Consider the following 115,343-nt stretch of genomic DNA (forward strand, 5'->3'; position numbering starts at 1 on the left):
ATATGATATTTTTCCGGGGTTAAAGCCGGAGAGAATATTGCACCTTGAAAACTGGATACCGAAACGAAATTGCGTTTTAGAATATTCCTTTAAGCTGATCTTGTGTAAACAAGTGAAATAAAGGTAGCTGCCTTGAATTCCATTCACACGTAAGTGTTGAACCGAAATTCAAAGCAAATCGTATTTACGATGTAAATACTAGGTTAAGCTACAAAGAGCACACGGAGGATGCCTAGGCGCCAGGAGCCGACGAAGGACGTGGCGAACAACGATAAGGCCTCGGGGAGCTGTAAGCAAGCTTTGATCCGGGGATGTCCGAATGGGGAAACCCGGCTGTCTTCATCGACAGTCACTTTCTGCTGAATACATAGGCAGAATAGAGGCAGACCAGGGGAACTGAAACATCTAAGTACCCTGAGGAAGAGAAAACAATAGTGATTCCGTCAGTAGCGGCGAGCGAACGCGGATTAGCCCAAACCAAGGAGCTTGCTCCTTGGGGTTGTGGGACGTCTCATATGGAGTTACAAAGGAACCGGTTAGATGAAGAGGTCTGGAAAGGCCCGCCAGAGAAGGTAAAAGCCCTGTAGTTCAAAACTTGTTCCCTCCGAGACGGATCCCGAGTAGTGCGGGGCACGTGAAACCCCGTATGAATCCGGCAGGACCATCTGCCAAGGCTAAATACTCCCTGGCGACCGATAGTGAAGCAGTACCGTGAGGGAAAGGTGAAAAGCACCCCGGAAGGGGAGTGAAATAGATCCTGAAACCGTGTGCTTACAAGAAGTCAGAGCCCGATCTATGGGTGATGGCGTGCCTTTTGTAGAATGAACCGGCGAGTTACGTTCCCGTGCAAGGTTAAGGTGAAGAGCTGAAGCCGCAGCGAAAGCGAGTCTGAATAGGGCGAATGAGTACGTGGACGTAGACCCGAAACCGGGTGATCTACCCCTGTCCAGGGTGAAGGTGCGGTAACACGCACTGGAGGCCCGAACCCACGCATGTTGAAAAATGCGGGGATGAGGTGGGGGTAGCGGAGAAATTCCAATCGAACCCGGAGATAGCTGGTTCTCCCCGAAATAGCTTTAGGGCTAGCCTCGGAAAGAAGAATCGTGGAGGTAGAGCACTGATTGGGTGCGGGGCCCGCAAGGGTTACCAAGCTCAGTCAAACTCCGAATGCCATAGATTTAGTTCCGGGAGTCAGACAGTGAGTGCTAAGATCCATTGTCGAAAGGGAAACAGCCCAGACCATCAGCTAAGGTCCCCAAGTGTGTGTTAAGTGGGAAAGGATGTGGAGTTGCACAGACAACCAGGATGTTGGCTTAGAAGCAGCCACCATTGAAAGAGTGCGTAATAGCTCACTGGTCGAGTGACTCTGCGCCGAAAATGTAACGGGGCTAAACACACCACCGAAGCTATGGCTTGATGCTTGCATCAGGGGTAGGGGAGCGTTGAATGCGGGTTGAAGGTGTACCGTAAGGAGCGCTGGACTGCATTCAAGTGAGAATGCCGGTATGAGTAACGAAAAGATCTGTGAGAATCAGATCCGCCGAAAGCCTAAGGGTTCCTGAGGAAGGTTCGTCCGCTCAGGGTAAGTCGGGACCTAAGGCGAGGCCGATAGGCGTAGTCGAAGGACAACAGGTCGAAATTCCTGTACCACCGTAATCCGTTATGAGCGATGGGGTGACGCAGTAGGGTAGTGACGCGGACTGATGGATGTCCGTCTAAGCAGTGAGGCTGATGTGTAGGCAAATCCGCACATCGTAAGGCTGGGCTGTGATGGGGAGCGAAAATTGTAGTAGCGAAGGTCATGATCTCAGACTGCCAAGAAAAGCCTCTAGCCAGGAGAAGGTGCCCGTACCGCAAACCGACACAGGTAGGCGAGAAGAGAATTCTAAGGCGCGCGGAAGAACTCTCGTTAAGGAACTCGGCAAAATGACCCCGTAACTTCGGGAGAAGGGGTGCCTCGGTAGGGTGAATAGCCCGAGGGGGCCGCAGTGAAAAGGCCCAAGCGACTGTTTAGCAAAAACACAGGTCTGTGCGAAGCCGCAAGGCGAAGTATACGGGCTGACGCCTGCCCGGTGCTGGAAGGTTAAGGGGAGTGGTAAGCCCTTCGGGGCGAAGCTATGAACCGAAGCCCCAGTAAACGGCGGCCGTAACTATAACGGTCCTAAGGTAGCGAAATTCCTTGTCAGGTAAATTCTGACCCGCACGAATGGCGTAACGACTTGGGCGCTGTCTCAACGAGAGATCCGGTGAAATTTTAATACCTGTGAAGATGCAGGTTACCCGCGACAAGACGGAAAGACCCCATGGAGCTTTACTGCAGCTTGATATTGAATTTGGGTACGATCTGTACAGGATAGGTGGGAGCCGTTGAGCCTTGAGCGCCAGCTTGAGGGGAGGCATCCTTGGGATACCACCCTGATCGTATCTAGGTTCTAACTTGGTACCGTGAACCGGTGCGAGGACAGTGTCAGGTGGGCAGTTTGACTGGGGCGGTCGCCTCCTAAAGAGTAACGGAGGCGCCCCAAGGTTCCCTCAGAATGGTTGGAAATCATTCGAAGAGTGCAAAGGCAGAAGGGAGCTTGACTGCGAGACCTACAAGTCGAGCAGGGACGAAAGTCGGGCTTAGTGATCCGGTGGTACCGCATGGAAGGGCCATCGCTCAACGGATAAAAGCTACCCTGGGGATAACAGGCTTATCTCCCCCAAGAGTCCACATCGACGGGGAGGTTTGGCACCTCGATGTCGGCTCATCGCATCCTGGGGCTGAAGTAGGTCCCAAGGGTTGGGCTGTTCGCCCATTAAAGCGGTACGCGAGCTGGGTTCAGAACGTCGTGAGACAGTTCGGTCCCTATCTGTCGTGGGCGTAGGAAATTTGAGAGGAGCTGTCCTTAGTACGAGAGGACCGGGATGGACGTACCGCTGGTGTACCAGTTGTTCCGCCAGGAGCACCGCTGGGTAGCTATGTACGGAAGGGATAAGCGCTGAAAGCATCTAAGCGTGAAGCCCCCCTCAAGATGAGATTTCCCAATTAGTAAGACCCCTTGAAGACGACGAGGTAGATAGGTTGGGGGTGGAAGTGCAGTAATGCATGGAGCTGACCAATACTAATCGGTCGAGGGCTTATCCTAAGATAAAACGCAATAAGTTTCGGATCCAGTTTTCAGGGTGTAACCTTGAAGGTATGTACAAGTGACATACAACAAATGCATGGCTATTCGTTCACACGATATGTCGTGAAGTGAATAACCGTACGATAGAATTTGCATAGCAAATTCATGTTTGGTGGCGATAGCGGAGGGGTTCCACACGTACCCATCCCGAACACGACCGTTAAGCCCTCCAGCGCCGATGGTACTTGGACCGCAGGGTCCTGGGAGAGTAGGACGTCGCCAAGCAACCCCATAATGGGGATTTTTTTTCGCCTATCAGGCTATTGATTATACATACAAAATTGATTTTTTAGATGGGGCTATAGCTCAGCTGGGAGAGCGCCTGCCTTGCACGCAGGAGGTCAGGGGTTCGATCCCCCTTGGCTCCACCAATATTCCCTGATAGCTCAGTTGGTAGAGCACTCGACTGTTAATCGAGTTGTCACAGGTTCGAGTCCTGTTCGGGGAGCCATGTGGAGAGGTGTCCGAGTTGGCCGAAGGAGCACGATTGGAAATCGTGTAGGCGCCAAAAGCGTCTCGAGGGTTCGAATCCCTCTCTCTCCGCCAGCTCTTAATAATAGATATATGGCCCGTTGGTCAAGGGGTTAAGACACCTCCCTTTCACGGAGGTAACAGGGGTTCGAATCCCCTACGGGTCATAAGCAGTATGGAGGCTTAGCTCAGCTGGGAGAGCATCTGCCTTACAAGCAGAGGGTCGGGGGTTCGAGCCCCTCAGCCTCCACCATTTGAAAAATAAATATTTATTACTGTCGCGGGGTGGAGCAGTTCGGTAGCTCGTCGGGCTCATAACCCGAAGGTCGCAGGTTCAAATCCTGCCCCCGCAATTACTTCAACTAAGGAAATTCCCTCTGGAACCGTGGTGTAGAGGCCTAACATGCCTGCCTGTCACGCAGGAGATCGCGGGTTCGAATCCCGTCGGTTCCGCCATTTAACTTAATACGCCGGTGTAGCTCAACTGGTAGAGCAACTGACTTGTAATCAGTAGGTTGGGGGTTCAAGTCCTCTCGCCGGCACCATATTGGAGGATTAGCGGAGTGGCCAAACGGCCAAACGCATCAGACTGTAAATCTGCTCCCTTACGGGTTCGGTGGTTCGAATCCATCATCCTCCACCAGTTTTACGAGCCATTAGCTCAGTTGGTAGAGCACCTGACTTTTAATCAGGGTGTCGAAGGTTCGAGTCCTTCATGGCTCACCATTATCATTGTATGCGCGTGTGGCGGAATTGGCAGACGCACTAGACTTAGGATCTAGCGTCTTTGACGTGGGGGTTCAAGTCCCTCCACGCGCATCTTGTTTTTGCGGACGTGGCTCAGCGGTAGAGCATCGCCTTGCCAAGGCGAGGGTCGCGGGTTCGATTCCCGTCGTCCGCTCCATTTATTAGTCCCCTTAGCTCAGCTGGATAGAGCGTTTGACTACGAATCAAAAGGTCGGGAGTTCGAATCTCTCAGGGGACGCCATTAACTTCATAAGCCGGTGTGGCGGAATTGGCAGACGCGCGCGACTCAAAATCGTGAGGGAAACCGTGGAGGTTCGAGTCCTCTCACCGGCATCTATTTCGGGATGTAGCTCAATGGTAAAACTCAGCCTTCCAAGCTGGTAGCGTGGGTCCGATTCCCATTACCCGCTTTATATAGATGAAAAAGGAGAGATGGCTTATTTTTATGCCATCTCTCCTTTTTTACTTTTAAACTATTTCTATCGACATCACAAGCAGTAGAAACCCCAAGGCAATCTCCTCCGTTCTTTTGCGTTATTAAGATAGGGCGTACAACTAACGAGGAACGATAGTTAAATAACACACAATGTTGAGCAGGCGCTTCAAGTCTGCTCTTTTTATTAAACTAACGGACAAGTTAGTTTTAAGTTTACTTCACCAACTCAACACAGAAAGCACAAAAGTCTGTTGGGAAACTCGACAGACTTTTGCGCTTTAGAAGATGAACTTACCAAGGTTGACTTGTTGGTCCAATTGTAAACTCATTAACGTTCGTATCTTCTGGCTGATCAATCGCGAACGCAACAACATTGGCAACTCGATCAGGTGAAATACCATGTTGTTCATACAATGCAGTTGCACCTTTTAAAGTATTCTTATCTGTGATGGTAGTCAACAACTCTGTATTTATTGCTGCTGGATAAATAGTTGCTGTACGGGTGTTCGTACCTTCAATGAAGATCCCCGATAAACACCTTTGTATTCAGGGGATATCTGATCCAATGCGGTTTGGAACTGCAGCTTAATTTGAATATATAGACCGGTAAACGTGTTATGCTGTCGTGTTAAGTTTCAAAGATTCAAGCAACTAAACGCCCCTTGTTTTATAATGCTCAAAGTCTTCTTTGTAGAACTAGGATCATCCTCGGTTGATTACTCCTAGGGTAAAAGTTATGAACGGTTGACCTTGGCTTCAAAACGCTTTTCCAACTCATCCCAGTTGGGGGGGAGGGACCCGGATCTGTTTCTTCCAAAGGTGAAACACACGGCTCAAAGCTACGATTTCCCCTACGGATCCGTCAACCAGTCGGCTGATCGGCATCTTATGATAAATTTTCGTAAAAAGGCGCATCAACGCCGGTCGTTTGCGGATACCGTAAGGCCTCTAACATGCGAAAGCCTTCGTCCATAGCCGCGATCATCTGCCGCAACAACTTGTCGTCCCCGGCGATTTTTTTCATTTGGCGCTCGTGTATAACCGTTACAAAGTTTAGCACAATTACAGGCACGATATGATTCTTCAGCCATGCATCTATATATTCATGATAGATAGGTATCGTACTCATTTGGTTTATGTATGCGGGTACGCCCCCTTCCATGCAGAGGGTCTTTCCCAAACAAACATGGACTAACGGCCACCATCATGAATGAAAATATCTTTGGCTTGTGAATCTGAACCTCCTTAATGGAAGTACAGGACACAGGCCGAGAGTTTTTTGGTAGGACATACTCTGAGTCCTTAATTTCCCGACCTCGAGGAACTATAGGCAGTATCGTATTATCTCGCTGGTCGAATATTTAAAGCGGTGTTTGTGAATACCAGTCTATGTGAACACTATTTAACAAACTAACAAATTCGCCATTCAAAATCTTCTCTTGAATCAATTTTGGTATACTATGTGGTAGATAAGAGAATTAATTTGAAGTCTGGCTATAAGGATGTTTCTACAACAACTTGAGAAATGAATTTGATTTTGGTGAAATGCGGAAGCTGTTAGGGCGTAAAGAGAGAATAGGAGGAATGGAAATGTCGTATCTCGTTGATTTTAAAGATGTATCTACGGTTGGTTTAGAGTCTTCACCTGTAGCAGAAGCGCTTGCTGGTTTACGTGCTAATGAAGCCCGTTATTTTATGAACAAGTACAAGTATGAATTTACGGTTGTACCAGCTAGCGAAAGCCAGGAGAGCCTTGATTATGTGAACCGAATTTTGAGAGAAGAACGTGATATTGCGTTTGCGGCTAAACCTTTAGAAACGTCGCGTTTTCAAGTGGAAAATATCCGATTTACCTACGTTTTTTATGAGGATGGTCTTGCAATCAATGTCATGTATACGGTGGATGACCCTAAAAAGCGGGCTGTTGGTTTTAAGCTTTCTGAGGGGATGGAGGTACCAAAGGAGCTAGAAGGGAAGTTTAAGTTTGCTAGGCAGAAGTCTAAACTAGCTGGAACAATTCGGGGTTCGTTTTTTGTAATTAAAGGACAATATTAAAGTAAGCAAAAGCGCAAATGGAGGAATCCAGCACCTTATTCTCTTTGCAAAAAAGTGAAATTAAAGAAAGGGCTATCCCGTAAAAGGATTGCCCTTTTTTGAAAGAATGATGAAAAGCTACCGCTTATCGTATGATTATCAAACAGGAAGATCGCGGGTAGTCTCTGATAAGGAGACTATTTTTTTGAGAACTTGCCTTTTCAGCCAACGCGGTGAACCATACCATAAGTGAAGATGAAAAATTTCCTTGTGCGAAGTGACCTAACAATACGATTAGCCAGAATAGTTTGCTGCGAATGAAGGTAACAACACTTAGTGTGGTATGCACTCGTGTTGATTTTGTTTTAATATCCAAACTTCTATTTCATACATGTTGTTGTTAGTCCATGTCTATCTTCGCTTTTCTCAAGTGCTTTATTAAGCGGCCCATGATCGATTCTCGGTCTCGTCTCCAATCAGTTGTTGAAGTAGTGAGACTGTTCGAGGTCGTGGATCAGTGCAGGTTGCACAGGCCGCCATCCCAGAAGAATCTACAAGGTGGATCAATCACAGAAATGATTCAACTAACGGGAAACGATATTTGAATTTAGAACAGGGAGCACACTGCCGCGGCAAATGCTCCCTCTTTCATGGAAGTAACGGGCAGTACAGGTTAATACAGTAGCGTTGAAAAGTGAGATATAAGGGATTAGGAGGCACGGATTTGCTCGTCTCGAAGTTTGCGCTGGGAACGACGATCTTCAGAGGTAAGAACTTTCCGATGAGTGTGGCGATGGGGGCGCTGAATAAGCAAGATCGTGCAGGTAGGGGGCATTTTCCTTTTTAAAATGACAATTGCCCTATTCCCCGTCCATATACCTAAAAAAGGCAGGGTCGGGGAGTGTCCTATCCTGCCTTCTTGGGTGTTATATGTTTTCTACTGTACTAACTTATCCAATTCTGGCTGCAATTTGGTCCGCAAAACATACAACATGATGGCACCAACAAGGAATGCGACCGCATCCGCAATGACAAGCGACCAGACCACCCCGTGGAAGCCGTTCATTTGATTGGCGATAAACAACACAGGAATCAGAGTAATTCCTTGAATAATTGACATAATAAACGCGGCAGTTCCTTGTGCTGATGCTTGGAAGATCCCGGTAAACAATGTGGTCATTCCTGTAATGAACAAGGATAGGAATGTCACATGTAGAATGTAGCTGCCCATTCCAATTAATTGCGAGTCATTTGTAAATAAACCAATTAAGTGGTCGGAAATCAAATAGACGATGATGCCAAATACGACTGCTAACGCCACAATCACTTTGATCGTAAATCCAATGGTATTCTTCATGCGTAATTTATTCGCTGTGAATGAGAAGGCAATCAACGGCACGACTCCCTCGCATAAGCCCATCAGAATAAACTCAGGAAATTGCAATAAACGTGATGAAATTCCGTAAGCCGCTACTGCCTGATCCCCGTATTCGACAAGAAAATGGTTAAAGATGAGCGACATTGCACCCAAAAAGATACTCATAATAAAGACAGGAACTCCGATTTTGAATACATTGCTCAGAATGTCCTTGGTAGCCTTGAACCATTTTACGGAGACGGTTAAGAATTGGCTCTTATATCCCATATGGAAGGCGTAGAATGCACTCGCAACCAAGTTAGAAATGACCGTAGCAGACGCAACGCCGATCACATCCCAATGGAGCACGAAGATGACTAACGCGTCGAGAATAATATTTATAACAACACTGAGAATCATACCGATCATCGACGTGATTGCTGCGCCCTCCGAACGCACGATATTCTCCAGTGTGAAGAATAATACGACGAATGGTGAGCCAATAAGCATAATCGTGACATAGTCCTTCGTGAATCCGAAGGAGTCAGACGTTGCTCCCAGGCCATGAACGATTGGATTGATCAACGGGAGACCCACGGCCATCACGATAAGACCGAGAACTAAACTGCTGTAAAAGGCAAATGAAGACACATGCTTTACCTCATCATATTTTTTCTCTCCTAGCAAACGGGAGATGAATGTACCGCTACCCATGCCAATCAAATTGCCTAGCGCCATAATGATTGCGAATAACGGCAGGGTCAGTGCGAGTGCGGTTAACATGGCAGTATTGTGAAGTGTACCAAGGAAATAGGCATTCAAGATGGAATAAATGACACTCATTGACGTGCCTAGCATCATGGGTATAGCGAAGTGAGCTACGGCTTTTGCGACCGGTGCTTTTTCAAAGTAATGGAGGTTTTCTGCATCCATGCGGATCACTACTTTCTCTATTTATTTTGCCTTTCAGTCTAACACTGTTAGGTTGTGACTTACAGTGTTAGATGGTATCATGAACCAATGAACCTGTAAAGCATAAACTTACACTGTTAGATAAAAGGGCGGATGACATGAAAAAGCAGCAACCTCAGATTTCGGAGGATAAGATTTTGGAAACCTCGTGGGAGCTTCTTGGAGAGGAGGGCATCGAGAAATTAAGCATGAGACGATTGGCCGATAGGTTAGGGATTCAGGCTCCCTCTCTGTACTGGTACTTCAAGAGCAAACAGCATCTCTACCAGCGTCTGGCCAACCAGGTATCGAAAATGATTCTGGAAGAGTTCCACTCCGAGGGGGAATGGAAGGAGCAGCTGACGGGGCTTGCGGTAACGGTACGGAACGTGCTCAGCCGATATCCCTGCTCCACGCAGCTCATGATGATGACGCTGCCCCACGAACCGGACATCATCCGGTTCACCAACCGTATGCTGCTCTGCGTGGAATCGACGCCGCTTGAGCAAGAGCAGAAAATGCAAGTGGTTACTACGCTTGTGAACTATGTCTTCTATTTCGTTCTAGACGATTATCAGCATGAGCGCAATGTCTCCGCTATCTTTAAGGACCAGAAAGCGCATCCGGGTGAGGAGATGATTCGCCTTCTGGACTCCATGAGCGAGACGGATGTGGGACTGTTTCGGAGGATGTTCACGAACGGGCTGTTCAATCTGATGGGAACCGACGGGGCGTTTGAGTTCGGCTTGAAGCTGATTCTGTTGGGGATTGAGCAGGTGATAAAGGAGCAGGAGAAGGAGAAGTAGTATGTAAAAACCGCCCATCCGGTTATTGGATGGGCGGTTTCAATTAGGTTTACGTTTACCCTAAATTGTTGGTTCTTTTGGCGTAATCAAAACCTACGGGTGATCTTTTGAAAGAGGGTTAGATATCGAGTTTACGGGTATCGATCCATTTCACCATGTCAGGATCGCGATGTGAAAAGAACAGGCTCTGTTTCGTATCTAACGTAGTAATCGACTTCATATCCTCTTGGCTTAACTCAAAGTCAAAGATATCGAAGTTTTCGATAATTCTCTCTTTACGAACAGACTTTGGAATCACAACAACTTCTCTTTGTGCCAACCAGCGTAAAACCACCTGAGCAATGGATTTATTATACTTTTCAGCTATGGATACCAATATTTCATGCTGGAACAAGTTGTTTTTCCCTTCAGCAAAAGGCGCCCAGGATTCGATCTGAACATTATTCTCTTTCGTAAATTTTGCATGTTCAATTTGCTGGTTGAATAGGTGCGTTTTCCAGTGATTTTTCAAATGCCTTTTTTGTACGCTCATAACCAGTATCCTGAACCCAAAGTTTCGTAGTGATAAATAACTCCTCTCTTGCCACGCCACTACGTTTGATCGCTCTGCCAACTGCTTCTTCATTTAGATAAGAGGCAGCGGTATCAATCAGCCGATAGCCTGCCATAATAGCGTCATAAACGCTTTGTTCACATTCATTTGCATCTTGGATCTGATAAACACCAAAACCGAGTATAGGCATCTCAATCCCATTGTTCAAAGTTACTTTTTGCATATAAAATCCTTAGTATTAGGGAAATACTTTTACGGAATGTAAGCAAAACTTAATTTAATTCGGGGTTCAACTAACGGGCAGGTTAGTTCAAATATGCGTTAATATTGATTATTTATGTAAGACCAATAAATTAATACGGGCTAACCCAGGTGATTTGTATAAGTTTAACCCACGAATTTTTCCTTCTAAGCAACCATTTTGATTTGAATTACTGATATGAGATTATAGGGGTGTAAAAAACGCCGGTGACCTTAAGCAGGTGACCGGCGTTTTCATATTAGCGTTTCGGCATTTTGCTCTCATCCATGTACAGCAGGTTCCAGCGGTGACCATCCAGGTCGGCAAATCCTGCGCCGTACATCCAGCCGTCAATTTCACTCGGCTTGCCAAAGATGTTTCCTCCGGCAAACTCTACTTTTTGAATAAAGGCATCTACTTCTTCTCTGCTTTCAGCGCCAATGGAAAATATTACTTCTGCGGTATTGGAAGTATCTGCGGTTTTTGAACCTGTGAATTGCTCAAACGCCGCATCCGGGAACAGCAGAATCGTTGTTTGGCCTATGGCAAGCTTGGATCTCTCGTTACCAACGCTCACCGCATGGAATCCAATCTCATTGAAAAAGGCAGTTGACCTCTCAACATCTTTGACCGGCAGGTTAATCCAGATATCCTGTGACATGGCTGTAGCCTCCTGGAATATTTTTTCAACTACTCCTACTATACTCTACTTCTGGCAGCAGAAGCGAATCTTATAAAAGAAACTGCAAGGTATGACATTCCTGTCATGCATTCTGCGGTTTCCTTAGTAAACTTATTTACTTCTCTGTTCCAGCATCGTCTCCGTCAAGGTATCGATCTAGCCAAGAAATGGATTTCGCATCAAAGTAGAAATGCGTTTTGTAATCCAGTCTATAGATAAGCACCCTCAGCGAGAAACATATAATTACTGAAATTAAATTTTTGGGACTAAAGTAGAATTAAAACATTGAACTAACGAGAAACGATAGTTCAATGATAAAGTGGTGGTCTCGAAAGGTTGAAATCCTATATAAATCGGTTGAAAATGTTGATTTTACCAGTGGACAAGGATTTGTACAATAGAGTTGTAACGCTTACATTTCCAAGGAGGTTGCGGCGAAATGAAGAGACTTCAGGTGATTGGCAAGCAAATCAGGACCCCGAAATCCAAAAGGAGGCCGTGTTGATGAAATTTAAGGGAATATTGGCGGCGTTTTTATTTTTAACCACAGCGTCTGTGTTGTTTGGAGTGCATACGGCAGAGGCCCATGAACTATCCAATGACAAGCTAACGATTCAGACAGGCGAGCATGGAGAAATCTCATCCATACGTATCAAAGGAGATGCTTTCCCGACTGAATATGTGATGAATGCAACGGTTACACCTGAGCAGAACACCGCAGATCATCAGTGGCTAGGGGAGCTGATGTTCACGTACCGATTGGATGGAGGTAGCTGGACAAAAGCATGGACGAACAAGTCGGCTGACGCACGCAAGATCACAACTAGTGGTAACCGTGTCACTGTCACGTACGAGAATTCTACTAATGCAGAAGGCATACGCAATTTTAAAGTCATCGAAACGTATTCGGCAGAGTCGAATGGTTCGGTGTTGTGGAATATACAGGTACAGAATACAAGTGGGAAAAAATTGGAGATTGGCGATTTCGGTTTGCCTCTGCCTTTCAATGAGCAATGGACTAATGGTGATGCGATCTACGAAACTAGAGTGGTGACGCATTCCTTTGTCGGCAATAACAGCTCCTATATTACAGCTGGGCGTCCCAGCGGCATTGGCTCTTCCCTTTTGCTGATTCCTGATTCGACAACAGGTGCGGGTTTTGAATATCAGGATCACTGGCGGGATGAGGAGCATCCGGGCAGCAAATGGGCCTGGAATCCGGCCAACGAAGGTAAATGGCTGGAAGGGCTGAATGTATTTTATATTCATTCCAATGTCATCAAGTCCACTAACCGGGGCTATTTGCCCAATACAAGCCTGATCCTGAATCCCGGTCAAAGCAAAAACTATGGCTTCAAGTTTCTGGCTGTGAAGGACGAGCATGATGTAAAAGATACGTTGTACCAAGAAAACTTGGTGGATACAACAGTCGTACCCGGCATGATCGTGCCTACGAATCAAAAGGCGAAGGTGGACCTGCGCTCCAAGCAGGCGATCAGCAAAGTAACCTATCCCGACGGAACCGTTATTCCAGAGACGGATAGCAAGGCTGGAGGACACCACATTTATGAATTGAAATTTACTAAGCTGGGACCGAACTTCATCACGGTAGAATACGGCAACGGTAATAAAACGGTGTTACAGTTCTATGCCATCGAGCCGATTGATCAAGCACTGCAACGGCACGCTACATTTATGGTCGACAAAACCCAATGGAATGTACCGGGTGATCTGCGCGACAAGGTATTTGACGATTGGATGATGCATACCAAATCCAAACGGAACATTTTCAACGGCTATTGGGGCTGGGGAGACGATTGGGGTCTGACGCATGGACAGTTCCTGGCTGAGAAAAACACACTGTCTCCGGTCGCCAAAGAGGTGCGGGCAGTAGACGATTATTTGGAAACGGCGATCTGGACGAATCTGATGAGCGGACACCATGAGGATTATTTAATTCATGATTTCTTGATGCCAGAGCCGAATGATACACCGACCTATCGAGGGTATGCGTATCCGCATGTATACAACACGTATTTCAGCATGTACAAGATTGCCAAGGAATACCCGGATCTTGTTACTTACAAGCATCCAAAGGAAACGTATTTGCTGCGGGCGTATAACATTTTCAAAGCATTGTATGAAGGGCCAGTCGCGTACAACTGGGAAACAGGTTTGATGGGCGAACTGACCACACCGGATATTATTCAGGCACTTCATGATGAAGGCTATGATGATGAAGCGAATGATCTTAAGGAAAAAATGGATCGTAAATATAACAATTTTAAAAATACAAAGTATCCTTATGGTTCTGAATATAGCTATGACAATACAGGGGAAGAAGCTGTATATACGTTAGCCAAGCAGAATATAGATACAGAGGGCGAGCAAAGTAAAGCCCTGGAAATGATGGGTAAAATCAATGCCAAAACCCGTGCGGCACGCGGTCACATGCCTGTATGGTACTACTACACCGATCCGGTGACGATTACCGGGGAGAACTGGTTTAACTTCCAGTACACGACTTCGCTTGCTGGATATGCGATGGATGACTGGATTCGCCATCATGAGGACAATCACCGTGAGGAACAACAACGGTTGTCCTATGCAGCTAAAATTGCCAATGTCGGAGCGATTAACTCCGGGCAAATCAGCTCGGACCCTGAAAACATCGGGGCGGTCGCATGGACATATCAAGCGGAAAAAGGCAATAACGGCACGAATGGCACTGGCGGCGGTAAAAATGTTCCGCTCTTTAACGGCTGGCGCGGCATGAGTGGTGAGGCTGATCTCGGATTGTTCGGTGCGCTCAAAACCTTAAGCGCTGATATCGCGATGGATCCGATTTTTGGATTGACGGGCTACGGTGCAGAGGTGAGCAAAAGTGGCAACGTGTATACGATCAAGCCGCTGGACGGTTTGTTCAAGCGAATCAATCTGATTACGGAAAAGATGTATATCGAGCTGGAAAAGGATCAGTATACAGAAGCCAAGCTGGCAACTTCCAAGGATTATGTATGGCTTCAGTTGAAAAATCAAACGCCAGGCCAAGCTCATTCTACGTACGTTACATTTGACGGTTTGAAGAAAGGAACGTATTTGGTTAAAGTAGGCGGTCAATCACAAGGGAAGTTTAATGCATATGCGCCTTCCAACAAGCTTAAATTGGAGATGGGTACAGCATCCTCCTACACGGTAGAGCTGACACCGACCACACCTGATCCAAACAAAGCACCTGCCGTGGATGCTGGCAAAGATTCGAAGGTGAAGCTGCCAGATCAGATCATTCTGAAAGGCACAGCTACGGATGATGGACTTCCACAAGGCAAGGTGACGAGCGAATGGAGTCTGGTTGAAGGACCGCAGGACGCGAAGGTCACATTCAGCAGCAAAACATCGCTTCGCACGAAGGTGGACGTTTCCGAGCCGGGAACGTATGTGTTCAAGCTGACAGCCAGCGATTCTCAGTTGTCAGCGGAGGCTAAAGTAACGGTGGTAGCTGAACCGGCCGCTCCGTTACTTGAACAGCTTGCAGTTTACAAGTTTGATGAAACAAGCGGTTCTGTAGTTGCGGATTCATCGGACAGTGGCAATGATGCTGCCGTGAAGGGAACGGCTGCATGGGCTGCGGGTAAAACAGGCAATGCTGTCAGCCTGAACGGCAAGGACAGCTACGTGCAGCTTCCGGCGGGTATTGTCAGTCGTGCACAGCAATTGACCGTATCCGGCTGGGTCAAAGCGAACAGCCTGAGCGATTATGTACGGATCTTTGACTTCGGCTCCGGGACGAATGAATATATGTTCCTGACGCCTAAAGCAGGAAATACCATGCTGTTTGCCATTACCAATCAAGGCAACGGGCAGGGACAGGAGCAGACGATTGAAGGCCCTGTACTGCCGACAGGCGTATGGAAGCATGTTGCGGTCACGCTTTCAGGTTCCACAGGTATTTTATACGTGGATGGAAAAGAAGTGGGACGCAATACCAACTTGACCCTGAATCCTACCAGTCTGGGACAGACCAAAAATAATTTTATCGGCAAATCTCAGTACCCTGATCCTTATTTCAATGGTCTGGTGGATGAATTCCGGATCTACAGCCGTGCTTTGAATGCTTCTGAGGTAGCAGGTTTGGTCTCCGGTACAGCACAAAGCCTAACGGGAGTCGAGAAAATTACGGCTTTAAAAGAAGTAAACGTGACGACTCGTACGGGTGAAAAACCCGAACTGCCAAGCGTAGTGGAAGCTACGTATGGCGAAGGCTCCACTAAATGGGTGGCTGTGGAATGGGAGGATATAGACCCTGCACAATATGCTGCTCCAGGTTCGTTTGAGTTGAAGGGCAAAGTAGAAGGGACAGAGTTAAAGGCAATGGCGAAGGTAACCGTGATTGAGGCAGGGGCTGCGGTTCCATCGGTAACACCGGTTGGCCCGGAGAATTCAGTAACCCCGCCAACTACGACATCCCCGGTAACATCTGCCTTACCGCCTCGACCTGTCAGCTCCGCTAAATCAGCGGGGGTATTCTGAATGGGCGGCAACAACGCATAGTCATGACTAATTTTTCCCATCGTCACTTTCCTCCTATAAAGGGGAGAGTGGCGGTGGGTATCCTTGCATTTGGAGTGCAAAGCTGCGAACAAAATGTGAATGGGGGAAAAGTATGAGCAAGATTACATTTCTGGGTGCAGGCAGTACGGTATTTGCTAAAAATGTGCTTGGCGATTGTATGTTGACGCCTGCTTTGCAGGGCTTTGAACTAGCGTTGTTCGATATTGACCCCGTAAGGCTGAAAGATTCAGAAAATATTTTATCCAATTTGAAAAAAACAACAGGGAGCACCTGTGTGATCCGCTCCTACACTGACCGCAAGGAAGCACTGCGTGGAGCAACTTATGTGGTAAATGCCATCCAGGTGGGTGGCTATGATCCGTGTACAATTACGGATTTTGAAATTCCCAAAAAATACGGTCTGCGCCAAACGATTGCCGATACGGTCGGCATTGGTGGCATTTTCCGCAATTTACGCACGATTCCGGTAATGCTCGATTTTGCGGCAGACGTGCGTGAGGTGTGCCCGGATGCTTGGTTTCTCAACTACACCAATCCGATGGCAGTGCTGACGAATGTAATGAACGTTTATGGCGGTGTCCGTACGGTAGGGCTGTGTCATAGCGTGCAGGCGTGTATACCGGAGCTGTTCAAAAGCCTTGGGCTGGAGCAGGAAGGTGTAAAGGCAAAAATCGCAGGCATCAATCATATGGCGTGGCTGCTCGAAGTGAGCAAGGATGGTGTAGATTTATATCCTGAGATTAAAAAACGAGCCGCCGCTAAACAGCAGGAAAAGCATCATGATATGGTACGCTTTGAAATGATGCTAAAATTCGGCTATTACATTACAGAATCGTCCGAGCATAATGCGGAATATCATCCGTATTTTATCAAACGGGCATACCCTGAGCTGATCGAGCGCTTCAATATTCCTTTGGATGAATACCCGCGCCGCTGTGTGAACCAGATTGCACGATGGGAAACGATGCGTGAGGAGCTTTTGGGCGATCAGGATTTGCGTCATGAACGGTCAAACGAGTATGCCTCTTATATATTTGAGGCGATCGAAACGAATCAGCCTTTTGCCATTGGTGGCAATGTGATGAACACAGGCTTAATTACCAATCTGCCGAAGGAAGCCTGTGTAGAGGTACCTTGTCTGGTGAATCGTAACGGGGTTACGCCAACCTTTGTCGGGGATTTGCCACCCCAATGTGCTGCACTGAACCGGACGAATATTAATACCCAGCTGTTAACGATTGAAGCTGCAATCACCGGGAAAAAGGAGCACATTTATCATGCTGCTATGTTGGACCCGCACACGTCCGCAGAGCTGTCCATAGATGATATCGTTTCTCTGTGTGATGACCTGATCGCAGCGCACGGGGAATGGCTCCCACCCTATGTGTAAGGGAGACAGATGAATGGGAGGCCGGGGTCGTCAAAAGTTCGCCGGGATTCCTACAATCCGTGGGAAATTTATTGTACTGACGCTGGTACTCACCGTCATTCCGATGGTGGTATTGACCTTTACCTTTTACCGGATCGCGGCCCATTCCATCGGTGAGAAATCAGAAGCATTAGCTATGCAGTCTCGGCAAATGAGTGAAAATTACGTCAATGCGACGCTTTCCGATTTGAATGACCTGACCAATGCCATTCTCAGCAATCCTGATGTGCAGTCCATGCTGGAGACCAAGCCGGAAGATGATTATGAATATTTACGGAACGATGAAACACTCAGTATGGTTGTCCGTACGCAAACCCAGACCAAGCCGTATATCACGTCCTCTCTCATATATGCCGCCAATGGCGGGCTCAAGCATTCTCTCTATCAGGGGAATGTTTCGGTCCGTTTTGGCGGCCTTCCTACATTAGAGGAAGCACGTGTGTACTATCGCCGCCTGCTCGCCGAGCGGCCCATGATGTGGATGGCTCATTCGCCGTTTGAATCAGGACGCGGGATGGCGAGGGATCGCATCTATGTGGGGAAGCTACTTCGAAAAACGACTGGAGATTACGCACCCCTCGGATTTTTGCTGCTGGAAATCGACAAGGCTAGTCTGTTTCGGGGGCTTGCTTTTCATGAGACAGACGGCAATACCCAGATGTGGGTGCTGGATCAGGAGGGCGAGCCTGTATACCGATTGCCGGAGCAAAGCGTTGCGGATCAAGCGCTATTGCGGCAGATTGCTAAATCGGCTGTGGATAGGCCAGTGCTTACGAAGGACTGGAGAACATGGAACGGTCGCCAAACGATGATCTCTTACGGCCCGTTAAATGAAGGACAATGGACGCTGCTGCAAAAAGTCGATCAGTCTGTGCTGTTCGAGGATGCGCGGAAAATTGGTGCCTGGACCATCTGGACTTTTCTGGTTGCACTGATGCTGGGCTGGATGCTGTCTTATCGGCTGAGTGACACGATTCGTCGCCCCCTGCTTCAATTGAGCCGATTAATGGCGGTCGATGGGAGTGTGAATGCTACAGGCTCAGCCCAAGCTTTCGAAGCTCCTACTTCCGTTGTTTTTAATCCTAAGGATGAGGTAGGGCAGATCGGGGAGCGTTTTCTTCATATGATGCAAAAAAATCATGAACTGTACGATCAGGTCTACGAAGCGTTGCTGTCGCGTAAGCAGGCTGAGTTCCGCGCGCTTCAGGCGCAGATTAATCCGCATTTTTTGTACAACACGCTGGAGTCACTGAAGGGAATGGCATTGGCGAATGGGCAACGGGATATGGCAGAGGTAATCGGTGCCTTCGGTAAATGTTTTCGCATTTCACTAAGTTATGGCCGAGAGCAAATCAGTTTGGGACAGGAAGTTGAGCATGTAAGCGCCTATGTGAAGGTGCAGCAGTTCAGGTTTAGGAATTCGTTCGAGTGGATTTGCGAGGTAGAGGAGGATATTTGCGGATTTTATGTACCCAAACTAATCCTCCAGCCGCTCGTCGAAAATGCTATTTACCACGGTTTAAAAGGGCGCACCGACCATGGCTATATCATGTTATCCGGCACAAGGGAAGGGGATATGTTGCGTTTGACGGTCAGTGATGATGGGGGCGGTATTGGAGCCGAGCGTCTGGACGATATTCGGAAGTCGCTAGATGCCGAGCGGGGAAGTGCTATTGGCTTTGGACTGCGCAATGTACATGAACGTCTTGGGCATTATGGTCCGCAATATGGACTGTCCGTGACAAGCGAGCCGGGTCAGTACACCTCGGTTACCTTACTGGCACCCATTCGAACTGAATAAGAAAGGGGAGAAGGGCATGTACCGGCTGCTGATTGTGGACGACGAATATCATATTCGGGAAGGACTGAAGCTGATGGTGGCGGAAAGTGGCCTGTCAGTGGAAGTCAGTGATGTGGCGGGGGACGGCGCAACGGCATTACGTTTGTATACGGAGCAGCGACCGGACATGGTTTTACTGGATATTAATTTACCGGATATGAGTGGACTGGACGTAGCAAAAACCATTCGGGACAAGGATCAGCAGACCCCGTTATTATTTCTAACAGGGTACGAATCTATGACATATATTCGTCAGGCAGTCTCGCTCCAAGCGGTCGATTATTTGCTTAAGCCGGTGAACAGCGAGGATTTTGAGGCAGCATTGAGTCGGGCTGAGGATCGCATTGCGCAATGGCGAAGAAGCGAGGAGGAAGCGATTCACCGCCATCGTTCATTGGAGCCATTGTACAGGGAGCATCTACTGCTGGATTTGCTCCAGCAGCGGCGTCCTGCAGCCGAGGTCATTCGGGAGATGGACGGGCTGAGATTTTTCGGCGAGACGAGCGGGCCACCTTATACCGTGCTGTGCTGCGAGCTGGAGGAGGCGTCGCAGCAGGAGGCAGCCGCCACTAGCAAGCCATACGGTTCCATGCATAAAAGCAGCCATGTATTCGCCGAGCTGGCTGGGGAGGCTGCGGCAGCAGCCGGGGCGAAGGCGCACAGTGCAGCGGTTTCCCGCGATCGGCGTGTTGTGCTGCTGGCGACGGCATCTTGCAGGGCGGCGGAGCGGGCGGCACAGCAGATTCGGCAGGCCGTGCAGGAACGATTGAGTCAGGGCGTGTCCATCGGGATTAGCCGTCCTGTACAACGGATGGAGCAACTTCCCGAGGCGTATGAGGAAGCCGTGCAAGCGGCGGAGCATCGGGGGTGGGTGGGCTATAGCCAGATCATCCCCTACGAGAGCATTCAGGCGGCCGAGCCAAACAGCAGTCAATTACTGGAGAAGGAACTGCTGATGATTACGGAAATTCGAGCCGGTAATGATGCTGCCGTACATGCGATTTTACAGGAATGGTCAGGACAGTTGGCAGGGTTGCCATTCAAGCAGGTGAAAATGATCGTCACCCAGCTCGTGCTGTTCGTCATGCGGATCGTTCAGAGTGATGCATCTGTAGGACAAACGTCCATGCAGGAGCAGGACCCGTTGCTGGAACTGTCCCGATTACGACATGGGCCCGAGATGGTTGATTATGTATCGCGCTATTTTGTTCGGGTGGGTCGACATGTCCGAGAATCACGCGAGAAGGATATTCCCCGCAAATTCCAACGGGCCAAGGAATGGATTCGGGAGCATCTTCAGGAGGATGGAGGGCTGAACCGTCTGGCAGAGTACATGAATATGAGTCCCAAATATTTGAGTACCCGTTTCAAGCAGGTTACAGGTGAAAGCTTCGCCGACTACCAGACGCGTGTTCGCTTTGAGCGAGCCCGAGAACTGCTGCTGGACCCGAATCGCAAGGTGGCGGAGGTAGCGGAGCTTGTGGGATTCACAGATACGAACTATTTTAGCATTGCCTTTAAAAAGCATACTGGACTGACCCCGACGGAGTTTCGTAAAACATTTTTGTAAACGCGCTGTTAAAAAAATCATACCAAAACAAAGAGAGTCTGGAGTCGTTGGGTGGTCGGCTCTGGGCTCTCGGCGCATAATAGGCTTGTAAGGAGAAACCAGTTCAGGAAGGGGCCGGTTGATTTGCTGAAACGAAGGTTACGAACATGGATAGCTCTCGTGATGACGGTGATGTTGACAGGGCTGACGGCTTGCAGTGGTAGCACTGGCGAACCGGCTAATCCCAATGCGGTCGAACTCAAGTTCATGTACTGGGGAAGCAATGACGAGAAGCAGGCGATGGAAAAAATGATTCAAAGCTTTAATGCATCCCACCCGAACATCTGGGTGAAAGGCGAGCATGTCCCTGGTGACTACACGACGAAAATCAACACGTTAATGGCTGCCAATCAGCTTCCTGACATCGCCTACCTGGGCGATTCCCTCACGATGAAATGGGCAAGTGAAGGCAGACTCCTGGATTTATCCTCTTATTATGGCGAATATCCCGAATTAAAAAACAAGCTCAAATCCTCCTATCTCTACAGTGAACCCGGCAAGTCGATCGGCAATTACACCGCATTGGAAGTGATGCAGTTATTTTACAACAAGGAGTTGTTTACAGAAGCAGGGGTACCCGTCCCTCCGGCTGATCCTCAAAAAGCATGGACATGGGAAGAATTTCTGGAAATTGCCAAAAAGCTAACCAAGGATCAGAACGGCAAGCATCCGGGAGACAGTGGATTTGATCCGAAAAATATTGTGCAGTACGGCTTTGCCTTCGGCAATGACCGCAGCTCCTGGGGACCGCTTTTAGCAAGCAACGGCGGAGGTTTGACTGACAAAACGGGCAAGAAGTACACCCTGAACAGTCCTGAGTCGGTGGAGGTTTTTCAGAAGCTGCAGGATCTGGTGTTCAAGGAGCATGTTTCTCCTGATTTGATCCAGCAGCAGGACATGCCGTCTAATACGATTCGTCTTCAGACGAGGAAGGTCGCGATGGTGGTGGACGGAACCTGGTCCCTGCTTGATTTTTCGAACAACAAGCAGCTGCAATGGAGTATCGGCGTTCTGCCGAAGCTAAAAGAGCCCAAAACGATGATTGTTGCGGGAGCCACGGTCATTTTCCAGAGCACCAAGCACCCAAAAGAAGCGCTCGAATTTTATTTATACCATAACAATCCCGAAAAGGTGGATCTGTTCAAGTCCGGTCTTTGGATGCCTATCGAGGAAAAATATTATACCGATGAGCAGGCTATCCAGTCATGGACGAACAATGCCGCACATCCACCGGAATTTCAAAAGGCTGGCATTGAGTATGCCAGAGATTATGCGATCAAGCCGTCAACTTCGACCCTTCGCAACTGGCCTGATATCGGTTCCAAGCTGACCCCGGGGCTGGATCTAATCTGGACGAACAAGAAGACGCCGCAGCAGGCGCTGGATGAACTGGAACCTATCATTCAGCCATTGCTTCAAGGCGTATACCCGGATGAATAATGCGGCGGGACAGCTGCGAAAGGAGAACAGCCCATGAAGCGACCAAAATCAGGAATGATGCGCATGGAGCGAAACTGGGGTCTGCTATTCGCGCTTCCTGCCATCCTCGGATTAATGATTTTTACAATTGGACCGATCGCGGCCTCGTTCGTATTCAGCTTAACCGATTGGACGATTGGCGGACAGATGACCTTTATTGGATTGGATAATTACCGAACCATTTTGACTGAAGATAATACCTTTTCCCAATCCATGTTCGTGACCACATATTATGCACTGGGCAGCGTACCTCTAGGCTTGGCGGCGGCTTTTATCATTGCGCTGTTATTAAATCAAAAGGTGAAGGGTTTGTCGGTGTTCCGCACGATTTATTATTTACCTACCATTGTACCGAGTATTGCCAACACGATGCTGTGGCTGTGGATGTTCAACCCGGATTTTGGACTGTTAAATTCGCTGCTGGAGGGCGTTGGACTGCCGGGGAGCAAATGGATTTATGATGAGAGCACTGCAATACCCTCGCTGATCATGATGAGCACCTGGGGGATCGGGAACACGGTCATTATCTTTTTGGCGGGACTTCAGTCGGTTCCCACTCATCTGTATGAAGCAGCTGAGGTAGACGGCGGCAATAGGTGGCATAAATTTTTTCACATTACCATTCCTTCGATGACACCAACCATTTTCTTCAATCTGGTCATGTCTTTAATCAGCACCTTTCAGGCCTTCAATCAGGCGTATGTTATGACCAACGGGGGACCTAACAATTCAACGTTGTTCTATGTGTTCTACTTGTGGCGTACGGCCTTTACGGAGACTAAAATCGGCTACGCCTCAGCTCTGGCTTGGATCTTATTTTTCGTCATCATGGTGCTTACCGTCCTGATCTTCTCCACGTCCAAAAAGTGGGTTCACTATGAAGGAGGGGAACGTTCATGAATCAGGTCACTTCTTCTGTCAATTCTTCAGAAACACCACATCATCCGCTTCCACAGCCTGAACGCTCCCGTAGTCCTGCTACCCCCACCCGTTCCAAACCATTCTCAATCAGCCGTGTTGTACTGTATATCGTTTTAATGATAGGCAGTGCGTTAATGCTGTTGCCATTTGTATGGCTCATTCGTAGCTCTCTGATGGGGACATCGCAAATTTTCGTGTTCCCGCCAGAGTGGATACCCTCTCCTTTTCAATGGAGCAATTACCCGGAAGCGCTGACTTCAGTACCGTTCGGCAGGTATTTTATGAATACGTTCATGATTGAGGTGTGTGTGCTGGCAGGAGTGATGTTGACCTCGATTGTGTCGGCGTTTACCTTTGCCCGCCTGCGCTGGCCTGGACGTAATCTGATTTTTTCCCTGCTAATCGGGTCGATGATGTTGCCTTACGCGGTGACGTTGATTCCCACTTTCGTCATGTGGCGTGAGCTGGGCGGGCTGAATACATTTTTGCCACTCATTGTTCCTGCATGGTTCGGTGGAGGGGCATTTAACATCTTCTTGATGCGACAATTCATGCTGACGATTCCACGCGATCTGGACGAAGCGGCTTATATGGACGGAGGTACGCCTCTGACTGTACTATGGCGCGTCATTATTCCTTTATCTTCGCCTGCATTGATCGTGATCGGAATATTTACATTTATTGATGTGTGGAACGATTTTTTGGGCCCGATTATTTACTTAAGTGACGAAAAGCATTTTACGCTCGCGCTGGGGCTGGCGACTTTCCGGGGATTGAACAATACCAACTGGCCTTACCTGATGGCGGCTTCCAGCACGATTTTGGCTCCGATCGTCCTAATATTTTTTATCGGACAACGCTATTTTATCGAAGGCATCACATTGACAGGGATTAAAGGCTAAAGGAAGTTGAGACGCGCTGGTGTGCTTGAAAAAGAGACGGAGGAGTGGGCGCAGGACTTACGGGAAAGCGGCAGCGAGAAAAGCATACATGTGTTCAAAAGCAAGTGGAGGAGTGTGTTCTAAGGCATATGCCTTGAAAAGAGATGTGGAATAAGGAGGCGTACGAGTGAAAGAGGAAGACAGTCAAAAGACAAAACCGTTACAGGGTGTTTCTGGCAGACTGGCCCGGTTACGCTCGGAATTCACGGCTCTAGGGATAGATGCACTGCTTATTACACATGGGCCTAATCGAAGATATATGACCGGATTTACAGGTTCCGCTGGAATTGCGCTTGTTACACAGGAAGAGGCCTTTTTAGTGACGGATTTCCGCTATATGATGCAGGCAACAGATCAGGCAACGGAATATTCAGTGATTCGGCATGAGGCGCAAATCTTCCAGACCATCGCTGATCTCACAAGTAAGTTGGGGGTTCGTAGACTGGGTTTGGAGAGCAGGCATGTCTCACTTCAACAGTCGGGACAGCTTCAAGCCGCGCTGGGCTCGTTGGAGTACGTGCAAACGGAGGATGTAATTGAACGGCTGCGCGATGTGAAAGACGAAGAAGAGATTCGGACCATAAGTGAGGCAACGCGTATTACCGATGCTGCCTTTACGGAGGTGCTGAATTATATTCAGCCTGGGGTCACAGAGCGGCGGATTGCGGCGGAACTGGAATATCAGCTTCGGCTCGCAGGCGCGGAATCAGGCGGTTTTGCGTTCATTGTCGCTTCGGGTGAGCGCTCGGCATTGCCGCACGGACTGGCCAGTGACAAGGAAATTGGTCAGAACGAGTTTGTCACAATGGATTTTGGCGCAAATGTGCGTGGCTATCTATCCGATATCACGCGTACCGTATTCGTCGGCAATCCGTCGGAGCGGCACGAGGAACTGTATGCTATTGTGCTGGAAGCGAATATGACGACGATTGCTGGACTTCGCCCTGGCATGAGCGGTCGGGAGGGAGACAGTCTGGGGCGGGATGTGATTGCCTCCTATGGCTATGGGGAGCAGTTTGGTCACGGGCTGGGCCACGGCTTTGGCTTGGAGATTCATGAGCAGGTACGGCTTTCCCGCGAAAGTAAGTCGGTGCTCGTGCCGGGTCATGTCCTTACTGTGGAACCAGGCATTTATATTCCAGGCTTTGGCGGAGTTCGGATTGAGGACGATGTGCTGATCACAGATGTCGGTGTCAAGGTACTGACCTCTTCCCCTAAGGAGCTGCTTTTATTATAAAACGCAGTGGCGCTATAGGTAACTATCATAGTTTAGTTTGTAAGTCATTCAAAAATGAGATGGAGGGGATCAAATGAACACGCATAAAAGACACACCAAAATATGGCTGACTGCGCTGACGGCTTCTCTCATTGTAGCTTTGACACCAGCTATTCCGGGTCAACAGGCTTATGCCGAGGAAAAATCGGGTGTAAAAGTCGTCGACATTTTTAGCCGGACGGTGAACGATTATGGTATAGATCTGGTTGATTGGCAAGGATATCTGGCGAACCCGTATGTAAAGCTAAAAGTGAAGCCGCCAGTGGATGCTGCTTTTCCGGTGACGGTTACGCTGAATGCGCGGGGCACGTCCCGGCTGATGATGGATCTGCCAAGTACGTTGTCGGCACAAGGAGCAAGCAAAACGTTGACTTTTGCCAATGCACAGGAGGAAAAAGATTTTCGGCTAGCCATCCATCCTGACCGGATTGGAGGAAACGGTGAAATAGAGAATTACACGCTGTCTATGTCTGTTGCTGGAAATGATGGTCACACGACCGCTCAGTCCATTCCGATTCGCGTGTTGGATCAGGACGATAATGAAGAGCCCACAATCCCCCTCCATTTTGACTACAGATTCGATACGATCAAGCCTTATTTCAATGATGCGGCTACCAAAAAAGCCGCAGAGCTGGCGGTAAAGGACTGGTTCTATTTCTTTGATCTGGCTCCTTTCGATGAGGTTCCTGCCAACGCGGAGGTAAACCATCTGCCAGGAGACGACTGGCAAAATGAAATACAGGTGACAAATGATAAGCCCTACAAAGGCATGTGGGTGTTTATGAGAGGGCTGAACGGACCCTATTCTACAGGCTTTCCAGCCACGAACGGCAATTATCATACACGTAACGGTGTGACCGTCCCGGGGAACCTGAACCGTTCCTATAGTTTGATTTTGGATTTCTATGATGATGCGATTCCATTCACATCGGTGGACGATGAAGAATGGTATCAATCCGATCTGTCCAAGGTGACGGATGTGCATGGGCTGATCATGCATGAATTCGGTCATGCGATTGTGTTCAGCGACACATTCCCGGGTGTCAAAGCGCTGAAGGAAGCGGCGGGCAATGACCCTGATATTATGGCTTATCAGCACAGACCGGCTGCATTGGATGACAGCTATCATCTATCTGGAGAGCTCGCAGAAGTCGACAGATTGAGTGGACAAAATGGAGGCTGGCGCCATCTGTTCCCGACCCGGCGCTGGATGAACACGAAGCTTTCGCTACTGGTAGCAGAAAAAGCGGGCTGGCCGCTGCGTAAGGACCTGACTCCTTTCCTCGCGCCAGAAATCATGACGAAGGTATTGCCAGCACCCGTCAAAGGCAAAGCGTACATGGCTAAGCTGGAGGCCAAGGGAGGGGTTCCGTTTTACGATTGGATGGTGACAGGCGGTCAACTGCCCGCAGGGTTCACACTGGACCGTTTTACAGGAACGATTAGCGGAACAGCAGACAGCGGAGCAGGGAACAAGACGTATAACTTCACCGTACAGCTGCGGGATTATGATGAGCTGAGCAAGCCTGTGACACAAAGCTTTACGCTCAAGCTGTAAAGCATACCTCACAAGCAGATTAAAACGGTCGAAGGGAGGGAAGCGAATGAAACATGATGCCGCGGATCTGGTCATTGTAGGCGGCGGAATCATCGGTACAGCCATCGCTTATTATGCAGCTAAGTCCGGTATGAAGGTCTTGCTGGCTGAGCGAGGGGAGATTGCTGGAGGCACTTCGTCCCGTTGTGATGGCAATATATTGGCAATCGATAAAGAGCCCGGATTTGACAGTCGAATGTCGTTGGTATCGCAGGAGCTGGTGGCAGAGCTGGCTAGGGAACTGGAGGATGAGTTTGAGTATCGTGCGCCTGGCAGTATTCTGGTCTGTGAAAACGATCAGGAGATGCAAGCGGCTGAGCAGTGGGTAACCCGTCAGCAGCAGGAAGGACTTCCGTTTCGCATGCTGGATCAGCAGGATTTGCGACAGGAATGGCCGCATTTAGCGAAAGATTTGCCGGGCGGACTGGAGTGCGCGACAGATTCCACTGTGAATCCGGTGTTGATGACGTATGCACTGGCCGAGGCCGCGCGTCGAATGGGAGCCAAGTTATTACCGCGCATGCCGATACAGTCCATCCTTCAGGACGAAAGGGGGAACGTCCGCGGGGTGGAGACGCCTAATGGCGTTATCCATGCAGGTGCAGTGGTATTGGCGGCAGGTGTGTGGACACGCAGCATCGGTCATTCACTCGGTTTGGACCTTCCGATCATGCCGCGCAAAGGACATATACTGGTGTCTGCCCGAATGCCTTCCATTGGGAACCGCAAGGTAATGGAGTTCGGCTATCTGATGAGCAAGTTTGGCGGTCAGCGGTGTGTGGATGAGCTTTATGAAAAATACGGTGTCGCGTTGGTATTCGAGCCAACCGCATCTCAAAACATTCTGATCGGCAGCAGCCGTCAGTTTGTCGGTATGGACACACGTGTCGATCAGCAGGTGATTCGCTTAATCGCCCGCAGAGCCATTCGCTTTTTCCCTGATTTAGCCAATGTACCGCTGATGCGGGCGTATACTGGCTTACGTCCATGGACACCTGATCATTTGCCAATTGTATCAGCGGTGGACGAAGTACCGGGGCTGTTTATCGCTTCTGGCCATGAGGGGGATGGCATTAGTCTTGCGGCGGTTACGGGTAAGCTGGTGACCGAAATGGTACGCGGCGAACCCACTTGCATTCCGGTGGAGCCGCTGCGATATGACCGATTTGGAGAGGTTTTTACCAACCACGAGGTTCACGGGGAGGTAACCGGATGAGCGTAGCGGGCAGAATTACTACGATTGATACCCATACGGGAGGCAATCCGACGCGGACAGTCATCCACGGCGCGCCTAAACTGGTAGGTCGTACGATGCTGGAAAAAATGACTTATATGGCAGCACATCATGATGATTTTCGCCGTTTGCTGATGTTCGAGCCGCGTGGTCATGAGGTGATGTCAGGCTGCATTTTAACAGAACCTTGTCATCCTGATGCAGATATTGGTGTGGTCTTTATAGAGACCGGTGGCTATTTACCGATGTGCGGTCACGATACGATTGGAGTATGTACGGCGCTGATGGAGGGCGGACTGATTGCTGCGGATAAAAAAGCAATATTGCTGGACACTCCGGCAGGCCCGGTTCAAGTGGAACTGGAGGTGGATGCGGGCAAGGTGCGACAAGTAGCGTTCACAAACATCCCTTCTTTTGTGTACCGCCGTGAAGTGGAGATTCAGGTAGAGGGCATCGGGCAAGTCACGCTGGATATTGCGTATGGAGGCAACTTTTACGGCATTGTAGAGGCGGCTTCCATCGGTCTTGCACTGGAGCAGAGCCATGGGGCAAAAATTGTACGAACAGCGGTGCAGATTCGGGAGGCAGTGAATGCGGTTGTTGAGGTCGTGCATCCTGAAAATCCGGTTATTCAAGGATTGACACATATTGAATTTTACGGGGAGCCTGTGGCTCCACAGGCCGATTGCCGCAATGTCGTTGTCATCCCACCGGGAGGTATCGATCGTTCTCCTTGTGGCACAGGAACCTCGGCCAAGGTAGCGGTGTTGCATGCCAAAGGAAAACTGGACTTCAATGAGCCGTTTGTACATGAAAGCATCACAGGTTCCATGTTTCGGGCTAAAATCGTGGGCGAGACGCAGATCGGTCCTTATCCGGCAGTCATCCCACAAATTACAGGTTCGGCTTGGGTGACGGGACATCATCAATTTGTGTTGGATCCTGAGGACCCGCTTAAAGAAGGTTTTTTGCTGATGTGAGCATTTTACATCATTCCCGAATGCTGAATATGAAAATAAAGATCGGAAAGGGTTGGTAAGCATATGGCACGTTTTGAAGGTGTATATGTGGCCTTGGTTACACCGTTCACGGCAGAGCTGGAGGTAGACCATAAGCGTCTGACCGAGCTATGCGAGCATCTGATTGCAAGTGGCATTAGCGGACTGGTTCCTACAGGATCGCTGGGAGAATATGCGGCTTTGTCCCCGGAGGAACGGTCGCAGGTTGTGCATACCGTAATTGACGCTGCGGCAGGGCGTGTCCCGGTTGTTGTCGGCTCGGCGGCTCCGTCCACCAAACAAGCGGTGCATTGGATTCAGCATGCGAAGGATGCTGGGGCTGCGGGTGTCATGGCACTGCCACCCATTAATTACAATCCACTGCCTCATGAGGTAACGGCCCATTATGAAGCATTGTCAAAGGTGGGCTTGCCGATCATTGCGTATAACAACCCCCATGATTACAAGGTTGACTTGACTCCAGATATTCTTGCGGACTTGTCGCGAATTGAAAATATCGTAGCAGTCAAGGAATTTTCCGGTGATGTACGGCGTATTCACGCTATTTTGGACCAGACAGAGCTGGAGGTCATGGTCGGAGTAGATAATCTGGCGATGGAGGGGGCATTGTTCGGCGCGACAGGCTGGATTTCGGGGGTGCCTAATGCGTTGCCCAAGGAAGGGGTAGAGCTGTTCCGACTTGCACAGGCGGGAAATATGGCAGAAGCGTCCGCGTTGTATCGCAGGCTGCTGCCGCTGTTCCACTATGATGCCAGCCCGCAATTGGTACAGTCCATCAAATATATGATGGAGCTGGCTGGATTTCCGGTCGGTCCGACACGTCCGCCCAGACTTGCGCTGCCGCAGGCGGATTATGACCGCATTCGCGAAGCATTTGAGGTGGCGGTTCGTCCGAGCGGGGTTTCATCCTGAATGGAGGTGAAGATGATGGAGAGCCGAAATTGGATCGGTGGTGAGTGGCTGAGCCCTTCCGGCGAGGAATTGGTGGTTCACAATCCTTCGGACTTGAAGGAGGAGGTGGGAGTCGTCCATTTTTCAGAAACGGGCGATATTACACAGGCCGGGGATGCGGCACGGCTGGCTCAGGCGGGCTGGGCTGCTTTAAGTCCCGCAGCGCGGGGAGTTTATCTGTTCAAAGCAGCCGGGTTACTAGAAGCAGCATTACCTGAATTAGCTGAACTGGCCAGCCGTGAGATGGGCAAGCCGATTACCGAGATGCGCGGAGAGGTCATGCGAGGTGTCCATCTGCTCCGCTACTATGCGGCAGAAGGCGTACGTTCCATCGGTACAGTCATTCCTTCGAATGAGCCGGGAGTGCTCCAATACACAAAGCGCATTGCGCTGGGGGTAACGGCTGTCATTACGCCGTGGAATTTTCCGGTAGCTATTCCGCTATGGAAAATCGCCCCTGCACTTTTGTGCGGAAACACGGTCATCTGGAAGCCTGCCGAACATGCTTCATTAACTGCAGTACGGGTCGCCAAGCTATTCGAGGCGGTGCAGCTTCCACCCGGTGTACTGAACTTAGTCATTGGGCAGGGGAACCGTATTGGCGATGCCTTATTGGAGCTTCCGGTACTAGATGCGGTCAGCTTCACGGGTTCCACCGCTACAGGTTTGGGCATTGCCGAGCGATGCGCGCGCCGTAACATGAAATACCAGACCGAGATGGGAGGTAAAAATGCCGCCATTGTGCTGAAAGACGCGGATGTAGCACAGGCGGTGGCGATGATTATCAGCGGAGCTTTACGTTCAGCCGGGCAGAAATGCACGGCCACCAGCCGGGTGATCGTGGAACAGTCCGTCTATGAGACGTTCACGGAAGCCTTACGCCAAGCGGTGGAAAAAATACAGATCGCTCCGGCGCTTGACCCCGGTGCGTATCTTGGACCTGTGGCATCCGCAGGTCAATACGAGAAGGTCATGTCCTATGTATCACTCGCACGTCGGGAAGCTCACATTTTGGCCGAAGGTGGAGCCGCCGCCGGGACAGAGAACGGATATTATGTGCGTCCACTGGTGGCGACTGGACTCAATTCATCCCATCCGTTGATTCAGGAGGAGATTTTTGGACCTGTGTTGGGGGTCGTGCAAGCGGACGACTTCGAGGATGCAATTCGACTGTGCAATGATTCTATTTATGGATTAAGCGCCTCTCTATTCACCCGCGATTTGCGGTTGGCTCATCGGTTTCTGGATGAGGCGAACGCCGGTATGGTTCGGGTTAATCAGGAGACGGCTGGTGTGGAATATCAGGCTCCGTTTGGCGGTCTGAAGCAATCCAGTTCACATACCCGGGAACAGGGCCAGGCGGCGCTGGATTTTTATTCAGCGATTAAAACCTGTGCGATCAGCTATGAGTAAGCGGGTGACGGGACGAAGTGAGACAGTCGGGAGCCCATCAGGTCATTTGCTCATATGTCGCTGTGAAGAAGTGAGTATCGCACAGATGGAGCAGGCTTGCCGCATGGGTATGGACACCGTGCGCCAGCTTAAAATGGCTACGCGGGTGACGATGGGGGCATGTCAGGGTAGGGTATGCCGACAATTGGTGGAGTCATGGTTTTACAATCAGGTTCCTGCTGCCCGCCGGGAGGCGGAGCTGTTATCGCAAAGGCCACCAGTGCGTCCCGTAACGTTCGGGCAGCTGGCAGAGGGAGGTTCTTTATGAGCCGCACGCGTATTGTAAATCATCCTATTTTGGGACCAAAGCCGGAGCGGCGGCAGGTATCTTTCTTTTTTGACGGTCGTCCCATGCAGGGATTGGCTGGAGAACCATTGGCAGCAGCGCTGCTGGCCAGCGGTGTCCGTTTGCTGAGAAGGCATGAGGAATCCGGTACGGCCAGAGGCGTATACTGCGCCATTGGGCATTGTAACGAATGCCGCCTGACGGTTCATCCGTTCGGTACCGTCCGTTCCTGCCTGACCAAGCTGGAAGAAGGTATGGTGGTGGAAACCGGGCGGCAGCTTTCGAATGAAATCACAGGGAGAATTGTGACATGAATGAAATGGCGCATCTTATCGTCATTGGGGCGGGTCCCGCCGGATTGTCCGCAGCGGTATCGGCTGCTGAGCAAGGATTGCCAGTCACGGTACTGGATGAGTTTACAGAGCCGGGTGGACGTATGCCCGGGCAATATCATGAGGAAGGCAGTCAAGGCTGGTGGGTTGGAAAACACGTTTCGGATGAGCTGATTACCCGTTGCGGGGAGCTTGGGGTGGACATTCGCTGCGGCGTTTCCGTGCATGGTATGGAATATACAACAACGTGGGAAATTTCCACTTCCTGTGGATTGTTCACTGCGGATTACGTATTGCTGGCGACTGGAGCTGCCGAAATTCCCGTTCCGCTGGATGGCTGGACGTTACCGGGCGTCATGTCTATCGGGGCCGCACAAGTAATGACTAATGTTCATTACGTTAAGCCGGGGGAACGCGGCATCATCGTAGGCATGAACGTATTGTCGATGGCGATTGCCCGCGAGCTGTCTGTCGCCGGGGTGAAGGTGGCGGCAATTACACTGCCGTGCGCTAATCCGCTGGCTGGTGCGGCGGCAGATCCGACAGCCTCCGCGAAGCTGCTGCTTCAGCTGTCGGGGCTAGCTCCTGCCGCCTGGATGCGTGCAGGCGGCAGGCTGGCAGCGGCGATGCGGATGGAGAAACTCATCGCGTGCTGCTATCCCCACAGAGGCTTCCGTCTGTGGGATATCCCGATCCGGTTGCGGACGGCGGTGCTGTCCGTCAACGGGCAGGACCGGGTCGAATCCGTGACCCTGGTCCACGTCAAACCGGACGGCTCGCCTATCCCTGGCAGCGAGCGCGTCGAACCCGCCGACTTCGTGGCGCTCAGCGGCGGCTTGTACCCGCTCGCTGAGCTGGCGGCGGTAGCTGGGTGCAAATTCGTGTACAGCCCTGAGCTAGGCGGGCATGTTCCACTGCACGGTGAGCGAATGGAAACCTCGCTCAAAGGGCTGTACGTTGCCGGCAATATTACCGGCATCGAAAGCGGGCTGGTCGCGATGGCTCAAGGTCGATTAGCCGCCGCTTCCATGCTGCATGCCGCTGGACTCGGTGGAGCAGGCGGGGAACAGCGGGTGCAGGAGGCGATCCGTGAGGTCCATTTTGCACGTAATCATGCGCTGATTCAGTTTCATCCCGGCATTACAGAGGCGAGAACGCAGCTGTACCAGCAGTGGGGGCAAACCTCTGGCAGTGGCGCGTAACGGCTCGTTATGTTGAATATGCGTTTTTACCCCAAATTTGTCTTAAAGGAGGTACGGAAGATGACTCTTAAAGCAAAGGCTCATATGAAAGCAAGGCCGTTCGCACTGAACGAGGTGGTATTGGCTGAAGGTCCCTTCAAACAGGCGATGGAGCTGAACCGATCTTATCTGTTGGAGCTTGAGCCTGATCGTCTGCTGGCGCGTTTTCGGGAATATGCCGGACTTGCGCCCAAAGCGCCTCAATATGAAGGCTGGGAAGCGATGACTATTTCCGGTCATACACTGGGACATTATTTGTCCGCTTGCTCCATGATGTTTGCTTCGACCGGCGATGAGCGTTTTAAGGAAATTGCACATTACATTACGGATGAACTGGATGTTTGCCAGGCGGCGCATGGTGACGGATATGTATCCGGTATTCCAAGGGGAAAGGAACTTTTTGAAGAGGTGTCTGCTGGAAATATTCGTTCGAAGGGCTTTGACCTGAACGGTGCCTGGGCTCCTTTGTATACACTACACAAGTTGTTCGCTGGTCTGCGTGATGCGTATCATTTGACAGGCTGTGACAAGGCATTAGGTGTAGAGCGCAAACTGGCGGACTGGCTCGAAGGAATTTTGCAGCCGATGAGCGATGAGCAGATGCAGCAGATGATGTTTTGCGAATATGGAGGCATGAATGAGGTATTGGCGGATTTGTATGCGGATACCGGGGAAGAGCGCTACTTGCGGCTGGCTGAATGCTTCTGGCACAAGCTAGTGCTGGACCCGCTTAGCTCACAGGAGGATTGCTTACAGGGTATTCATGCCAATACACAGATTCCGAAGCTGATCGGGCTTGCCAAGGAATATGAGCTCACGAATGATACGAAGCGTCGGGAGACGGTGGAGTTTTTTTGGGAGCGGGTGGTGGATCATCATTCGTATGTCATTGGCGGGAATAGCTTTGGAGAATATTTTGGAGCGCCGGATGGCTTGAATGATCGCATCGGACCGCATACGACGGAGACGTGCAACACCTATAACATGCTCAAGCTGACAAATCATCTGTTTCAATGGAATGTTTCCGCCAAGGAAGCCGACTTTTATGAGCGAGGTCTATTCAATCATATTTTGGCCTCGCAGGACCCGGTTCACGGGGGCGTTACGTATTTTCTGTCACTGGCCATGGGTGGGCACAAGCATTTTGAAAGCAAATTTGATGATTTTACGTGCTGTGTCGGCACAGGGATGGAAAACCATGCGAGCTACGGCAGCGGTATTTATTTTCACGATCACGATAAGCTGTATGTCAATCAGTTCATTGCTTCCACGCTGGAATGGAAGGACAGAGGCGTTACGCTAAAACAAAACACTTCCTATCCAGATACAGATCATACGACGCTGGAGATTCAATGCGATCAACCTGCCTCATTTACGCTACTCATCCGCTATCCATATTGGGCTGAAAAAGGAATTACCATTCGTGTAAATGGCAAAGAACAGTCGGTTGTATCGGAACCGGGCAGCTTCATCTCTATCGCCAGAACGTGGATTGACGGGGATGTTGTAGAGGTGACGATTCCGATGTCGCTGAGGCTGGAGCAGATGCCGGATAATCCGGATCGGGCGGCTGTTATGTATGGACCGTTGGTGCTGGCAGGCGACCTTGGACCCTTAGAAGATCCTAAAGCCAAGGATTTCCTCTATACACCGGTATTTATCCCTCAAACGGAAAAGCTGGATGCCTGGATACAGTCTGTAGAGGATAAGACGAATACGTTCCGTACCTTGAATGCAGGGCATCCTCGGGATGTGGAATTGTCTCCTCTGTATAAAATGCATGATCGTACGTATTCCGTATATTGGGATATTTTTACGAAGGAAGCGTGGCAGGAGGCGGAACAGGAATACACAGCGGCACGCGAAAAGCTGGCGATTCTGGAGCAGTGTACGATTGATTTTGCCCAACCCGGAGAAATGCAGCCGGAGCGGAATCATAACTTCCAGGGAGATGCTTCGACTCGCACTGGATATGTGAATAACCGACCTTATCGGAATGCGGGAATTGACGGCTGGTTTTCTTTTGATTTGAATACAGATCCATCTGCTCCGATGCTGTTGGTTATTACCTACACGGCTACGCTGGAAATGCCAAACTGTGGTTTTGATATTTTGATTAACGGTCATCCGCTTGAGCATTTTAGTGAAGGTTTTGATGAAGCCGATAAATTTTACAACGTGAATGCCGCTATTCCGGCTGCATATCTGGAGGGTAAGGATCAGGCGACAGTGACCTTCAAAGCCAAGCCGGGACAGCGTATCCGCAGATGTTTTGGGCTGAGGATGGTCTATGAGCAACTCTATCAAGCTGGAAGTTCAGGTATACATGAATGATCTTTGAAATGTTTCGTGAGAAAAAGTAACGTTTGATTTTTCGTCCGGTATGATTTATGATGTAAGAAATATTGGATGATGCTGGAATAATCCATATGATGGTATAAGCTGATATATTCATAGTTTTGTTGCGCGTGAAGCACACGGGCTGTTTCTTCCTTCATAGGGGAGAGGCAGCCCTTTTTTGTTGGGATTTTCAGAAATATAACTTTTTTAAGAGTCAGTTCTATGATTTAAGGGGGAGGATTGCTCAATAGAGTCTATTTGTTTGGAATGCTTTGTATTAGAAGTTTTTCTTATAGATTTTGTAAGAGGGAAACCCTATAATATATAAGTTGTATCCAGTATTTTCCGAAAGTGGGGATGCGATAAGTTTATGAAATTAGAGATGATATACATAGTTTAAAGTTTAAGCTGACAAAGGGGATAGAGAGATGAGTATGAAAAAATGGATGTTGAGTTTGACCGCAGTCACGTTACTATGGGGCGCGACAAGTACGATTCCAACGACGGAGGCGGCAAGCAGCACCAAGCCCATTGAAGTCTTGTTAAACGCGAAAAAAATACAGTTTCCAGATGCTAAACCTTTTCAGGATAGTAACGATTATGTGATGGTTCCGATTCGTTTTGTATCCGAAGCGCTAGGGGCTAAAGTAGGCTGGGAGAAAACAGGCGGTCAATTGGCTGTGTCGATTAAAAATGATGCCCATGCTGTTAACATGACAGTGGGTCAAAACACCGCTACCGTGGATGGGCAGACCAAAACGTATGAAACGAAGATTATTTTGAAGCAAAACCGTACTTTTGTGCCGCTGCGGTTGGTAAGTGAGGGTCTGGGGCAAACGGTGGAGTGGGATAAGGTCAGTCGCTGGGTCTGGATTGGAAAGAAGGAAATTGCTGCGCTGGAGGATACGGGGCATCAGGCGGTGAGTATTGAGCCGTATAAGAAGGCGATTGGCACAATTCCCAACCTCATTAATGATGTTGCAGGCAAGCCATACGAAAAAATAGTGATCTTCAAGCAATCTGATTTGCCTATTAAGCTACTGAACGATATTTATTCTGTTGAACCTTTCACGGCGCATAGCGGCGTACCATATCTCCAAATAAGGGTAAAAACGAAGTCTACAGCAGGCAGCATTTTTTTCATAACCAAATACAATGATACCCGTCTTCGCACTCCTTTTAGAGCAATGACAAAAGACAATGGGGATGGTACAAAGATGATCTATTACCCAATTTATTCGTCTGGAGACGAACTCTTTCAAGGCATAAAAAATTATAAATCTTTTAAACTCCAAGACATTGACTATATTGCATTCGGATTAGCGTCAAGGGAGTATATTCCGATGATGGTGAACCCATGGAAAGGTAATTAAACGCATGAAGAAGGCACAACGCATTCTGGCCGTATTGCTGGTGGGGGTACTGCTACTGTTGCAGTTCCCACCTTTTTCTTTTCTCACAAATAAGGCAGTAGCCGATACGGAAATTACACCGTTGTCCTACTTTGCAGACAAGAATGACCGTTACTTTGTCGGCATGATGTACTTCGACATGTGGAAGAATACCGCGGGTAAATGGGTTACAGACGGCGGCAAGGAACCTTATAAGAACATGCAGGGTGAAGCCACATTTACCTATAAATTTAGTTTTCCGGGTCGTAAAATCAAGGCAGTTACAGCAAGCCTGTATACGAAAAATGACAATGAGAATCACCCAGAATACTTTAGAGAATCCCGTTCTGATAACTACGAACAATATGCCTACTCGATGAGTAAAGGCACAGATTATGATAAGGATGTTCGTCCATTCCAGAAACAGGGAATTGGTACGGATACCACGATTATTCCGATTACAGTAAACATAAGGTTAAATCCAGAAGTTCAAGCAGAGAATATAAAAGAGGAGAGTTGCCCCACCTGCGCAAAGGAAGTAGAAGCCTGGCGTATCTACCAGCCCATCCTATTCAAGATCGAACTGGAGAGCAACCTAATCGTCAAGCATTTTACCACTGACGGGAAATCACTTAACAACGTATTTACACCAATAGAGGATGAACTGAAAGCTGATCAACCGTATGATTTTCCCCCGCCAACCAACCCGAAATATGAGTATGTGGGTTATAAGAAAAGCACGACAGGTAAACCGCCAAGCGGAGATATTTTGCCGGGAATTGTACCCGGGTTTACCTATGACGGTTCTTTTGAACAGTTTACCGCTTACTTGTATTACAAAGAAGCTCAGGGCTGTCCTAAGCCTGGAGAAAGCCAAGAGGGAGCACCCTCGGATTGCCAAGATCATGAACAGCCAACGAAAGGTGTTGTCTGCTCCCGCCCCGTTCCAGGTCTGCGCTTGGATACTGCCGAATTGGACCCGACAGTATCTGCCGTTATTAAAGCCGATCAGCGAGGCGCGTCACGTTTTGATGTAGCCAAGGGTATTCCAACTTCTGAAAGCCTGTACGGAAACGTGCTGGCCCGGAATTACCTGTTTCAAAACACCTACCAACAGCTCAAAGGCGAGTGCACCTACAACGTCAAGCTGAAGCGCACGTATGATCTGGAATGGGAAGATATCAACGATACCCGGCACATGAAGGTCGCGGAGTATTACAAATACGAAATTGTGAAACCGTACTCCTACTGGGTGATCGACAACCTTGAGGTGTACGGTATCAAGAACGCGCAGCTACGCAACTATGCACTGCCGGGAGGTAGTATTACGATTCCACCAAGGAATTACACGCCGCCGTCTGTAGAATCAGCGACCAACGGAAAATACTATCCGGCTCCTTCTCCGGGCATCGTCGATGGGGGTTCACTTTATATTTATGGCGGCAAGAGTATGCCGAAGGTGCCCAATGAACAAAGATCACTGGAGCCTGTGGCCCAGAAGGCTACACCAGACGTGGAAGTAGAAAACGATACTGTGAAATTCAACGGTCAAACGATCATGGACCACGAGCGTGTCAAGGAAAAGGGGCCGACTCCTGGCAAAATCCCTGAACCCGTAAAAATCGGGTCGGATATCCTGTACAGCCAGGGCCATATGATTGAAAAGCATAAGATAAATAAGTCCAATACGCCCAGCAGCGGTGACATCACTTACACTATTCTTAAGGGAAATATCAATGGAGGTGCGGATAAAACGTTCCCGATACAGGGAATTAATACGGTGACTGTCCACACTCCCGTAGTGAATCTGTCTAAAGTGTCGGACGATGCTGTTCATAATCAGAAAACCCAACCGACGAAAGGTCGATCCGCACTTATTTTAGAGCGACCTTTCCGGGTGACGATTTCAACAGCAGGTCCACATTTGAATATTCCTGGCTATGGTGATCGGGAGTATGCCAAATATGTACGAACCAAGCAGGTTCGCTTTCCGTTCGATGTGTACGACAAAGGAAAGACGCATTTTTATCCGCGGGGTACCTGGATCGACATTCCAGTGCTGCAGCTCAACACAGACTTTTATCTTCCCGTATGGGTGGATGAAGGCAACTATACAGTTGAGTTCCGTACCATTGCCGAAAATGCTCCGGACGGGTTCACCGAACAGCGCCATGCCAACACGGATATCGCCCACCATGTTGCCAATGATGTGGTAAATATAGAGGTCATCGGACGGATGTACGATTTTCATATCACGGATATTGCCGATTACCATTGGGAGCGGGTGTTTCGGCAACGTAAAGGGAGCCCGACGCATAGCGGCCTGTCCTATTGGACGGGGCTTGGCAATATTGACGGGTTACCGAGAGGGAACCAGGAGCCATTCACCTTGCCCATTCGTCCCGGCAGTCACCCACATGAAGGTTATGCAAATGTGGCAGTCAAGACAGGCTACCATTTCAAGTTTGACCTCAAAACCAAAGGCAATATGTTTAGCGCCAAGGACGGTATTCGCATCACGCCATCGTTCTATTGGGTGAGCAAAGATGGGCGACAGCGGGAAGAGGTGGATCTGTATACACATTCCGGCAGCCGAAAATTTATCCGTTTGGGATCGGCGGAGGACCGGGAGAAGCGATATGTTATTTTGAATGAACGGCTACGCAATGTGCCGATGGAGGAAATGCAGGACACGGCAGCCTACCAATACAAGCATGAGCTGAGTGAAGCACAGCAAAGCCAGTCAACGCTGGAACGCTATGTTTCTCTGTATGCCCACCGTATTGCACGCAGCAAGACCTGGATTGGACGTTACGACTGGCTGGTGCTGCCTGCGGCTGTGCGTACCTTGATGGGTCCGAAGACAGACCTGCCGGATGGGGTCAATGTGGATCGTGCTAATGCGTCGATTCAGCGCTGGTATGGTGAATATAGCCTGCCTGCTAATGTGTACGCAGTCACCAAAGGCACAGATTTGCGCGAGGTCAGTCGCCGTCAGGAGCTTAACGAGCATACGGATATATTCAAGAAAACAGGCTTTATCGTCGTTCGCTTTAATTTGGAGTCACTGCGTCAGGGTGACGCCGAGCATCCGCATTTACAGTATATAAATGGCCCGCTATTGAACCAGTGGCAACTGGAGGGTTACCGCAGAGAGATAAAGGACCCGTACGGGCATACCTTTCATTTACAGGACGGGGATGTAGTATTTTATCATGCGGATCAGTCCAGCCGGGACGATTTTAGTTCATTTGTTCCTCACTAACTTGCAGTAATCAAGATGAATCCTTATCAATAGTTAGCGCAAAAAATACGAAACGGACAATGGGAACAATCCACTGTCCGTTTTTTTATTTCCCTTTTGCGTTTATGCGAATATTTAGACCTATCTTCAGCTCTCGACATGCTGTTTTCATACAGACTTGGTGGGGGCTGTTTTATTTGGAATGAGTAAACAACACGGTTTTGTGTAGAGAAATCCTCGGATATTTAAACGCGTTTGAGGGAACGGCAAAACTATAATAATAGGGAATTTAATTTATGTAAGCGCAATCATTTTGGCGTACTTGCTTGTCATCACAATACAATTGAGGAGGACGACTTGAATGGCTCAAAGGAAAGGCGCATGGCGAAAGGGAACCTTGACCGCTGCGCTGGCAACCATGCTGGCGATGACGGGCACGACTGGAGGAGTGGCTGCGGAAGATTTGTCCGAACCGACACTACAGGCGGAATCAGCCATTGCAGTTGAACAGAACCGTAGCGGTAGCATTCAGCTGGAAAAGTTGGATCGCGGACTGGTAGCTGCGGTGACGCAGGAGGGGGTCTTTTTAAGCTGGCGGTTATTGGCTCAAGAAGTGAACGGTTACGGTTCAACGGGGCTGACAGGAGCGGACTTCAACGTATACCGTGACGGTAAGAAGATTGCGACAGTGACCGACAGTACCAACTATGTGGATAAGGAAGGGAATGGTAAATCAGTATACAGAGTAGCTTCAGTCGTTAATGGGCGGGAAAAGGATCGTAGCGCTAAAGTGAAGCCATGGCAGCAGGGTTACTATGAGCTTCCTCTCCAAAAGCCTGCCGATGGCGTAACACCCGCAGGTGAATCCTATACGTATTCGGCCAACGATATGAGTGTGGGGGATGTGGATGGAGACGGACAATATGAGTTTTTTGTAAAATGGGACCCGTCGAACTCCAAAGATGTATCTCAGAAGGGGTATACCGGAAATACGTATGTTGATGCGTATACGGCCGAAGGCAAGCTGCTGTACCGGATCGACCTAGGCGTGAATATTCGATCAGGTGCGCATTATACACAGATGATGGTGTACGATTTTGACGGCGATGGTAAAGCCGAGCTGATGTTCAAAACGGCTCCAGGGACCAAAACGATTTCTTTTGATAAGAAGGGCAAGGCGAAAAAAGAAAAGTATATTACTCTGCCACGTGAGGATCGCAAAGCAGGGATTACACATGAGGACGATTACCGTTTGAGTCGTTCGGATTATTATGAGCATGTGGTGAACATGTTCATGAACTGGACGAAGCATGAAGAAGTGGTCAAGGGACAATGGCCTGCTACGCTGGAGGAATGCTTTGGCATCGCTCCGAAGTACAGTTATCCGTTATCCCGAAAGGATGCGGAAAGCCTGACAGACTACTTTATGGATGTATATGCACCATCACGGAGCGACAAAAACAAGCTGAGAGAGTTCGAGGGCTTTATTGTCGATGGACCAGAGTATTTGACAATTTTCAAGGGGAAAACGGGAGCTGAGCTGGATACCGTCCGCTATGAGCCGGAGCGTCATGACGATGGCCTCATGTGGGGCGACTACGCCATGGCCCGAATTGAACCCGCCAACCGTGTAGACCGCTTCCTGGCAGGTGTGGCCTATCTGGACGGCCGCAAGCCGTATGCCGTATTTGCACGCGGCTATTATACGCGTTCCACTTTGGCCACCTACACATGGGATGGTCGCCATCTCCAAAAACATTGGATGGTGGACAGTGGCTGGACACCAATGACCAATCCATTTAACGATGGTCCGCACGGGCGTGATGGAACGGACCCGAAATTTGGCACCTTGACCACACAGGGAGCGCATTCTTTGAGCGTGGTGGATGTGGACGGTGACGGCAAGGACGAAATCGTATACGGTTCCGCCACGATTGACCATGATGGCAGCCTGTTGTACAGCTCATTTGATGTCATGCCTCCTGAAAGTGCAACTCCGGGTCAAACCGCCAGATTGGGGCACGGCGATGCACTGCATGTAACCGATATTGACCCGGATCGCCCCGGCAAAGAAATCTTTATGGTACATGAAGGTGGCACCTACGCTCCATATGGCTATTCTTTGCGGGATGCCAAAACGGGTGAAATCATTTACGGCGCATACTCCGGCAAGGATACTGGTCGGGGAATGGTCGGTGACATAGACCCGGATCAGCGAGGTCTGGAGACTTGGGCCATAGGCCTGTGGACCGCAGCGGGCAAACAACTGGATACGAAGATGCCGGGTACCAATATGAGTATCAAATGGGCAGCTGATATGACCACACAAATCGTAAACGGCGCAATTGATGTAACCCCAACCATTGAGGATTGGAAACGAGGTACATTGCTGACCGCTACTGGAACCAAAACGAATAACTATACGAAAGGAACTCCATCGCTGGTAGCCGACATTTTCGGAGATTGGCGGGAGGAAATGCTCGTCCGTACAGCGGATAGCTCAGCCATCCGTATCTATCTGAGCACAGAACCTACGACGCATAAATTGTACACGTTGATGCATGATCCGCAGTATCGCACGGATGTGGCGCGTCAAAATACCGGGTATAACCAGCCGTCCTACACGAGCTTTTATTTTGCATCCGATATGGATTGGGCGAATGTGCCGATTCCCAAGCTCTACACGCCAAAAGCCTTAATAGAGGAAGAGAGCAGTGACGAAGCGGATGAAGTAGAGGCAGCAGAGGTAGATGAAAAAGAAGTCGATGGAACGATAGTCGATGGGACGAAAATAGATGTGAAGGAATGATAAGCGGAGACTATTTCCCAAAATATATAATAAAAAATTAAAGTTTCTTATCTCAAAAGGAGAGCCGTATTTACGGACTCTCTTTTTTTACGTCTTGATGTTATTGAGAATATGAAATGTAACCGCGCACATGTAAAGTGTACGATATATTACTTGACGTAAAATTTGACACATATGTGAATTGAGGATAAATGTCAGGGATTTCATGGAGAAGTGAATTGACTGTATTTGTCCCTGTCTCTAAGATGTAATTATATTCCAGACAAAAACAGAGATTTATGTAAGGGAATATAACGTAGAGAGGAGGGAATGAATGGACTCTTTAGCTGATCTCTCGGAAACCCCCTTAGCATTAGAAACTCTCAGACGACATCCCTGTTATAACGAAGAGGCACATCGCTATTTTGCGCGCATTCATCTTCCAGTAGCCCCGGCATGCAATATTCAGTGCCATTATTGCAACCGCAAATTCGATTGCGTCAATGAAAGCCGTCCCGGCGTTGTTAGTGAACTGCTTACGCCGGAGCAGGCGGCGAGCAAGACCTATGGCGTAGCGGCACAGCTGATGCAGCTGTCCGTTGTCGGCATTGCGGGACCTGGAGATCCGCTGGCCAATGCGGAGGCAACCTTCGATACCTTCCGCCGGGTCCGTGAGACAGTTAAGGACGTCATATTCTGTCTCAGCACGAATGGCCTTACCTTGATCAGGCATATCGACAGGATTGTAGAGCTGGGCATTTCGCATGTCACGATCACGATCAATGCTGTAGATCCAGTGGTGGGGAGCCGTATTTATGGATGGGTCTACGATGAAGGAAAACGCTATGCAGGAGAGGAGGCCGCACGGCTGTTGATTGACCGCCAGCTGGCAGGCTTGAAGATGCTGGCTTCGAGAGGCGTATTGTGCAAGGTGAACTCGGTGCTGATTCCCGAAGTCAATGATGCCCATCTGCCGGAGGTAGCCAGGGTGGTCAAGGAGCACGGCGCGGTGCTGCACAACATTATGCCGCTCATCATCGCACCTGGTAGCCGATATGAGCAGGAAGGGATGCGGGCCCCCCGTCCCCGCCTGGTCCGGCAGCTGCAGGAGAAATGTGCTGAAGCGGGAGCTGTCATTATGCGCCATTGCCGTCAGTGCAGGGCGGATGCGATTGGACTGCTGGGCGAGGATCGCAATCAGGATTTTACATGGGAGAACATTGCGGCTGCTCCTCCCATGGATGAAGAGGCAAGGGCACAATTTCAGAAAGAACTGGATGAGAAGGTGAGAGTGAGAATGGAACGCAAGGAGGGACAATCGCACCCCAAACAACCGTCAACCGGGGCTGGATGTAGCTGCCCGTTATCTGGGGATAAGCCTGAAGTGAGCTTTACCTCAAAGCCAGTCCTAATCGCTGTGGCCAGTCGTGGCGGAGGGAAGGTGAATCAGCATTTCGGCCGTACCAAGGAATTTATGATCTATGAAAGCGATGGGATTATCGTAAATTTCATAGGCATTCGTAAGGTGCAATCCTACTGCCACGGGAAAGCCGATTGCAATGGAGACAAGGCCGAGACGATGAAGGAGATCCTTTCCATGGTGCATGACTGTGCATTGCTGCTGTCGGCCGGCATAGGCGAGGCCCCCGAAGAGGCATTGCAGGAAGCTGGCGTGCTGCCTATTGTATGCGGCGGGGATATTGAGGAATCCGTTCTGGAATATGTAAAATTTCTACGTTATATGTATCCTGTGCAGAGTAATAAGGGAAGTCAGCGTAATAAGGGAGTTAAGGGCAGTCATTCGGATTTACCCATTGAACATTTTGGAGGCTGAGAAAATATGAGACAAATTGCGTTTTACGGTAAAGGCGGTATCGGCAAATCGACAACCTCGCAGAATACACTGGCTCAACTCGCGACCAAATTCAAACAAAAAATTATGATCGTAGGCTGTGATCCCAAGGCAGACTCCACCCGTCTTATTTTGAATACGAAGGCCCAACAGACTGTGCTGCATCTGGCGGCTGAAAGGGGTACGGTGGAGGACCTGGAATTGGAGGACGTTGTCCAGAAGGGCTTCGGTGACATTCTGAACGTGGAATGCGGTGGGCCGGAGCCTGGTGTCGGCTGTGCAGGGCGCGGCATTATCACGGCCATTAATTTTCTGGAGGAAGAGGGGGCCTACGAAGGGCTGGATTTCGTATCCTACGATGTACTGGGGGACGTCGTGTGCGGGGGCTTCGCCATGCCGATCCGGGAGAAGAAGGCGCAGGAAATCTACATCGTATGCTCAGGCGAGATGATGGCTATGTACGCTGCCAACAATATTGCACGCGGGATCTTGAAGTATGCCAACAGCGGTGGGGTGCGTTTGGGCGGCTTAATCTGCAACAGCCGGAATACGGACCTGGAAGCGGAATTGATTACAGAGCTTGCAAGAAGACTGAACACGCAGATGATCCACTTTTTGCCGCGTGATAATGTTGTCCAGCACGCTGAGCTGCGCCGTATGACTGTAACTCAATACAACCCGGACCATAAGCAGGCTGCGGAGTATGAAGAGCTGGCAGGTAAAATTTTGAATAATGACATGCTAACGGTTCCCACCCCTATTTCCATGGAAGAGCTGGAGGATCTATTGATGGAATTCGGCATTATTGAGGATGAAGAAACCGCAATTAACAAAGCTGAGGCGTCCGGGCAGTAGGCTGTAGCCAGAAGGCTTAATGACGGAATCATCGTGTGATGATGGGAGGAGCTGAACGCGCAGCTCGCAGGAGGGAGGAATAGGTCAAATGAGCAGTATTGTGGATAAGGGTAAGCAGATCGTAGAGGAGATACTGGAGGTATATCCCAAGAAGGCCAAGAAGGACCGGACCAAGCATTTTGAGATCGCGGATGAGGAGCTTGTGAACTGCGGGACCTGTTCCATCAAGTCCAACATGAAATCACGACCCGGCGTCATGACAGCAAGGGGCTGTGCTTATGCAGGGTCCAAGGGTGTGGTATGGGGCCCGATTAAAGACATGGTGCACATTAGCCATGGTCCCATCGGCTGCGGGCAATACAGTTGGGGTACTCGACGTAATTATGCGAATGGGATATTGGGAATCGATAATTTTACCGCCATGCAGATTACAAGCAATTTTCAGGAAAAGGATATCGTGTTCGGCGGAGATAAGAAGCTAGAGGTGATCTGTAGGGAAATTAAGGAGATGTTCCCGCTGGCTAAGGGCATCTCCGTGCAATCTGAATGTCCGGTCGGACTGATTGGTGATGATATCGGGGCTGTGGCCAAGAAGATGACAGAGGAGCTGGGCATTCCGGTCATTCCCGTACGCTGTGAGGGCTTTCGCGGGGTGAGTCAGTCTCTGGGCCATCACATTGCCAATGATGCTATCCGCGATTTTCTGATGGGGCGCCGGGAGCTAAAGGAGTGCGGGCCTTATGATGTCTCCATTATCGGAGACTACAATATCGGCGGTGATGCCTGGGCGTCGCGCATTTTGCTGGAGGAAATGGGACTGCGGGTCATAGCGCAGTGGTCGGGGGACGGTACGGTCAATGAGCTGGGGATTGCGCACAAATCCAAGCTCAACCTGATCCATTGTCATCGTTCCATGAATTATATGTGCACAACGATGGAGCAGGAATACGGAATTCCCTGGATGGAATATAACTTCTTCGGCCCGACCAAGACGATGGAGAGCCTAAGAGCGATTGCTGCCCGCTTTGACGAGACGATTCAGGAAAAATGTGAGCAGGTCATCGCCCGATATATGCCGCAGATGGAGGCAGTCATCCGTAAATACCGCCCACGTCTGGAAGGTAAAAAGGTGATGCTTCTGATTGGCGGGCTGCGGGCAAGGCATACCATCGGTGCCTATGAGGATCTGGGTATGGAAATTGTGGCTACAGGCTATGAATTTGCCCATAAGGATGATTACGAAAAGACGTTTCCCGATGTAAAAGAAGGCACCATTCTGTACGATGATCCAGCGGCTTATGAGCTGGAGGAACTGGCCCAGCGGCTGAATATTGACTTAATGGGCGCCGGAGTCAAGGAGAAATACGTGTATCACAAAATGGGCATTCCCTTCCGTCAAATGCACTCATGGGATTACAGCGGGCCTTATCATGGTTTTGACGGCTTCCAGATTTTTGCACGTGATATGGATATGACCATAAACAGTCCAGTTTGGAGCCTGCTGCCGTCCCGGCAGACTGCGGAGGTGTCGGTATGAGCGAGCGTCTGAATATTGTCGATCACAATCAGCTGTTTCGGCAGGATAAATATGTGCGCCAGCGTGAGGAGAAACGAGCCTTCGAGGCCCCTTGTTCGCCAGAGGAGGTTACCGACACCCTGGAGTACACCAAGACCAAGGAATACAAGGACAAGAATTTTGCCCGCACAGCCGTAGTCGTGAACCCGGCCAAGGCTTGTCAGCCGCTGGGAGCGGTTATGGCTGCACTGGGCTTTGAAAAAACGCTCCCGTTCATTCATGGCTCACAGGGCTGTACGGCTTATTTCCGCAGCCATCTTGCCCGCCACTTCAAGGAGCCTGTTCCTGCCGTCTCCACCTCGATGACCGAGGATGCCGCCGTATTCGGCGGCATGCGCAACCTCATTGACGGTATAGAGAACTGTATTGCCTTGTATCAGCCGGAGATGATTGCGGTATGCACGACCTGTATGGCAGAGGTGATCGGAGATGACCTGTCTGCCTTCCTGGCTAATGCCCGTCAGGAGGGAGCCCTTCCCGAGGATATGCCAGTTCCTTTTGCCAATACCCCCAGCTTCTCCGGTTCACATATTACAGGCTATGATGCCATGCTGCGCTCTGTGCTGGAGACGCTGTATAACAAGTCAGGCCGGACGCCGCAGCCTGGTCATGAATTGAAGCTGAATGTACTGCTCGGGTTTGACGGGTATACGGGAAATTTTGCGGAAATGCGGCGCATACTGGGGATGTTCGGCGCTACGTATACCATTTTGGGTGACCACAGCAGTAATTTTGATTCAGGAGCTACTGGAGAGTACAGCTACTATTACGGGGGAACGCCGCTTGAGGATGTGCCCAAGGCCGCAGATGCTGCCGGCACGTTGGCGATCCAGCAGTACTCTCTTCGTAAAACATTAGGTTATATGAAGCAAACCTGGGGGCAGCAGATGTTCTCCATCTCCACACCGCTGGGTATCCGGGCTACAGATCGCTTGCTTGAGGAGATTAGCCGCCTGTCCGGAAGAGAAATACCCGAGGCATTGAAGCAGGAGCGTGCTCGAGTTGTGGATGCCATGATGGATTCGCATGCTTATCTGCACGGCAAACGAGTGGCTATGGCAGGAGACCCGGACATGCTCATCGGCTTGATTGGCTTTTGTCTAGAGCTGGGCATGGAGCCGGTGCATATTGTTTGCTCCAATGGAGACCGGAAATTTGAGAAGGAAGCAGAGCTTCTGCTGAAGTCCAGCCCTTACGGTGCAGAAGCCACGGTTCATTCTGGTCAGGATTTGTGGCATATGCGTTCGCTGCTGTTCCAGGACCAGGTGGACCTGGCTATTGGCAGTTCCCATCTGAAGTTTGCGGCGAAAGAGGCGAAAATTCCTTTGCTCCGTGTGGGCTTTCCGATCTTCGACAGGCATCATCTACATCGTTATCCGATTATCGGCTACCAGGGTACGCTGAATCTGCTTACCCAATTCGTGAATACCGTACTGGATGTCATGGAAGAGCAGGCTCCGGATCATAGCTTTGATTTGGTGCGCTAATTGCTGTATCGCGTAGATGGAAGTTGGCAGCTTGGCTTGTGATTTCAATGGATTCTATCTGAAATAAGGGGGTGTGCGGATGGAGCCGGCTGTGTCTAACGGAAGGCTGGAGATATCCTGCGGCAACAAAATTCCCAAAAGCACGCCCTGTCCCCGGCCTGTGCCGGGGGAGGCTTCGGGTGGCTGCTCCTTTGACGGGGCCCAGATTACACTGATCCCCATTGCAGATGCGGCTCATCTGGTGCACGGGCCGATTGCGTGTCTCGGCAATAGCTGGGAGAGCAGAGGCAGCCTGTCCAGCGGCCCGGGGCTGTCGGCGTATGGCTTCACTACTGATCTTGGAGAACAGGATATCATTTTTGGTAGTGAACAGAAGCTGCATGAATCGATCCGCTACATTGTCAGCCGTTTTGCTCCTCCCGCTGTATTCGTCTATACCACATGCGTCACAGCCCTCACCGGTGAAGATATCGAGGGGGTCTGCAAGGCTGAATCGGAGCGGCTGGGGACGCCGATCATTCCGGTGAACAGTCCGGGATTTGTGGGCAGTAAGAATCTCGGGACTCGGCTGGCCGGAGATGTATTGTTCCAGCATATTATCGGCAGTACCGAGCCGGAACAGACAACCTCCCATGATATCAATCTCATCGGGGAATACAATATTGCGGGCGAGATGTGGCATATCGAGCGGCTGATGCAGCAGACGGGAATGACTATCCTGTCCCGAATTACCGGGGACGGTCGGTTCCGTGAGGTGGGATGGGCGCATCGTGCCAAGGCCAACATGGTCGTATGCAGCCGAGCTTTGCTGGGCCTAGCAGTCCAAATGGAGCGTAAATACGGCATTCCTTATTTTGAAGGTTCATTTTATGGAGCAAAGGAGACGAGTTATTCCTTGCGGCAGATGGCTTACCTGACCGGAGATCGGGATGTAGAGCGACGGGTGGATAAGCTGGCCGCACGGGAGGAAATGAGGCTATCGCTGGAGCTGGAGCCCTATCGCAAGCAGTTGAAAGGAAAGCGGGCAGTGCTCTATACCGGGGGTGTAAAGAGCTGGTCTGTCATTACGGCTTTGCAGGAGCTGGGCATAAAGGTGGTAGGTGTAGGCACGAACAAGAGCACTGCCGAGGATGTATCCCGGATTGCTGACCGTATCGGGGATGATGCGGAATACATCCCGGAAGGCGGTGCCCGGCAGATTCTCAAAACCGTACGGAGCCGCAAGGCGGACATGGTCATTGCCGGGGGCCGGAATATGTATATGGCGCTTAAGGAACAGATTCCTTTTGTGGACATCAATCAGGAGCGGCACAAAGCCTATGCGGGCTATGACGGGCTGTTGTCTCTGGCGAAACAGCTTGTGCATACGCTACAGCATCCGGTATGGGAGCTGACCGCCAAATTGGCTCCATGGGAGGAGGAGAAGGAATTTGCTGATTAAATCCGCCCCGAAGCCTGTCAGTGTCAACCCGCTCAAGGTAGGACAGCCTTTGGGGGGCGTGCTGGCTCTGCAGGGGATGTATCGCTCAATGCCTCTGCTGCACGGCGCTCAGGGCTGCTCGGCCTTCTCCAAGGCGCTGCTGACTCGCCATTTTCGAGAGCCGATAGCCGTTCAGACCTCTGCGCTGCAAGAGATGGACGTTATATTTGATGCAGACCGGAATCTGGAGGAGGCACTGGATCATATCTGGTCCAAACACCATCCAGATGTCATCGGCGTCATCAGCACAGCCCTCACCGAGGTGGCAGGCGTTGATTTTCAGTCCAGGGTAAAGGCGTTCAAGCGAGAACGGGCCTTGAAAGACAGTCTGCTGTTTTCTGTATCGCTGCCTGATTTTCACGGCTCTCTGGAGACGGGCTACAGTAGTACAGTAGAGTCCCTAATGGATGCTGTACTCGGATTGGCCGGAGGCAAGTCCCCCAGAAAACAGCGCCGGATGCAGGTCAATCTGCTGCCGGCTTCTTATCTGACTGCCGGAGATGTCATGGAAATCAAGGATATTATCGCTTCCTTCGGCCTGGAGGTTATTACGCTCCCCGATATCTCCACTTCCTTGTCCGGTCACCTGCTGACAGGCTTCTCCCCTTTGACAAGAGGGGGGACTCCGCTGGATTCAGCCTGCCAGATGCTGGAGTCTTCCTGTACCATTGCCATTGGCGCGAGCATGGAGCGGCCGGCGCGCAGGCTGACTCATGCCGCAGGCATTCCCTACCACTTGTTCGCTGGTCTGTCTGGCTTGGCCGCGAGCGATGCGTTCATACATTTTCTGCAGAAGATCAGCCGCGAGCCAGCCCCCGTTCGCTTTCGCTGGCAGCGTGAAAATCTGTTGGACAGCATGCTGGATGCCCATTTCTATTATTCCGGCGCTTCGGCTGTAGTGGCGCTAGAACCGGATCATATGCTGTCGACCGCAGCCTGGCTGGAGGAGATGGGAGTGGAACTGAAGCGGCTAATTACACCCTGCAGCACGCCCGCACTGCAAAAGACAGAACGGGAAGTCTGGATCGGTGACCTGGATGATGCAGAGGAGAGCGCGCAGGGTGTTGATTTGTGGATCAGCAATTCACATGGAAGAAAGGGAGCGGCACGGGCTGGGGCCTCATTCGTACCGGCAGGCTTGCCGGTGTATGACGAGCTAGGCGCCCACACATCCGTAAGCGTCGGATACCGTGGAACCATGGAGTGGGTGAATAAGGTGGGCAATGTATTGCTTGCCGAGAGGGGGAGGGGAGGATGAAGGTTGCATTTGCGACGGAAGACGGCGTGCTTGTGAATGCTCATTTTGGGCAGAGTCCCATGTTCACTGTATTTGAAATCCGGCACTCAGGCGTCCAGTTCCTGGAGCATCGGCGGATAGCCCTGGGGGGCGATGAGAATGAGGCGGGCAAGATCGCCAGCCGAATTGGCCTGATCGAGGATTGTGCCCTGATCTTCCTGGTACAGATTGGCGCTTCCGCCGCCGCACAGGTTACCAAGCGGACCATTATGCCTGTGAAGGTGGCCTTTGGTAGCACCATTGAGGAGCAGGTCCAGCGTCTCCAGAATATGCTGGCTCGCAATCCGCCCATGTGGCTTGCCAAAATCCTGCATGCTGAGGAGGGCAGCGGCAAAGCCGAATCATGAGCTCTCCTGTAAGGAAAAGCAACCCTATAAGTTACCAAGATCCTGCGGACCGAATATCTTAAAGGCGGGAGCCGCACATGGAGGGGGTGGACGAATGGTACAGCTGCTGGAAGACAGTAGATACGGACGCCAGTTGAAGCTGCTGGGAGTGGAAGGTCAGAACAGGCTAAAGCAGGCTACTGTTATGGTTGCAGGCATCGGAGGATTGGGAGGGACAGCGGCCATGTACCTGGCCGCTGCTGGAGTAGGAAAGCTGATATTGGCCCATGAGGGCATAATCCATCTGCCCGATATGAACCGGCAGGTGCTGATGGACAGCGGACGAATCGGGGAGGAACGGATGGAGACGGCATTACAGCATTTGCATCGTATCAATCCGGAGACGGAGCTTGAGGGCCACGCCCACAGAATCACGGAAGAATCCTCTGGGCCATGGGTAGAAGCGGCCGATATCGTGATTGATGCACGATATGACTTTCCAGAAAGATATGCGCTGAACAGACTATGTGTTCAACATGGCAGACCAATGATAGAAGCGGCCATGTACGCCTATGAAGTATCATTGATGACCATTGATCCCGGTAAGACGGCATGCCTGGAATGTCTTTACCCGGAAGGCGGACAGCCTTGGGAACCCCTGGGATTCCCGGTCCTGGGAGCGACCTCCGGCTTGATTGGCTGCATGGCTGCACTGGAAGCGGTCAAATGGATTACAGATGCGGGTAATCTGTTCACTGACCGCATGTACCGTATGAATGTGCTGGATATGAGCAGCTGTACCATAGCGGTCAAGCGCAACCCACGCTGTCCGTGTTGCGGAACGGGAGGGGATACAGATGAGTCAGTTGCATATTTGTGATACAACACTACGTGACGGAGAACAGGCTCCGGGCGTTGCCTTTTCGGCCGAGGAGAAAACTAAAATTGCCATCATGCTGGACTCGGCGGGGGTGGAGCAGGCTGAGATCGGAATTCCGGCAATGGGAAAGGCGGAGTGCAGATCTATTGCCAGAATTGCTGCTCTTGGACTTCAGATGAAGCTAATGACCTGGAATCGCGCGGTGTTCACAGATATTGATGCAGCTAAATCGACAGGTGTCGGCTGGGCCCATATTTCGGTTCCCGTGTCGACGGTGCAGATGAAAGCCAAGCTGGGTATGAATCCTGAGCAGGTGACAGAACTGATCCGCAAGTCTGTCGATTACGGTCAGTGTAAAGGATTGACTATTTCCGTAGGCTTTGAGGATGCTTCGAGGGCAGATGACCTGTTCCTTGAGCAGTTGGCGAATCAGCTCTACAGGGATGGTATCCGGCGCTTCAGATATGCCGACACGCTGTCCGTTCATCATCCTGCTGCCATAGCTGCCCGTATAGACAGGTTTGTATCGCGCGTGCCGCAGGATGTGGAGCTTGAGATTCACTGTCATAATGATTATGGCCTCGCGCTTGCCAATACGTTGGCAGCTTTGCAGGCGGGAGCTGTCTGGGCCAGTACCACGGTGTCGGGACTTGGAGAAAGGGCAGGTAATACGGCGCTGGAAGAGGTGGTGATGTCGTGGAGGGACCTATATCAAGGAACCTGCAGCGTCCGTCCCGAACTGCTGAACCCGCTGGCTGCACTGGTGTCCCAAGCCTCCAACCGAATCATTCCCGAAGGCAAGCCCATTGTGGGAGACATGGTATTCGCCCATGAATCCGGCATACATATCAACGGTCTGCTAAAGGAGCGCTCCGCCTATCAGGCCCTTGATCCGACTGAGCTGGGAACGGACCATTCGTTCGTACTCGGTAAGCATTCGGGCAGAAGTGCAGTTCAATATATGCTGGAGCAGGAAGGAATCGCGGCAGGCTCCGGTGAAATCAACTTCCTGCTGGAAATGCTTCGCCTCGTCGGTGAAGATCCCAAGCGTGTCATCCATAGCGCAGATTTAAGGCGCTGGCTGCAGTATTATCCGGCAGAGCTGCCGAAATAACCGAAAAGGCGTTCCCGTCCGGTAAGTGTGACCGTGACTGGAACGCTTTTTTTGTATATTTGTTAATTCCTGCAACCGGAGTCTCCAATTTGCTGGTTAAACGAAGCCGTTCAGAAGGGTATAATAAAATATAGTGCTGTATAAAGTGCGTATATATGGTTTTACAGCAGGCGGGTTCGAATCTTGTAACCATTACACGCTGATCTGGAAGGACGGCTATGGGCAATTGGAGGAATGCTTGTGGGGATGATGTTCTCTTTTCTAAAAAAATATCGGGTTCCAGCCATCGCGGCGCTCGTGATGATGTTGCTGGAATTGACGGTAGAGTTATCGCAGCCGTATTTGATCTCCAAAATCATAGATGAGGGCATTCGGCAACAGAATTTGTCCGTCGTCTGGTTATGGGGCAGTGTACTGGTGGGCAGTGCCGTTATCGCTTTTATGGCGGGGATATCCAGCTCTTTTTTTGCTTCACATGCAAGTCAGGGCTTCGGCTATGATTTGCGGGAAAAGCTGTACTGTAAAGTGCAATCCTTTTCGTATCCTGTGTTTAAACGTTTTGCCACTTCGTCGCTGATTACGCGCCTGACCGGAGATGTCACGCAAGTACAAGATACGGTGTTTATGAGCCTGCGGTTTATGACACGGGTTCCGCTTGTAGTCATCGGCAGTATTGTGATGGCACTGGTTGTACATTTCAGGCTTGGACTATTATTGGCGGTTATGGCCCCGGTGCTGTTTGTGTTTGTGTTGGTGATGATGCGGCGAACGGTCACTTTGTTTAAGGGTGTCCAGCGTCGCCTAGATGACGTTAACGGAGTGATTCAGGAGAACCTGACAGGAATCCGGCTCATCCGGGTTTTTGTACGGATGCGGCATGAAATCGAACGTTTTGCCCATTACGGAGGCGAATTGATGAAAGGGACGGTGTCCGCTCTACGCTGGACAGAAACGACGATGCCGTTCATTTTGTTTACGATGAATGCAGGGATTATTGCAGTACTTTGGTTCGGACGCGGCCAAATTTCCACTGGGGATGCCAGTGTAGGACAGGTGGTCGCAGTCGTCAATTATTCACTGCGGACGATTGGAGCCTTATCTGCCTTATCAGGTATCGTTGTTGTGTTTTCCCGGGCAACTGCATCTACGGGTCGGATTCGTGAGGTATTGGACACATCTAATGAAGATGGGTCAGAGCCGGAGTCTGCTTCAACACATCATACACGGATTAAGGGACAGGTGGAAATGGACCGGGTGAGCTTTCGTTATCCGGGCAGTGATCTGGCTGTCCTAAAGGATATATCTTTTAGGGCGCAACCGGGCGAGCGGATAGCTATTATGGGGGCCACAGGCTCGGGAAAATCCTCACTTGTGCAGTTGATTACGCGTCTGTATGAAGAAGATGAAGGTCATGTGCGCTTTGACGGAAAGGACGCTCGTGAACTGGATGCGTCCATATTACGAGAGGCTATTGGCTATGTCCCTCAGGAGGTACTGCTATTCACCGGCTCGATTCGGGATAATATTGCTTGGGGGCTGGAGAATGCCAGCCTGGAGGAAATTAAGGAAGCCGCACGCATGGCGCAAATCCATAGTATGATTGAACGCTTGCCGCAAGGCTATGATACGATGCTCGGGCAGCGTGGCGTCAATCTGTCTGGCGGACAGAAACAGCGACTTTCGATTGCCCGCGCTCTGGTACGCCAGCCGGCAGTGCTGATTTTGGACGACAGCACAAGTGCGCTGGATGTAGGGACGGAGGCAGCACTACTGAATGCACTCGATGGCCTGTCCTGTACGACATTTCTCATTACGCAGAAAATCAGCTCGACCGCATCGGCAGATCAGATTTTACTGCTGGATGAGGGTCGTCTGATGGCAAGCGGAAGTCATAAGCATCTCATGGATAGCTCGGATCTGTATCGACGTATCTATGGATCACAATATGGAAAGGAGGAGTCGCATGTTCAAGGAACTCATTGAACCGTTCTGTCAGCCTACACCGCCGTCCGGTGTGCTGCGAAATCCGGCGGGAGCTGAAGGACGCCGCAAGGCCAAAGCGAAAAACTGGTCTGGCACCTTAGGACGGATATGGGCTTATCTGGCTCGTCGTAAGGCCAAACTGATGCTGGTACTGTTCATGGTGCTGCTCAGCTCCGGGCTGGCTCTGCTGGGTCCATATCTGGTTGGTGTAGCGGTGGATGATTTTCTCGAAGGTCCGGGTGGACGCACGTGGATTTATTTTCTCATCGGATTAGGGGCTGTATATCTACTGAACTCGCTGACCTCCTGGCTGCAAAATATCTGGATGATTGAGATTGCCCAAGAGACGGTGTACCGTATGCGTTTCGATCTGTTTTCACATTTGCATCGACTACCGATTCCTTTCTATGGCAAACGTCAGCAGGGAGAGATCATGAGCCGTCTGACCAATGATATCGAAAATGTCAGTTCTACGCTGAACAGCTCCGCCATTCAGATTTTTTCGAGCATATTGACGTTAATCGGTACACTCACGGTGATGCTGTGGTTAAGCCCGTTGCTGACCCTGCTGACCTTTATCGTGGTGCCGTTAATGGCTGCCGGGATGCGCTGGATTACACGTCGTACCGGGCCCTTATATAAGGAACGACAGAAAAATTTGGGCGAACTGAACGGATACATCGAAGAAACGCTGTCCGGGCAGCAGATTATTAAAGCATTTTCGCAGGAAAAGAGAGTCATCCATGGTTTTGGTGAGCGCAATGACCGTATTCGGCTGTCGGGCTTCTGGGCCCAAACGATTTCAGGCTTTATACCGAAGCTGATGAACGGACTGAATAATCTCAGCTTTGCTATTGTAGCGGGGATCGGTGGTATTTTGGCCATTCGCGGCTCCATCACTATAGGTACAATTATTGTATTCGTAGAATATGCCCGCCAGTTCACCAGACCGCTGAACGATTTGGCTAACCAGTGGAACACCCTGCTGTCCGCCATTGCCGGAGCTGAGCGTGTATTTGAAATATTGGATGAAGATGAAGAGTCCAAGGATGAACGCGGTGCAGTGGAAGTAGGGCATGTAGAGGGGGCGGTGCGGTTTACGGATGTTTCCTTCGGTTATGATGAGGGAAGCGCTACGCTGGAAGGTATCTCTTTTGAAGCCAAACCCGGTGAAATGATCGCGCTGGTCGGTCCGACCGGGGCAGGAAAAACGACACTGATCCAGCTCCTTTCTAGATTCTATAGCCCCGACAAGGGCACGATTACGCTGGACGGACGCGATATTACCACCATACAGCGTGAAAGCTTGCGCTCCCGCATGGCATTTGTGCTACAGGACTCCTTCCTGTTTCAGGGGACGATTCGTGAAAATATCCGTTTCGGCAGACTGGACGCCACCGATGAGGAGGTTGAACAAGCATCGAAACTGGCCAACGCCCATTCCTTTATCATGCGGATGAAGGACGGATACGACAAGGTGCTGGAAGCGAACGGCAGCGGCATCAGTCAAGGGCAAAAACAACTGCTGGCTATTGCCCGTGCTATTTTGGCCAACCCTTCCATTCTTGTACTCGACGAGGCAACCAGCAGCATCGACACCATTACTGAGATGAAGATACAAGAAGGACTGGAGCGGCTTATGCAGGGTCGAACAAGTTTCGTCATCGCACATCGGCTGAATACCATTCGTCTGGCTGACCGGATTCTGGTCTTGAAGGATGGCCGTCTGGAGGAGCAGGGTTCTCATGATGAGCTGCTGGCTCACAAAGGCTTTTACAGTGATTTATATTATGGTCAATTGAGTAAGCAAAGCTCTTAAGCCGGCTCTCGATTCACAGATTTGTAGGCAAGATGTAGAAGCTTTATGATGCTAAAAAGGACTACCCTGGGGGTAGCCCTTTTTAAGTATGCCTTTTGGTGACAAGAGATGTTTGAAATTAACATACCCCCTTGAGGGCAGAGGCTTTTACGCTGGTAAGCGTATTATTACTTCAAAAGGTCACTGTTCTGGTTGTGGGCAATATCGTCTATGAAGAAAGCCGAGCAGTGTTTTCACAAAATTAAATATACCCATACCCCGTATATGTATGTTAGTATGGGTGTGCAAGAATAAAATCCCACTCCAAAGGAGAGTCATCATGAAAATCGCAATCATGCTTTTCGATGGAATCACAGCATTAGATGCCATAGGTCCATATGATGTATTTGCTGCTACACTGAAATGTGAAGTGAAGTTTGTCGCTAAGAAAAAGGGGTTAGTCAAACTGGACTCAAATATGGGTTATTTGCATGCCGATTACAGTTTTTCTGAAGTACCTTCAGCTGATATTCTTGTTGTTCCAGGCTGCAGTCCGCCAAATTATAAAACTCCAATGAATGACGAAGAAACGTTAAACTGGATTCGCCAAATACATGAAACTACGAAATGGACCACGTCGGTTTGTAATGGCTCTCTGATTTTGAGCGCCGCAGGCTTGTTAAATGGAACCGTAGCCACCAGTCATTGGGGCTCCTTAGACCTGCTTCAATCTCTTGGAGCCATTCCAACAGATGAGAGAGTGGTTCGTCAGGGCAAAATCATTACAGCAGCCGGTGTCTCCTCTGGTATTGATATGGCACTCCAGCTAATAGCATGGGAATTGGGAGAAGACATGAGTAAAGGAGTCCAGCTGATTTTGGAATACGATCCTCAGCCTCCGTTTGACACGGGTTCACCCAAGAAAGCACCTGCTATATTGGTAGAACAAATAAGAGGTATGTTACAAGAGTTTGCAAAAAGGGAGCCTCATGTGTAAATCAAGAATAACAAGATCTCTTTTCGGTATTAGCTAGGCTCAATAGGTTTGTATTTTTATTTACAATGCCCCCTATTTCAACTAATATAGTTTACACATAGTAAAGGATTACATAGTGTAAAGGGTTGGAGGGGGTTACAAACATGAGCAGCTTACCTAAGTCTGCTACATTTCCGCTTTTCATTCTGATGCTGAATTTGTTTATTGCTTTATTGGGTCAAGGCATGGTGATTCCCATTCTGCCTGAATATCTGAAACAATTTAATGCGGCAGGAGCTGCTGCGGGGTATCTTATTGCCGCATTTGGAGCAGCACAGTTTATTTTTTCGCCCCTAGGTGGGCAGCTTTCGGATAGATGGGGTCGAAAATCCATGATCATCACCGGTCTGTTTTTAACGGTCATTTCGGATCTCATGTTTGCTGTATCTACGACATTGCCCCTTTTATATATTGCCCGATTTATTGGGGGGATGGGTATTGGATTAATGGTTCCTTCCAATATGGCCTACGTTGCTGATATTACCACTCCTGAAACTCGCGCTAAAGGAATGGGGTACTTGGGTGCTTCCATGAATTTGGGGATGGTGCTTGGTCCGGGGTTAGGCGGTATGATCGCTGAGTTTGGCATAAGGGTGCCCTATTTTTTTGCTGGTGGACTTGGACTTGTTGCTACGCTGCTTAGCTTGTATATGCCAGAGACATTACCCAAGGAAAAACGAAAACCCGCTAGCCATTGGGTCCGCCGGGAACCCATTCGCAACCAAATCCTAAATTCATTTCGGACATCCTATTTTCGTTATCTTCTCCTCATTCTGATCATGACATTAGGTTTGATGAATTACGAAACAGTGTATGCTCTTTTTGTGGAACGAAAATATGGTTTTGATGCCACTAAAATCTCAATGATCATTACGGTTGGTGCAATTATAGGCATCGTTGTGCAGATATGGCTACTTGATTATCTCATCAAGAGACTTGGTGAGATGAAGCTTATACGTCTTTCTTTGATCATGACAGCCATCGCTTTACTGTTAATGATCATTAAGATTAATCTAGGTTATTTGCTGGCGGTATCTGCTCTATTTTTTGCTTTTAATGCCTTCCTAAGACCAACGGTAAGTACAATGATCGCGAACTCAGCTGGTGATCGCCAAGGATATGCCGCTGGATTGAATACGACGTATACCAGCCTAGGCAATATATTGGGACCCATTTTAGCGGGCTTGTTGTTTGACAAACACATTCATATTCCTTATATTTTTGGTGCACTTATCCTTGCATCTGCCCTTTTCTTAACCTTACAAAAATCGAAAAATAAGAAACGGATGGTTGTGAATGACTGAGAACTGGCACCAGAATTTAAAAAACAAAAATCGGGAAGAACTCATTGCGGCTGCGAAGGAACTTTTTATGAAGCAAAGCTTTCTCAAAGTTAATATTAAGGATGTATGCAACGTGGCTGGTGTAAGTCGGGTCACATTCTATAAGCACTTTCAGTCCATGAACGAACTGATCTTTGAGGTCCAGATGGAAATCCTTGAGAGCATGACCGAATTTGTTAGAAGGGCACCTTCAGCTGAAATGAGCGGGAAGAAGATGCTTACTTCGATGCTTGATGCATGGATTAATTACGCTTGGCAACATCCGGAATACATCAAGTTTATTCTTTTATTCGATCTGCATTACGAAGCTTATGATTCAAATCAAGAACTCAAAGAACAGTACAACAATTTTGTTAGCCGGGAAAAGGAACGACATTTCCTGATGGATGCTCTGGAAGCTGGATTCCAAGATGGATCATTAAAGTCCGACACGGAGCCCTTGAAGACCGCTCATTTTATCTTCACGTCTATGATGGGTATACTCCAGAAAATGAGTCTGACGTCCAAGGACGAACGGAATAACGAACTTGAGGATATAGAAATTGCTAACCGATTTGTGGGGATGTTGATTCAGTATTTAAGTCCAGAAAGTGATGAATCCCCTACCTTTTAGGTAGAAGTCGCCTGCTACATTCCAAAGGATTATAGATCGTCCAATGGTGTGAAATAGAAGTACACGGCTCAGTCTGTTAAACTGTGAAAATAGAGCGATTTCAGATACGTTGTCGTGTTAGCCTTATCTATTTAGTGGAGGTGCGGGGATGAACGGAAGTCTGTTTGAGCCACGGCTACGTGACGGGGATTATATTCCCCGTTTTTTTGCTTACTATTACAAGCAATGGCATGACTATACCATGTCTTACCACGATCATCATTCCACTGAAATTATGTACATGATTTCCGGCTTTTGCAGGGTAGATGTACAAACGGGAGAGAACACGGAAGAAAGCATCACGCTGCGTAAAGGCGAGTTTATTATGCTGGACGCAGGTGTACCGCATCGACTGGTGGTGGAAGGAGAACAACCGTGCCGGATGCTAAATGTAGAGTTTGGTTTTACGGAAGGGGTGAGGGTAGGGCCGTCTATCCGACAAATCGCAACGGAGGAGCAGGAGGTCACGACTCTCATGTCACGTCCGTTCCCGTATCTGGTACTATCGGACCCGGAAGAGGTATATTATGCGCTGAAAAGTCTCGTGCTGGAGCTGGACCAACGAAAAGAACAGCCGGGTGCAATGGCAGAGATGCTTTTTATGCAATTGCTAGTACGAATTGCACGTCTACGGGAAGAGGCAGAGCGTAGCAACACGCAGCAAACGGATATGTACATCAAACGATGCATTGAATTTCTCCATCTGAACTATGATCGAGAGATTGTGGTCAAGGACATGGCGGCGGCCGTGAATCTGCACCCAGGTTATTTGCACCGTATTTTCAAAAAACATACGGGGCTAACACTCACCGCGTATTTAACAATGCTGCGAATGGACAAGGCCCGTATGCTTCTTCAGCAAACGGACATTCCCATTCAAGAAATTGCCGATTATGTAGGCGTAGCCAGCAGGCAGTATTTTCATATGCTGTTCAAAAAGCACACAGGCCAAACCCCTGTAGAATACCGCTCTGCTGTAGAGCGCAATGTGAGGAACTATGCGGAGGAGGAAGGGGACTGAATATATAGGAAGTTTTATGATTTATTCATATTCGCGTGGAGCTTACCTGATAAATAAGGTAGGCTTTTTTTTGATTTTGAAAATAGGCAATTGGATTCAGGTTCAAAAGAATCATTTTTTGGGAGTTGAAATTCATATAATTATTTTAAATCGAAGATGTTCAGAGGCGAATTAACTTTATTTCTTTGAAAATGAAGACGTATTTTCACAAGTATGGATGCTTGCTTTGGGTAAAAAGAATCTGAATGATAGTAAATCTTTCATTTTTATGCATGATAATAGGTCTTATATCTTGATTGTTTTATAAGAGTTATAAATTGACAATAACAAAAACACTTCGTATGATACCTATAATGTAAGGTATAAATTGGAATTAAAATGGTTCTTTGGATTCAATTATGTTATAAAGTTCCATGAAATGAATATTGAGATTGAACATATAAAGGAGTTTTACCGTCGATGGGACATATGGATGAACAAATTGCAGACATGATTAATACTGCACGGAAGGAACAACAGGGTGCATCTGGTCTCCCGAAATCGGATTTACACAATTACATAGAATCTGAGAGCGGCTTGGAACTTTATCCACTTAAGATGCTGGACGGAGAACGAATCGCTTTTGCAGAACGTCCTTTGCTGAACGACAAAATTTCGATATGGTTGCCCCGGACTTTCACCGAGATGGGTGAGCGGGAGATTGAACTTAAATATCCTTCGAGTTATCGCCCACCGCTCATTTTGACCGATCCAACAGGGGAGATCAATTTTTCTTTTAACCTGACACCAAGCGAACTGACGGATGAGGAGCTAGAGGCGTTCACCAGCGAGATGATCTACATTTTGCACCACACGCAAAAGTTGACGGAATGGTATGCAGACGGTGTGTGCAAGGTGTACGGACGACGGGTCGGATACTGTGAATTTATGACTCCGGCTTTGAATACGCGTCTGTATAATCTGACCTTTTTTGCAGCTCTGGAAGGGCATGCGCTTATATGCTCATTTAACTGTACGGAGGAACGTATGGATACATGGCGTCCGGTCGCTCAACGTATGATGACCACACTAAAAATCCTGCCTAGTGAGGCTGAAGGAGAAGGAACATGGAGCAGATAAGCACCACCTATTCTAATCTGAAAATCACGCCTTATCAGCTTATCAATGTACAGGAGCTCTACCTGGTCAAGCAGCTGAACGACCACACTCGGTTGCGTTTTACCGCTGTCGTGCCTGAGGAACTAAAAGATACTTATGTGGATATGACCAAATTTGACTCACCTGTCGGAATCTCGCAGCTGGCTGAGGATGGCACGGAGGTTCCCTTGTTTAGCGGAACAGTGCTGGCGATTGAAGTGAAGGCGGTACGAGATGTGTACTACCTGGAGGTAGAGGCTGTGTCGCATACCTACAGGCTGGATGTACGCCCCCAAAGTCGTTCTTTTCAGGACAAAAATATGAAGGTGGATGAACTGCTGCGTCGTATTTCGCTTCTTTATCCTAGCTTGGACATCATGGATTCGGCCACCGGAGGAGCGTCGATCGGGCGGATGTGGGTGCAGTACCGCGAGACTGATTGGGCTTTTCTCAAGCGGCTGGCTTCCTATTACCATACCTCCCTTATGCCCGCGGCCATATTTGATACCCCAAAGTTCTATTTTGGCATTGAGGAAAGTGGAACAGCCGTTCAACTGGACAATTATCATTACACGGTAAGCAAAAGAATCTCGGCATATCGCTACTTTGCAGGCAATGATACAGCTTCGGTGGACGAGCAGGATTTTCTCGATTATACCGTTGAAACAGAGCAGGTGCTGGAACTGGGCAATGAAATCCAATTCCGTGGCAAAACGCTATATGTATACGAGGCACAAACTCGTATGACGCAGGGAGTACTGCTGCACACATATACCTTGACGACACATAAGGGGTTGCGACAGAAAGCGTATTATAACGAGCAGTTGACGGGTCTGTCTCTGGAGGGAAAAGTGATCGCTGTCGAACGTGATCGGGTTAAAGTGCATCTGGATATCGACCCGGAGCAGGACAAAAATACAGCCCACTGGTTTCCATATGCAACAGGGTATAGTGCAGAGGGGCATAGTGGCTGGTATGTGATGCCTGAGCTGGGGGATAAAGTGCGTATTTATTTCCCGAACCAGCATGATGACGAGGGCATCGCGAGTAGCTCGGTCCGGCAGGATCGGGGGGATGGCGGCCACAATCATTTGAAGCATCCCGACGTAAAAATTTTCCGAACGCCACATGGTAAGGAAATCCGCTTGACACCGGACGAGGTGGTGATTACCGGCAAGGATGGCGCTGTTTTCATCAAGCTGAATCAGGGCGACGGTATTCATATGGTGAGCAACAAAGATATTCATTTTTCGGCAGGCGGTAACATCCACATGGAGGCGGGGCAAAAGGTGACTATTTCCGCCGGTCAGGAAATCAACCTGTCCAGCCGCAGCAGCCATATTACACTCGGTGGTGACACATCGGTCGTTGGCAGCGAAGTCAAAACGAATTGACGGAGGAAGCAGACCATGGCAAAAGAAAAAGCATCCATGACCATTCAGGCCGGATCAGGTGCAAAAAAAGGATATGTGGTTGCAGGGGCTATTTTGAAATGCAACCGTGGTACACAACCCACCCGGCTCAAGCGTCCGTTTAGCCACGGTGTTTACATCAAGGACAAGGCCCAGATGAATGTGGGGGATCACGAACCGGGAGTTCATATATCTGGGTTTGGTAACTGTTTTAGCTCGGCCAATCCGGCGGTTCAAAATAGCGAGATGGTGGACATTTTCGGTGTGAAGAAGGCGCCTTGTGTTCCGGTCATTCTTCGACCCTGGATTGGGGGCAAGCAGGATGTGCTCGTCGAGGGACAGCCTGCCTTGCTGGAGTATTGTACCAATGCCTGCCTGTATTGCGGAGCAATAACGATTGAAAATGACGGGCAGAATCTGGAATGATAGTGGGGGTTTCTCATCAAATGGACAAGGTGCAGGAAACATCCGGTTACCGTCATGTGGAATTACTGAGTAAAGTTCCGCTGCAAACCATGACAGACATTCGTATTGAGCGTAGATTGGGCGACCATGTGCGTTTGGTAGTAAGTGGTATCGTGCCGGAGGAAAATCAGGAACGGTTTATGGAGTTAGAGAATGAAGCCGAACCGGTTGAAGTCATCGAAAAGGACAAGGATGGCCAGCGGCTGCGTACGTTGTTTCATGGACAAATGACGCGTATCACGCTGAAGCAGGTACACGGTATTCATTACGTACAGTTAGAGGCCATATCGCATACGATTCGGCTCGATGTGAGGCCTGTGACCCGGTCTTTTCAAAATCATACCATGACGTATGGGCAGCTGCTGAAGCAGGTACTTACTGGTTATACAGGCGCAGATGTGATTGATACGGTCAGCGGGGGTGCTCAACTGGGCGCTTTGACATTGCAGTACAGAGAAACAGACTGGGCATTTTTGAAAAGGATGGCTTCCAGATTTGGAGCTGTGCTTGTGCCTGAGGCTGCCGCAGATGCCCCCAAGTTCTGGTTCGGTATTCCCGAGGGGCGACCCGCAACACTGGATGAGGTCCCGTATCGTTCAAGAAAAAGCTTTGTCGGCGCAGATGGGGCTTTTTCTGACGGGGACGGTTTGTCATGTGGAGCATCGTCGGTGTACGAAGCCGCAGCAATCCTTGGCGGCCCTCTTCCAGGATCGGGTCATGTGGACGACGGAATAAAATATTTTTGGAGTGATTCAAGCAGCAGTGAGCGACTATCTGCTGTCAGCGTGGATGGCTTCATGGGTAGAGCATTGCCTGGAGGAGCAGACCTTTGGCAAAGACAGCCGGGGATTCAAATCGGTATGCGCCATAACGAAGCCAACACCCCCTATGGTACGTTCTATACTGTGGAGAGTGCACGATATTTCCGCCCGGGAGATGTACTCTCTTTTCAAGGCAAGGAACTGCTCGTTGCGGATATCGTGTCCCGGATGGACCGGGGGTTGTTTTTACATACCTATACACTGGTTTCTGAAGATGAAATTCGGCAAAAGCCGATCTGGAACCATTCAGTGAGAGGGGCCTCCCTAGAGGGCCAGGTACTGGAAGTTGAGCGGGATCAGGTACGTGTACATCTCACCATAGATGCTGTACAGGAACGGGAAAAGGCATGCTGGCTCCCCTATGCAACAGGCTATAGTGCAGAGGGCCATAGCGGCTGGTATGTGATGCCCGAAAAAGGAGACATGGTGCAGGTACAGTTCCCGACTTTGCAGGAGTCGGATGGTTTTGCAGCCAGGTCTGTGAGGCGCAGTGGCAAGCCTATACCCGAGTTAGGCAATCCGGACATTAAATACTGGGGCACTCCTCATGACAAGCTGGTTAAGCTAAGCGCGCAAGAGTTGCTGGTATCGGCTAAAACGGATAGCGTATATATTTCACTTGATGCGAAGGGAATACAGGTACACAGTGACCATACGCTTTCAATTGCGGCCAAACGGGGGCTAACGATCCACGCGGAGGACACACTGGACATTACGGCAAACGAGGCCATTTATTTGCAAGCAGGTAGCAGTAGTATGGTGATGGATGGCGAGACGGATATTCGTGCATCCAGGGTTAAACTGGATGGATTTACAAAACGCCCTGTTTTCGTAGCGGATTTAGAGCCTGTACCGGAGCCGCCGCTGATGTCCATTCAGGCTTATCAGGCTGCTCATGCGCCCAAAAGTACTGGCGGATCTGGAGCGGGCTCACCTAACGGAGGAAACTCAAGTGGTGGCCAGGCGAGGAAGACAGGTGCTTCACCCACCACACCTGCATCGCCGAAGGCAAACCTGCTTGGGGGGATACTAAACGTAGCTCAGAAGGCGCTGAGTATCATCGGTACGGTTCCCGTATTGGGGACGCCTGCCCGGATGGCGAACAGCAAGCTCACTTCGATTCGCCGTGACGTTGCCAAGGGAGGGCCAACCCGTGCCTTGAAGTATGCGGCCGCTGGTTTATCCATGCTGGCAGGCGTGCCATCAGGAGGCTGGGCTGTGCTGGGCGGAAGGAATCTGGCGCGGGAAGCCGCAGCCTTTAGCCGCCGGGTAGCTGCTTATAAAAAGAACGGCGTCGGACAACGCTACGCCTCCGCTTACAGGGGCAAAGTATGGACAGCAGCCCGCAACGTCGCTAGTTCCAGATCATTAGGGGAGCTAGCGAAAAATCTAGCCCATAATATGGACAAGCTAAACACGGAGTATCACAAAATTCCGCTTGAAGTAAGAGCGGGCTGGAAGCCCAAGAATATAGAACAGCCTCCAAGGCAACCTTGGGGAAAGATGAGTGTGCAGGAAAGGATAGAGCCTACAGAGGAAGATAAAAAGAAATGGGGAATTCGTGGAACGTATGTTTATATAACAGTTAATGAGGACTACAGACCTGATATACCGGAAGGAAGTTATTGGGCAGCAGATCGAGTGGTGCGCAAAGCAAATGGCGATCCTGATTTAAAATATTATGAGGATTGGAAAAAAAGTTATCCTGACGACTTTTTGATTTTATCGAATAAAGAAGGTATATCTCAAGAAGAGCAAAAATGGATGTCATTATCTAACATGACGGAAGGTCCTTTTGTATTTGATGGACGAGGCGGAGGACGTGGCCCAAGTGCAGAAGAATTTAAACAGTTTTTCTCACAATCAAGCAAGAAACAAATAACCGAGGAAATAATTTCCGATAGTGTCCCATTGAAACAGCAATCGAAAAATATACTCCAGCAAGAAGTTAAACTTGGGACTAAGGAGACGGGCAAGCCTAAATGGTGGCATTCTGGATATGTAGATAACTTGACTAATTCTCAAATTCTTCTTGGAGTTAAACAATCATCAAAAGGATTATCAACTCTTGGTAGTTCTACTCGTGCAGAGGCGATGAGTGCCGGTAAAGCATGGGTAGGTAAGGGGGGGAAAGATATTCTTAATAAAACGACAGGTGAAATTGTTGGTTTTTCAAGTGTAGATGGAATGAGGGCTTTTAGAATTCAATTTAAGAAGGGAGAAAATATGGTAAGAGCAAATTTTCAGGAAAATATCATGATTAGGACAGAACGTAACTATAACGACTATAATAAGACTTGGGCACCGAAACAGATTAAAAATGTTCATATTGATATTTTGGATTAGGAGGGCACATTAAATGCTTGCTATAAAAGCTCTAACAAAAATATTTGAGGATTGGGGTGAAGATATAGACGATTTTTATATTACTTATCATGTAGATATCGGCCCTAAAGAGATAAGTGGAGCATCAGACTTATTTTCATTTGAACTAGTTAGTCCCAAAAGGTTAGACAGGATGGTAGGTCAAGGTAGTATCATCATAGGACGTGGTCATATTATAACAAGTGACTTTAATGAAAAAAAACTTGAAGAAACATTAAGTCATATTATTAATAAGTGTTCAGATGATGATATTAATAAGGCAAACCATAATCTTTCTAAATACTTTCGTTGGGAGATGGATGAGTAGTTAAGAGTCTGAAAAATAGTTTGTGTAAACGGAGTTTACAATCCCATTAACAAGATCGTACAATATACAACCAACAAACCAAACGCTTTAAAACTTGACAAGCACACTTGATAAACTTTCAAAGGCTTATTCCAACTTGAATTATGAGTTAGGAGTGAGCCCTTTTAGTATAGAGAAATCAATGAAGGAGTTGAATGAAATGGCAAAACGTGAACAGGTAGTAGCAGAAAAGATGAACGAACAACAACAGAGTTAGATTCTGTACCGAAGCCGTCGCTGATGTCAATTCAGGCTTACAGGCCACCCATGCGCCCAAAAGCGCGCTAGCAGATCTGGAGCGGGCTCACCTAACGGGGGATGCTCAGGTGGTGGTCAGCGAAGAGGGCAGGTGCTTCCCCTGTCACACTTGCATCGTCAAAGGCAAACCTGCTGGGCGGGATGCTGAATCTAGCGCAGCAGGCGCTGAGTATCATCGGCACAGTCCCCGTGTTGGAAACGCCTGTCCGAATGGTGAACAGCAAGCTTACCTCCATTCGCTGTGACGTCGCCAAGAAAGGGCCAACCTGTGCCTTGAAGTGCGCGGCTGCAGGCTTATCCATGCTGGCAGGAGTGCCATCAAGAGGCTGTGCTGGGCAGAAGGAATCTGGCGCGGGAAGCCACAGCCTTTAACCGCCGGGGAGCTGCTTATAAAAAGAACGGTGTTAGTCAACGATACGCCGCCGCTATCCATTAATCAAAAACAGCCCATTCATAATTTCAAGCGATTTAAGGAGAAGCGGGAGGGTAAATTACAAATGAGCAATAAAAAAACCTCTGAACCATTGCCGATTTAGGTCGGTATGACTCAGAGGGCGTGTGTTTTGAAGCATTATAACATGTGTCCGGGCTTTTTGAGAGCTAAAGTTGGGTCATTTCCCAAGCCACATATTTTCCATCTGTTCAAGTGATCTCCCCTTGGTTTCGGGAACCTTGCGCCATATAAAGACTACGACGAATAACGAGATGGCTCCGAATAACCAGAAGGTATTGGACGGACCGGCTGAACTCAGCAGAGGAGGGAATGCCTGCGATACCAGATAATCACCGGCCCATAGTGCCATCGAAGCGATGGCTACAGCTTTGCCGCGAATGCGGTTCGGAAAGATCTCAGAGATCATGACCCATACGATTGGCCCAAGCGATATAGCGTAGGAGGCCACGTAGATCAATATCATGATGAGTACGAGCGGTCCGGTGGTCAAACCCATTTTGAATGCGGCTCCAATAATGACCAAACAGCAGGTCATCAACGAGGTGCCGATTATCAGCAGGATTTTTCGTCCCGCTTTGTCGATCAGCCATACAGATACGATGGTAAACAACACATTGATCAACCCGATCCAGATGGTCTGGGTCAAAGAAGCGTCCGTACCGAGTCCCATTCCTTTAAAGATAACCGGCGCGTAGTACAAAATGGCATTGATGCCGGTAATATGCTGCATAATGGCGAGCATGACACCGATAAAGAGAGCGACCCGAATACCGGGAGCGAACAATTGTTTCAATGAGTTGTTCTCATTTTTGAATGATTCCTTGATATCAAGCACTTCCTGCTTAGCGGCTTCTTCACCGTGAATTTTCAGCAATATCGGCAACGCTTCATAAGGCCGATTCTGTTTAATAAGCCATCTCGGGCTTTCGGGTATGAAGAGCATCAAGAGCATAAAGATCAGTCCTGGAACAGCTCCCACTCCGAACATCCAGCGCCAGGCTGTTGAGACACCCCAGGCTTCATCCCCCAGGCTGACGATCCACGAATTCTGAAAATAAACCAGGAAAATGCCCGTTACGATCGCCAGCTGATTTAAAGCAACCAAACGGCCGCGGTATTTGGCAGGAGCGATCTCCGCATTGTACACCGGACAAACGGTGGAAGTGATGCCTATGCCAATGCCGCCGATCATGCGAAAGATAACATACCCGGTGAACGAGTCTTGAAGCGCAGAGCAGATCGAGCCGACGACGAATAAAAATCCGGCGGCCAGTAATACCTTTTTTCTACCGATCCTTTCACTCATGTAGCCGGAGAGAGCCGCTCCCGTGATACTCCCTACAATCAGACTCGACACCGCCCAACCAACCTGAAATTCGCTCAGCGAAAAACGCTGCTGTAGGAATTCAACTGCTCCCGAAACGACCGCGATATCAAAACCGAACAGTATCCCTCCAAGCGCAGCTACGATGGATACTAGCGTCACAAAAAGCATATTGGGTTTTTCCGATTGAAGCGCTTTCTGTTGAGCGCTTTCATTATGAATGATTACTCCCATATAATCATCTCCCCTCCAGATTCCTAAAACCTCATTCCGTTCTTCGAGGAGAAGTATAACATGCGCTTATAAAAGAAAGGCCGGTTATCGTCTTCAATAAACGGACCTTTTCACGCACGATTTTGGCTTCGGTTCCCGAATTGGAGACGGAGGGGCTAAATCTAGCATTACCTTGTCATTCGAGCTTAAAAAAATCCATGCCGATGGCCGGCATGGATGAATTTCTACTATTTTTGGCCTTTGAACTCAGTGGGAGGAACGCCCGTTATCTTCTTAAAGACACGGCTAAAATAGTTTGGGTCCTTATAACCCACTTCAAAGCTGATTTCCTTCAGAGCAAGGTTACCCTCCTTGATCAGAGAAATAGCTTTATCAATCCGTAGCCGGGTTACGAAGTCGATGAACGTCTCTCCGTATTCCTGTTTGAAAATTTTACTGAAGTAGTGGGGATTCAAATGGACAAAATCAGCCACTTCTTCCAGCGAAAGCTCATCGTTGAATCGTTCCTCGATATACATTTTCGCTCTGCCCAGCATAGTCAGTGTTTGAACCTCCCGCTGTTCGCGTATCCGTTGCAGTGCTGACATGACGTACGTCTGCTGAAGCATTCCATTCTCCGCTTTGACGGCAAGCACAGAAGCGTTTCCAGCCTCTGACGACTTCAGTTCGTCAAAGTGACAGTAACCTCCATCCCGCTTGCGTAGGGTGGAGGCAAAAACGGCTTCGAAATAGGACTTGCGAAGTCCTTCCTCGCCGCTATGCAGCGATCCGATTCCAATGGCCGTCTTAATGCCAAGTTGCTGGTGGGCAAGCTCGGAGAGCTGCTGAACGAGGTGTTTAACCAACTGGCGCCAGTCGTTTTCGCTGGTGGCAGGCGGCTTGCATAAAAAAGTGGCTACATGATGGTCGATCAGGGAGCTTACAATGGCATTCGGGCCATGTGTTTTTACATAGCTTCGGAAATGATCGTAAATTTTCTTTTTATCCTGCTCGTCCGTATATCCGTCAAAGGCGGCAATGATGGCGCTTCCCTGATCAAGAGGAAAGTCCAGCCATTCTGATAGCTGGGAAGCGCTCGAATCCACTGTCTGGTCGACCATAAGCATTAAAGCCAGCTCATTTTCTGCGAGCGGCATCAGCTGTGAGATTTTGTGCCTAAGCTCCAATTCTTCCGTACGTGCTCGCTTCTCGCACTCAATTTCTTCAATCAGTCGTTTCAGTGTGCCGATGATCAGTTCTCGCTTCGCCGGCTTCAGAATATATTCTTTTACGCCCAAAGAGAGCGCCTTCTGGGCATAGGCAAAATAATCGTAGGCAGTGACGAGCACGAATCGGGTATCGGGAAGCCGCTCCTTTAATTCACGAAGCGCTGCAAGCCCGTCGATTCCGGGCATATTGATATCCAGAATCGCAATATGGGGGCGGTGCTCTTCCGCACATTCAATCGCCATGCGACCGTTGCCGGCATGAATAAACCGGAATATCCCCGGCATCGCCCGTTCCACTGTCAATTCCAGTCCTTCTCTCTCTAAAGCCTCGTCATCCGCGATTAACAACCGATACATCAGTCTACTCACTCTCCTTCTTGACTGGAATTCGTATGGTTATGGTAGTACCTCGTCCGGTACTGCTACTGATTTCAACCATTCCTTCTTTTCCGTAGAACAACTGCAGCCGCCTAAACACATTTTGCATTCCAAGTCCTGTTGAACTGTCACTTTCGACTTTGCCTTCAAGACGGAGCACGGACAGTCGGGTTTCCTCCGTCATACCCTTTCCGTTGTCTGAGATTTCAATTTGTACATCCTCGTTCGCTCGCGACAACGTCAACGTGATAATGGCTCCGTCCTCCATATCTGCCACACCATGAAGAAAAGCGTTTTCAATAAATGGCTGGATCGTCAAGGCCGGAATTTGCTGCTGAAGAACGGAAGCGTCAAAGTGAAGATTAAAGAGAATTCTGTCCCGAAAGCGTGCCTGCTGGATGGTTACGTATTCGCGAATATGATCCAGTTCCTCCTGAAGTGTTACGGGTTTGTCCAGCTTCTGCAGGCTGTACCGTAGTAGATTGGACAGCGAGACGATCAGGTCGCTGGTTTTCTCCGCCCCTTCCAGGATCGCCAGCTTGGAGAGCACATTTAAGGTATTGAATAAAAAATGCGGGTTAATTTGATTTTGCAGAGCCAGAAGCTCCAGTTCCTTCACAAGCCGCCGCATTTCCAGACTCTGTTTATCCTTCTCAATGAGGATGCTCAAATCGGCGGACATTTGCGAAATGGCGTCCGACAGTACGCCTAGCTCGTCATCCCGTCGCGGTGGGGGCTTGATATTCAGATCACCTGTAGCGATTCGCTTTGCCAGTCCAACAAGTCTGCCGACAGGGCCAGTAATGCTGCGCGAGATCCAGATTGCAAGCAAAACCCCCATCAGCGCGTTCATGCCGAACAATGCCACTCCTAAAACGTTCATTCGCTCATTTTTGTTCCGAATGTTCTCGATGATCGGCCGGTAATAGGCCAGTTCAGCATCGATCAGTCGCTGTCCCTCCTCATGAATATAGCTGACGGTTTTCTCCGCTTCAATATAATGTTCAAAAGCCGATTGAGGATCTTGTGTATTTGCATCCAGAACTGCGGCTTGTTTCTGTTCAAGAAATGTGGTCAACAAATTCACGTAGTCCTCCTCGGCGAAGGAAGGGTCGGTCGAGTCGGAGACTTCTTGGATTTTGCCTTTCAACTGCATTAATTGGTATTCTGTCGGACCCTGCATAGCCTTATCGTCCCTTGGATTAAGCAGATAGGCATATAGGAGCTTTAAGTTGCTCTCCGCCGATTCGGAGGTTTGCTCGATGAGGAGAATGCGGCCAAGCATTTCATCGTAGCTCTGTTGTACGACCTTTCCGCTTTGGAATACAAAATAAGCGATGATATTGGCGAACACAACTAGAAGAGGGATGAACAGAAGCAGCTTCGTTCTGATCGTCATCGTCTGTCATCTCCGGACATGTTGTCGGGAGTGTCCGCATGCACTTCATATATCCTGGTGTATGTTAGTTGCTGGGGATCATTCCCCTTTAGATAATCATTCAGCAATTTTATGGCCTTAGCCCCCATTTCCTCTGGCTGTTGAACAAGGGTCAGTTCGATTTTGCGATCTTTGATTGCTTTCAACGTCTCAGCCATATCGTCAAAAGCAAAAATCTGCAAATTCCGCGCGCCGCGCCGCTCCGAGGCTTCCAGAATGCCAAGGCCGTCCAGCGCACTGAATCCGACCATGTAGCGGATCTGCGGATACCGGGTGAGCATGTTTTGGGCTTGCTGGGCTGCCTGAAGCCGTGAAATATTTGAGGAGCGAATCTCCACAATGTGGAGATTGGGATAGCGGCTGATCACGGAGCGAAATCCGGCAAGCCTAAGTCGCTGATTCTCGACGTGCTCGCTACTGATCATAACTCCAATGTCGCCACGCTCTCCAGAGGCTTTCGCTAACAGCGCGCCCATCTGTTTTCCTGCTCCTTCGTTATCCGTTCCGACGTAAGCCAGCCTTCGGGAGTCCGGTTCGTCCGTATCGATCGCGATGACAGGTATGCCAAGTCCGGCTGCTTTGTCGATTAATCGTCGATACTCCGGATCATTTATCCCTTGAACCAGAATTGCATCCGCCTTGGCAGCGATCGCTTTATCCAGCAGTTTGATCTGCTCGGACGGATTAATGCGGTCTGGACCGATATAATCGAGCCGCATACCGTACTGTTCCGCTTCTTTTCGGGCTCCTTGTTCAATGGACCGCCAGTAATAATTGTCTAGCTCTTGCGATATCAATACCACTTTTGTATCGGAACCCCCGTCGTTTGGTGAAACCGTCTTCAATTGTTCTGCAAATTGGTGGATTTGAAAGGAAGACAGAGTGAACTGAAAGAGCAGCCAGGCAAATAGCAGGAAGACTGGGATAAGGATAAATGTCCATTTACGGTTTGACATGTCTTGCTCCTTTGTAAATATTTAGAGACTTAACTCATTATACAGTAACCAAAGAAGCGTAGGCAGCTATCGCCAGCATAAGCGCGATTATTGAGGAGATGGAAGTCGAGCAGGCACTAAATGAATTCCGTGGAAAGATAGCATTGGAGATAGGCCCCTACCAGTAGGATTAGGACATTTTTAAGTCCAGAAACTGCTGCAGGGGCTTAAGTATATAAAAATAACCTCACTAAATCAGACCATGCTTTTTAAAGCTGTGAAACAGTCCATCTTCATCCACAGCATCCGTAATGTCATCTGCAATGGCTTTGAGGTCCGGTTTGGCATTTCCCATGGCAATTCCTAGGGCACAATATTCAATCATTTCAGCATCGTTCATCCCGTCTCCGATAGCAATGGTGTCTTCTTGGGATCTTCCCAAATGCTCAATAAGCTTTTCAATAGCTACGGCTTTATGAATACCGGGAACCATTAGCTCACCACTGTCTTGCCCGAAAGCAGATACAGTACATTGAATAACCTCAAATTTCCCTGCGAATTCCTTTTTGATTTGTTCAAAAGGAACATTTTTATTTTCCAAAAAACATGCTTTGTTCACGTCACTACGGTACAGGTTGTCCTCTCCTATAGTTAGGCCGGTGATAAAAGGATGCGGGCGTTGTTCTTTTTTTTCTCTGGCTACGGGATCATTGTCCACATCTCCATAGATAAGCCGTTCCACATGGGGCAGAAAGTTTTTACTCGCAAACAGTCCCCCGTTCGATTCCAAATAAAAGTCCAAATCATGTTCATCAAAGTAATCGACCATATGTCTAACATCTTCATCCGATACTTTGTGGTGATATAACATCTCGCCTTCGATTTCTACAAAGCCCCCGCCAGCTCCGATGATCCCGTCAAAACCGACCTCCATGATAAAATCATAAATCTCCGCTTTGGATCGGCCAGTGCATAAATAAATCAGATGTCCGTTCTTTCTCGCTTCGATACATGCTGTTTTTGCAGATTCGGGAATCATACCATCATCATTCACTAGCGTTCCATCTATATCTAAAAAGATAATCTTTTTGTTCATCTTAGGCTGCTCCTTGCTCTCCAATGTTTTCTTTTATGTTACTACATTTACCGCACTTAAAGTACATATTGAACTGAAAAAACACTAGATAGAAAGAGAGAAGTGGGATGGATCAAAATGGAAATGGGAAACCCTCTGATCACGCGAAAGTTAGGATTTTTGACACCTAAATACGAAACTGGTCATGATTTTGATAACGCTTTCCACAGGCCTATTGCTACAATGACGGTATATACCCATTCTAATTACCGGAGGTTGAATGCCGTGTCATTTAAAGTAGCTTTTATTGGAGCAGGAAGCATCGGTTTTACCCGTGGAATTTTGCGAGATCTGTTATCGGTGCCGGAATTTAATGATATTGAAGTGGCTTTTACGGATATCAGTCAGCACAATCTGGATATGGTTACTGAGCTGTGCCAGCGGGATATTCGCGAGAATGGTTTGTCCATACAAATACAGTCCTCTACGGACCGTAAGATAGCTTTAAAGGATGCCAAATACGTCATTTGTACGATCCGGGTTGGCGGGCTGGAGGGCTTTGCAACCGATGTGGATATTCCACTGAAATATGGCGTGGATCAATGCGTGGGCGATACACTGTGTGCAGGAGGGATTATGTACGGTCAGCGTGGTATTGCTGAAATGCTGGCCATCTGCAAGGATATCCGCGAGCTAAGTGCACCGGATGTATTGCTGCTGAACTACTCGAACCCCATGGCAATGATGACGTGGGCCTGTAATAAATACAGCGGTGTGCGTACAATCGGTCTATGTCACGGCGTACAGCATGGGCATCACCAAATTGCCGAGGTGTATGGTCTGGAGAAGCAGGATGTGGACATTGTGTGCGCCGGAATCAATCACCAGACGTGGTACATTCAGGCGTCACATGAAGGCAAGGATCTGACAGCCGGGCTGCTGGAGGCTTTTGAAAAACATCCCGAATATAGCCGTACCGAAAAGGTGCGCATCGACATGCTTCGCCGTTTTGGCTATTACAGCACAGAGTCGAATGGTCATCTAAGTGAATATGTACCTTGGTACCGGAAGCGTCCGAATGAAATTATGGACTGGATTGATCTAGGCAGCTGGATCAACGGAGAAACAGGCGGCTATCTGCGTGTATGTACAGAAGGACGTAATTGGTTTGAAACAGATTTCCCTAACTGGATGAAAGAAGAGCCATTGGAGTACAAGGCGGAAAATCGCGGTGAAGAGCATGGTTCATACATTATCGAAGGTCTGGAAACCGGACGTGTATACCGGGGGCATTTTAATGTCGTTAATAACGGTGTGATTTCCAATTTGCCGGACGATGCGATTATTGAAGCGCCTGGATATGTGGATCGGAATGGTATCTCCATGCCACATGTAGGAGACCTTCCGCTCGGTCCTGCTGCCGTCTGCAATGTAAGTATTTCCGTCCAGCGTTTGGCTGTCGAAGCAGCTGTACATGGTGACGACATGCTACTTCGGCAAGCGTTTATGATGGACCCGTTAGTGGGCGCGGTGTGTAATCCCAAAGAAATTTGGCAGATGGTCGATGAGATGCTAGTGGCACAGGAAGCATGGCTGCCGCAATACGGAGCAGCGATTGCCGAGGCGCGCCAACGTTTGGCTGCAGGCGATCTGATTCCAACCCGGCCTTATGAGGGAGCAGCACGACTTAAGGTGAAGACGGTTGAAGAAATGCAACTGGATCGGGATGCCGCCAATAAAAATGCAGGACAATCCGACAAGGGCAAGGATCGCGAAAAAGTGTAGAACAACAAGGGCAGAGATTGACTTCACAACAATAAAAGGGTGTTTTCACGGTCATGAGGGCCTGAAAACACCCTTTTGCTGTCGATAGATATAACGATTTGGCATAGTTGGCGTTCTGGAGTTTATCATTGTCGATTTAGGCTGACGGAAATTAAAGAATACGGTCTTGCTTTTTATGAATTTGCTCTTTTGCCGTCGATCCTAAATCTCCCGAAAGCTTGTTATAGCAGGGATGTTCAACAAATGAAGAAACCGACTTCAGAAAAAGAGGGGCCGTGATGAACCACTAGGGTGGCAATTCATATGCCTAATTAATAATGTAGTCCTTAATTTATTCAATTTACAGCAGATTTCCAGCTCACTATAATCTAACATAGGAGGTGACAAAAAGGGGAAAATGTGAGCGCATGCACAAATAGAAAGCGCTTACCTTTCGCAACTATGAACGCCACTTTTTTTGGAGAGAGTAGAGTAGGCGTAACTCACAATTAATCATGTAACAATCAGGTGCCGACATAGGAAGATTCAACAAAATCCACGGAAAGATAGGTGAAGCAATTGAAAACAAAGCAAGTGCTTCGTAAAGGAATGAAGTATGCTTTTGCGCTATCACTCGTCGCAAGCAGCTTTCTACCAGGTGCAGGATTTACGGATAAAATACATGCAGAATCCCATGTCGATAATCCTTACCAAGGAGCGACAAAATATGTTAACCCTGATTATGCGGCTAGTGTCGACACATCGATTGCCAAGATTACAGATGCGAACCTGAAGGCAAAAATGCAAACGGTCAAAACGTTCCCGACAGCCGTATGGCTTGATCGTATCGCTGCTATTAACGGCGGTGGAGGCAAGCTTGGCCTGGAAGCGCATTTGGACCAAGTATTGGCGCAAAAGAAAGGCAACATGCCGATTACGGCGGAATTCATTGTGTATGATCTGCCCGGACGAGATTGTCATGCCTTGGCTTCCAATGGTGAATTGCCGTTGACTCAGGCAGGTCTGGAAACGTACAAAAAGGATTATATTGACAAAATCGCTTCTATTTTTGCGAATCCCAAATATAAGGATATTCGCATCGTAGCGATCATTGAACCGGACAGTTTGCCAAATCTGGTAACCAATCTGGATACTCCCCAATGTGGACAAGCCAAATCTACAGGAATTTATGAGGCTGGCGTTAAATACACAATGAATAAGCTGAACGAGATTCCGAATGTGTACAAATACGTGGATATCGGTCACTCTGGTTGGTTAGGTTGGGATAACAACCGTACAGCAACGGTATCTCTGTTTACAACTATCTTCAAAGATACTAGCAAAGGTTTGTCCAGTGTGGATGGCTTTATCACGAATACAGCCAATACTTCACCGTTGACAGAACCGAATCTGCCTGATCCCAACCTGAATATTGGCGGGCAGCCGATCAAATCATCCAAATTCTACGAATGGAATCCTAATTTCGATGAATCGGATTTCGCTGAGTCCTTGCATAGAGATTTTGTCAATGCAGGCTGGCCAAGCTCGCTCGGCATGTTAATTGATACCGGCCGTAATGGATGGGGAGGACCTAACCGTCCGACTTCCGCAGTCGGCAATGATATTAACTCCTATGTAAACTCAGGTCGTGTGGACAAACGTTCGCACCGTGGTAACTGGTGTAATAGCAGCGGAGCAGGTATGGGAACGCCGCCACAAACGGCTCCAGCTGGCCATATCGATGCCTATGTCTGGGCGAAACCTCCGGGTGATTCCGATGGTTCCAGCTCACTCATTCCGAACGATGAGGGTAAAGGCTTTGACCGTATGTGTGATCCTACCTATACAACCAAGGATGGCACATTAACAGATGCTTTGCCGAATGCACCTATTTCAGGAGCTTGGTTCCATGATCAGTTTGTGATGCTGGTACAAAATGCGTACCCTGCAATCGTGCCTTCCACTGGTGGTGTGGACCCAGCGCCTACAGCTCCAGCTGTACCGTCTGGCTTAAAGGCCGTAGCTGGTAATGCTCAAGTGACGCTGACTTGGAGTGCGTCTACTGGTGCCGATAGCTACACGGTAAAACGTGCCACTAGCGAAGCAGGTCCTTTTACAGCCGTTGCCCCTCTTGTAACAGAAAGAGAGTACACAGATAAGGGACTGACGAACGGAACAACTTACTTCTATGTTGTAAGTGCTACGAATGCGAAAGGAACAAGTAAGGATTCTGCAACGGTAAGTGCTGAACCTAAAGGTACACCGACTGATCCAACAGAACCAGCGGGTGATCTGGTTGTAATGTACCGGGCCGGGGACACCGACCCAGCGAATAACGCAGTTAAGCCTTTCCTTAACCTGAAAAATAAAGGCACAACACCCGTGAAGCTGAGTGAGCTGAAAATACGTTACTATTTTACGAAGGATGGCAGCCAAGAGCTGCAATCCGTAGTAGACTATGCGCAAGTAGGCAATGATAACGTGCTGCGTACCATTACAGACAACTATATTGAAATTGGTTTCAGTGCTGCTGCCGGCACGCTTGCTGCTGGAGCGCAAACAGGTGATATTCAGATCCGCATGAACAATAGCGACTGGTCTAACCTGAACGAATCCAATGATTATTCCTTTGATCCAACTAAAACCTCTTATGCAGAATGGAACAAAGTAACGTTGTTCCACAATGATAAGCTGGTGTGGGGAATCGAACCTTAGGATTTGGCCAGAACATGTGCCCTTGAGTGATTGAAAAGTAGTAAAAGAAGGCTACGGCATAACTGTCGTAGCCTTCTTTTACGTCTTCGAATAAAGAATTTGATGACCAAGGGAATAAGCATTGAAATTGTGTATAATGAAAAAAAGAATGCTGTTTCTACTGTGGAGGGTCATCATGAGCAAAAAGTTAATCTTAGATGTAGATACGGGCATTGACGACGCGCTTGCTATTGCGTACGCGGTCCATTCGCCGGAATTGGAGCTACTCGGTATTACAACCACCTTTGGCAATATCTCGGTGGAGGAGGCAACACGTAACTCACTGATTCTGCTGGAAAAACTAGGGGTAGAGGCTCCGGTCGTGTCTGGGGCTCACAAGCCGTATGCTCGGGAGCTGTTCAAACCTTATTCTCGGCATATTCACGGTGAAGACGGTATTGGCAATCAGTTGAAAGGAGCGCCCTCCCGTCAGGCTGCGTCTGGGGATGCCGCTGATTTTATAATCGGACAGGCTCGTCGCTATGAGGGCAAACTTACCCTGGTAGCTGTGGGACCGCTGACCAATCTTGCGATTGCATTGGATCGCTGTCCCGAATTGCCCCAATTGCTTGAGCGCCTGATCATCATGGGCGGCGCGGTCACAGTGAAAGGGAATGTAACTCCAACGGCTGAAGCGAATATTTACGCCGATCCAGAAGCCGCAGCCTATGTGCTGGGAGCGGGCTTTTCGCTTACGCTCGTCGGGCTGGACGTCACGATGCAGACACTGCTTCCCCAGCAGGATGTGGACAAATGGCGTGAGCAAGGGACCGAGCTGGGCGCGTTTATGGCAGATATGACAGACTTTTATATGGAAGCCTATCGCAATTTCAGACCTGGCATTGCAGGCTGTGCTTTGCATGACCCTTTAGCCGTAGGGTTGGCTATTGACTCCAGTTTTGTGGAGACGCGTCCAATGCACATTGCCGTCGAGGTGGGCGATTCCACCGAGGTTGGTCGCACCCGTGAGATGCAAAATGAGAACGAAGCTCAAGCACTGACTACGGTTGATGTGGCACTTGAAGTCGATGCGGAGCGATTTTTGCGTCATTTTCTTAGCCGGGTGGTATAAATTAGCCGGGTGGTATAAAAAAATAATTCAAAGATTGCCGATGAATCTGCATCGGCAATCTTTTGTGCATACATGTTTAAGGGCTTTCATCTAGAGGTGGACTCACCGCTATAAAAATCCCACGTCATGGTATAATATGTGCAATTGGATAAAACTGCCAGACTACAAAGGAGGAGATTGATTGTGTTTTCTGCTGCTCGACGACTACCTTTGCTGGAACATATGTATAATCATGCCCCGACAGGAATCGTGATTTTGTCGAGGGAAGGGAAGTGCCTGTACGTCAATCCCGCCTTTTGCAAAATGGTCGGATATGAGCAGGAGGAATTACTGGATATCCGATATTACCATCTCTTGTATAAAGAGGCTCAGGATCAGCGAGGGTTGAGGGAGGCTTACGCAGGTTGGCTACAGGCTACGGATCAAGTCTATAAGACAGAGCTACGTTTGAAACATAAACGGGGAACATCCGTCTGGCTATCGCTGGAATTAACCATATTTGATGATGAGGCTACCGAGCAATCATATTTGATTGCGTATGCAATGGATATCACGGAGAAAAAGGACATGGAGCAGGTGCTTTCGGACAATGAGGATCTGTACATGCTGATTACCGAAAATACGCCGGATGTTATCTCATATAGCACGGCGGACGGCATACTCCAATATATCTCTCCTTCGGTGGAAAAACTCCTAGGCTATACGAAACAGGAGATGCTTGGGAAAAAACGATTGCAATTTTACCATGTCGAAGATGCCGATTACATGCGTGTACATGGAATGTTCAAGGAAACAGGCATCATGAAGCGGCGTGTTCGTCATAAGGACGGGCACTATTTGTGGCTGGAAGTATCGTACCGCATTATTCGGGATGAACGGGGCAGAATCAAGCGAGTTCTATCCATCGGACGAAATATCACAGAGCGCCAGAAGAGCGAGGAGAACCTGGCAAAAGCTCAACAGTTGGCGATGTTCGGCTCATGGGACTGGGATCTGGTCAACAATGTTATGCATTTTTCCAAGGAATTTCGCAGCATATTTGGCTATTGTGTCAAGCCAGTTGAAACAAGTATTGACGCGTTCATGGCGGCTGTTCATCCAGAAGATACAGAGCGCATGAAACAGATTATCACCAACGTTATATTGAAGGGAATACACGAAGAGACCTTTTACCGAATTGTATTGCCGAATGGGGAACAAAAGGTACTGCGTTCAATCTGGGAAGCTGAAATGGACGAGCATGCAGGCATGCCTGTTCAAATAGTCGGGATGATTCAGGATGTTACAGAGCACCGGGAAATGGAGCAACGTCTGCGTGAAAGTGAAAACCGCTATAAGTCACTATTTCAGCATAATCCACTCGGGATATGCGCCGTGAATATGGAAGGGAATATCTTGAGCGTGAATCCGAGTTTGGAGGAGCTTACGGGGTATACGAGGGATGAGTTGCTTGGAGCTGACATACTTATCATGGCTTCCTCTGAGGAACAGGACAAAATCAAGCATCACATGGAGCTGGCCCAGCAGGGTGAGACGCAAACCTATGAATCGGAATTTATACATAAGGAGGGGGAGCGTCTATTCATCAAGATGACGAATATTCCGATTTTCGTACAAGATGAAATTGTAGGCTGCTACGGGATTATAGAAAATGTTACCCCTCTCAAAAGCTACATTGCTCAAATTGAAAAACTCAGTAATGAGCATTCGCTTATTTTAAATGCCGTATCCGAAGGGATTGTGGGTTTAAGTAACGAAGGACATGTCCGCTTTATGAACCCGGCAGCTGTCGAGATGTTCGGCGTAGGATCGGCCAAACCGCTGAATGGCGCATGCATAGACATGATCCGCCATGCTGACGAAATTGGCAGTCATTTTCCGGACGAACAGTCCTCTATTCTTCAAGCGATTCGAAGTGGAGCCTCTTATCAGGCAGAGGAAGCAGTATTTTGGAAAAAAGGCGGGTCCAGCTTTCTGGCCTCCTATCGAATCAGCCCTTTGATGGATAATGGCGAGCGAAAAGGGGCTGTGATGGTTTTTGTAGACAGGACGAATGAAAAGGAGATCATTCGGGCCAAGGAGTCTGCTGAACGCGCCGATCGGGCCAAGTCAGAGTTTCTCTCTGTGATGAGTCATGAGCTCCGTACACCGATGAACGGCATTATAGGTATGGCAGGGTTACTCGCAGATACTGAATTGGATGAGGAGCAGCGTAGCTATATAGACATTATTACCAGTAGCAGTGGTGCTTTAATGCAGATATTGAACGAGATACTGGATTTGAGCAAAATCGAAGCTGGTAAAATGTCTTTGCTGCACGAATCCTTTGTGCTAGATGACGTGGTCGGCAGTGTGGCTGACCTATTCATGACGCAGGCTATGGAAAAAGGCATTGAGCTGGAATGGCATGTGGATCAGGAAATGCCGGGGATGCTGGTCGGTGATCATGTGCGTATTCGACAGGTACTAGTGAATTTGGTGAGCAATGCGATCAAATTTACGGAGCGAGGGCGTGTAAATATCTTTGTGGAGAGAAAGGCTTACAGCCGTCGTAAAAATAGATGCCTGATTGAGTTCAGTGTTACTGATACTGGAATCGGTATTCCAGCAGACCGCCAACATCTATTGTTTCAGCCTTTTTCCCAGCTTCATCCGGCACTGAACCGAAAATATGGAGGGACAGGCCTAGGCTTGTCCATCTGCAAAAACCTGGTCAAGCTAATGGGAGGTTCCATTGGTGTGGATAGCGACGAGGCCAAAGGAGCAACATTCCGGTTCCAGCTGGATCTTAAACTGCCGGAAGGGCAAACGCTTGCCAATATATGCCGTGATCAGCCTTATGATTCAAAGGAAGGCTAAAAAGACATAGCCGTGATGCAGGATGCATCACGGCTATTTTTGTAAGAAATGTTCAAAGAAAAGATTGACAAACTGTCCTAACTGTACTATTAATAATAGTACAGTTAGGACAGTTGAACATGTATAAATGAATTTGAGCCAGTGTTGAAAGGAGGAAGTCCATGTGTTCGAGCTGGATATCCGCAGCCGTAAGCCGATCTACGAACAGCTTATGGAGAAGGTCAAGGAAATGATCATGTACGGATCGCTTCAGCCGGATGAGCAATTGCCTTCTGTACGGGCATTGTCCGCTCAACTTACGGTGAATCCGAATACGATTCAGAAGGCGTATCGCGAGCTGGAACGCGAAGGATATATCTATTCCGTTCAGGGCAAAGGCAGCTTTGTCACGCCTACCCAGCAGCAGCCGCAACAAATGAAGCGGGATGAGATTCGGGTGGCATTGTTAAAACAGATGATCGAAGCTGTCCATTTCGGTTTTACACAGCAGGAAGTGGACGACATATACGTGGAAGCTATGCAAACAAAGGAAAGGGGGATGTCCCTTGATTGAATTAAGGGAAGTCACAAAGACATTTACAGAAGAAAAGGCTGTCGATCAGCTTGCCCTTACGGTAAAGAAGGGCTCCATTTTTGGACTGCTGGGCTCGAACGGGGCAGGGAAAACGACCTTGCTCAAAATCATTGCCGGAATTTACCGACCGGATACTGGCAAGGTGCTAATCGGTGGTCAGCCAGTGTATGAGCAGCCTGAAGTCAAGCAGCACATTCTGTTTTTACCGGATACCCCTTATTTTTTCCCGCAAGCGACAATTCGTCAGATGGCCCGGTTTTACCGCTCCATTTATCCAAGTTGGAGTGAGGAACGCTACACACAGCTTACGGATATTTTCAAGCTGGACCCGAAGCGCAAACTTCACCGTTTTTCCAAAGGGATGAAGCGCCAAGCCGCTTTTTTGCTTGCCTTGAGCTGCATGCCTGAGCTGCTGGTTTTGGATGAACCCATTGATGGTCTGGACCCAGTGATGCGTAGAATGATCAAAAATCTCTTGTTCCAAGAAACCGCTGCACGTGAGATGACCGTCGTGATCTCATCTCATAATTTGCGTGAGATTGAAGACATGTGTGATCATGTCGGCATTATGCACCAAGGTCGGATGCTATTGGAAAAAGAGGTCGATGACCTCAAATCCGATACGCATAAGGTGCAGGTTGCTTTTCGGGACAGCATGCATGAGGAAGCTGTCTGTAGCCAACTTTCGGTCGTACATAAGGAGCGAAGGGGCAGTGTTCTGCTGCTTATTATCCGGGGTGAGCGAGAGCGGATTGCGGAGACGATTGAAGCATACGAGCCGCATGTGTTCGATTTGCTGCCGTTGACGCTTGAAGAAATTTTCATTTATGAAATGGAGGACGCAGGTTATGACATCCAACCGATTCTTCTGTAGCGGCGGCGTAATTCGCCAATGCCTGAGACAGCATGGCTGGATCGGTCTACTGTACTTGGCGGGATTACTGTTTACAGTACCGCTGTCATTGTTTATGAGCATTGGTGATGAACAACCACGAGTGGTTTTAAAAAGCTTGTTCGATAGTACAAACTCGGGTAATGAATTGCAAAAATTGATTTTAATGACTGTACCGGTGCTGGCAGGTGTGATGCTGCTTCGTTTTGTTCAGCGACAGGGGCCATCCGATTTGTATCACAGCCTACCTTTGCGTAGAGAGCATCTATTAACGTCACATTTAATTAGCGGTCTTATTCTTTTACTTGTACCTGTATGGCTGACTGCGGGAGTAACTGCTTGGGTTAACACGTCAGTCGAACTGCCTTATATTTTTCAAATTAATGATGTTGGATCGTGGGCTTTGGTCGTGTCCGTCCTTACGATTTTCTTGTTTACTTTTACTGTGTTTGTAGGGATTTGTGTGGGACAATCGTTGCTACAGACCGTAGTAGTGTATGTTTTGCTGCTATTGCCTCAGTTTCTATTCATGATGATAGGGCGTTTTCTAGAACGTAATTTATACGGATATGTGCGGGTGCGAGAAACCGTTGTTCAATATATTAATGGTGGGGAGTTTCGCAGCAATAATAATGTTTGGGAAAACTTATCGCCGTTTGTACGCATTATGGACAACTTGCCACAGTGCGCCTTTTCCTACATGGAGTTACTTGCCTATTTAGGTATCTCTCTGCTGTTTGTCGCCTTGAGTTATGGTTTGTATCGTAAACGCTTGGTCGAAAAGGCGACTCAGGCCATAGCATTTCCTTTCTTACAGCCTTTGTTCAAGGCAGGAGTCATACTATGCGCCATGCTTATACTAGGCGATTATTTTAATAATGCAGGTACAAGAGGAGCTAATTGGTCGATTTTTGGGTATGCACTTGGAGCTATTTTAGGCTATATCGTTGTAGAGATGGTCATTCGCAAGACGTGGCAAATTATGCGTGTTCGTGCTTTAGTGGAAATGGTCGTGTACGGTGTGATCATGGGGCTGGTACTATATATCCCGGTTTCAGGTTGGTTGGGTTATGAGGGGCGGATTCCAACAGCACACTCCGTAGAAAAAGTTTATGTCGGGCGAGAGGAGCCTCTAGGGGGAGATGCAGAAAAAGAAGCGTATTACTCCCAAGACAGGGCCTATATCACCTCTGTGCTGAATTTACATCGAGAACTCGTACGTGCACATGCAGCTGGCGAGAAAATGTTGTCCAAAAACCTGGCCGTCGAATCGGCATTCATAGTCTACCGTTTGGATGATGGTTCCACCATGACTCGCCGCTATACATTCCCGGAGAAGCCTTTCCGGACAGAACTGACTAAAGTTATGGAAGCAGAGCCTTATAAAACGGTAAGATACAGGCTGGATAAGCTGCAAGGAAAAGCAGAGACGATTAATATCCAATCCGTAGATGATAGTGAAAGACGAGTGGTTTTAACCAATCCAAAAGAAACTCGTGAATTTGAAGATATACTCAGAGAAGAAGTATTAAATATGAGCTATAGCGAGATGCAATCAGAGAAATATCCATTGGGGAGTGTTTCTATTACAAATAAAGAGTCATCCTCTATCAATAACGAACCGAGCTGGCATCGTGAATTTTCATTTGAATGGCCGGCTTCCTATCACAAGCTTACAGGTTGGCTAGAGCAAAAAGGTTATGCGGATAAGGTGATCATTGATTCCAAGGATATTTTTTCGATACGGGCTGTTCCTATTATTGCTGAAGAGCTTGAACCTTATCAATCCAATCAGTATATTGAAGACTATAAGCTATTTAAAAGCATCCAACAGAAGCATAAAGCAATAACGATTGAAGATCCGAAGCTCTGGAGCACTGTACTGGAAAAGCGCAGACCCTATAGCTATACTCCAAATATGGCGAAAGGCACTTACCTGGTTCAGGTCAAGATCAAACCTTTATTTAGTTCAGACCCCCATACACGCTATTGCTATTTTACTCCGAACGATATGACACCGGAGCTTGCGAAGGCATTACCGACAGTTCCTTAAGTGGGACAGCATCTGGTTTGGATGGCATATGGACGGAGGTAGATAAACATGGGATGGTTCCGACACGACATATAACAACCTCACCGACGGGCAAGAGCTCCTCCACATTAGAGCTGACATAAAATAGATGTACAGAGAGATACAACGTAGAACATACAGAGAGAAGAGTTCAATAACGTACAGCTCAATGGTGGAGGAGCAAAAATAATATGAAATATACAGAAGATCGTGAATTTCTACAGTTCTTGGAGAATTATAAGCAGTCATTTTCCGGATGGGATTTTTCATTCATCTCGGATACGGGACGTGTGGCGAGCGAGCCCTTGGAATGGTCTTATGTCAGCAAGGCTATGAAGTTTATTCATTCATCCAAGGCGATGCTGGATATGGGAACAGGCGGGGGAGAGCTATTATCTCGGCTACGCCCTTTTCCAGAGATCGTATGTGCGACAGAAGCGTATGCACCGAATGTTCCTATCGCCAAGGAAAGATTGGAGCCGCTGGGTGTGCGCGTTATGGCTATACAGGATGACGATTCCCTTCCGTTTGGCGATGCCGGGTTCGACCTCGTGCTGAATAAGCATGAGTCATTTTCGCCAACGGAGGTGCGGCGTATTTTGCGACCAGGTGGGACGTTTTTGACTCAACAGGTAGGGGGCCTAGATTGTGCGGGCATCAACGACCGTTTGGGAGCACCTGATTACGAGTATGCGGACTGGACCCTTTCTCAAGCACTTGCAGGTTTGAAAAGCAATGGCTTCGAAATTTTAGAGCAGCAGGAACAGTTTCCGATACAGCGCTTTTACGATATTGGAGCGATTGTCTATTACTTAAAAGCAATCGAATGGCAGATTACAGACTTTCAGCCGGAGAAATATATAGAACAGCTATATGGTCTGTATTTAGATATTAAACGTGATGGCTATTGGGACGTGAAGCAGCACCGTTTTTTGATCCATGCCAGAGCAATATAAAGAAGATTCGATGACAAAAAGGCCTTTCCCGTGGGGGAGGCCTTTTTTGCCATACGCAGCTTGAGTAATTCATCGCTGGGAAGATCGGATAAGGCTTTTTTTTCCTCCTCTCGTATACTAATCTTTACCATAATTGTACAATGAAGAAGCAATGGCTTCTGTCTCATTTCATTCAATTAGTTATAGGGGGATGTACATGTCTGATCCAAAGGGAGTTATAACCAAGCCGGAAAAGGATGAGTCTGTTCGGACAGCATGGTTTTGGCCATGGTTGGGCGGTACGTTTATGTTTGGATTGTTTTCAGTCATGTTTAATGTAGTTTGGAGTATGGTTGTGGCACCCCAAGTGCAGCTTCTACTGAGGCATGAAGGTGTAACGGATACAACTGTGATTGTAATACTGCTTCTATATGCATGGATTATCGGTCTCATCTTTGCAGCTTATGGTGCCTTGAGTGCGCGTATGTCCAGCATGGGCAAGCTTTCGCTGATGCTGACCGGGCTATTATCATTATTATGTGGGCTGTGGTTGTGGATTGTAGGAATACAAGGGTCTGGTGGTCAACCTGCTGAAGTGTCGGGAGGGGCGTGGGGGCTCTTTTCATTCTATCATGCTTGGGCGGAGCCTGTGTTAGAGGTATTGGGTCCATATACACAGCATGGCGAAATCTGGTTTCTACTGGCTGCACTGCTGCCGATAGTTGGCATGGTAGTAGGAGTTGGGGTGAATCGTTATCCAGCGCTAATCGACAAGAATGGTAAGGTGGATCATAGATGGCAATGGATTGTTGCTGCGATATCTGCTGCGCTCGTCATTGTGCTGACGATTACACTGATGCTTCCTCAACGCCCATACATTGCAGAGAGAGATTTTCCGGTAGTTGACGGGGCTACAGCGGCCATTCCGTTTGCGCAGGATATGCTGCATGAACTGACCGGAATGAGCAAGGCGCGAGCAGCGCACGAACTGAGATTCAACACGACCCATCAGGCATATGTCAATTTGATCAAAAAGAAGGCGGATCTGATTCTGGTGGCTGGTCCTTCCGATGAGGAACTGCGGCTGGCGAAAAGTCGGGGAATACAAATGAAGCTCACACCCATTGGGTGGGATGCGTTTATTTTCCTCGTACATCAAGACAATCCGGTTAGAGGACTTTCTTCGGAGCAGGTTCGCCGTATATATGAAGGGGCTATCCGCAATTGGAATGAGGTAGGGGGCAAGGATCAGCCGATCATTGCTTATCAGCGAGAAGAAAATTCAGGCAGTCAGACATATATGCAAAAGAAAGTGATGGCAGGCCATGAAATGGCTGACCCGCCACGTGAACTACAAATTGGCATTATGGGTGGTATGATTAATGCAGTCGCAGATTTTAACAAGGATCACAACGCGCTCGGATATTCATTTTATTATTTTGCAAATGTGATGCATAATCGTCAAGAGGTCAAATTTTTGTCTATTGATGGAGTGAAGCCGAACAAAGAGCACATCCGCTCGAAGCAATATCCATTCACAGCTCAACTGTTTGTAGTCACACGGGAAGGTGAGAAACCAAGCCCTTCGATGCAACGATTACTCGAATGGCTGCAAAGTGAAGAAGGAACTCGGGCCATCGAAAAAGGCGGCTTTGTTCCTGTAAACTCGTAATCCTGTAACGCTGGTTTGCATTCAGTCCATTCCGTATATTCACCTTAAGAGTGAAACGAAGACAGCAGGGTAATACATAGAATATACATGGCTGTGAATACAATACCCGCACAGCCATGTATATCACCAACATAAGGGGATGAACGAAAATGAAGAAAAAAACATCGGTCTGGGTGCTTTTACTCGCCGTAGCCATAGTGACAGCGGGGTGTGAAACAGGCTCACAAACAAGTTCGCAAACAGGACAAACGGCTCAAAATGAGCAAAAGGGTGCCGTCTCGGCACAAGCGAATGGTTCGGGAGCGACTGTAGATACACCGAAAATAGGAGGACAAGCAACCACAGACACTACTATAGCGAAAGTCCGCATGGACAATATTACCGCGTTGCGTTTGATCGACGGCCAATCCGGCTGGATCGGCGGAAATGGCTGGATTGCCCGAACGGACGCGTCTGCATCCGGTTCAGTCGGATCGACGTGGAATGTGCAATATCAGGGCCAAGGTACGGTTCAGCAGATTTTTGCCTTGAACGGGCAGCAAGGCTGGGCTGTTATGGCAGACAGCGGATCGCTGCTGGCCACTCGCGATGGCGGCAAACGCTGGGAGGTTGTTGGGACTGTACCTGAGCAAGGGCAAACGGGCTTTTTACACTTTGTATCATCCAAGGAAGGGTTCAGTGGCAACCAATATACGAAGGATGGCGGGCAAAGCTGGTCTTCGCTCCCCGTGCCTGGCCACATGGTAGGACAGCCATATTACCATGATCGGCAAAACGGCTGGGCGGTTACGCAGGACACAAACCGTTCATTCCAGATTTTACATACCGTTAACGGGGGCCAAAAGTGGACTACTGTCATGTCACGGACAACGGAGGCGCCTCTAAATGGAGCCATTATTCGTTCGGTAGAACGTGGCAACGCATGGATCGAGCTGGTTGGAGATACGGGGATGAATCAGACGTCGTATTCGCTTTGGCATACTGCCGATAGTGGACAAAGCTGGCGTCCTGTACTGGCGAATGCCACCGCTGGCGGTGGCCCGGCACCAGGTATTAGCCAGCAAGACAATCAGGTTCCTAAAAATGAAGGGGCGGCACCAGGTATGCTCTATGCGGTTAATAGCAGTACCGCATGGATGGGCGGTTATTGCGCACCGTGCGACAAGCCCAATACGATTGGCTGGACGACTGACGGCGGCAAGACGTGGAACAATGGAAAGCAAGGCTTTGACGGTTATGGCGGTCAGCAAATCGGGATGGCAAATGCCAAAGAAGGCTGGGCTATTTTTTCGGACTCAGAGCAGGCCCCAGTTATGTACACTACCTCGGATGGTGGACAGCATTGGACGCAGAGCCATGTATTTGATAAGCCTGTGACACCAGGCTCCTAAGGAGGGAATGCATATGAGCCAACATAAGAAAAGTGTGATCACATGGACGGACGGTCGTGAAGTACCGCTCATCGGGCAGGGCACGTGGAATATGGGCGAAAAAGCCTCACTTCGGCAGGAGGAGATGCGTGCGCTTCAACTTGGCTTCGAGCTGGGCATGTTGCTGGTGGACACGGCTGAAATGTATGCGGAGGGCGGCGCAGAAGAGATCGTCGGAGAGGCCATTCAGGGGCGCCGGGACGATGTCTATCTTGTCAGCAAGGCTTACCCTCATCATGCGGACCGCCAAGGACTGGCTCAAGCGTGCGAAGCGAGCTTAACCCGCATGGGAACGGATTACATGGATATGTATTTGTTGCATTGGCGAGGGAATATTCCACTGGAAGAGACAATAGAAGGTATGGAAAAACTGCGTGAGCAGGGCAAAATCCGCAGCTGGGGAGTGTCCAATCTGGACAAGTCCGACATGGAGGAGCTATGGAGCCTGAGTGGAGGCGAAGCCTGCGCTGTCAATCAAGTGCTGTATCACGCGGCTTCGCGGGGCATCGAATATGATCTGCTACCATGGAGCCGTGCGAATGGAGTGCCTGTGATGGCCTATTGCCCGATTGCCCAAGGTGGTCGCCTGCGACGGGGCCTGCTGGAGCATCCTGTTATGGTAGACATTGCTGCCAGCCACGGGGTAACTCCATCGCAAATTGCGCTTGCGTGGGTCATACGAGACGGTGATGTCTGGGCCATTCCGAAGGCGGTACAGGAATCGCATGTACGAGAAAATGCAGCGGCAGCAAGTATTCGGCTCACCCCTGAACAACTTCAACAAATAGACGAAGCTTTTCCTCCGCCGATGCGGAAGCAGCCGCTGGATATGGTTTGAGGAAGGAGGAGCCCATGACAGAGCGAGAGACAGAACTGCATGAGGTAGATGATCATCTGGATTATGGATTATCCGTTGTATTCATCGGCTTTAATCCCAGCCTGAAATCAGGCGAGGTAGGACATCATTATGCGAATCCGCGCAACCGCTTTTGGCGCATACTTGAGGGAGCAGGCTTGACACCTCGCTTGTACAATCCATCGGAAGATCGGGAGCTGCTGAAGCTGGGCTTTGGTTTTACGAACATTGTTTCCCGTCCCACGAGGGGAATGGAGGACATTGCACGCGAGGAATACGCCGAAGGACGTCTGAAGCTATACGAGAAGCTAAAGGAATACCGCCCGAAGGTTGCTTGCTTTGTCGGCAAAGGCGTGTACACCGAATACAGTAAAAGATCCAAAGTAGATTGGGGATTTCAGCCTGAACCGCTAATTCCTGAGATGCATGAATTTGTGGCACCTTCGTCTAGCGGACTGGTGCGCATGTCGCTGGAAGAAATCACAGATATTTATCGCCGTCTTCAAACGTTCCTTTCGTCAGAAATATCTGAAATGCAGTAAGTACGGTGAATATAGCTAGTACAAAAAGAACCACACGCTTCGGTCCCTGCTGGGAAGAGCGTGTGGTTCTTTGAGCTGTTTCTATTGTAAGGCTTTCGCCTGCCATGCCTGTTCCACGGGAACATAGGGATATCCCAGATCACGTGCGACCGCTTCGTAGGTAATATGTCCATTCAGGACATTGGTGCCACTAAGCAGTGGTTTGCTTCTGCGAAGCGCCTCCTGCACACCCAAATCTGCGAGCTGGAGAGCAAAGGGGAGTGTCGCGTTCGTCAGGGCCAGCGTCGAGGTTTGCGGTACCGCGCCCGGCATGTTTGCTACCGCATAGTGAATGACGCCATGCTTCACATAGGTAGGCTGGTCGTGTGTCGTAATGTGGTCAATCGTCTCGACAATGCCGCCTTGGTCGATGGCGACATCCACAATCACAGAACCGGGCTGCATCGTCTGTACCATGGCTTCCGTTACGAGCCGCGGAGCTTTGGCACCAGTGATTAGGACAGCGCCGATCAGCAAATCACTTTGCGCCACGGCTTCAGCAATGTTGGACGGGGTGGACACTAGCGTATGGAGCTGATTGCCAAAAATATCATCCAGTTGGCGCAGTCTTGGCAGGCTTAGGTCGATTAGTGTCACATCTGCCCCGAGACCGATGGCGACCTTGGCAGCATTGGTACCGACCACCCCTCCGCCAATAATGGTCACTTTACCGCGTTTGACCCCCGGCACACCTGCCAGCAGGATGCCTTTGCCACCCTTTGGTTTTTCCAGCAGTTGTGCTCCAATTTGTACAGCCATTCGACCGGCAACCTCACTCATCGGAGTAAGCAGCGGGAGGCTGCCCTCAACATCTAGTGTCTCATAGGAAATAGCGGCTACACCGTTGTCTGTTAAAGCGCGGGCCAGTGCTGGCTCGGCGGCCAAATGCAGATAGGTGAATAAAATCAATCCTGGTCGGAAATATCCGTATTCAGAGGAGAGCGGCTCTTTTACCTTGATGATCAGATCCGCCTGGGACCACACGTCCGCAGCTTGCTGCACAAGAGTCGCACCCGCAGTGGCATAATCTCCATCCGTAAAGCCGCTTTCAACACCTGCGTGGCTTTCCACAAACACATGATGTCCGTGTTGGATCATTTGAGCTGCACCTGCGGGCGTTAGAGCGACACGATTCTCATTGTTTTTAATCTCTTTCGGAACCCCAATTTTCATTTCATTCACCTCTCCTAAAAATAATGGTTAAGAAAATTTCACTATCATTTTTATGCAGCCTGCTGATTAGTTACATGGACTCAAGCCGATAAATGCAATTCATGTTAGATTAGGTACAGTTTACAAGGGGTGAAGCTCCTTGACATCATACATTTTGTCGGATTATCTGACTTAAAGGCTCGACTTTTTGATGAATATATGTCATGTAAAATGACATAAAGACATATACATAAGGAGAATGCCGATGAACGGTAAAAAAACATTTACCATTGCGGATGTGCTGGAACGTCCCGTTTTCCGGCGGGCGAAGCTGGCGGCGGGGGAACAGGGCGTACATCGCCGTGTGGGTTGGGTCCATGTGCTAGAAATCACAAATGTCTCTCCGTTTGTGAGCCGTCATGACTTGATTTTGACGACCGGCCTGTGGCTTACCCGGAAGGGGGAAGAGCGCGCCGAGTATATGGAGCAACTGATCCGCTCGGAAGCTGCGGGATTGTGTGTGGAGCTGGGCACGAGCATTCATGAAATCCCTTCTGAAATTCTGGAGTTGGCGGAACGACATCACTTCCCGGTCATCGTATTTGAGCAGCCAGTACGTTTTGTTGAAATTACACAAGATATTCATTCCCTACTTATTAACCGACATCATGAACTCCTAAAAGATCTGGAACGATTTTCACGTCAACTTCAGCAGGAAACCCTGCGCAGTACTGATATGAGCGCCCTCTTGCGTGTGCTCCATGACTATGCAGCCCGGCAGGTCATCTACATGTCTTCCATTGATACCAATCGATTCGTACCTTCCGTCCAGCCGGATCTAGCGGACCGTATTGCAGATTTTTATGCCCATGAAGTGGAATCTAGTATGACCGCCGATCGGGAGGGGCATCTGCTGTTTCACCTGAATGAATCCACTGCCGTGTTGTTCCAGCCCGTTGTATGCTTCGGTCAGGTGTTTTCCGCAGTAGGTTTGGTGCTGCATGGTGAAATGCCGACAGAAGAAATGTCGCTGCTGCTCGATTACACGGCCAAGGCAGCCGCTACATTGGTGCTGAGAACACAGTTTCTTGAAGACCGATTGCTGCGTAATCAAAATGAATTGATTCAGGATGTGCTGAGCGGGCAGCTTCCCAGTGAAGAACAGGCCCAGACCCGAATGGGCCTGCGATTGTTATCGAAGGGACAGTATTTATTTTGGGCAGGGGTCATTGAGGTGGAACATCAGGACAAAGATGCCAGTCAGGTACGCAAGGAGTCCATCAATCAGGATGTGCTAGTGCTACTTCGTTCATTGTTGAAAAAAGAAACGTTGCACAATCTGTTGATGATGAAGGGGAGTCAATGCTACATCCTTTGTGCCAAGGAGGAATTAACACTACGTTCCGCAGCGCAAATGAAAAAAGTGCTTGCCCATACAGTTCAATATATTCAGAACTATGCCGCAGGACAGCTTGATAAGGTGCGCATTCATGCAGGCTTTGGTAAGGTAAGGCATCGCATGACGGGGACGGATCGCAGTTTTGAAGAGGCATATGAGGTCATTGAAGTGACACGAAGCGTCCCAGTCATGAAGGATCGGTTATTTTACGACAGCATCGGAATCTATCAGTTATTGAAGGCGGTGCCCCGCATTCCTTTTCTACAAGAGTTCGTAGAGGATCATTTGGGTGGACTGATTGCGCATGATCGTGAGCACCATATGCAGCTTTTGGATACACTGGATGCCTACTTTCAATCCCATGGTTCCAAGCGTGATACCGCCGGAATTTTGTACATTCACAGACAGACCCTTTATAATCGGCTGGATAAAATTAATGAAATCATAGAGGGAAATCTGGCAGACCCTGACAAACGTCGTTGCCTGGAAATGGCACTACTGGCTTACCGGATGCTGCAGGCTGAAAATTGATCCTAAATAACTAGTTCTATTTTCCATTCTACTCATTTACAATGCGTGTTAACACTGAGATAATAGAAGAGATTACGGAAATATCTTGAAAGGGGATTAATATGAATATAAAAAAATGGATTGCCGTCCCTCTTATTCTGTTAATGGTAGCTTTGACAGGTTGCCAGGCAGTAGGCGGATTTGATGTAAGTAAAAATTTATTGGGAACACTTGATGTGAAATCCCAGCAGACAACGGAGAAAATCTCTCTTAAATTGACTCCCAAAGAAGGAATCACGCAAGGAGATAAGGAAATCGTAGATTTGATTAATTCGATTTCCGTCACTGTGGATGAAGCCAAAGTACAATCGGAGGAACTTGCTTCTGCCAAAGGTACATTGCACATCGATAAGTATAATTTGCCGTTTGAACTTGCTTTAGACCGCCAAGGTTTGGCTATTCAACTGGAAGGTGCCAAAAAACCTTATTACATATCTCTGAACTCGCAAGAGAGTTTGAGCGGTCTGCCTGCTGGATTTGATCCATATGTATATTCCAAAGACGTGAGAGAACTGACGAAAACAGCCGCTGCACTTATGCTCAAGCATGCGCCTAACCCTTCGACCATTTCTGCAACGTCTGTAACCGAGGAAGTATACGGTGAAAAAGACAAAGTGAAACTGACCCATCTGCATGCTGAACTTCGTGGTGATGAGCTGGTAACATTGGTAAAACCGTTCCTGGCGAATCTGGCCAAGGACGAAGCAGGCTTGAAAGAGCTGATCGGGCAAGCCATTGATATGACGAAGACGATTGCTTCCGGCATGAATATTGAAGATAGTGATAAAGTAACAGCGGAACTGAGTGCTAACAAAGAAAAAATGGTCAATGAGGCTTATACCGAAGTTAAAAAATATTTGGATCTAGCTGTTGATCAATATGATGTAGGCGTTAGCACCATGTATGCACAGTCCCCTGAAATCAAAACGGTCCTGAGTGCTAACACGGTTCTGAAAAGCGACATGTATTTTGATGAAAAAGGAAATGTTCGCAAAGCGGCAACAGACCTGACGGTTGCTTTGCCAGATGTGGATGGTCTTCCGGTGAAGTCCTTCACAATTCTGACCGAAACTCAATCTTGGAACGTCAATGGTAGTGTGACGGCTGATAAAGTGGATATTTCTAACGGTGTTATTGACTTGAATAAACAAGCTGAATTAACTCCGGGAGCGACGCTGCGCAATTTTGAAGCGAATTCTCCGATCTACAACATTTTAAAAAATGATTTGGAAATTACAAAAGTAGAAACAACTTTCGATCCTAAAGACGATTACTACGTCTTGGAGAATCGTGGTGGTACTGCCTTTATTCCATTGCGTGAACTGACAGGCGAACTGAACTCCGAGTTAAAATGGGATGCAGCTGCCAAACAGACTACTGTAATTGATGATATTACAGGTAAGACGATTAAGCTGAAAAGTGGCTCCAAACAGGCTGTATTGGAAGGAAGCACATTGACGCTGCCACAAGCTCCATATACGGATGAATATGGCACATTGTATGTTCCTTTCAAATCAGTTGCCGAGGCGCTTGGCGCCACAGTAACTCGTAACAGTGATGGAGAATATGTACTGAAACGCGACTAAAAAGAAATTCAAGGAACCGGCCCAATTAGGGGCTGGTTCTTTTTTAGTTATATTGATAAAATGCTCAGTAAAGCGATTAAAATAAGCGCTTACAAATTTAAAAAGTGCCATACTTTTATACAGGGGAAATTGAGATAATGATAGTATCATTCCAGCATAGTAAAACACATACAATTAGGGGGATATACAATGAAAGATATGGAACTATTGAATTCCAGAGAGGGGCAAAGGGTGCTTGCCCGAATGTATGGTCAACAGCAAATTTCTGAGCAAACGACTCGATATGAATCACTTATACAGGCGTATCGGGAGCATTTTGGTATAGGGGACATTGAACTGTTTAGTGCTCCGGGACGCTGCGAAATTGGCGGAAATCATACAGACCACAATCATGGGAAGGTGCTGGCAGGCAGTATTACACTCGATACCATCGCTGCAGCTGCTAAAGTGGAGGAGTCTGTAATTACATTTTTTTCTGAAGGCTATAAGACGAAGTACGTCATCGATTTAACCGACTTGTCGCCAAAACCGGAGGATGACAGTACGATGCTGTTGGTCCGCGGTATTGCCGCTGGCCTGCTTGAATTCGGATACCGTATCGGAGGATTCCAAGCTTATATATCAAGTAATGTATTCTCTGCTTCAGGTTTAAGCTCTTCCGCTTCTTTTGAAATGTTGATATGTACGATATTAAATCATTTTTATAACGAGGGAGCGTTAGATGCCGTTGCTAAATCCAAAATTGGTCAGTATGCAGAAAATGGCTATTGGAACAAGCCGTCGGGGCTGCTCGATCAGATGGCTTGTGCGTATGGCGGCTTGATTTCCATTGACTTTGAAAATCCCAAGGAACCGATCATAAATCCTGTTCATTGGAATTTTGAACAAAACGGATATTCCCTCGTTATTGTAAATACAGGTGGAAATCATGCCGATTTAACGGACGATTACGCGGCAGTGCCCAACGAAATGCGTGCAGTGGCACAATCTTTAGGCGCAACGGTTTGCCGTGACTTATTGCCGGAGGATCTATATGCCAACCTCAAGATGGTCAGGGAAAAAGCAGGAGACCGTGCAGTGCTGCGGGCGTTGCATTTTTTTGAAGAAAATAGACGTGTGGATGAACAGGTGAAATCACTGGAGGAAGGGCGCTTTACTGATTTCCTGAGGCTCGTTACTGAATCTGGTAATTCCTCATGGAAATGGCTCCAAAACGTATATAGAAGTGGGATTGCGCGGGAACAAGACGTATCGGTTGCACTGGCTTTAACCGAAATGTATTTAAAGTCAATAGATAACAGCGCATGCAGAGTACATGGTGGTGGCTTTGCTGGTGTCATCTTGACGATTCTTCCGAATGATCATGTGGATGATTATAAGGAGTGGATCAGCGGCATGCTGGGAACTCCGGTACTTGTTGTCAACGTCCGTGAGGACGGTGCCGTTAATGTTAGTAATTTGATCAATGTTGAACGGACTCATTGCGAGTCTACAAACTAGTCAGTCAGTAGAAGACTTTAACCCATGGGTTAAGGTCTTCGTCCTTTTTATCGCCGATACAGCTTGGGTTTGCGTTATAATAAAGAGATGATAGTTTTAATGAAGGAGGGCCTGTCATGGCTATATACCCGTCCTGGTCCTATTCGCAATCGAGGGCTCAAACGTTCGATGAATGCTTACGCAAATACTATTATCATTATTACGGCTCGCATAATGGCTGGAATTCGGCACAGGGCACTGAAGAGCAAGTTACATTGTATCGGCTCAAGCAACTGAGCAACTTATATATTTTATTCGGGAATATTACGCATCAAATGTGTGAATCCGTCATACGTGGATGGATGGAAAAAGGGGCTATCCCGCGCACAGCATACCTTGAGACAGCTATGAAGAACATGTTGAATAACAGCTACAAGGAATCGCTACACCGTGAGCCATGGCTACAAGATCCGAAAAATCGCGTCATGCTGGCGGAGGTTTATTACGACGACGAGGTGCTTCCAGAACGGATCGCCCTTATTAAGGAGCGGCAGCACGCGGTGATACACAATTTGTACCGTACTGCGGTTTGGCGTGAACTGCAACAGGGAAAGGCCCGAATTGTAGAAGTGGAGAAGTGGGATACGATGCTCCTTCATGAGACGAAGGTGTATGTCAAAATGGATTTGCTCTACCGTAGAGACAATGGAGACATGGTCATCGTGGATTGGAAAACAGGCAAGGAAGGCGATTTTTCCGACCAGCTTTTTTTGTATGCTTCCTATGTGCAGGAGCACTATCAGCTTCCTTTGGAGAAGATTGAGGTACGTGTGGAGTATTTGATGACAGGAGAGCATGAGGTATATCGTCCCGCGCAAGAAGATATCGACAAAGTGGTTGGTAATGTAGGACGATACATCGATGAAATGAAGTCCTGTCTCGATGACGATTACTATAACCGCCCCAAGTCCGAGTCTTTCTTCACTCCGATGCCTTCACGCAGAGCGTGCGGAGGCTGTAATTTTCGTGAGGTGTGTAAGTACCGAGCGGTGTGAAATGACTTGATCGCCTTTGCCACCGGATTCCTACCCTAATTAAAGCTAGTGAATCCGGCCATATGGCAAATCTATAATTCTTCTATATTTTGAAACCGCTTTATAATTTAGATGACGCGAGGTATGATAAGGGTATTATTGGAAAATGTGAAGGAGGAAGTTAGGAAGATGACGAGTACAGAACACGCACGTATTCTATTTCAGGGAGATTCTATAACAGACGGAGGAAGGGGACGAAATGAGGATGCGAACCATTGGCTGGGTCAGAGTTATGTGTATCTGATCGCAGGTGCATTGGGGAGCCGTTTGACGACCACACAGCCAGAATTTGTGAACCGGGGAATTTCGGGGGATCGAGTTTCAGATTTGTATGCACGCTGGAATGAGGACATGTTTAGCCTGAAGCCGGATCTGCTCAGTATTCTAATCGGAGTGAACGACGCCTGGCGTATCGTCGAGCAGGAACCGTCCGGGGTGACGGACCGATTTGAACGAGCGTATCGCCACCTTCTGGAGGAAACGCGTGAAGTGATGCCTGATCTGGGACTCGTGCTGTGCGAGCCGTTTATTTTGAAAACAGGAGCTACCGAAGCGCGATGGAACATTTGGCAAGAAAAAATAACGGGGTATCAGCGTATTGTACGTCAGCTAGCGGACGAATTTGGTGCTGTATTTGTGCCGCTCCAGAGCATGTTGAACGAAGCCGCTACCCAGGCGGACGCCTCCTATTGGCTGCATGACGGGGTTCATCCGACAGCGGTTGGGCATCAGTTGATAGCTGATCAATGGATAGATATCGTGCAAAAGAGTCCGCTGGCGATTCGCTAACAGGGTCATACATAGTCTACTCCTTGTCATTTTTGGGTAATACACGATTATGGACATCATTACTTATGTTATGGTTCCATCCAAAAATGAATGTCAAAGGGGGTGCTTCTTGCTTCATCATGAACGGAGCAAGAGAGGGCTATGGAAACGATAAATATCATTCTGGTTATATTACTTATCGCATTAACTGCTTTTTTTGTGGCCTCGGAGTATTCCATTATTCGTGTGCGGGTATCTCGCATCAATCAATTGGCCTCAGAAGGTAACAAAAATGCGAAAGCTGTTAAAAACATTTTGTCTCGGCTGGACGAGTATTTATCTGCTTGTCAGCTCGGAACGACATTAACCTCAATGGCGCTAGGCTGGCTAGGGGAATCTACTGTTGAACATCTGCTACACCCCCTGTTTGTGCTGGCTCATATTCCGGCAGGCCTGACGGGAGTGCTCTCCTTTTTGCTGGCTTTTCTGATCTTGACCTATTTTGAGGTGGTCATTGGGGAGCTGGTACCGAAAACATTCGCCATACAGATTGCGGAACCGATGGCATTGTTTTTTGCCCGTCCGATCACGATATTTTATAAAATGACCTATCCTCTGAATTGGGTTCTTAGTCGTTCATCGCGTGTCATTACAGGTCTCTTTGGGCTCAAAAAAGTATCTGAAGAAGATGCAGCACTTAGTGAAGCTGAGCTTCGTTTGGCATTATCTGAAGGTTTTCGTAGTGGTGAAATTACACCGACAGAATATCGATATCTGAACAATGTATTTGATTTTGACGACCGTGCAGCGCAGGAAATTATGGTACCGCGCATCCACATCCGCTCCATCTCCCACCAGGCAACAGTGGCCGAGTTTATGGAGCTGATCGAGGACAAAGTTTATAATTTTCTACCTGTAGCTGAACATGGCGACCGGGATCGTGTTATCGGGATGATTCGCGTTAAGGAAGCCCTGCATGATTTGGCACGTGGGCACAGCACAGGGAATACGACGATGGCTTCTTATATTCATCCGGTGCTTCAGGTTATCGAGACGGTTCAGGCTCGGGATCTGCTGATTCAGATGCAAAAACGGCGCATTCCAGTAGCGGTGCTGGTGGACGAATATGGTGGAACATCTGGACTTGTCACACTGGAGGATATTATGGAGGAGATTGTTGGAGACATTCCTTCCTATACCGACACCGAAACCCCCGCAGCGTTAACTCCACTCATTACAAAAACAGATGATCATCGTTACATACTCAAATCACAGGCGCTCATTCATGAGGTCAATCGGCGCTTGGAGACGGATATTGAGGCCGGGGACGTATATACGATTGGTGGATGGATGCTTTCAGAGCGTTTTGATATCCAGCAAGGAGACAAGCTGACCATCGGTTTATGGGAGTTTACTGTACTGGAAAAAAACAGTCACCAAATAGACACAATTGAAGCGATGAAGAAAGCAGTCGTTGAACAGAAAAATGACAATGATTTTTAATAATGGAAAATGGCTTTGTCGAGTAACAGCTTGCTTAAGATGTGACGAATAGCCTGTAAAGCTTGTGGCAACGCAATTTGTCCATCTTAAGATGCAAGCTGCTACCTGGTAACATATTGTTTTTTGTAATTAGGATAGGGGACTTAAGACTCTGTATCTTTATGCTCATAAATATATCTGTCTGTGAAAAATTCTACTAGAAATGTAGCAATTTTATGGTAAAATGGAATCAAATTTGAGTTTTTTGGGGTGGGCTACAGTACATGAAGATGTCACTAGGTACGAAAATGGTTACTGCATTTGTCTCAATTTCTGCAATAACCTATGGAACAAGCGCTTTTTTTATTTTTGTACTCAAGGACTGGCTTGCTCAAGGTACACAAGAATGGGTGTACACTTCGATCATTCTGTTATTGGGTGTCCTGTGGAGTGGCATTTTGGGCTGGTTGATCTCAAAATTACTCACGCGGCCCATTGTTAGGTTGGCGAAGGCGGCAGAGGAAGCTTCGGCGGGGAACCTGTCTGTTGTGATTCCTGAACGTCGCTCGGAGGATGAAATCAAAGTTCTGTATGATGCATTTCGGCACATGATGCTGAACATTAAAGATATGTTCAATGAGATCTCGTACAGCACCAGAACCACTTCGCAAAGTGCGGAAAATCTGAGCTTGGCTATTGTACAGGCTACCACACAAATTGAGTCCATGTCTTCGGTGGTAGAAGATATTTTGAATGGCGTGGAGCAGCAAAAGCAAGCATCTGCCCAATCGATTAAAACAGCAGACCGAATGCTGGGCGATTTTAAAATGATGCGTAGCAAATCGGGACATATGCTGGAACTGTCAGGCCATATGGAGCATTCAGTAGATTCGACGCAGACCGTATTTTCATCCCTGATGGATGGAATGGGAGAGCTGACAGCATCACATGGTCGTTCGCAGCAGGTAATTGCACGACTGGAAAAAGAAGCTTCCCAAATTGAAGCGATTACAAGCACCGTGAAGGATATTGCTGAACAAACCCATTTGCTGGCGTTGAATGCTTCTATAGAAGCGGCGCGTGCGGGAGAAGAAGGGAACGGGTTTGCGGTAGTGGCTCACCAAATTCGCGCACTTGCCGCTCAAAGTACGGAGTCTGTGCAGCAAATAAATGCCATCGTTAGCCGTGTGCAGTCACAAATCGTAGAGACAGTGCAGTTGATGCATCAGCAAACGTCATTGGTCAGTGCCGAGGCGGAACGGACAAGCTCTGTGGATCAGACGCTGAACCATTTGAACGCTATTGTACGTGAATTTGTCGAGAGCATCCGTTTAATGGAAGAGGCCGTGACGGAGCAGACGAATCGGGTAGATCAAACCTTTGAGCAGATCCATCGTATTCAGCAAATGTCTGGGGCCTTCTCTGAAGGGGCTCACAAAATTTATACAGCTGCTCATGAGGAGACAGCAATTATGCAGGAAATTTCGTCTTCTTCCGAGGATTTGAAAGTGCTTACGAATAAACTCATGATGAAAACACGTGGAATGCAACTATAATCAGAAATCGTCATGTGAGGCATGATATATACGAACAAAATGTAGCCGCTATACACCGGAAAACGCAGCAAAATGGTTTCCCGGTGTGTAGCGGCTATTTTTTAATTTCAAAAAACTCACATTGTTTTCTAGGGTGGTAAGCCAGATCACTGACGCTGGATTGCACGACGATGGTTTGATCGTCGAAACGGATTATGATTCCGCCAGAGCCAATCAATTGGTCATCCTGAAATACTCGGACACGAAGATGACGTTCCAGTGCCTCATTGAAATCCTGATCTGTAATTAATCGGCGATTAATGGCCATGAGGGTTCTCCTTTGAATATAATATCTTTTATCATAAAGGTAAGGTATTGAACAAGCAAGAAACGCGGCTAGAACATAATTGGCTATTGGTTATAAAATAGAATGCAATGAAGCGAGAAAGAGATCGAGAAAAAGATCAAAGGGGGCTAGCTATGGATAGGTCGTGGTCAAGGCCTTGGTTTGATGCCAACGCGCCAGAAGGGTTCGAGGCTTTTTCTCCGTCACATGGGTTGGCTGTATTGGGACTCATTGTTTGCGCTTTGCTGCTGTGGCTGACTAGGGGATGGATTCGGTCGAACAAGCCTGTAAGTGAGGGAATTCGCTGGTTGTTAATTACAGTCCTCATTCTGTCAGAGGTGACTCTGAATATTTGGTATGTGATGCAGCATATTTGGGATGTCCAGACTTCATTGCCATTAGAACTGTGTAGTGTGACACTGCTGTTGTCTATCCTGATGCTCATTTTTCGAAGCCGCTGGTTATATCCGATCATCCTTTTTGCCGGAATTGGAGGGGCGCTCCAAGCAGTACTCACGCCTAATTTGGCATATGCCTTTCCGCATTATCGTTTTATCCATTTTTTCGTAGCTCATAGTGCTATTATTTTGGCAGCCTTGTATATGACCTGGATAGAAGGACTCAAACCGACATGGAAGAGTGTGGGGGGAGCTATGCTTTTTCTGAATGGCTTGGCGCTGATAGTGTGGATCGTAGACGATGCTCTCGGTGCTAACTACATGTTTCTAGCCGGAAAGCCGTCGACACCGTCGATATTGGATGTTTTGGGGCCATATCCTCTGTACATTCTGGCAGAAGAAGCCATTGCACTGCTGTTCTTTTCGCTTCTGATGCTGTTGTTCGAGGTGCTCCCGGGAGGCAGGCTGTATGTCCGCTTTCGCAAAGGAGCTGTGCATGGTGCTGATAGGTCGACATCAAAGCCGTTGTAAAGCCATATGAAAGCAGCCTTCTCCACAAGTATCTGACCAAGGATAAGGCTGCTAAGAATGCTAAGAATGCCTAAACAATAGTACGCCTGGGGATAACGTTCTCCATTCTAATACTTAACGCAGTAGTGATTCTGCTCCGTCTACATAAATTTCCGTACCCGATACATGAGATGACTCGTCTGAGGCGAGAAACAGGACCAGATTGGCAACCTGCTCTGGTTCACCAGGGGCATCCTCTAGCGGATGCTCTCCGCCCTTCGGAAATTCGACTGGAATTTGTACCTTCTTCAAGTCTTCCGAAGGGTATGTGTTATTGTCAATTTGCGTGTCGATGGCTCCCGGGCATATCGCGTTGACCCGAATTTTGTAACGTGCCAGCTCCAGCGCTGCCATTTTCATAAACGCAACCTGAGCTGCCTTGGTGGAGGCGTAGGCTGAGAATCCAATACCCGAAAAGGTTCGATTACCGTTGATGGAGCTGGTAATGATAATGCTGCCGCCGCGTTCTTTCAGGTAAGGAACGGCATATTTAACAGTAGCAAAGGTGCCGCGAAGATTAATGTTCATCGTGCGGTCCCATTCCTCTAGCTCCAGTGTCTCGATAGGGGCCATGGTGCCGTTAATGCCTGCGTTGGCGAACACGATATCCAACTTTCCGTACGTTTCCACGACTTTAGCGAACCCCTGCTGAATCATATCTGGCTTGGAAATATCACATTCCAGCACAAGTGCTTCACCGCCAGCCTGCTCAATAATTGCTTGGGTCTCCTCTGCATGCTTGGATGTCCGATCCAGCATGACCACCTTGGCGCCTTGTTCTGCAAAACGGATCGCGGTCGCCTTGCCGATTCCTGAACCTCCACCACTGACCACTGCTATCTTTCCTTGCAATCTCTGCTCTGCCATTGACTATTCCTCCCATTCCGTTCATAAACTAAACCTGACTCGTTATTCCATACCTCTGTACGTTGATGGTGAAACAGTCACCGCTGGATTTCACCCCATTTGCGAAATATGGTAACATAGGGAACCAGCAGGAACTTATAGCAGGAACACGTATCGGGGAAGACCGGGTGACGGAGGTGGATCGAATTGAGCTATAACGCAAATGACCAACCCGAATCGACAGACGCTATAGCACTGACCGGAAAAGTGAAACCGTGGGCACTGAGCGGCCCCAGTATTCAAATCGATCCGTTGTTTCCCTATTACGCGAACCGTTCGCGGGACAGTATAGCAGATGAGATCGCCCTTGCGGGCTACCAGACCGTTCATTATTTTGTCGTGCGTGAAAATGAAGTGGATGGAGCGCTTGTTGCTGCTTTTCAACGCAGAGGCATAGCGGTGTGGGCGATGGTGCTAGGCAACGGTTCTTTTGGCGTGTCCCAGCTGCCGCCGGAGTGGAAAGGATGGCGCATGGAGCTGCTGCGCGAACCGAACGACGGGTTTCAGCGGCTTTCGCATTTTGCCCAGGAGTATGTGGAATGGAAAAAGAAAGCTGCTGCCCGGCTCGTCACCGACATTCCGTTCGACGGGTTCGAGGTGGCGGAGCCTTATTTCCCCGAATGGAACGGGCTGCGCAGTGGAGTGTACGGGGATATTGGGCCACATGCACAGCGCGCCTTTCGCGAGCGTAGCGGTGAGGACATTCCGGATTTTCGCGACAAGCATGCGCGGAATTATTACCGGAAGGTTCCGAAGCTGTACGCGCAGTGGGTTGATCTGCGTGTGGACGCCGTGAATGGCCTGATCAGCGAGCTGGTAAACGGTGCGGGTGGTGTGCGAGATGTCCGACCGGACATCTGTGTGGCGACATGGTCGCTTGCTGTGAGCGGACGCGGCGATGTCCCCGGCCAGCTACGGGAATGGCAGGGTCTTGACGCGGTAGCCATGATCGGGTGCGTAGCCCCGGATATGCACGTGCTCCAGACCCATTGGCCGGACTGGATGCGTCGCCGTCTGCCGCCGCAGTATACCCACGGCTACGCCCGCATCGCGCAGTCGATACGGGCCGCTTATCCGGGTCTGCCCCTCGGGGTGCAGGCGGATATCGGTTCTCTCGCGCGTATGGTTCGGGACCGTGAGTGGACGCGGCGGTTTGGCGCTGCCGCCTTGGAGGGCGGGTACGACGCCTGGACCGCCTATGAATACCATTTGGGTGGTTACATGTACGATGAGCCGCCCAAACCGCTTAAGGCGGAACGATCAGCTGAAGATGAGGTGGTTATTTCTTTCAGCAAGCGGATTGCTACACCGTCTGTAGATGAGCTGCGTATATGGAGCCGGGAGGACAGAGCAGGTACAACACGTGACCTGAGCCGCCACCTAAGGAAGGATTCACTAACGTTGTTGGAGCTTGTGGATGCCGTAGCAGACGGAAACCGTCTATTGCTGCGTATACGCAATTTACCAGCGGGGGCGTTCAGCTTGCGCCTTGATGGTGTACAGGATACACCGGAGTTGTGGCTGTTTAAGGGGAGAAAGGTACATCGCAATCTGCCAGAGCATGAAGTGAAGATACCTTAAAATTTGGGTAATAACAAAATAACAGCTGTATAAACGGCTCATTTGCCGTAGCATTATTGAGTTGTATATATTAAGGCAACATCTTTTCAAAACATAAATAAATAGTGGAGTGAAAAAAGTATGTGGGATTGGGATTATCTGATTCGGGTCATGTTCGCTGGCTTGTGCGGTGCGTTAATCGGCTATGAACGGAAGAGTCGGATGAAGGAGGCAGGCATTCGCACGCATTTCATTGTCGGTATTGGCGCAGCGCTCATGATGGTGGTATCCAAATATGGGTTTCAGGATCAAGCCGTCTGGTCTAACCTGTCGCTGGACCCTTCCAGAATAGCAGCGCAGGTTATAAGTGGAGTCGGCTTTATCGGCGCAGGGATGATTTTCACACAAAAAAATAGAATCAAAGGATTGACCACAGCCGCAGGCATCTGGACTACCGCCGGAATCGGTATAGCCGTAGGTGCAGGAATGTATGGGCTTGGTGCAGGTGTGACGTTGTTTATTTTAGCGGCTCAGTCCTTGCTCCATAGTCGGTTTTATCAGATGGCTACCCCGTCTACGCGACAAGTGGTTGTTCAGGTCGACAATGAACCGGGCGTACTGAATCGGATCAAAGAACTGTTGGAGCACAAGAAGCTGACCATTCACAGTTTTCACGCCGAGCGCATCAATAACGGTGAACAGTTGGTTATTCATATGCTTCTAAAGCTGTCCCGGTCAGAAGGAGTGGAGGAATTGCTGTCACTGCTGCAAGAGATGGAAGGTATTCGTTCAGTCGAGACCAAGTCCAATTAGACGAATTTACTGCTCATACAGTAGTTTTTTTGTCGAACGCTGGCGGCTCTTATAACGGAAAAAAACTTTAAAAATAATGATTGAAAACGCTTCCTTTTGTGTATATACTCTTACTACATCATAGAGGCAGCAGCTTAGAGAGCATCAAGGGATAAGCAAAAACGACCTCATGCGTATGCACAAGGTCGTTGCTGTTATCCCGTTTTGAAAGAGTGATTTGAATGTCTTACTTTACTTTGACTGGAGCTGGATATTTTTTACCTAGCGTATCCACAGTTACTTTTTTCATCGTAGCCGGTTGGATCGGTTTGTCATTGCTATCCCGTTTGGAATTGACGATAGCATCGACCACGTCCAGCCCGGACGTTACTTTACCGAAAGCGGCATATTGACCGTCGAGGTAGTCCGCATCGGCAACCATGATGAAAAATTGCGATCCGGCCGAATCCAGATCCGCTGAGCGGGCCATGGATAATACGCCACGTGTATGTTTGAGTGTATTGTTAACACCATTGCTCTTGAATTCGCCTTTAATACTGTAGCCGGGGCCACCTGTACCGTTACCTTGCGGATCACCACCCTGAATCATAAAGCCTGGGATCACACGGTGGAAAATGGTGCCGTTATAGGCTCCCTTTTGTACCAAAGAAATGAAATTGTTAACCGTGTTCGGTGCTACTTCCGGATACAGCTCAAGCTTAATTTTCTTGCCATCATTCATGACAATCGTGACAATCGGATGGGAAACAGCCTTGTTCTTGTCTTTAGTCGCAGCAGGAGTTGAAGTGCTTGTCCGGCTGGCAGCTTCCACATCGGCCGCTTTTGTACCGCATCCAGCAACCAGCACGAGCATGATGGCTAGTAGGCACAGCGTGTACCATGGGCGTATCGTTTTTCGGTTCATTGATATTCCTCCTGAAAGGTTGGATGGTGTAACATCCTAATTTAAAGTTTGGGGGCAGCGCAGAACACTTTTCCATTTTCTATCATACCTTTTTTGCTGGGGATAAGGAAATACGGGTTTGAAAGCCGTATTCTTGACCCATACTGCTGCTATTCCCAAGGAAAGGGGCAGGATCATGATGGAGGTAGACAAAAAGCTGGCAAAAGGTCTCATATGGGGTATGGCGTTCAGTCTGCCGGTTTGGGTAGGGGTGCTGTACTCAGTACAACATATTCGTGACTGGCTATAACATAAAGCGTAAAGATAGGCCAAAACCGTTATGGTTTTGGCTTATTTGTATTTGTGCCAGTCCAAATTGCTGTTATTCAGCAGATGCTCAAAGTTGTTATCTAGCTTCTTCTGTTCAGCTTTTTTTGCTTCGACGGCACGCTGCCGTTCGTCTTCTTTACGCTTGTCCTGTTCTGCTTGGGCTTCATTGGCTTGAGCCTTAAGTTTATTCAGCACATCCTGACTCAACAGATCCTTTAACGTAGCAGGTTTGTCCTGAGGCGCAGGAGCAGGGGAAGACGAATTTCTCTTCTTAGCCATGTCATCATCTCCATTCCATTCGATTATATCAGCTTCTTCACGGTTGTTCCACGATGGAAGGATGAGGGGGGCGGTAGACTTTTCTAATTGAGGGGGTAATAATGGAATGAGCAGAAGGGACGTGTGGCATCATGCATCTATATTGGAAGCGAAACCTGGTCATTTTGTGGATTGGAGTGTTGTTTTGCAGCATGGCCTATTCCGTGTCTATTCCGTTTTTACCTATTTTTCTGAATACGGAAATGGGCGTAAATGATCATTTGGAACTGTGGTCGGGGACTGCCTTTGGAGTCACTTTTTTAGCCAGTGCGCTGATTGCCCCATTTTGGGGTTCGCTTGCAGATAAATATGGACGTAAGCCGATGCTGATTCGTTCAGGCTTTAGCCTGGCGGTGTTGTACCTGATATGTGCTTTTGTAACAGATCCGTATGTGTTCGTAGGAGTACGGTTGTTTCAGGGTCTTCTCTCCGGGTTTATTCCTGCTGCGATTGCGCTGGTCGGAACGGGTTCGCCAGAAGAAAAAACGGGCTATGCGCTCGGTATAATGGCGACCGCTGGGGCGACAGGCAGCATTATAGGTCCGTTGATTGGTGGTGTGGTGAGCCATTATTATGGCAATCGGAATGCCTTTTTCTTCTCTGCAGCTCTTGTACTGGTATCTGCATTAATTGCGACCTTTGGCGCTAGAGAGGACAGCTTCAAGGGAACCCGTACCCGCTCGCATGTTCGTGATGATATCAAGGAGGCTATTGCTAACCGGCCATTGTATTTTTTGCTTATTTTGGCCGGGATAAGTACCTTTTCCGTTATGATATTGGAACCGTTAATTACAGTATATGTGCTTGAGATGGGAGTTGACCGCAGCCAAGCTTCTCTAAGTTCCGGGATTGTATTCTCAGCCGTAGGCATTGCGGCGGTGTTGATGGCTCCTCAATGGGGACGGATTGGGGGACGGACCGGATTTGCACATGTGCTGCTGATTGGACTGATCGGTTCGGGAATCGGGAACATCCTACAATTTTATGTAACCAACTTCGTTGGTTTTGGTGCGCTTCGGTTTGGATATGGATTGTTTTATGCGTCCGTTATGCCTGCTATCAACGCAATGACTGTGGAGGTCACCAAGCCGGAGTTTCGCGGACGAGCCTTTAGCTTGAATCAATCAGCCACCCAACTCGCGACCATGGCGGGGCCGTTGATTGGCGGCATGCTTGGCAGCTGGATGCCAATCCGCTGGATCTTTGTGTTAAACGGTGGCATATTGCTGCTTGCAGCGTTGTTGCTATGGGCCAAGGGAAAAAACGTTTTTCCGGTTTCAGCCAAGAAGAACGTCACGGATCAGGATATTCATTCTGCCGGATAGGAGAATGACAGCAGATTGTCTAATGGCATAAGCTTAAGGTTCCTAGAGCAGGTCTTTTTTTGCGCGATTAGATAATTATCCCAAACCTTTACTTTTAGTATACTTATTCATAACCCTCTACACTGATAATATGACAAGGAGGGATATATTATGATAAGAGACGACATTTTGCGTCAACAGCTTGAGAATGCTCGTCAAAAGCTGTATATTTTGCAAGCAAAACATGGTTTTAATCATGCCAGTGTGCTCAGACAGTCTGTAATTATGGATAACCTCATCAATCAATATAACCACCTTTTTTATATAAAAGAAAAAAAACCGACGGCATAAATGTAACCGATGGGCGAGAAACTTTTGGTAAGGTCACTCGCCCTTGTATTGTAGCGCGGATACTTATAACAACGATGCTTGTTTTAACTTTTCTAACTAGTGCGCAATCTATCATTTTAGGTACGGTTTGTTTGATGGGCACTTAGTAAAACACCGATAATAACGACCAAACCGCCGATGATTTGGCGCCATGTAATCGTTTCTTGCAAAAGCAACACAGAAAATAAGACTCCAAATATCGGAACCAAATTCATCAGAGAAACGGAACTGCTCGGTGACAGCTTGATTAATCCGTAATTATAAAGCAAAAACGCGATAACGGAGCAGAATACACCCAGATATACTAACAACATAAACGATCCTGTTGTTGGAACCTGCCAACGATCCTTTTCTAATAGAGCCAACGGTATAAAAAAGATACTCCCTGCAACGGTTTGATAAAAAGATAACGTCACGGGTGGATATTTGTCCACAACCTTACGCGTCATGAAAGTGTAAAACGCCCACGCAAAACCCGTTCCAATCAATATTAAATTTCCGATGAGTTGATTCTTACTATCCGAACTTTCGCCAACTGAAGTCAAGAAATATACTCCGATCATGGCCAGTGCTATGCCGCAGATTTTATATTTGGATAATTTCACTTTATACAAAATAAGTTCAAGCAGCGATGTAATTGCGGGATATGATGCAACAATTAATGCTGCGTTGGAAGCGGTAGTCAGGCTAACCCCTATATTCTCCATTGAAAAATAGAGAGTGATTCCCAAAACACCACTAAACGAAATCGTAGCCAAATCTTTTGGCTTTACTTTGACATGTTCTTTTTTAATCAGCAAAACGATACCTAGCAAAACGGAAGCTATAATAAATCTGGATAGACCCAAGGTAAGAGGGGGGAACGTCGTGTAGGCTGCTTTGGTGGCAATAAACGATGTACTCCAGATCAATAGGGCCAGGATCGTAGAACCGTAGTAAATCCTGTTGCTTTCGCTGTGATGAGCTATGACTTTGTTCAAGTTAAATCCTCCCTGAGGTAATCCCCTGTGAAATACAATAGTTGCTACTATAGTGACTACTATAAAAACGTTACTAAAAAGATAGTGTGTATATCAGTTTTTGTCAAGGGGAAGTGATATAGTAAGGATGAACACGAATTGAGGAGAAGACGTCATGAAACCAAAACCAAATATATTAGAAATTCTACGGGATTTGAATTTTAGTGAATATGAAGCCAAGGCTTATGTGACCTTATTGGAAAGCTCTCCACTTTCGGGATACGCCGTTTCATTGAATTCCGGGGTTCCGAGATCCAAAATTTACGAGGTTTTGTCTGGAATGGTCAACCGTGGGGACATCATGGTCAGTCAAGAAAATACGCCTCTGTATGTGCCGCTTCCGCCACATGAATTGATTGCCCAGAGAAAACGCAAAGCAGAGCAGATTTTCAATGTGGCGCAAGAGAGTTTGGAGCAGTACACGGCATCATTTCAAAACAGAGAGAATATTTGGAATATTTCGGGGTATGAAGCCATTATCAATCGTATAAATGAAGGGGTAAAAGGAGCTAAACACCGAATTTTATTGGAAATTTGGAAAGAGGATGCCGAGGTGTTCCGAGATGCCTTAGAGCAAGTAGCCCAACAAGGAATTGAAGTGATCATTGTAGCGTATGGGGAGCTTAACTTTGATTTCGCTACTGTTTACCGCCATGATATGAGTGAAGAGATTACGTCCGAAATTGGGGGGCGGTGGATTGTACTTAGCATAGACGACCGGGAGGTCGTAGCTGGCATACTTTCACTAGGAGATGACAGCCGCGCTGCATGGACGTTGCATCCGGGTCTGGTGATGCCGATTACGGAAGTGATTATTCATGATATTTATATCATGGAAATCCTATATGAGTTCCGTGAACAATTAGAAGAGAAATTCGGCCCTAATCTAATCCATCTCCGCAATAAATTTGCTATGGGTCCGAATGGCAAAGGATATTATATTCCTTTGACTGAAAAAAGCATGAAACGTGTATAGAGATTGTCTGAGGTCCGATGTGCAAAAATAAACAGGCCCATGGAGTGTTATTCCATGAGCCTAATTTTATTGGATGTTGTGTTCTATTATTTTACGGTTACAATCACACGTTGATAATGCTTTAAAGGATGTTTTCCATTGTCCTGTACTTCTGCAATGATATGAAGCGTATTCCCTGACTTAGCATCTGCGGGAACTGTGAAACTAACTGCATTCGTATCACTACCTTGCAAGTCAATCGTGTTTACTTTCTCTCATTTTTGTTCCCCACTCTGAACGCTCCTATGATGTTTTTTAGGATTATGACCATGTAAGTATTCTTTTTATTCAAGATTTAGGCATAAAAAAAACCTAAACATATATATGTCTCAACAATAGTTGAGCATATATACATTTAGGTTTTGCCTGCATGATCAGTCACAATCCTGATCCGATTTTACATCAATGTCCGAGAAAATGAAAGCGGTTTACAAGTCCCAGCATAAAATTAGTTTTACGCTTTGAATAAACCGGATTCTTTGACTTCAGATAGGAAGTTGTGGAACTCAGGAATGTTCAGCTGTTGCTGAGCATCGGACAAAGCGACTGCCGGGTTCGGATGGACCTCCACCATGATACCGTCGGCTCCAGCAGCCAGGGCAGCTTTGGCGCAAGGGGCCAGGATGTCCTTACGGCCTGTCGAGTGAGTCACGTCCACCAATACAGGCAGATGACTTTCCTTTTTCAAAATCGGAACAGCGGAAATATCCAGCGTGTTACGCGTCCATTTTTCGTACGTACGGATACCGCGTTCAATCAGCATGACTTGCGTGTTACCACGGGAAACGATGTATTCAGCAGCATGAAGGAACTCTTCCATTGTTGCAGCCAGTCCGCGTTTGAGCAGAACCGGAGTTCTTGTTTCACCCGCAGCTTTGAGCAATTCAAAGTTGTGCATGTTACGCGCACCAATTTGAATAATGTCGATGTATTGGATCGCTTCCTCCAAATGTCTTGGATCGACGATTTCACTGATTGTAGCCAGTCCGAACTCATCACCTACACG

Annotated in this window: 85 protein-coding genes, 14 tRNA genes, 2 rRNA genes and 4 pseudogenes (1 of these 105 cut by a window edge); 86 read left to right on the forward strand and 19 right to left on the reverse strand. The window is 48.5% G+C overall.

Annotated features, from left to right (window positions below; genetic code table 11):
• Window positions 1-201: 201 nt before the first annotated feature.
• The 16 genes from ACYCS5_RS19990 to ACYCS5_RS20065 all read left to right on the forward strand — a co-directional run bounded on the left by ACYCS5_RS19990 (window position 202) and on the right by ACYCS5_RS20065 (window position 4,721).
• Window positions 202-3,128 (forward strand): 23S ribosomal RNA (locus ACYCS5_RS19990).
• 150 nt (window positions 3,129-3,278) lie between these two features.
• A 5S ribosomal RNA gene (gene rrf, locus ACYCS5_RS19995) occupies window positions 3,279-3,395 on the forward strand.
• Window positions 3,396-3,465: 70 nt separating this feature from the next.
• Window positions 3,466-3,541 (forward strand) — tRNA-Ala (locus ACYCS5_RS20000).
• A 4-nt stretch (window positions 3,542-3,545) separates the two neighbouring features.
• A tRNA-Asn gene (locus ACYCS5_RS20005) sits at window positions 3,546-3,621 on the forward strand.
• A 3-nt stretch (window positions 3,622-3,624) separates the two neighbouring features.
• Window positions 3,625-3,716: transfer RNA gene (locus ACYCS5_RS20010), tRNA-Ser, on the forward strand.
• A gap of 20 nt (window positions 3,717-3,736) precedes the next feature.
• A tRNA-Glu gene (locus ACYCS5_RS20015) sits at window positions 3,737-3,808 on the forward strand.
• A 10-nt stretch (window positions 3,809-3,818) separates the two neighbouring features.
• Window positions 3,819-3,894, forward strand: a tRNA-Val gene (locus ACYCS5_RS20020).
• A 26-nt stretch (window positions 3,895-3,920) separates the two neighbouring features.
• A tRNA-Met gene (locus ACYCS5_RS20025) sits at window positions 3,921-3,994 on the forward strand.
• A gap of 26 nt (window positions 3,995-4,020) precedes the next feature.
• A tRNA-Asp gene (locus ACYCS5_RS20030) sits at window positions 4,021-4,097 on the forward strand.
• Window positions 4,098-4,110: 13 nt separating this feature from the next.
• Window positions 4,111-4,186, forward strand: a tRNA-Thr gene (locus ACYCS5_RS20035).
• A gap of 4 nt (window positions 4,187-4,190) precedes the next feature.
• Window positions 4,191-4,284 (forward strand) — tRNA-Tyr (locus tag ACYCS5_RS20040).
• 7 nt (window positions 4,285-4,291) lie between these two features.
• Window positions 4,292-4,367, forward strand: a tRNA-Lys gene (locus ACYCS5_RS20045).
• 12 nt (window positions 4,368-4,379) lie between these two features.
• A tRNA-Leu gene (locus ACYCS5_RS20050) sits at window positions 4,380-4,460 on the forward strand.
• 10 nt (window positions 4,461-4,470) lie between these two features.
• Window positions 4,471-4,545 (forward strand) — tRNA-Gly (locus tag ACYCS5_RS20055).
• A 7-nt stretch (window positions 4,546-4,552) separates the two neighbouring features.
• Window positions 4,553-4,629 (forward strand) — tRNA-Arg (locus tag ACYCS5_RS20060).
• Between the two features lie 12 nt (window positions 4,630-4,641).
• A tRNA-Leu gene (locus tag ACYCS5_RS20065) sits at window positions 4,642-4,721 on the forward strand.
• Between the two features lie 394 nt (window positions 4,722-5,115).
• Here the strand turns inward: ACYCS5_RS20065 and ACYCS5_RS20070 are convergent.
• The 3 genes and pseudogenes from ACYCS5_RS20070 to ACYCS5_RS20080 all read right to left on the reverse strand — a co-directional run.
• Window positions 5,116-5,340: pseudogene (locus ACYCS5_RS20070) on the reverse strand (oxidoreductase); the annotation flags it as partial.
• A gap of 14 nt (window positions 5,341-5,354) precedes the next feature.
• A pseudogene (locus ACYCS5_RS20075) lies at window positions 5,355-5,520 on the reverse strand (IS110 family transposase); the annotation flags it as partial.
• A 190-nt stretch (window positions 5,521-5,710) separates the two neighbouring features.
• Window positions 5,711-5,953, reverse strand: coding sequence for a hypothetical protein (locus ACYCS5_RS20080; protein WP_340954432.1), 243 nt, complete (start codon window positions 5,951-5,953; stop codon window positions 5,711-5,713).
• A gap of 461 nt (window positions 5,954-6,414) precedes the next feature.
• Between ACYCS5_RS20080 and ACYCS5_RS20085 the strand changes: the two genes are divergently transcribed.
• Together ACYCS5_RS20085 and ACYCS5_RS20090 are read left to right on the forward strand one after the other, a co-directional pair.
• Complete coding sequence (locus ACYCS5_RS20085; RefSeq protein ID WP_029514777.1) at window positions 6,415-6,879, forward strand: hypothetical protein; 465 nt, start codon at window positions 6,415-6,417, stop codon at window positions 6,877-6,879.
• A gap of 673 nt (window positions 6,880-7,552) precedes the next feature.
• Window positions 7,553-7,705: a hypothetical protein gene (locus tag ACYCS5_RS20090; RefSeq protein ID WP_318628476.1), complete on the forward strand. Its 153-nt coding sequence runs from the start codon at window positions 7,553-7,555 to the stop codon at window positions 7,703-7,705.
• A gap of 90 nt (window positions 7,706-7,795) precedes the next feature.
• Here ACYCS5_RS20090 and ACYCS5_RS20095 read toward each other — a convergent pair whose 3' ends face one another.
• The gene (locus ACYCS5_RS20095) at window positions 7,796-9,148 is read right to left on the reverse strand and encodes an MATE family efflux transporter (RefSeq protein ID WP_029514780.1); all 1,353 of its coding nucleotides are present in this window, start codon (window positions 9,146-9,148) and stop codon (window positions 7,796-7,798) included.
• A gap of 137 nt (window positions 9,149-9,285) precedes the next feature.
• Between ACYCS5_RS20095 and ACYCS5_RS20100 the strand changes: the two genes are divergently transcribed.
• Window positions 9,286-9,972, forward strand: coding sequence for a TetR/AcrR family transcriptional regulator (locus ACYCS5_RS20100; RefSeq protein ID WP_069010312.1), 687 nt, complete (start codon window positions 9,286-9,288; stop codon window positions 9,970-9,972).
• Window positions 9,973-10,090: 118 nt separating this feature from the next.
• Here the strand turns inward: ACYCS5_RS20100 and ACYCS5_RS20105 are convergent.
• Both ACYCS5_RS20105 and ACYCS5_RS20110 read right to left on the reverse strand, forming a co-directional pair.
• Window positions 10,091-10,748, reverse strand: a pseudogene (locus tag ACYCS5_RS20105) (aldo/keto reductase).
• A gap of 277 nt (window positions 10,749-11,025) precedes the next feature.
• Window positions 11,026-11,427, reverse strand: coding sequence for a VOC family protein (locus tag ACYCS5_RS20110; protein ID WP_029514787.1), 402 nt, complete (start codon window positions 11,425-11,427; stop codon window positions 11,026-11,028).
• Window positions 11,428-11,952: 525 nt separating this feature from the next.
• On the opposite strand from ACYCS5_RS20110, the gene ACYCS5_RS20115 reads away from it, so the two are divergent.
• The 41 genes from ACYCS5_RS20115 to ACYCS5_RS20315 all read left to right on the forward strand — a co-directional run bounded on the left by ACYCS5_RS20115 (window position 11,953) and on the right by ACYCS5_RS20315 (window position 69,286).
• Window positions 11,953-15,978, forward strand: coding sequence for a DUF5695 domain-containing protein (locus ACYCS5_RS20115; protein WP_459760035.1), 4,026 nt, complete (start codon window positions 11,953-11,955; stop codon window positions 15,976-15,978).
• Window positions 15,979-16,111: 133 nt separating this feature from the next.
• Window positions 16,112-17,410, forward strand: coding sequence for an alpha-glucosidase/alpha-galactosidase (gene melA, locus ACYCS5_RS20120; protein WP_029514790.1), 1,299 nt, complete (start codon window positions 16,112-16,114; stop codon window positions 17,408-17,410).
• Window positions 17,411-17,423: 13 nt separating this feature from the next.
• Window positions 17,424-19,250, forward strand: coding sequence for a sensor histidine kinase (locus ACYCS5_RS20125; RefSeq protein ID WP_029514792.1), 1,827 nt, complete (start codon window positions 17,424-17,426; stop codon window positions 19,248-19,250).
• A gap of 16 nt (window positions 19,251-19,266) precedes the next feature.
• Window positions 19,267-20,859, forward strand: a complete 1,593-nt coding sequence (locus tag ACYCS5_RS20130; RefSeq protein WP_459760036.1) for a response regulator — start codon at window positions 19,267-19,269, stop codon at window positions 20,857-20,859.
• Window positions 20,860-20,982: 123 nt separating this feature from the next.
• Window positions 20,983-22,338: an ABC transporter substrate-binding protein gene (locus ACYCS5_RS20135; protein ID WP_430025267.1), complete on the forward strand. Its 1,356-nt coding sequence runs from the start codon at window positions 20,983-20,985 to the stop codon at window positions 22,336-22,338.
• A gap of 33 nt (window positions 22,339-22,371) precedes the next feature.
• Complete coding sequence (locus ACYCS5_RS20140) at window positions 22,372-23,277, forward strand: carbohydrate ABC transporter permease (protein ID WP_039269383.1); 906 nt, start codon at window positions 22,372-22,374, stop codon at window positions 23,275-23,277.
• On the forward strand, window positions 23,274-24,200 hold the full coding sequence (locus ACYCS5_RS20145) for a carbohydrate ABC transporter permease (protein WP_459760037.1): 927 nt from the start codon (window positions 23,274-23,276) through the stop codon (window positions 24,198-24,200). The genes ACYCS5_RS20140 and ACYCS5_RS20145 overlap by 4 nt, the downstream gene beginning before the upstream one ends.
• A 166-nt stretch (window positions 24,201-24,366) precedes the next feature.
• Window positions 24,367-25,476 (forward strand): M24 family metallopeptidase, encoded by a 1,110-nt coding sequence (locus tag ACYCS5_RS20150; protein WP_459760038.1) that lies wholly within the window; start codon window positions 24,367-24,369, stop codon window positions 25,474-25,476.
• Between the two features lie 73 nt (window positions 25,477-25,549).
• Window positions 25,550-27,073: an Ig domain-containing protein gene (locus ACYCS5_RS20155; protein WP_459760039.1), complete on the forward strand. Its 1,524-nt coding sequence runs from the start codon at window positions 25,550-25,552 to the stop codon at window positions 27,071-27,073.
• Between the two features lie 46 nt (window positions 27,074-27,119).
• Complete coding sequence (locus ACYCS5_RS20160; protein ID WP_459760040.1) at window positions 27,120-28,328, forward strand: NAD(P)/FAD-dependent oxidoreductase; 1,209 nt, start codon at window positions 27,120-27,122, stop codon at window positions 28,326-28,328.
• A complete protein-coding gene (locus ACYCS5_RS20165) occupies window positions 28,325-29,326 on the forward strand; it encodes a 4-hydroxyproline epimerase (RefSeq protein WP_459760041.1) in 1,002 nt (333 codons plus the stop codon). The genes ACYCS5_RS20160 and ACYCS5_RS20165 overlap by 4 nt, the downstream gene beginning before the upstream one ends.
• A gap of 63 nt (window positions 29,327-29,389) precedes the next feature.
• Window positions 29,390-30,277: a dihydrodipicolinate synthase family protein gene (locus ACYCS5_RS20170; protein WP_340884526.1), complete on the forward strand. Its 888-nt coding sequence runs from the start codon at window positions 29,390-29,392 to the stop codon at window positions 30,275-30,277.
• A 15-nt stretch (window positions 30,278-30,292) separates the two neighbouring features.
• Window positions 30,293-31,729 carry an aldehyde dehydrogenase family protein gene (locus ACYCS5_RS20175; RefSeq protein ID WP_340887066.1) on the forward strand — a complete coding sequence of 479 codons (1,437 nt, stop codon included), beginning with the start codon at window positions 30,293-30,295 and terminating at the stop codon, window positions 31,727-31,729.
• Window positions 31,722-32,036 carry a (2Fe-2S)-binding protein gene (locus tag ACYCS5_RS20180; protein WP_342445783.1) on the forward strand — a complete coding sequence of 105 codons (315 nt, stop codon included), beginning with the start codon at window positions 31,722-31,724 and terminating at the stop codon, window positions 32,034-32,036. Before ACYCS5_RS20175 ends, ACYCS5_RS20180 begins: the two co-directional genes overlap by 8 nt.
• Window positions 32,033-32,368, forward strand: a complete 336-nt coding sequence (locus ACYCS5_RS20185; RefSeq protein WP_029516055.1) for a (2Fe-2S)-binding protein — start codon at window positions 32,033-32,035, stop codon at window positions 32,366-32,368. The genes ACYCS5_RS20180 and ACYCS5_RS20185 overlap by 4 nt, the downstream gene beginning before the upstream one ends.
• Window positions 32,365-33,588 carry an NAD(P)/FAD-dependent oxidoreductase gene (locus ACYCS5_RS20190; protein WP_080710665.1) on the forward strand — a complete coding sequence of 408 codons (1,224 nt, stop codon included), beginning with the start codon at window positions 32,365-32,367 and terminating at the stop codon, window positions 33,586-33,588. Before ACYCS5_RS20185 ends, ACYCS5_RS20190 begins: the two co-directional genes overlap by 4 nt.
• Before the next feature lie 60 nt (window positions 33,589-33,648).
• Window positions 33,649-35,961, forward strand: coding sequence for a glycoside hydrolase family 127 protein (locus ACYCS5_RS20195; protein ID WP_080658584.1), 2,313 nt, complete (start codon window positions 33,649-33,651; stop codon window positions 35,959-35,961).
• 434 nt (window positions 35,962-36,395) lie between these two features.
• The gene (locus tag ACYCS5_RS20200) at window positions 36,396-37,340 is read left to right on the forward strand and encodes a copper amine oxidase N-terminal domain-containing protein (protein ID WP_459760042.1); all 945 of its coding nucleotides are present in this window, start codon (window positions 36,396-36,398) and stop codon (window positions 37,338-37,340) included.
• 4 nt (window positions 37,341-37,344) lie between these two features.
• The gene (locus ACYCS5_RS20205) at window positions 37,345-40,623 is read left to right on the forward strand and encodes a DUF5704 domain-containing protein (RefSeq protein ID WP_459760043.1); all 3,279 of its coding nucleotides are present in this window, start codon (window positions 37,345-37,347) and stop codon (window positions 40,621-40,623) included.
• Between the two features lie 340 nt (window positions 40,624-40,963).
• Window positions 40,964-43,411, forward strand: a complete 2,448-nt coding sequence (locus tag ACYCS5_RS20210) for a rhamnogalacturonan lyase (RefSeq protein ID WP_342434905.1) — start codon at window positions 40,964-40,966, stop codon at window positions 43,409-43,411.
• A gap of 313 nt (window positions 43,412-43,724) precedes the next feature.
• Window positions 43,725-45,224 carry a nitrogenase cofactor biosynthesis protein NifB gene (gene nifB / locus ACYCS5_RS20215; protein WP_459760044.1) on the forward strand — a complete coding sequence of 500 codons (1,500 nt, stop codon included), beginning with the start codon at window positions 43,725-43,727 and terminating at the stop codon, window positions 45,222-45,224.
• Between the two features lie 6 nt (window positions 45,225-45,230).
• Window positions 45,231-46,097 (forward strand): nitrogenase iron protein, encoded by an 867-nt coding sequence (gene nifH / locus ACYCS5_RS20220; RefSeq protein WP_069010331.1) that lies wholly within the window; start codon window positions 45,231-45,233, stop codon window positions 46,095-46,097.
• A gap of 88 nt (window positions 46,098-46,185) precedes the next feature.
• Window positions 46,186-47,634, forward strand: coding sequence for a nitrogenase molybdenum-iron protein alpha chain (gene nifD / locus ACYCS5_RS20225; RefSeq protein ID WP_459760045.1), 1,449 nt, complete (start codon window positions 46,186-46,188; stop codon window positions 47,632-47,634).
• Complete coding sequence (gene nifK, locus ACYCS5_RS20230; protein ID WP_069010333.1) at window positions 47,631-49,160, forward strand: nitrogenase molybdenum-iron protein subunit beta; 1,530 nt, start codon at window positions 47,631-47,633, stop codon at window positions 49,158-49,160. The genes nifD and nifK overlap by 4 nt, the downstream gene beginning before the upstream one ends.
• A 79-nt stretch (window positions 49,161-49,239) precedes the next feature.
• Window positions 49,240-50,601: a nitrogenase iron-molybdenum cofactor biosynthesis protein NifE gene (nifE, locus tag ACYCS5_RS20235; protein ID WP_459760046.1), complete on the forward strand. Its 1,362-nt coding sequence runs from the start codon at window positions 49,240-49,242 to the stop codon at window positions 50,599-50,601.
• Window positions 50,591-51,898: a nitrogenase iron-molybdenum cofactor biosynthesis protein NifN gene (gene nifN, locus ACYCS5_RS20240; RefSeq protein ID WP_459760047.1), complete on the forward strand. Its 1,308-nt coding sequence runs from the start codon at window positions 50,591-50,593 to the stop codon at window positions 51,896-51,898. The genes nifE and nifN overlap by 11 nt, the downstream gene beginning before the upstream one ends.
• Complete coding sequence (locus tag ACYCS5_RS20245) at window positions 51,895-52,284, forward strand: NifB/NifX family molybdenum-iron cluster-binding protein (RefSeq protein WP_341071736.1); 390 nt, start codon at window positions 51,895-51,897, stop codon at window positions 52,282-52,284. Before nifN ends, ACYCS5_RS20245 begins: the two co-directional genes overlap by 4 nt.
• Window positions 52,285-52,378: 94 nt before the next feature.
• Window positions 52,379-53,143: a HesA/MoeB/ThiF family protein gene (locus tag ACYCS5_RS20250; protein ID WP_459760048.1), complete on the forward strand. Its 765-nt coding sequence runs from the start codon at window positions 52,379-52,381 to the stop codon at window positions 53,141-53,143.
• The gene (locus ACYCS5_RS20255) at window positions 53,121-54,257 is read left to right on the forward strand and encodes a homocitrate synthase/isopropylmalate synthase family protein (RefSeq protein WP_459760049.1); all 1,137 of its coding nucleotides are present in this window, start codon (window positions 53,121-53,123) and stop codon (window positions 54,255-54,257) included. Before ACYCS5_RS20250 ends, ACYCS5_RS20255 begins: the two co-directional genes overlap by 23 nt.
• A gap of 246 nt (window positions 54,258-54,503) precedes the next feature.
• Entirely contained in the window at window positions 54,504-56,240 is a 1,737-nt protein-coding gene (locus ACYCS5_RS20260; RefSeq protein ID WP_459761329.1) for an ABC transporter ATP-binding protein, read from the forward strand.
• Entirely contained in the window at window positions 56,221-58,059 is a 1,839-nt protein-coding gene (locus ACYCS5_RS20265; protein ID WP_459760050.1) for an ABC transporter ATP-binding protein, read from the forward strand. The genes ACYCS5_RS20260 and ACYCS5_RS20265 overlap by 20 nt, the downstream gene beginning before the upstream one ends.
• A 319-nt stretch (window positions 58,060-58,378) precedes the next feature.
• On the forward strand, window positions 58,379-59,035 hold the full coding sequence (locus tag ACYCS5_RS20270) for a DJ-1/PfpI family protein (protein WP_039269397.1): 657 nt from the start codon (window positions 58,379-58,381) through the stop codon (window positions 59,033-59,035).
• A gap of 143 nt (window positions 59,036-59,178) precedes the next feature.
• Entirely contained in the window at window positions 59,179-60,378 is a 1,200-nt protein-coding gene (locus tag ACYCS5_RS20275; protein ID WP_069010341.1) for an MFS transporter, read from the forward strand.
• Window positions 60,371-61,030 carry a TetR/AcrR family transcriptional regulator gene (locus ACYCS5_RS20280; RefSeq protein ID WP_069010342.1) on the forward strand — a complete coding sequence of 220 codons (660 nt, stop codon included), beginning with the start codon at window positions 60,371-60,373 and terminating at the stop codon, window positions 61,028-61,030. Before ACYCS5_RS20275 ends, ACYCS5_RS20280 begins: the two co-directional genes overlap by 8 nt.
• A gap of 148 nt (window positions 61,031-61,178) precedes the next feature.
• The gene (locus tag ACYCS5_RS20285) at window positions 61,179-62,090 is read left to right on the forward strand and encodes an AraC family transcriptional regulator (protein ID WP_069010343.1); all 912 of its coding nucleotides are present in this window, start codon (window positions 61,179-61,181) and stop codon (window positions 62,088-62,090) included.
• A 459-nt stretch (window positions 62,091-62,549) separates the two neighbouring features.
• Window positions 62,550-63,209, forward strand: a complete 660-nt coding sequence (locus ACYCS5_RS20290; RefSeq protein WP_029516074.1) for a hypothetical protein — start codon at window positions 62,550-62,552, stop codon at window positions 63,207-63,209.
• Window positions 63,197-64,621, forward strand: a complete 1,425-nt coding sequence (locus tag ACYCS5_RS20295) for a hypothetical protein (RefSeq protein WP_069010344.1) — start codon at window positions 63,197-63,199, stop codon at window positions 64,619-64,621. Before ACYCS5_RS20290 ends, ACYCS5_RS20295 begins: the two co-directional genes overlap by 13 nt.
• A 15-nt stretch (window positions 64,622-64,636) precedes the next feature.
• On the forward strand, window positions 64,637-65,065 hold the full coding sequence (locus tag ACYCS5_RS20300; protein ID WP_341071742.1) for a DUF4280 domain-containing protein: 429 nt from the start codon (window positions 64,637-64,639) through the stop codon (window positions 65,063-65,065).
• Between the two features lie 20 nt (window positions 65,066-65,085).
• Entirely contained in the window at window positions 65,086-68,271 is a 3,186-nt protein-coding gene (locus ACYCS5_RS20305) for a phage baseplate assembly protein V (RefSeq protein ID WP_459760051.1), read from the forward strand.
• A gap of 13 nt (window positions 68,272-68,284) precedes the next feature.
• Window positions 68,285-68,617, forward strand: a complete 333-nt coding sequence (locus ACYCS5_RS20310; RefSeq protein ID WP_340954497.1) for an Imm8 family immunity protein — start codon at window positions 68,285-68,287, stop codon at window positions 68,615-68,617.
• 357 nt (window positions 68,618-68,974) lie between these two features.
• The gene (locus ACYCS5_RS20315; RefSeq protein ID WP_340954499.1) at window positions 68,975-69,286 is read left to right on the forward strand and encodes a hypothetical protein; all 312 of its coding nucleotides are present in this window, start codon (window positions 68,975-68,977) and stop codon (window positions 69,284-69,286) included.
• A 239-nt stretch (window positions 69,287-69,525) separates the two neighbouring features.
• Here ACYCS5_RS20315 and ACYCS5_RS20320 read toward each other — a convergent pair whose 3' ends face one another.
• From ACYCS5_RS20320 to ACYCS5_RS20340, 5 genes are all read right to left on the reverse strand, one after another.
• On the reverse strand, window positions 69,526-70,926 hold the full coding sequence (locus tag ACYCS5_RS20320) for a sugar porter family MFS transporter (RefSeq protein WP_029516079.1): 1,401 nt from the start codon (window positions 70,924-70,926) through the stop codon (window positions 69,526-69,528).
• A 227-nt stretch (window positions 70,927-71,153) separates the two neighbouring features.
• Window positions 71,154-72,491 (reverse strand): AraC family transcriptional regulator, encoded by a 1,338-nt coding sequence (locus ACYCS5_RS20325; RefSeq protein WP_459760052.1) that lies wholly within the window; start codon window positions 72,489-72,491, stop codon window positions 71,154-71,156.
• Between the two features lie 4 nt (window positions 72,492-72,495).
• The gene (locus tag ACYCS5_RS20330) at window positions 72,496-73,911 is read right to left on the reverse strand and encodes a sensor histidine kinase (RefSeq protein WP_039269403.1); all 1,416 of its coding nucleotides are present in this window, start codon (window positions 73,909-73,911) and stop codon (window positions 72,496-72,498) included.
• Window positions 73,908-74,906, reverse strand: coding sequence for a substrate-binding domain-containing protein (locus ACYCS5_RS20335; protein ID WP_318627037.1), 999 nt, complete (start codon window positions 74,904-74,906; stop codon window positions 73,908-73,910). The genes ACYCS5_RS20330 and ACYCS5_RS20335 overlap by 4 nt, the downstream gene beginning before the upstream one ends.
• 229 nt (window positions 74,907-75,135) lie before the next feature.
• A complete protein-coding gene (locus ACYCS5_RS20340; RefSeq protein WP_029516082.1) occupies window positions 75,136-75,981 on the reverse strand; it encodes a Cof-type HAD-IIB family hydrolase in 846 nt (281 codons plus the stop codon).
• A gap of 264 nt (window positions 75,982-76,245) precedes the next feature.
• Between ACYCS5_RS20340 and melA (ACYCS5_RS20345) the strand changes: the two genes are divergently transcribed.
• The 12 genes from melA (ACYCS5_RS20345) to ACYCS5_RS20400 all read left to right on the forward strand — a co-directional run bounded on the left by melA (ACYCS5_RS20345) (window position 76,246) and on the right by ACYCS5_RS20400 (window position 93,381).
• Entirely contained in the window at window positions 76,246-77,745 is a 1,500-nt protein-coding gene (melA, locus tag ACYCS5_RS20345; RefSeq protein ID WP_340957554.1) for an alpha-glucosidase/alpha-galactosidase, read from the forward strand.
• A 549-nt stretch (window positions 77,746-78,294) separates the two neighbouring features.
• Window positions 78,295-80,439, forward strand: coding sequence for a glycoside hydrolase family 6 protein (locus tag ACYCS5_RS20350; protein ID WP_165144453.1), 2,145 nt, complete (start codon window positions 78,295-78,297; stop codon window positions 80,437-80,439).
• Window positions 80,440-80,614: 175 nt separating this feature from the next.
• A complete protein-coding gene (locus ACYCS5_RS20355) occupies window positions 80,615-81,550 on the forward strand; it encodes a nucleoside hydrolase (RefSeq protein ID WP_165144455.1) in 936 nt (311 codons plus the stop codon).
• A 183-nt stretch (window positions 81,551-81,733) separates the two neighbouring features.
• Window positions 81,734-84,409: a PAS domain S-box protein gene (locus tag ACYCS5_RS20360; protein ID WP_459760053.1), complete on the forward strand. Its 2,676-nt coding sequence runs from the start codon at window positions 81,734-81,736 to the stop codon at window positions 84,407-84,409.
• Between the two features lie 163 nt (window positions 84,410-84,572).
• Window positions 84,573-84,962, forward strand: coding sequence for a GntR family transcriptional regulator (locus tag ACYCS5_RS20365; protein ID WP_029516087.1), 390 nt, complete (start codon window positions 84,573-84,575; stop codon window positions 84,960-84,962).
• Window positions 84,955-85,857, forward strand: a complete 903-nt coding sequence (locus ACYCS5_RS20370; RefSeq protein WP_029516088.1) for an ABC transporter ATP-binding protein — start codon at window positions 84,955-84,957, stop codon at window positions 85,855-85,857. The genes ACYCS5_RS20365 and ACYCS5_RS20370 overlap by 8 nt, the downstream gene beginning before the upstream one ends.
• Window positions 85,832-87,928 (forward strand): DUF6449 domain-containing protein, encoded by a 2,097-nt coding sequence (locus ACYCS5_RS20375; protein WP_029516089.1) that lies wholly within the window; start codon window positions 85,832-85,834, stop codon window positions 87,926-87,928. The genes ACYCS5_RS20370 and ACYCS5_RS20375 overlap by 26 nt, the downstream gene beginning before the upstream one ends.
• Before the next feature lie 209 nt (window positions 87,929-88,137).
• Complete coding sequence (locus ACYCS5_RS20380) at window positions 88,138-88,902, forward strand: class I SAM-dependent methyltransferase (RefSeq protein ID WP_029516090.1); 765 nt, start codon at window positions 88,138-88,140, stop codon at window positions 88,900-88,902.
• A gap of 196 nt (window positions 88,903-89,098) precedes the next feature.
• A complete protein-coding gene (locus ACYCS5_RS20385) occupies window positions 89,099-90,553 on the forward strand; it encodes a PstS family phosphate ABC transporter substrate-binding protein (protein ID WP_459760054.1) in 1,455 nt (484 codons plus the stop codon).
• A 149-nt stretch (window positions 90,554-90,702) separates the two neighbouring features.
• Entirely contained in the window at window positions 90,703-91,944 is a 1,242-nt protein-coding gene (locus tag ACYCS5_RS20390; RefSeq protein WP_459760055.1) for a WD40/YVTN/BNR-like repeat-containing protein, read from the forward strand.
• Between the two features lie 13 nt (window positions 91,945-91,957).
• The gene (locus tag ACYCS5_RS20395; RefSeq protein WP_340884565.1) at window positions 91,958-92,821 is read left to right on the forward strand and encodes an aldo/keto reductase; all 864 of its coding nucleotides are present in this window, start codon (window positions 91,958-91,960) and stop codon (window positions 92,819-92,821) included.
• Window positions 92,822-92,835: 14 nt separating this feature from the next.
• Window positions 92,836-93,381, forward strand: coding sequence for a mismatch-specific DNA-glycosylase (locus ACYCS5_RS20400; RefSeq protein WP_029516095.1), 546 nt, complete (start codon window positions 92,836-92,838; stop codon window positions 93,379-93,381).
• Window positions 93,382-93,462: 81 nt separating this feature from the next.
• On the opposite strand, the gene ald is transcribed toward ACYCS5_RS20400, so the two are convergent.
• A complete protein-coding gene (ald, locus tag ACYCS5_RS20405; protein ID WP_069010357.1) occupies window positions 93,463-94,593 on the reverse strand; it encodes an alanine dehydrogenase in 1,131 nt (376 codons plus the stop codon).
• A 244-nt stretch (window positions 94,594-94,837) separates the two neighbouring features.
• Here ald and ACYCS5_RS20410 point away from each other — a divergent pair, with 244 nt between their 5' ends.
• From ACYCS5_RS20410 to ACYCS5_RS20440, 7 genes are all read left to right on the forward strand, one after another.
• A complete protein-coding gene (locus ACYCS5_RS20410) occupies window positions 94,838-96,502 on the forward strand; it encodes a PucR family transcriptional regulator (protein ID WP_318627029.1) in 1,665 nt (554 codons plus the stop codon).
• A 101-nt stretch (window positions 96,503-96,603) separates the two neighbouring features.
• Window positions 96,604-98,127 carry a copper amine oxidase N-terminal domain-containing protein gene (locus ACYCS5_RS20415; RefSeq protein WP_459760056.1) on the forward strand — a complete coding sequence of 508 codons (1,524 nt, stop codon included), beginning with the start codon at window positions 96,604-96,606 and terminating at the stop codon, window positions 98,125-98,127.
• Between the two features lie 189 nt (window positions 98,128-98,316).
• Complete coding sequence (locus tag ACYCS5_RS20420; RefSeq protein ID WP_459760057.1) at window positions 98,317-99,627, forward strand: galactokinase; 1,311 nt, start codon at window positions 98,317-98,319, stop codon at window positions 99,625-99,627.
• A 116-nt stretch (window positions 99,628-99,743) separates the two neighbouring features.
• Window positions 99,744-100,661 (forward strand): PD-(D/E)XK nuclease family protein, encoded by a 918-nt coding sequence (locus ACYCS5_RS20425; protein WP_459760058.1) that lies wholly within the window; start codon window positions 99,744-99,746, stop codon window positions 100,659-100,661.
• 168 nt (window positions 100,662-100,829) lie between these two features.
• Window positions 100,830-101,489, forward strand: a complete 660-nt coding sequence (locus tag ACYCS5_RS20430; RefSeq protein ID WP_318627026.1) for an SGNH/GDSL hydrolase family protein — start codon at window positions 100,830-100,832, stop codon at window positions 101,487-101,489.
• Window positions 101,490-101,630: 141 nt separating this feature from the next.
• On the forward strand, window positions 101,631-102,971 hold the full coding sequence (locus tag ACYCS5_RS20435; protein ID WP_340931517.1) for a hemolysin family protein: 1,341 nt from the start codon (window positions 101,631-101,633) through the stop codon (window positions 102,969-102,971).
• A gap of 263 nt (window positions 102,972-103,234) precedes the next feature.
• Window positions 103,235-104,506 (forward strand): methyl-accepting chemotaxis protein, encoded by a 1,272-nt coding sequence (locus ACYCS5_RS20440; RefSeq protein WP_029516103.1) that lies wholly within the window; start codon window positions 103,235-103,237, stop codon window positions 104,504-104,506.
• Window positions 104,507-104,600: 94 nt separating this feature from the next.
• Here the strand turns inward: ACYCS5_RS20440 and ACYCS5_RS20445 are convergent, their stop codons facing one another.
• Window positions 104,601-104,813 (reverse strand): hypothetical protein, encoded by a 213-nt coding sequence (locus ACYCS5_RS20445; RefSeq protein WP_013309048.1) that lies wholly within the window; start codon window positions 104,811-104,813, stop codon window positions 104,601-104,603.
• Between the two features lie 152 nt (window positions 104,814-104,965).
• On the opposite strand from ACYCS5_RS20445, the gene ACYCS5_RS20450 reads away from it, so the two are divergent.
• Window positions 104,966-105,760 carry a YwaF family protein gene (locus tag ACYCS5_RS20450; RefSeq protein ID WP_459760059.1) on the forward strand — a complete coding sequence of 265 codons (795 nt, stop codon included), beginning with the start codon at window positions 104,966-104,968 and terminating at the stop codon, window positions 105,758-105,760.
• A gap of 114 nt (window positions 105,761-105,874) precedes the next feature.
• On the opposite strand, the gene ACYCS5_RS20455 is transcribed toward ACYCS5_RS20450, so the two are convergent.
• Entirely contained in the window at window positions 105,875-106,666 is a 792-nt protein-coding gene (locus ACYCS5_RS20455) for an SDR family oxidoreductase (RefSeq protein WP_459760060.1), read from the reverse strand.
• A 65-nt stretch (window positions 106,667-106,731) separates the two neighbouring features.
• Between ACYCS5_RS20455 and ACYCS5_RS20460 the strand changes: the two genes are divergently transcribed.
• From ACYCS5_RS20460 to ACYCS5_RS20470, 3 genes are all read left to right on the forward strand, one after another.
• The gene (locus tag ACYCS5_RS20460) at window positions 106,732-106,863 is read left to right on the forward strand and encodes a hypothetical protein (RefSeq protein ID WP_275041130.1); all 132 of its coding nucleotides are present in this window, start codon (window positions 106,732-106,734) and stop codon (window positions 106,861-106,863) included.
• Window positions 106,853-108,286: an N-acyl-D-glucosamine 2-epimerase gene (locus ACYCS5_RS20465; RefSeq protein ID WP_165144482.1), complete on the forward strand. Its 1,434-nt coding sequence runs from the start codon at window positions 106,853-106,855 to the stop codon at window positions 108,284-108,286. Before ACYCS5_RS20460 ends, ACYCS5_RS20465 begins: the two co-directional genes overlap by 11 nt.
• Before the next feature lie 120 nt (window positions 108,287-108,406).
• A complete protein-coding gene (locus ACYCS5_RS20470) occupies window positions 108,407-109,078 on the forward strand; it encodes an MgtC/SapB family protein (protein ID WP_165144485.1) in 672 nt (223 codons plus the stop codon).
• Between the two features lie 226 nt (window positions 109,079-109,304).
• Here the strand turns inward: ACYCS5_RS20470 and ACYCS5_RS20475 are convergent, their stop codons facing one another.
• Window positions 109,305-109,982, reverse strand: a complete 678-nt coding sequence (locus ACYCS5_RS20475; protein ID WP_029516108.1) for a peptidylprolyl isomerase — start codon at window positions 109,980-109,982, stop codon at window positions 109,305-109,307.
• A gap of 330 nt (window positions 109,983-110,312) precedes the next feature.
• Complete coding sequence (locus tag ACYCS5_RS20480; RefSeq protein ID WP_029516109.1) at window positions 110,313-110,570, reverse strand: YqkE family protein; 258 nt, start codon at window positions 110,568-110,570, stop codon at window positions 110,313-110,315.
• Window positions 110,571-110,701: 131 nt separating this feature from the next.
• Here ACYCS5_RS20480 and ACYCS5_RS20485 point away from each other — a divergent pair, with 131 nt between their 5' ends.
• Both ACYCS5_RS20485 and ACYCS5_RS20490 read left to right on the forward strand, forming a co-directional pair.
• Complete coding sequence (locus tag ACYCS5_RS20485) at window positions 110,702-111,934, forward strand: MFS transporter (RefSeq protein ID WP_209950034.1); 1,233 nt, start codon at window positions 110,702-110,704, stop codon at window positions 111,932-111,934.
• A 150-nt stretch (window positions 111,935-112,084) separates the two neighbouring features.
• The gene (locus ACYCS5_RS20490) at window positions 112,085-112,264 is read left to right on the forward strand and encodes an aspartyl-phosphate phosphatase Spo0E family protein (protein WP_023987319.1); all 180 of its coding nucleotides are present in this window, start codon (window positions 112,085-112,087) and stop codon (window positions 112,262-112,264) included.
• A gap of 116 nt (window positions 112,265-112,380) precedes the next feature.
• On the opposite strand, the gene ACYCS5_RS20495 is transcribed toward ACYCS5_RS20490, so the two are convergent.
• Window positions 112,381-113,283, reverse strand: a complete 903-nt coding sequence (locus ACYCS5_RS20495; RefSeq protein WP_459760061.1) for a DMT family transporter — start codon at window positions 113,281-113,283, stop codon at window positions 112,381-112,383.
• A 154-nt stretch (window positions 113,284-113,437) separates the two neighbouring features.
• Here ACYCS5_RS20495 and ACYCS5_RS20500 point away from each other — a divergent pair, with 154 nt between their 5' ends.
• The gene (locus tag ACYCS5_RS20500; protein ID WP_029516112.1) at window positions 113,438-114,298 is read left to right on the forward strand and encodes a TrmB family transcriptional regulator; all 861 of its coding nucleotides are present in this window, start codon (window positions 113,438-113,440) and stop codon (window positions 114,296-114,298) included.
• Window positions 114,299-114,384: 86 nt separating this feature from the next.
• Here the strand turns inward: ACYCS5_RS20500 and ACYCS5_RS20505 are convergent.
• Window positions 114,385-114,552, reverse strand: a pseudogene (locus ACYCS5_RS20505) (hypothetical protein); the annotation flags it as partial.
• A gap of 239 nt (window positions 114,553-114,791) precedes the next feature.
• On the reverse strand, window positions 114,792-115,343 hold the 3' portion of the coding sequence (locus ACYCS5_RS20510; protein WP_029516113.1) for a bifunctional 3-deoxy-7-phosphoheptulonate synthase/chorismate mutase. Its footprint extends 531 nt past the window's final position; only the last 552 of its 1,083 coding nucleotides appear in the window; its start codon lies beyond the right edge, outside the window — the gene reads right to left on this strand; the stop codon is at window positions 114,792-114,794.

The sequence above is a fragment of the Paenibacillus sp. SEL3 genome, from assembly GCF_054602585.1.

Coding starts and splice junctions, on each gene's coding strand:
- ACYCS5_RS20300 (WP_341071742.1), top strand. CDS start 64,637: ATGGCAAAAGAAAAAGCATCCATGACCATTCAGGCCGGATCAGGTGCA.
- ACYCS5_RS20320 (WP_029516079.1), bottom strand. CDS start 70,926: ATGGGAGTAATCATTCATAATGAAAGCGCTCAACAGAAAGCGCTTCAA.
- ACYCS5_RS20085 (WP_029514777.1), top strand. CDS start 6,415: ATGTCGTATCTCGTTGATTTTAAAGATGTATCTACGGTTGGTTTAGAG.
- ACYCS5_RS20285 (WP_069010343.1), top strand. CDS start 61,179: ATGAACGGAAGTCTGTTTGAGCCACGGCTACGTGACGGGGATTATATT.
- ACYCS5_RS20470 (WP_165144485.1), top strand. CDS start 108,407: ATGTGGGATTGGGATTATCTGATTCGGGTCATGTTCGCTGGCTTGTGC.
- ACYCS5_RS20410 (WP_318627029.1), top strand. CDS start 94,838: ATGAACGGTAAAAAAACATTTACCATTGCGGATGTGCTGGAACGTCCC.
- ACYCS5_RS20145 (WP_459760037.1), top strand. CDS start 23,274: ATGAATCAGGTCACTTCTTCTGTCAATTCTTCAGAAACACCACATCAT.
- ACYCS5_RS20270 (WP_039269397.1), top strand. CDS start 58,379: ATGAAAATCGCAATCATGCTTTTCGATGGAATCACAGCATTAGATGCC.
- ACYCS5_RS20330 (WP_039269403.1), bottom strand. CDS start 73,911: ATGACGATCAGAACGAAGCTGCTTCTGTTCATCCCTCTTCTAGTTGTG.
- ACYCS5_RS20395 (WP_340884565.1), top strand. CDS start 91,958: ATGAGCCAACATAAGAAAAGTGTGATCACATGGACGGACGGTCGTGAA.
- ACYCS5_RS20250 (WP_459760048.1), top strand. CDS start 52,379: ATGGTACAGCTGCTGGAAGACAGTAGATACGGACGCCAGTTGAAGCTG.
- ACYCS5_RS20080 (WP_340954432.1), bottom strand. CDS start 5,953: ATGAGTACGATACCTATCTATCATGAATATATAGATGCATGGCTGAAG.
- nifK (WP_069010333.1), top strand. CDS start 47,631: ATGAGCGAGCGTCTGAATATTGTCGATCACAATCAGCTGTTTCGGCAG.
- ACYCS5_RS20290 (WP_029516074.1), top strand. CDS start 62,550: ATGGGACATATGGATGAACAAATTGCAGACATGATTAATACTGCACGG.
- nifE (WP_459760046.1), top strand. CDS start 49,240: ATGGAGCCGGCTGTGTCTAACGGAAGGCTGGAGATATCCTGCGGCAAC.
- ACYCS5_RS20130 (WP_459760036.1), top strand. CDS start 19,267: ATGTACCGGCTGCTGATTGTGGACGACGAATATCATATTCGGGAAGGA.
- ACYCS5_RS20420 (WP_459760057.1), top strand. CDS start 98,317: ATGAAAGATATGGAACTATTGAATTCCAGAGAGGGGCAAAGGGTGCTT.
- ACYCS5_RS20475 (WP_029516108.1), bottom strand. CDS start 109,982: ATGAACCGAAAAACGATACGCCCATGGTACACGCTGTGCCTACTAGCC.
- ACYCS5_RS20095 (WP_029514780.1), bottom strand. CDS start 9,148: ATGGATGCAGAAAACCTCCATTACTTTGAAAAAGCACCGGTCGCAAAA.
- ACYCS5_RS20310 (WP_340954497.1), top strand. CDS start 68,285: ATGCTTGCTATAAAAGCTCTAACAAAAATATTTGAGGATTGGGGTGAA.
- ACYCS5_RS20175 (WP_340887066.1), top strand. CDS start 30,293: ATGGAGAGCCGAAATTGGATCGGTGGTGAGTGGCTGAGCCCTTCCGGC.
- melA (WP_029514790.1), top strand. CDS start 16,112: ATGAGCAAGATTACATTTCTGGGTGCAGGCAGTACGGTATTTGCTAAA.
- ACYCS5_RS20185 (WP_029516055.1), top strand. CDS start 32,033: ATGAGCCGCACGCGTATTGTAAATCATCCTATTTTGGGACCAAAGCCG.
- ACYCS5_RS20195 (WP_080658584.1), top strand. CDS start 33,649: ATGACTCTTAAAGCAAAGGCTCATATGAAAGCAAGGCCGTTCGCACTG.
- ACYCS5_RS20490 (WP_023987319.1), top strand. CDS start 112,085: ATGATAAGAGACGACATTTTGCGTCAACAGCTTGAGAATGCTCGTCAA.
- ACYCS5_RS20295 (WP_069010344.1), top strand. CDS start 63,197: ATGGAGCAGATAAGCACCACCTATTCTAATCTGAAAATCACGCCTTAT.
- ACYCS5_RS20480 (WP_029516109.1), bottom strand. CDS start 110,570: ATGGCTAAGAAGAGAAATTCGTCTTCCCCTGCTCCTGCGCCTCAGGAC.
- ACYCS5_RS20100 (WP_069010312.1), top strand. CDS start 9,286: ATGAAAAAGCAGCAACCTCAGATTTCGGAGGATAAGATTTTGGAAACC.
- ACYCS5_RS20380 (WP_029516090.1), top strand. CDS start 88,138: ATGAAATATACAGAAGATCGTGAATTTCTACAGTTCTTGGAGAATTAT.
- ACYCS5_RS20125 (WP_029514792.1), top strand. CDS start 17,424: ATGGGAGGCCGGGGTCGTCAAAAGTTCGCCGGGATTCCTACAATCCGT.
- ACYCS5_RS20325 (WP_459760052.1), bottom strand. CDS start 72,491: ATGTATCGGTTGTTAATCGCGGATGACGAGGCTTTAGAGAGAGAAGGA.
- nifB (WP_459760044.1), top strand. CDS start 43,725: ATGGACTCTTTAGCTGATCTCTCGGAAACCCCCTTAGCATTAGAAACT.
- ACYCS5_RS20485 (WP_209950034.1), top strand. CDS start 110,702: ATGCATCTATATTGGAAGCGAAACCTGGTCATTTTGTGGATTGGAGTG.
- ACYCS5_RS20280 (WP_069010342.1), top strand. CDS start 60,371: ATGACTGAGAACTGGCACCAGAATTTAAAAAACAAAAATCGGGAAGAA.
- ACYCS5_RS20110 (WP_029514787.1), bottom strand. CDS start 11,427: ATGTCACAGGATATCTGGATTAACCTGCCGGTCAAAGATGTTGAGAGG.
- ACYCS5_RS20390 (WP_459760055.1), top strand. CDS start 90,703: ATGAAGAAAAAAACATCGGTCTGGGTGCTTTTACTCGCCGTAGCCATA.
- ACYCS5_RS20170 (WP_340884526.1), top strand. CDS start 29,390: ATGGCACGTTTTGAAGGTGTATATGTGGCCTTGGTTACACCGTTCACG.
- ACYCS5_RS20140 (WP_039269383.1), top strand. CDS start 22,372: ATGAAGCGACCAAAATCAGGAATGATGCGCATGGAGCGAAACTGGGGT.
- ACYCS5_RS20425 (WP_459760058.1), top strand. CDS start 99,744: ATGGCTATATACCCGTCCTGGTCCTATTCGCAATCGAGGGCTCAAACG.
- ACYCS5_RS20340 (WP_029516082.1), bottom strand. CDS start 75,981: ATGAACAAAAAGATTATCTTTTTAGATATAGATGGAACGCTAGTGAAT.
- ACYCS5_RS20190 (WP_080710665.1), top strand. CDS start 32,365: ATGAATGAAATGGCGCATCTTATCGTCATTGGGGCGGGTCCCGCCGGA.
- ACYCS5_RS20460 (WP_275041130.1), top strand. CDS start 106,732: ATGGTGAAACAGTCACCGCTGGATTTCACCCCATTTGCGAAATATGGT.
- ACYCS5_RS20305 (WP_459760051.1), top strand. CDS start 65,086: ATGGACAAGGTGCAGGAAACATCCGGTTACCGTCATGTGGAATTACTG.
- ACYCS5_RS20275 (WP_069010341.1), top strand. CDS start 59,179: ATGAGCAGCTTACCTAAGTCTGCTACATTTCCGCTTTTCATTCTGATG.
- ACYCS5_RS20315 (WP_340954499.1), top strand. CDS start 68,975: ATGCTCAGGTGGTGGTCAGCGAAGAGGGCAGGTGCTTCCCCTGTCACA.
- ACYCS5_RS20210 (WP_342434905.1), top strand. CDS start 40,964: ATGGCTCAAAGGAAAGGCGCATGGCGAAAGGGAACCTTGACCGCTGCG.
- ACYCS5_RS20260 (WP_459761329.1), top strand. CDS start 54,504: ATGATGTTCTCTTTTCTAAAAAAATATCGGGTTCCAGCCATCGCGGCG.
- ACYCS5_RS20245 (WP_341071736.1), top strand. CDS start 51,895: ATGAAGGTTGCATTTGCGACGGAAGACGGCGTGCTTGTGAATGCTCAT.
- ACYCS5_RS20375 (WP_029516089.1), top strand. CDS start 85,832: ATGACATCCAACCGATTCTTCTGTAGCGGCGGCGTAATTCGCCAATGC.
- ACYCS5_RS20335 (WP_318627037.1), bottom strand. CDS start 74,906: ATGTCAAACCGTAAATGGACATTTATCCTTATCCCAGTCTTCCTGCTA.
- ACYCS5_RS20385 (WP_459760054.1), top strand. CDS start 89,099: ATGTCTGATCCAAAGGGAGTTATAACCAAGCCGGAAAAGGATGAGTCT.
- ACYCS5_RS20155 (WP_459760039.1), top strand. CDS start 25,550: ATGAACACGCATAAAAGACACACCAAAATATGGCTGACTGCGCTGACG.
- ACYCS5_RS20115 (WP_459760035.1), top strand. CDS start 11,953: ATGAAATTTAAGGGAATATTGGCGGCGTTTTTATTTTTAACCACAGCG.
- ACYCS5_RS20450 (WP_459760059.1), top strand. CDS start 104,966: ATGGATAGGTCGTGGTCAAGGCCTTGGTTTGATGCCAACGCGCCAGAA.
- ACYCS5_RS20160 (WP_459760040.1), top strand. CDS start 27,120: ATGAAACATGATGCCGCGGATCTGGTCATTGTAGGCGGCGGAATCATC.
- ACYCS5_RS20255 (WP_459760049.1), top strand. CDS start 53,121: ATGAGTCAGTTGCATATTTGTGATACAACACTACGTGACGGAGAACAG.
- ACYCS5_RS20440 (WP_029516103.1), top strand. CDS start 103,235: ATGAAGATGTCACTAGGTACGAAAATGGTTACTGCATTTGTCTCAATT.
- ACYCS5_RS20445 (WP_013309048.1), bottom strand. CDS start 104,813: ATGGCCATTAATCGCCGATTAATTACAGATCAGGATTTCAATGAGGCA.
- ACYCS5_RS20430 (WP_318627026.1), top strand. CDS start 100,830: ATGACGAGTACAGAACACGCACGTATTCTATTTCAGGGAGATTCTATA.
- nifD (WP_459760045.1), top strand. CDS start 46,186: ATGAGCAGTATTGTGGATAAGGGTAAGCAGATCGTAGAGGAGATACTG.
- ACYCS5_RS20180 (WP_342445783.1), top strand. CDS start 31,722: ATGAGTAAGCGGGTGACGGGACGAAGTGAGACAGTCGGGAGCCCATCA.
- nifH (WP_069010331.1), top strand. CDS start 45,231: ATGAGACAAATTGCGTTTTACGGTAAAGGCGGTATCGGCAAATCGACA.
- ACYCS5_RS20265 (WP_459760050.1), top strand. CDS start 56,221: ATGTTCAAGGAACTCATTGAACCGTTCTGTCAGCCTACACCGCCGTCC.
- ACYCS5_RS20455 (WP_459760060.1), bottom strand. CDS start 106,666: ATGGCAGAGCAGAGATTGCAAGGAAAGATAGCAGTGGTCAGTGGTGGA.
- ACYCS5_RS20435 (WP_340931517.1), top strand. CDS start 101,631: ATGGAAACGATAAATATCATTCTGGTTATATTACTTATCGCATTAACT.
- ACYCS5_RS20205 (WP_459760043.1), top strand. CDS start 37,345: ATGAAGAAGGCACAACGCATTCTGGCCGTATTGCTGGTGGGGGTACTG.
- ACYCS5_RS20500 (WP_029516112.1), top strand. CDS start 113,438: ATGAAACCAAAACCAAATATATTAGAAATTCTACGGGATTTGAATTTT.
- ACYCS5_RS20400 (WP_029516095.1), top strand. CDS start 92,836: ATGACAGAGCGAGAGACAGAACTGCATGAGGTAGATGATCATCTGGAT.
- ACYCS5_RS20355 (WP_165144455.1), top strand. CDS start 80,615: ATGAGCAAAAAGTTAATCTTAGATGTAGATACGGGCATTGACGACGCG.
- ACYCS5_RS20415 (WP_459760056.1), top strand. CDS start 96,604: ATGAATATAAAAAAATGGATTGCCGTCCCTCTTATTCTGTTAATGGTA.
- ald (WP_069010357.1), bottom strand. CDS start 94,593: ATGAAAATTGGGGTTCCGAAAGAGATTAAAAACAATGAGAATCGTGTC.
- ACYCS5_RS20165 (WP_459760041.1), top strand. CDS start 28,325: ATGAGCGTAGCGGGCAGAATTACTACGATTGATACCCATACGGGAGGC.
- ACYCS5_RS20200 (WP_459760042.1), top strand. CDS start 36,396: ATGAGTATGAAAAAATGGATGTTGAGTTTGACCGCAGTCACGTTACTA.